Source organism: Actinomyces acetigenes, assembly GCF_031296635.1.
GTDB classification, from domain to species: Bacteria; Actinomycetota; Actinomycetes; order Actinomycetales; family Actinomycetaceae; genus Actinomyces; species Actinomyces acetigenes.
Genome location: NZ_JASPFC010000013.1, coordinates 1 through 89,254, shown reverse-complemented (window position 1 = coordinate 89,254; position 89,254 = coordinate 1). Strand labels below are relative to the sequence as shown.

The window sequence follows — 89,254 nt, the reverse complement described above, 5'->3', positions numbered from 1 at the left end:
TAACGTCGAAGGTCTCCTCGAAGGCCTTGACGAACTCGGACAGCTCGATGAGGGTGAGCTCCTTGAACTGCTCGATGAGCTCTTCGGTGGTCAGCTTCGCCATGATGGGCGTTCCTTCCTTATCAGGTTCCTGCGCGCGCAGGGTTGGTGGATGACGCGTGCGGCCTCAGGCCGCGGTCTCCTGCTTCTCGCGCAGGGCGTCGACGGTGCGCACGGCCTTAGAGGCCGGTGCGGCAAAGAGGTATGCAGCCTTGGACAGGGACGCCTTGATGGCGCCCGCAGTCTTGGCGAGCAGCACCTCGCGGGACTCGAGAGAGGCAAGCTTGTCAACGCCGTCGGCGGACAGCACGGCGCCGTCCATGACACCGCCCTTGATGACGAGCTGCTGGTTGTCCTTGGCGAAGTCACGCAGAGCCTTGGCGGCCTCGACCGGCTCACCGGTGACGAACGTCAGGGCGGAGGGGCCCGTGAGGTCGTCGGCGAAGCCCTCGAGCCCGACCTGGCGGGCAGCGATCGCAGCAAGCGTGTTCTTCACCACGGTGTACTCGGCGTTACCGGCGAGGGAACGACGCAGCTCCTTGAGCTGGGCGACGCTCAGTCCCCGGTACTCAGTCAGCAGGACCGCGTCAGCCTGGCGGAACTTGTCCGCCAGCGCAGCAACGGCTGCTTCCTTGTCAGGCCGTGCCATGGGCCCTCCTTCCGTGGTATGCCGCAGGGGTCCATTCACTGGAAAAGCCCCGCGCCGGTGGGCACGGGGCTCGGTCTCGGGCACGCCCGAAGAAGTCTCGTTCTCACCTGCGCCGGCCCCACCTGGTGTGGACTTGGTCCCGCCGGAGCGGGCGACCTGCGGTCTTTGGCAGAAAGCACCATACCCAGCAGCGGGCTGCGCTGCGCAAGGCAGGCGGCCGTGGAACTGGTCACGTCACCGCGAATGCTCGTCAGAAGCGACCCCGGCTGCGTCAGACACCGAGGCTCTCGGCCAGCGCCTCTCGCTCCGTGACGTCGTACCAGAGCAGGTCGGCCTCGGCGGCGCGCTCGAAGGCATCCTCGTCGCCGAGCCGGGCGGCTCGCACATCGGCCTCCGCCTCGGGCTCATCCACGAGCAGAGCGGCCACGTCCTCCCAGGTGATCTCGCCGGTGACCTCGATCGTGCCGGGCAGGACGTCGCCTTCCACAGGAAGCTCGCGCACGTTCTCGGCCTCGACGTCGGCCGCGATGACGATGCGCCGGTCGGCCAGCCCCGCAGCCTCGGGCTCAGCCAGCAGGAGGACGGAGGCGTCGGCGGCACACAGTGAGGCGGAGACCTCCAGACCCTCCTCGTCCTCCTCCGGCAGGGCATGGGCGAGAGTGGGGGTGGCGGCGTGAGCCGTGAGCGGCTGGTGCGAGGAGCCCAGGACACTTGCGCGCAGGTGGGCGGCGGTGGCGGGCAGGTAGATGCGCATGCCCCCAGTCTGCCCTACCACCGCAGTCGCCCTCCCACGAAGCGCGCGGAGTCCGCGCCCGGCACCGCTCGCGCGCGCCGGGTCTCAGTAGCGGTGTCGCCCGGTTCCCGGCGGCACCGACGGAGGGCCGCTCGAGCCCCGATGATCGTCCCCGCCCGGGTCGTGGCCGGCCTGTGCTCCTGGAGCCGCCCCTGGGAGCGCTCCTGCGTCCGGCGCTGTCCCCGCACTGGGCCACGGCGCCACCGAGGACCAGTGCGGCGATCCGGGGACCGGCCCCCGCTCCGGTAGCGGCAACTGAGCCGGTGGGCTGCTCGAAGGTGGTTCCGGCGGCCGCCCCTGGGGCTGGTTCGCCAGCTGATTCACTGGCTGGATCGATGGCGGCAGGCCCGCAGAGGTCTGCGGCGGGGCCTGGGTGAGTCCGCTGGGCACCTGGGGAGCCGGCGGTCGTTCACCGACGGTCTGTCTCTCGCCCCCACCTCTGCGGCGGCGCCCCGCACCTGCGCTGCGCGCGCTCGAGCGGCTCCTGCCTCCGGCGGCTGCGGCCTGAGCCGCGGAGTCCCTCCGGTCCCGCCGCCCTCCGCGCCTTTTCGAGCGCCGCAGCAGGGAACGACGTGGGGAGGTGGCCCTGCGAGCCGCTGCGACCTGCGGATCGATACGGTCGACCAGCGCGCTCAGGGCCTTGCCCAGGGCGCTGGCGGGCGCCCGCTCCAGGACAGTACAACCCTGGAGCAGGCAGGCATCGGCCGTTGCCGCGTCGTCGGGCAGGAGCACGATGTCCTCCAGTCCACCGAAACGCGCCAGCGCTTCTCGCAGAGCCTGCTGGGGAGAGGGTCCTGCGGCCGAGGCCCGCACCCGGTTGATGACGACCTCGACCCGGCCGGCAGGGTTCATGGAGGCCCCCATCTCATCGAGGAGCTGGAGCAGGCGGCGCACCCCGACGGGGTCGGCCCCGCCGACAACCAGAATCACGTCGGCGTGCGACACCAGGTCGGCGGTCACGGCCCCGCGCCCGGGCTCGAGGGTGAAGTCGTCGACGTCGTCATCGGCGGGCCCGCCGGCGACGTCGACGACGGTCCAGGCCACGGCCCGACGGCACTGCGCCCACACCTCGGTCATCGAGGCAGGTGGCAGCTCACGCCAGCGCCCGGACCTCCCCAGGCCGCCCAGCAGGAAGAGCCCACCGCCCACCGGCGCCAGGACCCGTCGAAAGCTCTCGGCGTCAAGCCGGCCATGGGTGGCCAGGCGGGCCGCCCCGGCCAGGGCCGAGGAGTCCTCCGGCATACCGAGGAGCTGGACGAGGCTGGGAGCCTCGACGTCGGCGTCCACGAGGATCGCACCTCCGCAGGCGGCCAGGCCGTTGGCAAGGGAGGCGGCGACCGTCGAGCGTCCGGGAGCGCCGTGAGGCCCCCACACCAGGACGATCCTCCCGTCGCACTCGTTGCCCGCTGGGCTCGTCACGACCGGAAACGCGGGCTCCGGCATATCCGCGGCGGCCGGCTCCCGGTCCTGCCGCAGGCTCTGTCCCGAGTTCTCCCCGTCTCCGGTCTCGTTGGCGGTCGGGGGCGGCTGCGAGAACGCCGTTCCACCCTCGGGGGAGCCTGGCGACTGGCGCCACAACTCTTCGAGCCAGGCGGTCTCCTGGGCGGCGGCGTTCGGGCCCGCCGAAGCGGGGGTGGCGGCGCTCAGCCAGTCGGCGCCTACGCCCGCCGGCCCGGTCGCGGCCTGCGAGACGGCGCCTCCTGCGGCGCCGCGGGCCGGCCCCGCCCCTGTGGACGCCGCGCCGGAGGATCCGCCACGACGCACGAGGTCCTGCAGCGCCGAGCAGATGCGACCAGGCTCCGTGTCACGCCTGAGAACCGGCCATCCCGCACTGCGCCAGCGCTCCTCCTCGTGGGTCTCCACCAGGAGCAGCCCGCTCAGGCCGGCGCGCGCGAGTCGATCCAGGACGGTGCGGTCGATCTCGTCAAAACCGGTGTCCAGCAGGGCGAAGCTCGCCAGTCCGGCCATGCCCGCTGACAGCAGCTCGGGCAGGTCGGCGCATCGGCGCACGACGCACAGCCCGCTTCCCGATTGGCTCAAGGCCCGCAGGATGTCGGCGTCATCGCCGCTGAGAGCCAGGAGGACTCCGGCCCCCGGGACGCTCACGAGGCCTTCTCCGCGGGCGCTTCCTGGCCGGTGGGAACCAGAACGAGCGACCCCTCCTGCCCGACGGCGCTGAGAACGGCAGCGAGGGAGGCCTCGGGAACCTTGACCTCCACCCCGGTGCCGGGTCCGGAGATCAGCCCCTTACTGGTCTCACCGACCGAGGCAATGACCAGCCCTGTGGCCACGCGGCGGGCTCCGGTCCCCTCGGTCTGTCCCGACTGGTCGCCTGGACCGCCCTGAGTGCTCTGTCCGTCCTGTCCGGGGGGCTGCGCGGTGGCGGGGGCCTGGGCCGGGGGCCGGCTCGCCACGCCCTCCTTGGGCACGACCCACAGATCGACGTAGTCGCCGACCTTGGTCGAGGCCGGCAGGTTGGAGGCGACGTTGAGGACTACCGGCCGCAGGTCCTGTTCCCGACCGCTGTTGACGGCCGCCGTGGCCAGCAGCTCCCCCTTGCGCATGGAGCGTGTGGACACGGCGCCGTCCGGCAGGTGCCCGGCCTCAACGTAGGCATCGGTGCCGGGATGGGCCTCGACCACTGTGAGGACACCGTCGGCAGTCAGGTCCGTCCCGGGAGCGACGTCCTGGGAGAGCACGTAGACGCGAGTGGTGTCAGCGGCCGCGTCGACCGCCCAGGCCCCCAGGGCCACGGCCGCGGCCACCAGGACCACTCCCCCGGCCATACGCGGGTCCTTCCAGGCAGGACGGCGCCAACGACTACCGCGGGGACGCTCAGGACCGGTCAGGGATCGGCTGCGGCGAGATGACATCACGGGAATCCTCCTTGATCTCCTGTAATCATCGTTGGGATAAAATAGTACCTCAAGGTTATCCACAAGTGCCTTTAAGAATTGTGGAGAGGATCCAGCAGTGGGATCATCGTGGTATGAGCACACGATTCCTGACCATCGCCGACGTCGCCGAGCAGCTTCAGCTGTCCGCCCAGGCCGTGCGCGCCCTCATCCGCACCGGCGACCTCCCCGCTATTCAGGTCGGCGCCCGCAAGCTCTGGCGCATCGAGGACCAGGCCCTGGAGGACTACATCCAGCGCCAGCTCGCCTCAACCAGGGCCATGGTCGCGGCGGGCTGGAACGAGGACGAGGCGCCCTGAACCTCCCCGTCCACCAGCCGACGTCAGCGACTGCGCATCACCTCGATGGCAGCGGTCATGACACTGATGACCCCCGCGCCGCCTGCCCCGGGAGCGCGATGCGAGCGGATGCCGCCCTCAGGGTCGACGGCGACATCAACGTGGTCCGCCCCGACCCGGACCAGGCGCCCCACCACTTCTCCGGAGCCCACCACCAGACGCACCCGCGCTCCCCGCCGGGCGACCTCACGCATCAGAGCCGTCAGCGTGGGCCGGCGTCGACCATCCCGGGGCGCCGGACCGACCAGCGACATCACCGTGGCCACCGCACCCGCCGGGACAACGGCCTGCAGCCCCTCCCCCTCATCGATGAGGATGTAGGAGGGCTCCGCCCGGCAGACCACGCCGTCGACGGGAACACCACTGCGAGTGCGCAGGTGGATGAGTCGGCCTACCGAGCCTCGCAGACGGTCGACGACCTCGATGGAGGCGTGCTCGGCCTCCGCGAGCTCGGCACTCTGCGCCACCAGGTCCGCACGGCGCTCAGCATCGAAGCTGCTCTCCAGGTCGGCAATCATCACGTCCCAGTCCATGAGCCCACCTCACCACAGTCCGCCCGCCGAGGAAAGTACTCCGGAGCGGCTCAGTCCGCGCTCCGCCACCGCCTGCGCCCTCCACTACCACGGCTCAAAGCCACGACATACCACATCACCACTATTGACATCATCACATTATAGGAGTATACCTAACATCATCAAACAGCATCATCGATGATGGAGGATGACATGGGGGCTCGTCAGCGGCTGGTTCTCCTGGCCGGAGTATCAGGGACTGTCCTGATCCTTCTGGGACGCACAGCCCACGGCGCCGCGGAGCAGCTCGCGAAGGTCCCGCCGCAGTCCTGGGGACTGAGCGAGCTGTCGGACGCCGTCGTCGCCGGGACCTGCGCATGCGGGACCCTGGGGGCCTTGTGGCACGTGGTCTCAGCCCTCCTGGCCCTCATGACGCTTCCCACCGCGAGCGGCACCACTCCCCTCCACCCAGGCGGCGCCTCCGCGCTGGCAGCCAGAGTCCTCCAGGCCTGGGGAGCGCCAGTGGTCAGACGCATCACCGCCTCCGCGCTGCTTGTCTCCCTGTCCTCGGCGCCCGCGCTGGCCGCCCAGGAGACCGGCGGCGGGGACGATCTGGGATGGCGCCCCACCAGCTCAGCACCCGCCTCACCACCGTCACAGTCCTCGACGCCGTCGGAGCCCGAGCAGTCCCCTTCGAGCACTTCGACCGGTTCGGGAGACTCGGACGGCGCGAACCGGTCGGCGGACTCGACTCCGCCGAGCAGCCAGATGGCGCGGCCCTCCACCGACCCCGGCTCCCCGCCCCCGTCGGGGCCCACGCATACTGTCACGCCCGGCGAGAGCCTGTGGTCGATCACTGCCCGTCTGCTGCCCGCAGGCTCCGGCCCCGCACGGATCGCGCAGGCCTGGCCGGCCCTGTATCGCGCCAACTCAGGGGTGATCGGCGTCGATCCGTCCTTGATCCGGCCCGGCACGGTCCTGAGCATCCCGGATTCCCTGCCCGCACCGGGCACGACGACAGGAGGCCAGGCGCCATCACGATGAACCGCCACGCATCAGCACCAACGCCCTCCACCGCCGATATCGAACGCCGCCCCGACCCGCCTCACACTCCGTGCCCGCCGGGCACCCCGCCCACTGTCAGGAGCCCGCTATGACCGCCACCGCCACCGCTCAAGCCATCCGCCCCGCACGCCGCAAGACCGGTGCTCAACGTCGCAGCCGGCCCTCACCGAGTCACCCGACGCCGACTCGTGCGGTTCCGCAGAAGCCCTCCAAGCCCGTGAACGACTCCGGAGCCCTCGCACGGGAGGCCTCCCTGACACGACGGCCCGTCGCCGGAGCCGACGCCTCACGCACGGCCGCGATCGTGGTGACTGCCGCCAGCGAGGTCCTGGCCGGGCTGCGCCCCGTGGACCACCTGGTCCGCTGGACCAGCCCCTCCCTGTTCGAGGCCCTCGCCCGTCGGGCGGGCCTGGCCGCCCGGATCCTGGGGCGCCAGACGAGCCCGCGGCGGCCACGCATCCGCAGCGTGCGCACCGAGCTGACGATGTCGGGGGCCTGCGAGGCCACCGTCCTGCTGGAGGAGGGCGATCGGGTCCGGGCCGCTGCGGCCCGGCTGGAGCTGCTGCGCGAGCGCTGGATCCTCACCGGCCTGGAGATGGCGTGATCCCGCCGGAACCGGCGTGGTCGCCGGGTTCTGACGGGATCATCGACAGTTGTGCCAGCTCTCGCTGAGTCTCAGTGCCGGCGCTTCTTCTTAGAGCGACGGCGCTCGGCCCGGTTGCCGCCCGAGCCGGCGCCGGATCGAGAGGCCTTGCGCGAGGAGGCCCCCGCGGTCTCCTCCTCGCCGGACTCGCTGGGGCCGGAGTACGTGACCCGCTGCTCCATGGACGCCTGCCCGGTGTCCCCCAGAACCGTGCCGCGCCCCTGGCCGCCGGCCTGGCCCACGCGGATGCCGGCCGCAGCCGTGGCGTTGGCCTTGGCGACCGCCTGCGCGGCCTCGACGGTGCCGTCCTCGGCGGCGCGCTGGGCGGCGGCGTCGAAGCGGGCGACGTTGGCGAAGATCTGCTCGACGGTCTCCTCTCGGATCCCCTCCATCATCGCCCGGAACATGCGGGCACCCTCGTTGGCGTACTCCACGAGCGGGTCGCGCTGGGCCATGGCCCGCAGACCGATGCCCTCCTTGAGGTAGTCCATCTCGTAGAGGTGCTCCCGCCAGCGCTTGTCCACCACGGCCAGCAGGATGCGGCGCTCCAGGGTGCGCATGGGCTCCTCGCCGAGCTGGACGTGGGCCAGGGCGTTGGCCTCGATGCGGGCCTCGGCATCCTCGTAGGCCACGGCGATGTCCTCACTGAGCTCCTCGATGAGGCGCTCCGAGGTCAGTGCGTCCTTGCCGCCCAGCGCCTCGACGATCTCGTCCTGGGTCAGGCCCACCGGGTAGAGGCTGCCGAGCTCGCCCCACAGGGCGTCCAGGTCCCACTCGTCAGGGCGGCCCTCGGCCGTGCCGGCCTCGACGATGGAGGTGACGGCCTGGGCCCGGAAGGCCTCGATCTGGGGCTCGAGGTCCTCGCCGTCCAGAACGCGACGGCGCTCGGAGTAGACCTTCTCGCGCTGCTCGGTCATGACGTCGTCGTACTTGAGGACGTTCTTGCGGATCTCGTAGTTGCGCGACTCCACCTGCCGCTGGGCCCCGGCGATGCCGCGGGTGACCATCTTGGACTCCAAGGGGACGTCGTCGGGGTAGGCGCCCGAGGACATGATGCGCTGGGCGAGCCCGGAGGCGAACATGCGCATGAGGTCGTCCTCCATGGACAGGTAGAAGCGGGACTCGCCCGGGTCCCCCTGACGGCCGGAGCGGCCGCGCAGCTGGTTGTCGATGCGCCGCGACTCGTGGCGCTCGGTGCCCAGCACGTAGAGGCCGCCGAGCTCGACGACCTCGTCGTGCTCGGCCCGGCAGGCCTCCTTGGCGGCCGCAAGGGCCTGCGGCCAGGCCTTCTCGTACTCCTCGGCGTTCTCCTCGGGGTCCAGGCCGGCCTCCTTGAGGGCGGTGACCGCGATGTGCTCGGCGTTGCCGCCCAGCATGATGTCGGTTCCACGTCCGGCCATGTTGGTGGCCACGGTGACGGCGCCCTTGCGCCCAGCCATGGCCACGACGGCGGCCTCGCGGGCGTGCTGCTTGGCGTTGAGGACCTCGTGAGGGATGCCCTGCTCGCGCAGACGCTCGGAGAGGATCTCCGACTTCTCCACGCTGGTGGTGCCCACCAGGACCGGTTGGCCGAGCTCGTGACGCTCGGCGATGTCGTCGACGACGGCGTCGAGCTTGGCCTCGACAGTGGTGTAGACGAGGTCGGGCTGGTCCTCACGGATCATGGGCTTGTTGGTGGGGATCGGGACGACGCCGATCTTGTAGGTGCCGGCGAACTCGGCGGCCTCGGTCTCGGCGGTACCGGTCATGCCCGAGCGCGAGCCCTCGGGGTAGAGGCGGAAGTAGTTCTGGAGGGTGATGGTGGCCAGGGTCTGGTTCTCGGCCTTGATCTCCACGCGCTCCTTGGCCTCGATGGCCTGGTGCATGCCCTCGTTGTAGCGGCGGCCGGGCAGGACGCGGCCGGTGTGCTCGTCGACGATGAGGACCTCGCCGTCGCGCACGATGTAGTCCTTGTCCCGGTGGAAGAGCTCCTTGGCCTTGATGGCGTTGTTGAGGAATCCGATCAGGGGGGTGTTCTCCGACTCGTAGAGGTTGTCCACCCCGAGGTAGTCCTCCACCCGCTCGATGCCGGCGGCGAGCACGCCCACGGTGCGCTTCTTCTCGTCGACCTCGTAGTCCTTGCCCGCGCGCAGGCGCTCGGAGATCGTGGCGAACTCCTTGTACCACTTGTTGACGTCGCCGCTGGCCGGGCCGGAGATGATGAGCGGGGTGCGGGCCTCGTCGATGAGGATGGAGTCGACCTCGTCAACGATGACGAAGGCGTGACCGCGCTGGACCAGGTCCTCGGGGCGCTGGGCCATGTTGTCGCGCAGGTAGTCGAAGCCGAACTCGTTGTTGGTGCCGTAGGTGATGTCGCAGGCGTACTGCTCACGGCGCTCAGCGGGTGTCTGGCCCACGAGGATGCAGCCGGTGGTCAGCCCCAGGAAGCGGTGGACGCGCCCCATGAGGTCGGACTGGTACTCGGCGAGGTAGTCGTTGACGGTCACGACGTGGACGCCCTTGCCGGTCAGGGCCCGCAGGTAGGAGGGCATCGTGGCCACGAGGGTCTTGCCCTCACCGGTCTTCATCTCGGCGATGTTGCCGCGGTGGAGGGCCGCCCCACCCATGATCTGGACGTGGTAGGGGCGCATGCCCAGGACGCGGTCGGCCGCCTCCACGACCGTGGCGAAGGCCTCGGGAAGCAGGTCGTCGAGGCTCTCCCCGCCGTCCTGGTAGCGCTCCTTGAGATCATCGGTCATCTCGCGCAGCTCGGCGTCGGAGAGCTCGCTGTACTCGTCGGCGAGAGCCTCCACCTGGTCGGCGATGGCATCAAGCTTCTTCAGGGTGCGGCCCTCGCCAATGCGAAGGATCCGGTCCACGATCGACACGCTGTATTCTCCCTTGGGACGTCAGATTGCGAAGAGCGACGATGAGACGCAGGCCGTATCGATCGAGTCGGCCGACTCGACATCGGCGCAGGATCGGCTCGGTATCAGCTCAGGTCTCACCGGCTACCTGCCTCCGTACTCTAGTGGACCTCGCTGGGCGGCGGTCTTTCCAGCACCGAGATTCTTCCCACCGAGGACGCAGGCGGGGCGCGGGGCCACAGGGGGCGACGACGAGGGCCGTCCCGTTGCCATGTGGACCGCGAGCGCCGCCCGGAGCGGGAAGGATCGGTCTGCGTCACAGTGAGGACATGGAGCACCATCGTCGCGGGCCCCGCCGTCCCACCGCGCTTGGCCCACCGCTGGGCCTGTCGGAGTATTTCTCCTCGACCCTGTCGCTGGGGCTGCCGGCCAGCTGTGCGGGCTGCGGGCGCTGGGAGACGACGCTGTGCCCGCGGTGCCGGGAGCTGTTCGAGGCCGAGCCCTTCGCCGTGGAGCACGCCGAGGCCGCAGGTGACCTGGACATCTGGGCCCTGGCGTCCTACACCGGCCCGGTGCGCGCCATGGTGCTGGGGTGGAAGAACGGTGCCCGGGAGGACCTGTCGGAGGTGATGACCCGCTCCGGTCGGCGCCTGGGGCGTCGGTGGGCGCTGGCGCACCCGCCCGCGGAGGTCTGGGCCGGCTCTCCCCGGGGCTCACGGGTGCTGCTCGTGGTCCCGGCGCCCTCCGGGATCGTGCGCCGTCTGCGCGGCCGTCTGGTGGCGGCCCGCCTGGCCGATGCCGTCACCCGGGGGATCTGCGCACAGTGGGCCGGGCAGGTGCCCGCAGCGCTCGTGCTGAGCACGGACCTGCTGCGCCGTCGGGGCGGCGGAGCGCACCAGGCGGGCCGATCCTCCCGTCAGCGGCGGGGCAACCGCGCCCAGGCTCCGCGCCTGCTGGCCGCCGTCACCGACCTGCCGATCCTGCTGGTCGACGACGTCGTGACCACCGGGGCCACTCTGGGCGCCTGTGCTCGGGCCCTGCGGGCGGGCGGCGGGCGGGTCCTGGGTGCGCTGGCGCTCAGTGCCGCCCCGCCTCCGGCGCATGCGCGCATCTCGGTACCGGCCAGTCCCTCCCGCCGGCCACGGGACGCCACGGCATCCGCGTCGACAGGTGATCCGAGAGCTCCGGGTTTGTCCGCCTGCGGCGATCAGGAGGCTTCTTCCGGGCGCGGCGCGCACGAAAGGGAGGCGTGAACAGCCCCACATGGTGTACCTTATGTGGCACAACGCACAGGCGGTTTCCGACGTCGACAAGGACAGTCGACCGGGTTCCCGCCTCGGTGCCTGAGGGCCCTCACGAGGTGATCAGGAGGTGATGACACCAGTCCCGAACCCGCCGTGAGACGTGGCGGGTACTTGTCGCACACGGCCCGTCAGGGCCGGCCCACGAGCCCAGAAAGAGGTTCCACCATGGATATCACCGTCGTCGGTCGTAACGCCGAGATCAGCTCTCGCCTGCGCGACTACGTCGAGGACAAGGCCGTCAAGGTTGAGCAGTTCGACCCCCGGGTCCAGCGCGTCGAGGTGGAGGTCACCCACGAGCGCAACCCGCGTCAGGCCGACACCGCCGAGAGAGTGGAGATCACCGTCGTCTCCAAGGGCCCGATCATCCGGGCGGAGGCCTCCTCCTCGGACCGCTTCGCCGCTTTTGATATCGCCATGGGCAAGCTGACCGAGCGCCTCCGCCGGGCCAGGGACCGTAAGAAGGACCACCACCGTCGGCACACCGTGGCCGCACCGAATGAGGACCTCCAGGCAGCACCCGGCGCGGAGGAGCCCCTCGTCCCCGACACCGGTGACGCGCCGATCGAGGACTCCCCCTCGGCACCCACCGAGCCGGGTGTCGCCGTTGAGGCGCAGCTCGGCGACTCCCCAGTGGTCGTGCGTCAGAAGCTGCACGAGGCCAAACCGATGACCGTTGACGAGGCCCTCTACCAGATGGAGCTCGTGGGACACCCCTTCTACCTGTTCATCGAGAAGTCCTCCAAGCAGCCCTGCGCCGTCTACCACCGTCACGGGTGGACCTACGGCGTCATCCGCCTGGACGCCCAGGTGCTGTAGCCCCGTCACCCCGTGGCGCGGGGTCCGCCCCTGATATCCGGGTGCTCCACGGTCTTGAGGGACCGGGAGCACCCGGAGCTGCGTGTCAGGGGTGTCATCGGGGCGCGAGCCTGGCAGCGGGCGCAGGACAGGCCGGTCAGGGCAGGGGGAAGGAGGGGTCGGTGACCTCGGAGGTGAGCACCCGCCACATCGCCCCACGGCGCTGCCAGGTCTGCCCGCTCTCGTCGATGATGAGGAGGGACTCCTCGGAGCGGTCGGAGATGACGGAGCGGGCCCCGCGCACCCCGACCAGCGTGTTGACCGCCCCGCCGACCTGGACCAGACGCACCTCCGGCACGCCCCCGCCCTCGGTACCGGCAGCGGCCAGGACGCACACGGCGTTGGGGGCGCACCAGGACAGTCCGCTCGTGCCCGCCCCACTGGCGCGGGGCATCTCCAGGGCCGGTCCCAGCCCGGTGGGACGGCCGTCCTGGTCTCTGATGATGATGGCGACGGCGACCCGTCCGTCGGTTCGCCGCACGGCGATCCGCTCGGACTCCACGGACAGGTCGAAGGCCGTGACCGCGCCGTCCTGCAGCCAGGAGGACTCCAGGGTGGCGCGCTGCCCCGAGCCGTTGACGGCGGTCAGACGCCCCTCGGCCAGCAACCAGGCCCAGCCGTGCCGGTCGCCCATCGGCGCCCCCAGCCCACCGGCGCCCGCGGAGGGATCGCCCACCGAGAGGATGACGCTGGCGGACTCCTGCCCCTGGGGCAGGCGCAGCAGGCTGGAGGCCGACAACGCGTAGACGGCCCCGTCGGCTCCCAGGCTCGGGCTACTGGCGTCACTGGTCCCCAGGACCCGGTCGCTCGCCAGGGTGATGCGCCTGGCCCCCGTGCCGCGCACGACGGAGCCCTCCGACATCCCCACGATGCCTCCGACCTCGGGGGCCATCGGTGTCAGCTGGGCGGGGGCGCCGAGGTCGACGGTGCCGGCGAGCACCCGCACGTGGTCGATACCGCTGATCTGCACCAGGCTCTGCTCGATCTGGGCCACCATGAGGCGACGGGTGTCCTCCGAGGCGGGGTCGGAGTCCGCGCTCAGGTGGACGGTGGCGGTACCCGCCTCGACGACGACCCCCCGCCCCGCCCGCTCGGCGTTGCGCGGGATGAGGCTGGAGGCCCCCTGCGCAAGCCAGTCCGACGGCCCGGCCAGCAGTCCGGAGACCAGGGAGTCGGCCTGCGAGCTGCGTGGGTACCACCGCAGCTCGGGAACGAACCTGGACCGGTCCCGGGACAGGAAGGCCAGGGAGCTGACCGCGAAGTTCTGCATGAGTCGGGAGAAGGGCAGCAGGATGCCCTGGGGCAGGCCGACGATGCGCCACTGACCGGTGGAGTTGGTGGCCAGGGAGAACTCGCCGGCATAGGTGCTCCCCTCCGGGGCGGGGGTGAAGACGCCCAGGGAGCTCAGCACCCCCACCTGCCCGGAGGTCACTGTGAAGGAGCCGTTGGCCGCCACCGAGACCTGCGGCTCGGTCGACCCGCTGTAGGCGCTCACCGTCTCCAGGGGCTTCCACTGCGCGACGGCGTGATCACTGAGGAACTGCTTGGCGGTGGCGAAGTCGTCGGAGAACCCCGCGATGGTGGCGCGCAGGAAACCGTTGACGATGTCCTCGGCCGAGTCCCCCTCATTCGGTCCGGGCGCGGTCTCGATGAGGGCGTTGGTGTCGGAGGCGGCCACCCCGGAGCGGGTGACACCGCTGGAGCTCGGAAGCGCCGTGCAGCCGGTCAGCACGCCGGCGGCCGCGGCCGAGAGCAGTCCCAGCGCACCACGTCGCGACAGGCGGGACAGGGGCATCCCGAAGGGACCGACGGGCTCGGTGGGCTCGGCGGACCTGCGCCCCTGGGTGGGCGCGTTGCGGTTCATTGGCTGCGTCATCGGCGCCACCCATCTTCGTCGGTCTCCTCGGGTGTGCGGGTGGCGGGCTCCTGACCGGGAAGGACGACGACGACCCGGCCGACGTCCTCGGTGACCGCGTCATGGCTCTCCCCGGCCAGGGGGATGTCGCCCAGGACGACGCTCTGGCGCGCCCGGCGGGTTGCGGGCGCAGGCCCCAAGGGGCCGACCGGGGAGAAGGAGGACTCCTCGTCGATGGGGATGCCGGCGCGGGCCACCGCGGGCGCGTCCTGCGGGACGAGCTCGAGCGGCCCGGGGCCGCTGAGCCGGCCGGGACCGCCGTCGGCCCCCTGGGTGCGGGGCAGGACCAGTAGGAAGGAGGAGCCGTCGGCCGGCCACCCCCATGCCGACAGGCGACCGCCGTGCAGGCGGGCGTCCTCCATGGCGATGGACAGTCCCAGGCCGGTCCCTCCCAGGCTGCGCTTGCGCGAGGGGTCGGCGCGGTAGAAGCGGTCGAAGACCTTGGTGACGACGTCGGGGCTCATGCCGATCCCGTGATCGCGCACCCGCACCGCCACCGCGTCGGCGTCCACGGCGACGGTGACGTCCAGCGGCTTGCCCTCGCCGTGCTCGAGCGCGTTGACCACGAGGTTGCGGATGATGCGCTCGACCCTGGTGACATCGATCTCCGCGGTGGCCGGCTCCTCGGGAAGGTGGAGGCGCAGCTCGGTGCCGGTGGCGTCGAAGTGGAACTGGGTGGTCTCAATGACGGTGTCGACCACCTGGGCGAGGTCGACCTCCTCCAGCCGGAGCTTGACGTTGCCAGAGTCGATGCGGGAGATGTCCAGCAGGTCGGTAAGCATGGTCTCGAAGCGGTCCACTGAGTTGGACAGGACCTGGATGCTGCGCAGGGCGAAGGGATCGGAGATCTCCTCTCGCGCGTCCTGGATCTGTTCAGTGGCCAGGCGGATCGAGGCCAGCGGGGTGCGCAGCTCGTGGGAGACGTCGGAGACGAAGAGGCGCTGCACCTTGGACAGGGACTCCAGGCGCTCGATCTGGTCCTCCAGCGAGGTCGCCATGTGGTTGAAGGACCTGGCCAGGGTGGATATCTCGTCCTCCCCCTCGATGCTCAACCGCTCGGCCAACAGCCCGGAGGCCAGCCGTTCCGCGGCCCGGGCGGTGTGCCGCACGGGGCTGAGCACCCATCTGGTGAAGGCCCACACCACGACGATGAGGATGGCCAGGAAGCCCAGCCCCCCGATGGTGATGTTGCGCGAGGCCAGGGAGACGATGCGCTGCTCGCTGGCCAGGCTGTAGACGAGGTAGAGGTCGTACTCCCCGGCCAGGGGCAGACTCACCCGGGTCCCTACGATGAGCCCCGGGTCGGTGCCCCCCTCATCGTTGGGAACCGCCACCGACTGCCAGTACTGGGCGCGCGCCCCGCCCTTGTCGAGGGCCTGGGACATCTCAGGGGTGATGAGGGAGCGCAGGCGGGTGTCGGTCTCCAGGTCGTTGACGACCGTCGTGGAAGTCTCCTCCTCGTTGCGCAGCATGAGAACCCCCACCCCTCCGGAGGAGGAGATCGAGTTCTTGGCGCCGTTGACCTGCTGCTCCGCCGCGGCCGAGACCTCGTCAACGGTGACTGCCGTAGTCGAGTCGAACTCGGCCTGGGCGACGCTGGCGCGCAGCGCGGCGTCGGCGAGGATGACGTCCCGCTGATCGGCGAACACCTCGGAGCGGATGCGGTCGGTCACGAAGGTCAGCAGCAGTACGATGAGGAGCAGACCGATCACGGTGGCGGTGCACACCATGCGCACCTCGAGGCTGCGGCGCAGCAGTCCCGGCAGAGGCAGACGCCGAACCAGCCGCTCCTCCGCGGTGCCCACCGATGAGCCCATCGACGTGCCCCCTGAATTACGCATCGGGTTCATTGTATGGCGCCCGATGCGCCGTCGCTCACGCGGATTCGCCGACCCTGTAGCCGACACCGCGCACCGTCACCACGATCGAGGGGCGCTCGGGGTCCTTCTCGATCTTGGCCCGCAGGCGCTGAACGTGAACATTGACCAGACGGGTGTCGGCCGGGTGCTGGTAGCCCCACACCTGGCTGAGGAGCTCCTCGCGGGTGAAGACCTTCCACGGTGAGCGGGCCAGGGTCACCAGCAGCTCGAACTCCAGCGGCGTCAGGGAGATGACCGACTCGCCGCGCTTGACCTGGTGGCCGGCGACGTCGATGTCGAGGTCCCCGGCACGCACGTGCTCGGCCGCACCAGGGTTGGTGCGACGCAGACGGGTGGAGACGCGGGCCAGCAGCTCCTTGGACTTGAAGGGCTTAGTCACGTAGTCGTCCGCACCGGCCTCAAGACCGGCGACGACGTCCTGGGTGTCGGTGCGCGCGGTCAGCATGATGATCGGCACGTCGGACTCGGAGCGGATGAGCCGGCAGATCTCAACGCCGTCAAGCCCCGGAAGCATGAGGTCGAGCAGGACCAGATCGGGGGTGACCTCGTGGAAGGCGTCCAGGGCCTTGGCCCCGTCATGACAAAGTGTGGGCGTGTAGCTCTCCGACTCCAGCATGATGCCGATCATCTCGGCCAGGGATGCATCGTCGTCGACGACCAGAATGCGCGTGCTCATAGCCCGTATCTTGGCATGACCCCCAGGACCCGAGGGACATCCGGGCCACCGAGGTGGCGTCCACAGTTTCCCCAGGAAATTAAGAGAATCCCCTCAGTTACGGGAAAAACCGGCGTCAGCGCACCCAGAAGCCGGGAATATTGCGGCCGAACCGTAATCTTCGAAGCGCCCCCGAACCCGGTCCGAGGGCGCGCACGGAGCCCCCGCGGCACGAATTCCTCCTTCAGGGGGAGGGCCAGACGACGGCCGGGCATGACAGCATGGACTTATGAGTACCGACTTCCCCCCTGACGGCAGCGGTCCGAGCGAAGTTCCGGGCCGCGAGGCTCCCGGCGGCCCCGGCGGCGACTTCGTCGGAGGCGACCAGGACGGGTGGCAGGCCCCCGACGCCGGCGCCTTCACAGGAGCCCCCTCCTACCCGGCACCGGGAACAGCACCGGGAACAGCACCGGGAACCCAGTACCCCGGCTACGGCGGATACCACACGCCACCGGTGGGCCAGCCGGGCTACGCAGGCGCCTCAGGTCCCGGTAACCCCCCTTATCCCGGTGCCCCGGGCGCCCCCGGGTACGGGTATCCGGGTTACGGCGGCTACACGTCGGTCCTGGCCCCCAAGCCCTCGATCATTCCGCTGCGTCCGCTGTCGATCGGGGAGATCCTCGGGGGAGCCTTCGAGTCCCTGCGCGCCAACCCCAAGGTCATGTTCGTGCCCTCGCTGGTGGTGATGAGCATCGTGGGGCTCATGTCCGCCGGCAGCCTCGCCCTGTTCATGTCCCGGCTCGGCCTGCCGAACCTGGCGTCCGGGAAGATTGAGCTCTCCGAGGCCGAGACCAGGGCCCGCCTGGACCAGCTCGGGTCATCGTTGGTGAGCCTGTTCGTCCAGCTCGGCGTGACCAGCGTGCTGAGCATGCTGGCGACCTCGATCATCATCGGCCTGCTCATCGTGACCGTCTCACGCACCATTCTGGGCCGTAAGGCGTCCCTGAGCGACGTGTGGCGGCGCACCCGGCCGCGAATGTGGGCGCTCATCGGCCAGACGCTCCTCATCGAGCTCATCCTCGGCGTCATCACCGCCGTCTTCGCCGCGATCGCCGTCGGCATCGGCTGGGCTCTCCTGGGCAGCATCATCGTCAACGGAGCCGATGAGGACTCCGCCGGGACCATCATCCTCGCCATCTTGGCGGTCCTGGCGGTGATCGTCGTGCTCGGGCTGGCGACCTTCGCGCTGATGTGCAAGCTGTGCCTGGCACCGGCGGCACTGGTCCTGGAGAACATCGGCGTCCTGGAGGGGATCTCCCGCTCCTGGACCCTCACCCGGGGCTACTTCTGGCGGATCGTCGGCATCCGCCTGCTTTCTTTCATCATCGTCTTCGTCGCCACCCAGATAGTGTCCCAGGGCGTGTCCATCGTCACGCAGGGGATCGTGTACGCCGCTCCGAACACCACGATCGCGGTCCTGGTGGTATCGACGCTGCTCAACAGCCTCATCCAGGCCGCGATCCTGCCCTTCGACTCCGCCGTGGTCGCGCTCATGTACACCGACCTGCGGATGCGCTCCGAGGGCCTGGACGTCGAGCTGCGTCACGCCGCCGGAGTATGAGCCGGCCGTGACACCTCTCAGGACGATCAGCGCGCAGGCCCCGGCAACCCCCGACGCCGACGAGGCCCGGCGCGCCGCGGGCAGGGAGCTCTCCCGCCCGATCTACCACGATCATCACGATCTGTGGGACCGGCTCTGGAGCTGGCTCCGGGGGCTCTTCGATGCCGACGGCCTGGTCCCCGGGGCTCCCCCCTGGGTGTCGACACTCATCGTGGTCCTCGTCGTCGCCGCCGGCCTCGCGCTGCTGATCCTCCTGCTGACCAGGTTCTCCTCGGCGCGCCGGGTTGCGACGCCGCCCTCGCTGTCGGTGCTCACCGACGACCGCGATGCCGACACCCTGACCCGGGCCGCGGACGCGGCGGCTGCACGGGCCGACTTCGCCACCGCCGTCGTCGAACGCTTCCGCGCCATCATCCGTTCCCTCGACGAACGCGGGATCATCGACGAGTACCCGGGCATGACGGCCCTGGAGGCGGCCGCGCTCACCCACCGGACCCTTGGTGAGCACCGGGTCGTGTCCCCGCTGTACGAGGCCGCCCACCTGTTCGATGCCGTCCTCTACGGTCGGGTCGTCTCCACCAGCGCCCAGGACCAGCAGATGCGCGAGCTCGCCGATCAGATGGCCACGGCCTCCCTCCCCATCGGACGAGTTCTCGTCGGCGCCTCGGCCCAGGACCCGAGGACGCAGGCATGAGCACCTTCACGACGACGTCGCAGCCCTCCGCTCCCCCGCCCTCCCCGGTCGAGGCCGCCGAGACCCGGGGGACGGCACCGTCCTGGTCCCGGCGCTGGCGCCGGTGGCGCCCTGGTGTCATCGCGGTAGCCCTCATGCTCATCCCCGTCCTGGTGACCGTGTGGACCCGGACCGTCACCTCCACGACACCCCTGGCCATTGACAACCCCAAGGACTGGGGAACCATGGCGCTCGCCGAGCTGCTGCGCCACGAGGGGATCTCCGTGAGCAAGGCGGGCAGCCTCACTGAGGCCGTGGACGCCAGCCGCCAGGGCGCGACCATCGCCGTGGTCAACGCCGACCAGCTCAGCGACCAGGACAGACAGGACCTGGCCCAGGCGGGCGGAGACGTCGTCGTCATCGGTGCCAACGGCGGCAGCGACGCCCTCAAGGGACTGACGGGCATGACCGCCAAGGGCACCGCGGCAACGGCTTCAGCCACTCTGGCGCCGCAGTGCGACGACGCCGACGCCCAGGCCGCCCGGAGCCTTGCCGGCACGCGCGCCTCCGTGTCCCTGCAGGGCGATGGCGACGCCGTCGGCTGCTTCCCGGTGGGCGAGGACCGTTACGCCTATGCTACGGACTCCCTGCCCAGCGGTGCCACGCTGCGGGTCCTGCCCGATCCCGCACTGGTGACCAACGCGCACCTGGCCCAGGAGGGGCACGCGGCCCTGGGAGTACGCGCGCTGGGCCATCACAGCCGCCTGCTGTGGCTGGACGGACAGCACAGGGAGGCGCCCTCCGTGTGGAACTCCCCCTCCACACCCCCCTGGCTACCGGTCCTCATCTTCCAGCTCCTCGTCATCGCTGGAGCGCTGGCAATCGTCCAGGGGCGTCGCTTCGGCGACATCGTGAGCGAGGATCTGCCCGTCGTCGTGCGCTCCACCGAGACCACGGTGGCGCGCGGGCGTCTCTACCGCCAGGGCTCGGACCGGCCCCGGGCGGCTCAGGCCCTGCGCTCGGGTACCGCGCTGCGTCTGGGCGCCACTCTAGGTCTGCCCCCCGGGACCTCGCGCCGCGACGTCATCGCCGCCGTCTCCCTGGCCTCGGGCATCGCCCCGGGCACGGTGGACTCTCTTCTCTACGGTTCACCGCCCTCCAGTGACAGTGCCCTGGCCACCCTGGCAGTTCAGCTCGACCAACTCGAGAGCGAGGTTCACTCCACATGAGCACGGACAGCACCGACCCCACCCGCGCCCCGGGCGTCGCAGGCGACGCGGATACCGGCGCCCCCCGCCCCCAGGCCTCTGAGGGCCCGGACGCCTCGGGGACCCACAGCGCCCCCCAGGTCTCCTCGCCCTCCCCCCACGGGGAGGACGGCTCCGACCCGCGCAGGCGCCTGGTGGCCGTGCGCAGCGAGGTGGGCAAGGCCGTCGTCGGCCAGGAGGCGGCTGTGACCGGGCTGGTCATCGCCCTGCTCGCCGGCGGGCACGTCCTGCTCGAGGGCGTCCCCGGCGTGGCCAAGACCCTCCTGGTGCGGTCGCTGGCCATCGCGCTGGACGTGGAGACCAAACGCATCCAGTTCACCCCCGACCTCATGCCCGGAGACGTCACCGGCTCGCTCATCTACGACTCCCGCAGCGCCCAGTTCTCCTTCCGGGCCGGCCCCGTCTTCACCAACCTCCTGCTGGCTGACGAGATCAACCGCACCCCGCCCAAGACGCAGTCGGCACTGCTGGAGGCCATGGAGGAGCGCCAGGTCTCCATCGACGGCGAGCCCCGGGCCCTGCCGGATCCGTTCATGGTGATCGCCACCCAGAACCCGGTGGAGTACGAGGGGACCTACCCGCTGCCAGAGGCCCAGCTGGACCGTTTCCTGCTCAAGCTGGTGCTGCCCCTGCCCGAGCGGGCCCAGGAGATCGAGGTACTCTCCCGCCACGCCTCGGGATTCGATCCGCGAGACCTGCCCTCGGCGGGGCTACGGCCGGTCGCCGGGGTCCAGGATCTGGCTCAGGCCCGCGCCCAGGTGAGCACCGTCGGAGTCACGCCGGAGGTGCTGGCCTACGCGGTGGATCTCGTGCGCACCACCCGCTCCATGCCCTCGGTGGCCCTGGGGGTCTCACCGCGTGGGGCCACGGCGCTCCTGGCCACGTCACGGGCCTGGGCCTGGCTCGCCGGCCGCTCCTTCGTCACTCCCGATGACATCAAGGCACTGGCACTGCCGGCTCTGCGCCATCGCATCAAGCTGCATGCCGAGGCCGAGATGGAGGGCATCACCCCTCAGTCCGTCATCGAGGCCGTACTGAGAACCGTTCCGGTCCCCCGCTGAGGCGTCGGCCGACGACGACCACGAGCACAGAACCGATCACCTGACCGACTCACGACAGGAGTGGCATGTTCCTGACGATGCGCGCCGTGTGGGCGATGCTTGCGGGGATCGCCCTGGTCCTCATCGCGCCGCGCCCGGCAACCGTACTGGCCTGGGCCGGCGTGGTCACGGTCCTCGTCGTGATCGACGTGGTGAGCGCGCCCTCGCCGACGGTGCTGCGGGCCTCGCGCTCCGTGAGCCACGGAGTGCGGCTGGGCGAGTCGATCACCGCGACACTGACGCTCACCAACACCGGTCGGCGCACGGCCCGCCTCCTGCTGCGCGATGCCTGGCCCCCCAGCGCCGGAGCGACCCACGAGCGCGGGACGATGACGCTTCCACCGGCCCAGCGCCGTCGTCATTCCACGGTGCTCACGCCCCGACGCCGGGGGGATCGCGAGGCGGGACCGTTGACCGTCAGGGTGATGGGTCCCCTGGGCATCGCGGGACGGCAGGCGTCATTGGATGTTCCTGCCTCCGTCCGGGTCCTGCCGGCCTTCCGCTCACGTCGCCATCTGCACTCGCGCCTGGCCCGGCTGCGGGAGATGGACGGGCGCAGCGCCGTCATGGTGCGCGGGGAGGGGACCGAGTTCGACTCCCTGCGCGAGTACGTCGTCGGAGACGACGTGCGCTCCATCGACTGGCGCTCCACCGCCCGCCGGGGCGAGGTGCTGGTGCGCACCTGGCGCCCGGAGCGTGATCGCCGGGTTCTCATCATCATCGACTCGGGCCGCCTGTCCGCCGCCCGGCTGGGAGACGCCCCCAGGCTCGACGCCCAGATCGAGGCCACCCTGCTGCTGGCGGCTCTGGCCTCCCGCGCCGGCGACCGGGTCGACGTCCTGGCCATGGACGACGCCGTGCGCGCACAGGTGCGGGGCAGCGCCGGACCGGTGCTCATGACCGAGCTGGCCGAGCACCTGACCGACGTGGAGCCGCACCTGACCGAGCTCGACTGGACCCTCGTGGCCTCCCTGGTGCGTACCACGCTCTCGCAGCGTGCGCTGGTGGTGGTCATCTCCGCCCTGGACGGCAGCGCCGGGGACGCGACGATGATTCGGACGCTGGCGGCTCTGGCCCGGGAGCACACGGTCGTTCTCGGCTCGGCCCTGGACCCCGAGCTGGAGGAGCTCAGGTCGACGCGTGACGACACCGACTCCGTGTACGTGGCCGCCTCCGCGGAGAAGGACCTGGTGGAGATGCACGCCGTGCGCCGCCGCCTGAGCCGCGGTGGGGTGGAGGTCGTGGAGGCTGCGGACCAGGGGCTCGCTCCGGCACTGGCCGACTGCTACCTGGACCTCAAGGCGGCGGGGCGGCTATGAGGCGCACTGCGACAACAGCCTGCTCAGCCGGCCTCGGGCTGGACGTAACCGGCCTCGTCCTCCTCGAGGTCACCCGTGGCTCCTGCGGCGACGGCGGAGCGGCCCAGGATGAGGGTGTAGGCCCACAGCAGTGCCAGTGCACCGGCTCCGATGGTGATCTTGACCGACCAGGCAATGGGGGCCGGAGTCACAAAGGCCTCAATGAGTCCGGCAACAGCCAGGGCGGCCGTCAGGCCCACGGCCACCGTGATAAGAGCGCGTCCCTCGGCGGCCAGCGCGGCGGCGCGGCTGCGCCGGCCGGGGACCAGCGTCGTCCAGAAAATCTTAAGTCCGGCCGCGCCGGCGATGAAGATGCAGGTCAGCTCCAGCAGGCCGTGAGGCGAGATGAGCGAGAGGAACACGCCGAGCATGTTGTGGTCGGCCATGACCGCCCCGGCCTGTCCCACGGCGACGGCGTTCTGGTACAGCATGTAGAACGGCAGGAACCCCGTGATCCCTCCGGCCACGCAGATCGCTGCGATACGGGCGTTATTCGTCCACACCGCAGCGGCGAAGTCGGGGGCGGAGTACGTGGAGTAGTAGGACTCGAAGGCCTCATGGGCGTAGGTGTCCAGCTTCTCGGGGCTGCCCAGGGCGGCCATGGCCTCAGGACTGCGCAGGGTCCACACCCCCACCACCAGCGCCAGGGCGATCTCGGCGACCATGACTCCGCAGGTCCACCACCGGATGCGGTAGAGGGCCGCGGGCACGGACTGGAGAACGAAACGGCGCACCGAGTGGCTCCTCACCTCCCGCGTTCCGGTCAGGCGGCCGCGAGCCGCGGCCACTCGGGAGGACAGCTCGGCGATGAGCTGCGGATCCGGCGCGGCCGAACGCACCCGCGACAGATGGCGGGCGCAGGTGCGGTAGAGAACCACGAGCTCATCAGTCTCAGCCCCGCTGAGGTGGCCGCGCCCCACGAGCACATCGAGACGTTCCCACTGATCGCGGTGCGCCGCGGAGAAGGCATCAAGATCCACGCAAGGAGTCTGTCATGACGGCCGCACCCCCCACATCCTCCGAGCGAATGATCGAGCCTGAGCTGCTCATCACCGGCGAGGCGGTCGCCCTGGACATCACCCCGGCAACGGTCGCCAACCGCATGGTCTCGGGGCTCATCGACTACACCGTCTACGCCCTGGGGGCAGGAGTGTCCGTGCTCGTGGTGATGGGACTGGTCATCGGTAACAGTTCGGACCTCGCTGAGAACCTCGCCTTCCTTCAGGCGCTGCTGTCCCTGGTGGCCCTGGCCTGGCTGGTCGTCATCCCCCTGCTCGTCGAGCTCCTCAGCCGGGGCCGGAGCCTGGGCCGCATGGTGGCCGGGGCCCGGGTGGTGCGCGACGACGGCGGCGCCGTCAGGCTGCGCCACTGCCTGGTGCGCACCCTGCTGGCCGTCGTCGAGATCTGGGGCACCTGGGCCGTGCCGGCCCTGTGTGCCAGCATCGTCTCCAAGCGTGGGAAGAGGTTCGGGGACATGCTGGCCGGCACCTACGTGGTTCGAGAGCATCACCGCTCCCACACGGCGCCGCCGCTGCTGATGCCCCCGGAGCTGGTCCAGTGGGCGGCGGGCACGGACCTGCGCGCCCTGCCCGGGGGCCTGAGCCTGACAGCGCGCACCTTCCTGCAGCGCGCCTCCTCCCTCGTGCCTTCCTCCCGCCATCAGCTGGGGCTCGAACTGGCCTCTCAGGTCCAGGGATACGTCTCTCCCCCGCCTCCCGCGGGCACGCACCCTGAGCGGTTCCTCGCCGCGGTTCTCACCGAGCGGCGTAACCGTGAGCTGGTGCTGGAGAGCCGCAACCGCCGGCTGGAGGAGGACGTGCTGCGAGACATGGCCCGCCCGCCCTATGGGGTGGGTCGGGAGACCCGCCGGCGCTGAAGCACCCCGGGCTCGTCCCCGCCGACGGACCATCCGGGCCACGGCGGGGGCGAGCCGCCTTATCCCCGCGGGGCGGGGCCGGGCGCGGTCACACGTGATGCCTCGTGGATGAGGAGGATCGGCACGCCGTCGCGCACCGGGTAGGCCAGGTGCGCACTCCGGGAGACCAGCGTCGGGCGACCGGCCTCGTCGAGGCCGTCAACGAGCTCGTCACCGCTCAGCGGGCAGCGCAGAGTGGACCTCAGCCCGCAGGGGAGGACGGCCCGCTGCTCAGGCGCGGGGACAGTGTCCGGCCGGTTCATGCGTCACCCTTCTGCCCGCGTAGGACCCGCAGGTGCCCGCGCCGCAGGATCTCGTCCTCGGCGATCTCCGGCGGGGGCGGCAGCGGCGCCGTCAGGGAGGCCGGCATGATCCCGCCGGGGCGGGGCCGGTGCTCGGCCGGTGAGGCGACCGGACGCGGAGCGCGGGAGGCCTCACGAACGGCGTCGGCCAGGGCCAGGAGGTCGTCCTCACTGGGGGGCGCCGGCTCGAAATCGGTGGCCAGGCGGATGATCTGCCAGCCGCGGGGGGCCGTGAAGGAGGAGACGTGCTTATCGCACAGGTCATAGGCCTCGGGCTGGGCCTCGGTGGCCAGTGGCCCCAGCACGATCGTGGAGTCCGCATAGACGGAAGTCAGGGTGGCCACGGCTGGGCGCTCGCAGCCGGGCTTGCGGCAGTGTCGGACTCTTCTCACGCTCGCAGGTTACCGTGCCGTTGCCCGCCGGTCATCCAGACGCCGCCTAGGCTGGCCGATGTGACCGACCTGTTCCCCTTCTCGCCCGGGCAGACTCCCCTGCGATCCGCCGCGGCACCGGGGCGGCGCCCGAGTAGTCGTCGCGACCGTCACGGCCGGGGGCTGCGCGGTCCGCTCCTGCCGCCGAACCTACCGGCCTGGCGCACCCGTGCCGAGCGCTTCGACGAGCTGGTCGTGGACGCGGCCCAGGACCTGGCCAGGCGCTGGCCGCCGGTGGATCAGATCCAGTTCGCCGTCGAGGAGGTCCCGCCCTCGGATCCGGCGCCCTGGGAGCGCTCGGTGGTCCTGGGACGCGGCTTCACCGCGGAGCCTCGCGCGGGGCTGCCGGCGCGCGTGGTCATCTACCGCCGACCGGTGGCCTCCCGAGCCACGAACGAGGCCGAGCTGGCCGACCTGGTGCACCGTGTCGTCGTCGAGCAGGTGGCCCTCATGCTGGGACGCCGACCCGAGGAGATCGATCCCGGCTCGGCTCCGTGAACCGTCGGCGCGCTTTTTCGAGCCGGGCAGATTTCGCGGAGCCCAACCGTTTTTCCGCCCGGCTACGCGAAGAATGCCCGGTTGGGCGAGAAGGGCGAGAAGAAGGCGTGCGTCAGTCCAGCAGGATGCGGCGCTGGGCCTGAACGGTGGCGTCGGGCTGAGCCGGCACGGTGGAGATGAGTGTGCCGGCCACGTCTCCGTCGGCCTGCGCGGTCACGATGGTCGCGGCGGCCAGGCCGCTGGAGGTTCGCGAGGTCTCCGACGAGCCCTCCTGACCGGCTGCGTTCAGGCGGACGGCGGAGACCTCGGCCGGCACCTCGACGACGACGGAGGCGCCCTTGGCGACCTTGACGTCCTGCTTCCAGGAGCCGTCGAGGGAGGACAGGGTCACCGAGGTGGTCTCACCACTGTTGGCCACGGTGACCGCTGAGCTCAGGGAGGCCGCGCGCGGCACCGCCAGCAGGCCGGAGTCGACGGCTCCAGGCAGCGCGGCCTGCGCCCACGCCTGGTCATGGACGAGGGCCTTGGAGCGCGCGGGGTACTCACCGCCGCTGCGCACCATGCGGGCAGCGGCTCCCACCGGCGTACTCGAGGTGACCTGCACGCCGTAGGTGCCCGCGGGCACGCCCGCCAGCTGGATGTCGAAGACGGAGCCGGCGTCGATGGTCACGGACTGCGCCCCGCTCAGCGGGCGGGCCCCGTCCTTGCCGAGCATGGTCACTGACACGGTCGCCGGGGCCGCTGCGGGGTTGACGATGCGCACGGCTGGGGTGTCGGAGGAGTCGGCGCTGGTCTTGGCATCGGGAGCCTCGCCCTGGGCGGCGGGCTCGACGATCTCCACGCCAGGGATCACGAGGTCGGTGGCCGGGGCGGATCCCGGGGTGATGACGTCGGTGCCGGCGGGGGTCTCCCCGTCGAGGGACTCGGTGACGAGGGTGGGCACCACGGAGCCGCCGTCGGCCTCGACGGATACGGCGATGCGCGGGTCCTGGCTGCCCTTCGTCTCCAGGGCCAGGGAGGAGGAGCCGCCCGCGGGCACGGTGATCTCCCCGTTGCCGGGCAGGCTGAGTCGGCCGATGGAACCGTAGAGGGTGACTTTTGCAGTGGCGGGGGTGACGCCGGGGTTGACCAGTCGCAGCTCGGCCGAGGAGCCCGCCGCGATGGAGCCGCCCACGATCCAGGACATGGCGGCCGGCTGGGTGCAGGGGGCGGCGGTGAGCCCCCGAAGGTCACCGCTCTTGGTCAGAGTCGTCACCGCCCCGACGGCGTTGGCCACCCGGCCGTCCGCGGGGACGAGGGTGAGGATTCCACCCTCGGCAGTACTCATGGAGGTGGCGGTGTCAGTGGGGATGCTCCGACCCGCGTAGGTGGCCGACTGGGCGCTACCGGCTCCCTTGACTGGGACGATGGCAGTGGCGGACTCCATGGCGCCGACGTCGGTCCCCCGCAACGTATTGGTGGGCGCGTGCGGGCAGACGTAGGTGGTGGTGCCTCCGGGCTGGGCCAGGCTCAGGGCCTGCAGCTGGGGAGTCGGTGTGGTCGGCGCGGCGTGCCCCCACCAGGTGACGCCTCCGACGGCTGCGGCGAGCGCGAGGGAGGTCAGGACGCCGACGCCGCGGGCGACCGTCTGCCCCAGTGACCGGCGGTGCCGTCTGGTGCTGTTCGACCTTCTCCGACGCTTCGTGGAGGGGTTGTCGGGCTCGGCGGGCCGGGCGGCCTGGGAGACGGCGGTATCAGTCTCATCCTCCGCCACGGCATCGGTACGGGAGGCGTCGTCAGCGGCCTCGTCGGTGGAGGCGCTGCCCGAGTCCTGATCCTGGCCGGCGGGGCTGTCAGCGCCCTCGTCCGCGCGCTCGTCGTCGGTCTCGTTGTCGGCCTGCTGCGGGCCCGGGCTCGTCGACTCGTGCTGCGGGGGCTGGGGCTCGGACTTCTCCGGTGGCTCCTGCTGGCTGTCGGCGTCGTCCTGACGGGGCTGAGTCATGAGGCCGTCTCCTTTCCGCGTCGCAGGGGCAGTGCCGCCACCAGCGTCAGGGCCCAGACGGCCCAGATCGTGTAGGTCGCGGCGGCAGTGGACCTGCGGGTGTGGGTGACCACCAGCTCCCCGCCCTCGGAGCCGACCGCGAAGCCCTGCTTCCAGCTGCCGTCCTGGGCGCGAACCGTGGTGGCCTCAAGGCGGCGGCCGTCGAGGGTGGCGCTCCAGCCGGCGTCGGAGCGCTCCACCATGACGAGGGTGCGGGGGCCGGCTCCGGCGGGAATCCGGGTGCGGGTCCCCGAACCGGCACCGGTGGAGGCGACCGGGGTGACCTCACCGCCGGAGTCCAGGAGGCTCAGGCGGGCCGAGTCGGGGTGCGCCGAGGACGTGACCCGCCAGGAGTTGCCCGAGGCGGTCTGGGCGAGCTGCTCCAGTCCGGGCGTCGAGGCCAGGCCCACGCGGGCCTCGGCGGTGACGGCGTCACCCTCCTGGTCATCGAGCAGGACGACGGCGATGCCGTGGGCCGCCAGGGCGTCGGCGGCCCCCTTGTCCTGGCCGGCGGTGGCGCGGGTGACGATCTGGGCGAGCTCGGCGTCAGCGGGATCGTCCAGGACGAGAGCCTGACCTGAGGAGGCGCTGGTGGGCCTGGTCCGCCGACCGTCCTTGCTGGGCCTGAGTCCGGGGTCGGCCAGCGCCGCTGCGGCACGGGTGCGCGCCTCGACGTTGACCGCTCCGGGCAGGACGTCGCTGACCTGGGTGCCGGGCCCGCGCCAGATGGTGGCCTGAAGCCCCTGCGGCGTGGAGGTGAGTCTGAGGACCCTTCCGGCCGCCTGCGAGCCCTGGAACTGCTCGGCGATGAGCGGGATCTGCTGGGGCGTGGAGTGCAGCGCCAGGACCCGCGGGTTGCTGGCGCGGTGGGCCTGGTAGGACCAGACGCCGCCGACCACCACCGGGGCGAGCAGGACGAGGCAGGCGACCGTCGTGAAGGCCGCTGTGAGGCGGCGCGATCGCCTCCGCCTCGCCGTGGGGCCACCTGCCGGGGAGGAGGCCGCGTCGGCATCCTTCCGGCTCCTGCGTTCCAGGGCGCGACGGCCGCCTCTGGAACGCTGCCCGAGCAGGGCCCAGATGGTCTCTCCGGCGGTCAGGGCCGCTGCGAGGAAACCGCTCAGCGCCAGGGAGAGACCGGCCCCGGACCACCCGTTGACGGGAGCCAGGCCGCTTCCGTCAACGTCCGGGCCCAGCCCGGTCGGGGTACGCAGGCATAGCCCGGCCAGGAGGAGGCCGCCCACGGCCAGGAGGATGCCGGTGCGGGCCACCCGGACGCGCCGGGAGACGAAGAGCCCGATGACGCCCAGGGCCGGGACCAGCACGAGCAGTACCCGCAGCAGGACGCTCAGGGCCCCGGAGGGCACAAGGGCGTCCAGGTCCATCGGGGAGCCGACCAGCAGGTCGAGGCTGCTCGGCGCCGGTGCGGAGACGGGCAGGCCGATGTCGGTCAGCAGCAGCCGGACCCCTTCGGCCCACCCTGCGCTCCGACCCAGGCGCCAGGCGCCCCACCAGGCCGGGGCGGCGGTGACCAGCATGGGCACCAGGGTGAGGACGAGCTTGAACCCGCGTCGGGTGGTCACCGACAGCAGCAGGATGATGACGGCCAGCACGGCGGCGGTGGCCGGGACGGCCGCGACGACGACGCTCAGCAGCAGTCCTGCGACTGCGGCGGCTGTCGCCGACCCGTAGCCGTACTTCTCGGTGGGAGGCAGGTCAACCTCGGCCTCCCGTGCCGCCTGGGCCCGGGCCGCACGGCCAGTCTCCGCCTCATCCTCACCGCGGTCATGAGCCTCATCGTCCGAGGTGTCATCCGGGGCGGGGTTACTGTCAGCCTCCCCGTCCTGGGCGGGCTCGGCATCGCCCTCAGCATTCACTGCATTCACTGCATCCGCAGCATCCACTGCGTCCGCAGCATCCTCAGTGCCCTCGGCCCTCGAGTCGGCCTGCGCTTCGGCCTGCGCCTCCTCATCCAGGTGGGCGAGGTCGGTGACCTTCTCGGTGGAGAAGCGGTCGAGCTCGGCGCGCTCCTCGTCGGTGAGCAGGTGGGCACCCACCAGTCCGGACAGAACGAGGTCCCGTCGGTCGGCGCCTACCGCGCGGGCCAGGGCCAGCAGCGCCCAGGGGAGGACGAGGTGGACCAGGAGAGCGCCGAGGCGCCCTTGGCCCAGGGCGAGCAGGAGGCTGGGGGACAGGGCCCACACGAGTGCCGCCCAGGCCCGTAGCACCACCTTCCGGGTCATCGTGCCGGCGGCGAACCACGCCCCCAGCGCCGCCAGGGGCAGGGCCAGGAGAACCAGGGCGCTGATGAGCGCGCTGGTCTCCAGACCCACCAGTCTTCCCAGGGCCGCCGGTAGGGCAAGGATGGCCAGCAACGGGGTGACGCCGCCCGGGTATCCGTCCGCGGTGGCGATCCAGGTGCTCCAGGCGCTGTCCCACATCTGACGCCAGTCGCCGCTGAACAGGGGCAGGGCCCCACCGGTGATGGAGCGGGTCAGCAGCAGCCGGGACAGGCCGTAGGTGCTCAGTACCAGTACCAGCACCATGACCGCGCTCAGGGTGCGGCGCCGGCTGCGGGCCAGTGCGGCGAGCTCGCGCAGCTCGAGCTCGCTGGGAGCTGCCGCACGGGCGCGACGCTCGCGCTCCTGGCGGGTGCGGTCGCGGCGCACCCCGCGAATCTCGGCCGCCGTGGCGTAGAGGCGCCCCAGCGCGGATGCGGGCACCTTGGTGTGTTGAGCGAGCCGGCGTCTGGCGGCCCTGACCCGTCGGCCGCGTCCGGCCACGGCCAGAGCCGCACCGAGCTCGTCTCGGGCCAGCGCCGGCGCCTTGGAGGCCAGGCGCCACACGAAGCGCATGAGTCCGAGGATGACGAACCAGGTCAGCAGCAGGCCGATGGGCCGGGCGGAGAAGGCCGCCCAGTTGGTGAGCTGGGCGCTGCGCCGGGCCCGGAAGGACCTCTCCGGGTCGGGCTCGGGCAGCGCGACCTCGATGGCCTCGGCGTCGGTGCGGGGCTGCGCACCGGAGGAGTGCGAGACGGACGCGGGGCGGCGAAGCCCCTGGTAGGAGGCCCGTCGGTGGCGGATGACGGCGGTGGGTTCGACGATGACGCGGTATCCGGCCAGGCGCGCGGCGCGCGAGAACTCCAGACCGTCGCCGAAGGGGCCGAGCCACGGGGCGATGCCGCCGATCTCCTCCCACACGGCCCGGTCGACGAGGGCGCCGGCGGTTCCCACGGCCAGGACATCGCTGCGGTCATCGTGCTGGCCCTGGTCGACCTCGCCGGGGACGATGTCGTTGGCGCGCCGGGCCGAGGCGGTGGCGCGCAGCCCGACCTCCAGAAGCAGCTCGGGGTTGTCCCAGCCCACCTGCTTGGGCCCGACGACTCCCACGGAGCGCGCATTGGTCGCGGCAGTCAGCAGCCGCTCGAGGCAGTCCTCAGCTGGGGCGGAGTCGTCATGGAGCAGCCAGAACCACACCTGGTGCTCCGGCATCTCCGGGGCGGCCTCGGTGGGAGCCACGAGCCGCTGCTCGTAGGCGGTGATCGGTGACAGCGCCCCGGTGGGGCCAGTGATGGGACCCGAGCCCGACAGCAGCAGGTCCCGCACCGAGGTGCGCGGCCCGTTCGAGGTGGCCTCACTGTCCGAGCCCTCTGCGTCGTCGGCGCCCTCCGAGCTGCGGCGCTTGCGGTTGCCGGCGGCCACGAGTCCGGCGTAGGCGGTCAGCCCCCGGGAGACGGCGTCTCCGAAGTTCTTGGCCTCCTTGGCCCTGACGACGCGCACCGCGGTGACGGTATCCAGCCCCGACCGCTCCACGAGCTCCTCGATCGGGGTCCCGTCCCCCAGCCCGTTGGCTCGCGAGGCGACATCGACGACGAGGACGACGTCGGGCGCGCAGGTTTGTGAGGTGATCGCGGACAGTGTCTGCGCCAGAAACGGGCTCGCCCCGGCCGACACGACGACGGCCAGGGCTCCTACCCGACTGGCTCCCTGTGTGGAGCCGGCGGGGGTCATACCGCGCGACGCTTGAGCTTGCGCCGCTCGCGCTCCGACATGCCGCCCCAGATACCGAAGCGCTCGTCGTTGGCGAGGGCGTACTCGAGGCACTCCTCGCGAACCTCGCAAGTCGCACAGACTCGCTTGGCCTCGCGTGTGGAACCGCCCTTCTCAGGGAAGAAGGCCTCAGGGTCCGTCTGAGCGCACAGAGCGCGCTCCTGCCACGCCAGAGGACCTTCATCGACGTCGTCACCGCCACCGAAGAGGAGTGACAGCACCTCCGCGTCAGGCTCCTCTGGGTGCTTCAGTGGGCCGTCGCCGAGGATGTTCCACATGCCGGCCTCCCTTCGATCCGAGCTTCTTGCCAGTAAGAATTACATGCGTGTGAGACAAGGCCAGTCAAGCCGGGGAGGGAAACTTCACCCTCTCGTGACCGTCGACATCATTCCTTGATATATCAAGGAATACCCCCATCTGGTTGCCACCATATGTTGACTTCCTACAAATCCCCTGAGAGGCTCCCGCTACCTGACTGACAGCAGAAATACCCACGGTGTTCCAGAGAATTTCAGGGCACCTGACGCACGGTGACATATTGCTCCGACCGACTGGGCATTACCAGGGAGGTTCCTGAAAGTCAGTGGATCTGCTTCAATCGGGGTCATGCCAGATCCCCTGCTGCCGCTGCTCCCCGGCCCTCAGGATGCCGACAGGCCGTGGCTCATTTGTTATGGAATCGACGAACGAGTCGAGCTGACCGGACACGTCCTGTCCATGTGGCTGGCGAAGACCGCGGGATTCGTCACATCGGAGTCGGCACCCGGTGATGGAGTCCATGTGGCACTCCCTCCTCACTGGCGGACCGTCGCCTGGGCGTGCGGTACGTGGCTGGCGGGGCGCAGTGTGCTCCTGGGGAGCAGCGAGGAGATCCGTGCCGCCGGCCTCGTCCCCGAGCTGAGCGTGGCCTTCACCCCGGAGAGCCTCTGCGAGGAGGCCGAGGCGCAGGTGCTGGTCCCGTCCGCCTCGCTGGCGCTGCGCTGGCCGGGCGAGCTACCCGCTCTCGTGCTCGACGGCGCCGCTGACCTCATGCACTATCCCGACCACTTCACTCCGGTGAGCGCCGCTGGCGACCTGACGTGCCTCAGTGACCTCACCGCTGAGATGGCAGTGCCTGCGGATCCGGGCGCTCCTGCGGGCACCGTCCCGTCGAGCGACGGGCCCACCATCCTCACGCGCGCCCAGCTGGTGGCCCAGGTCGAGGCGGCCGGCGCATCCACAGGGGCCGACAAGGCCTCCGCCTCGCGTGCCGTCCTGGTGCGCAGCCCCGACACGGCCCAGATGCTCCAGGAGGTCCTAGTCGCCTGGCGCACCGGACGTACAGCGGTGGTTCTCACCCCCGAGGCGGGTGACGACGTCGCCGCGGCCGCCGTCCGGCAGGAGGGCATCACCGAGTGGGTCGGCGGGTCTCAGTCACACTGACGCCCCGTTGAGCACCGGGGTCAGGGGACGTCGGCCTGGACGAGGGCCCCCTCCCCCTCCACGAACAGGCTGCGTTCGTCGGCACCGACGAACACGGCCTCGCCTTGGGCAAGGGTCTGGGAGTCGGCCTGGGACACCAGGGTCATGGCGCCCTCGACGGCCAGGAGGATGCGCGGCCCCCGTCCGGGGACCGGCAGGCGCCCGTCGGCGGCCACCACGGTGGTGACCATGAGCTCGAAGTCGTCCACCGGCGCGTAGTAGGCGCGGGTGGCACGAGAGAGGTACTCGGGGGCCGGGCGCACCGGCGGCGCCGCCACGTAGTCGACACAGGCCAGCATCTCGGGGACGTCGATGTGCTTGGCGGTCAGTCCGGCGCGCAGCACGTTGTCCGAGGAGGCCATGACCTCCACGCCCAGACCGGAGATGTAGGCGTGCACGCTTCCCGCGGGCACGAACAGTGCCTCACCGGGCTGCAGGGTGACGGGGTTGAGCAGGAGCGCGGCGGCAATGCCGGGGTCTCCGGGGAAGGTGTCGGCCATCTTCACGGCGTTGGAGTCCACCCGCAGCGACGGGGAGGTGCCGGCCTCGAACCTGGCGGCGATCTCAGCGACGAGGGCGTCGATCTCCTGGGGGCTTGGACGGGTGGCGGCTGAGACGACGTCGGAGAAGACCTGCCGGATGCCGTAGCGGGTGGGGTTGAGACGCAGGGTGCGTCGCATCCGGCGGGCCAGGGGGCTGTCCAGCCCGGAGAGGACCTCGACGGCGCGGCGCGGGGCCCGGAAGCCGGCAACGGCCTGGAAGCGGGTAAGGGCCAGGACCATCTCCGGCTTGTGGTTCGTGTCCTTGTAGTTGCGGCAGGGGTGGTCCAGGGCGATGCCCGCCTCGTTCTCCAGAGCGTAGCCCTCGGCGGCCTGGGCCTGACTGGGGTGGACCTGGAGGGACAGGGGCTGCTCGGGAGCGATGAGCTTGAGGAGGAAAGGCAGCCGGCGCCCGAAGCGCCAGATGATGTCCTCACCCAGGAGACGCTCCGGCTCGGCGTCGATGAGCTCGGACAGCACGCCGCCCTCAGCAACCTGGGCGGGACCGGCCGGGTGGGATCCGTACCAGGCTTCGGCCCAGGGGGCGCCGTCCTCGGCCCTGCCCAGAAGGGCGGGGATGGCCGAGGTCGACCCCCAGGAGTACTGCTGTCGGGCAGGCTCAAGTCGTCTCATAGTGCCTCACCGTACCGGCACAGGATCCCAGCCGAGCTCGTGAGGGAGTCCTTCGGATACTTCTCCCCCATGAGACTCGACGCCACCTGTCTTGAGGCAGTGGCTCCCGGGTGGATTGGGAGGCGGTGGGGGCGGGCAGGCGGGGCATGATGACCAGAATGGCGGTGGCCCAGTAGACGTAGACGCCGGAGGCCAGGACCGCGAGCAGGTTCCACTGGGGGGAGCCGTAGCGCACGAGGTGCTCGGGGAAGTGGGTGGGGGCGATCAGCATGACGACGCCACTGCCCACCGCCGCCAGGCACTCGAGATCCCACCCGGTTCTACGCACGCCTGAGGCGAGCCCGACGACGGCCCGCCACACGAGAGTCATGACGAGGGGAAGGGCGAAGACCCAGTGGTGTACCCAGGCCACGGGCGAGACCATCGGGGCGATGAGACCGACGATGCCGAAGGCGAGCAGGTCATCGCCGTGGCCAGTCAGGCGCGCGGACTGCCGAGCGATGACATACACGACGGCGATAGCCAGTACCATCCAGACAGCAGATGACAAGGGAGCCGGGAGAACTCTGGAGAGCAGTCCACGCAGCGACTGGTTCTCGGTGTCCCACCAGGTGGAGGCGACTCGGGTGGAGTCCCATACGGCCGACCCCCAGAAGGTCAGGGACTCCCTGGGAGCAAGGAGGAATCCGATACCAGTGCAGGTGGCGGCACTGCCCAGTGAGACGAGCAGCGCCCGCCAGTCACGTCTGAACAGCGGCAGCAGGAGGAAGACGGCGGGTGTGAGCTTGACAGCGATGGCGATGCCGGTGAGCAGGCCACGCGGCCAGGGAGTCCGGCGGGGGAGCCAGTCGGCGGCCAGCAGGGTGATAAGGAAGAGCCCGACCTGTCCCCATGTCAGGTGCGAGACCACAGGCATGAGCAGAGCCAGGGCGTTGGCGGCGGCCAGCGCGGTCCAGACTCCACCGCCGCAGCGGCGGATAACGATCCAGGAGAGGATGGCGAGCGCCGCCAGGCAGGCCACGGTGTGGGCGGCCGCCGCTCGTACCGGGCCGCCGAGCGCCGTGCCTGTGAGCAGGGCGGCCCCGAAGGGCGGGTAGGTGAAGTACATGAGGAAGCCGGGTACCCCGGTGTCGAGCGGCTCGGCATAGAGGGGCTGGCCGTGAAGGAGATGCTGCGCTCCTACCCGATAGACGAGGAAGTCAATGTGCAGCTCCGGCTGAAGAGCAGCGTCGAGGAGGGCACCGACAACTGTCACCAGTGACCACAGGACAATGAGGGCGTGGGCTGCCCTGGTCGTTCCCCAGCGCGGTAACGCATTATCCATATGAGGTGCTCTTTCCAGCCGACGGGAAGGACCCGGGGCGGGTGACGAGAGAGGACTCGCTGAGGGCCACCGCGCACCGGAGCAGAACCTGAACAGGCTCCAGAAAACGTCCCAGAGAACCCTGAACCCAACCCTGCCGACCGGCAGTATTCCACTGATCGACGCCCCCATCTACCTCAGCATCGCACCGACCTCAATTCATGACTCTGTTCTTCATCACAGTGCTCGCTGCTGCGCACCTGCCCCAAGAAAAGCTCGCACTCCCATCTCTGGTGACCGCGGGAGCACCGGTGAGGGTGACGTCGAAGACGAGCCGGCCTCACGCAGGTCCTCCTAGCCGTTCACCTCCGGAGCCGGGAAGGGGGTGACGTCGGCCAGACGGGGGTGCGCCTTGTCCTTGTCGGAGAGGATGGCCTCACTCAGCGCGATCGGCCAGGGCACGTTCACCGTCTCATCGGCCAGGTTGAGGAAGGTGTACTGGGCGTCGGACGACCAGTGGTCGTTGACCAGGTAGGTGTAGGCAGTGTTGGGCTCCAGCGTCTGATAGGCGTTGCCCACGCCCCGAGGCACGAATACCGCCACCGACGGGTCGATCTCGCAGGTGTAGACGGCTCCGAAGGAGGGCCCCTCGCGCAGGTCCACCCAGGCACCAAAGACGCGGCCGGTGGCCACCGAGACGAACTTGTCCCAGGGCTCGGCGTGGATGCCGCGGGTGACCCCGACCTCGTTGTTGAAGGAGATGTTGTTTTGAACCGGCCCGAAGTCCGGCAGCCCCAGGGCCAGCATCTTCTCCCTCTGCCAGTTCTCCTTGAACCAGCCGCGGTTGTCCCCGTGAACAGTCAGGTCGATCCGCAGGAATCCCGGAATCGGCGTCTCCTCGATGGCGAGCGGCTTGCCCAGCTCGATCTGCCCCATTGATGGCCCCTTCTGTACGCACTGGTCTCAGTCTCGGCGCCACCGTGTCTGCGAGGCGCCGCCGTGCGAGTCTATCGGCGCGGCCTGCTCGACACCCCTCAGACGGGGCCGCCAGGGACGGAACGTGCCGGAAACCACGGAGAAGAGCTCCCGATCCGCTCGGTCCTGGCGCCATTCGGGGCCGGAATGGGTCATGCTTGGGGTATGCGAGGAATCATTCTGGCCGGAGGCTCCGGCACGCGACTCAACCCGATCACCCTGGGGACCTCCAAGCAGCTGGTCCCCGTCTACGACAAGCCGATGGTCTACTACCCGCTGACCACCCTCATGCTCGCCGGGATCCAGGACGTCCTGGTCATCACCACTCCCCACGACGCCCCCTCCTTCCACCGCCTCCTGGGCGATGGCTCCCAGCTCGGCGTCAACCTGTCCTACACCGTTCAGCAGAAGCCCAACGGCCTGGCTCAGGCCTTCGTGCTGGGCGCCGACTTCATCGGCGACGACAGCGCCGCCCTGGTCCTGGGCGACAACATCTTCTACGGCCCCGGCATGGGCACCCAGCTGCGCCGCCACACCAGCCCCGACGGCGGTGTCGTCTACGCCTACCAGGTCGCCGACCCCACGGCCTACGGCGTGGTCGAGTTCGACGAGAACTTCAAGGCGATCTCCATCGAGGAGAAGCCGGCCCAGCCCCGCTCCAACTACGCCGTTCCCGGCCTGTACTTCTATGACAACGACGTCGTCGAGATCGCGAAGAACCTCAAGCCCTCCGCCCGCGGCGAGTACGAGATCACCGACGTCAACCGCACCTACCTGGAGGCCGGCAGGCTCACCGTAGAGGTCCTGCCCCGCGGCACCGCCTGGCTCGACACCGGCACCTTCGACTCCCTGGCCGACGCCACCGGCTTCATCCGTACCGTCCAGCACCGTCAGGGCCTCAACATTGGCGCCCCCGAGGAGGTCGCCTGGCGCATGGGCTTCATCGACGACGAGGGCCTGCGCCAGCGCGCTGAGCCCCTGGTGAAGTCCGGGTACGGCGCCTACCTCCTGGGCCTGTTGGAGAACCAGCAGTCCTGAGGTACCCGCCGGAGCGTCCAACGCGCTCCTCTCCTCATGCCTTGTGGGTGGGTAGCGCCATGGCGCCACCCACCCACAGTGCTTACGAGCCCTGCGTCTCCTCTTGCCCCTGAGGTGCACGCGTCAGCATCGCCATGGCGACTCCTAGAGCCGCAGTAGCGAAGCATGTCGTGAGGAACCAGACCATCATGGGCGAGACCGGCACGCTCCACCACCACTCGATGTGCTTGTTGAGATTGAGCTCCCACCACTCGTGGATTCCCTGAACGAATGGTCGCCTCAAGCGCTGTGGCGCACAGAAGCCGAGCGCACACCCCGCCGACCTATCTGGGTGGAAGTTGTAGCACTTCATGGAGTCGTCCGACACCGCAACCGGGACCCGGGCCACCGGATCACCGTTCATCACACTGGTCTGGCAGTACTCCCACGCTGGGCGGGGACACCAAGGTGGAAGTCATCATCAGGAGACGAGTCCACTGGAGAGGGACACCGCCCACCCGAGTCCGGTCAGCAGCATGAGAACCAGGAGGAGTCCACCGGCCAGTGCCGGGCGCCGGGACAACGTTGCCCCGGTCTCTATGCGACTCATGGGCAGTCGTAAGTACGTGGTGAGCTCACGTCTCATACAGATCTCCGACAGGAAACAGGGATGAGAGGGATGCAATCCCACGAGGGACAACCTACAGCAGGCCCTGAAGATAAACGTTCAGACGCTCCGTAGAGTCAGCCGGGGTGAAACCTGTGGCCTTGATCCTCGCCAGGTCCAGGACCGAGCTCAGTGGCCGCGGCGCGATCCCCTCCTGACCTGCGTAGTACTCCTCAGTGGTGACGGGAGTGACCTCGTCGGGGCTGTGGCCGGCCTTCTCATAGACCCGCTTGGCGATATCGGCCCAGGAGAGGATCGGGCCGTCACCAGAGAGGTTGTAGGTGCCGAACTCGGCGCCCGAGGTGATGAGGTGGATGATGCCGGCTGCCAGATCGGAGGCGAAGGTGAGGCGCCCGGTCTGGTCGGCCACAACCCGTGGGCTGATACCGCGCTCGGCCAGGGAGAGCATCGTCTTGACGAAGTTCTTGCCATCGCCGACCACCCAGGAGGTGCGCACCAGGTAGTGCCGGGGGCAGACACTGACGGCGGCGTCCCCGGCCGCCTTGGACTGACCGTAGACGCCCAGCGGCGAGGGGGTCTCCTCCTCGGTGTGGACAGCCGTCACGCCGTCGAAGGTGTACTCGGTGGACAGGTGCACCAGAGTCAGGCCGTGCTGGACGGCCGCTCGGGCCAGGTTGACCGGCCCGACCGTGTTGGCCCGCCAAGACAGCCGACGGCCCTCAGGGGTCTCCGCCCCGTCCACGTTGGTCCAGGCCGCAGCGTTGATGATGATGTCGTACCCCGACCAGTCCCAGGCGGACATGGCGGCCGTATCCGAGATGTCCACCTCAGGCAGGTCGATGCCGGTGGGATCGAAGCCCGCCTGCGGCAGCAGGGCCATGAGCGCACGCCCCAGCTGACCGTTGGCGCCGGTGACGAGAACACGTCCGTACGTCTTCCCTTCTTCGCGCCCGGCACGAGGAAGGGAGGTCCCCTCAGTCTGCAGGGGCATGATCTCATTCACTGGCGTCTCTTCCTTCCCGCTGAGCGTCGTCCTGCTGACGTCTCATAAGAGTCATCAACCTGTCGATGAACATTACACGAGTGCGCCGGCCGTCTCGGTCGATATCACTGAGGCCAACGACATGCTGCACGCCACGAACACGGAGGGCATCAGCGTGCCATGGCGGCGTGGTAGGCCTCGACATGCGCCTGGGCGGAGGCCCTCCAGGTGAACTCGGCGGCCCGCTTCGGGGCAGCGGCTCCCAGGGCCCGGCGCCGATCGGGCTGGGCGTCCAGGACCACGAGGCCCCGGGCGATGGCCTGGGCGTCCGATCCGCAGTAGGCGACGGCGTCGCCCCCGACCTCCGGAAGGCTCAGCTCGCGGGTGGTCAGGACGGCGGCCCCGCAGGCCATGGCCTCCAGGACCGGCAGGCCGAAGCCCTCACCGATGGAGGGATAAGCCAGGATCTCGCATCCGGACAGGAACCCGGGCAGGTCCTCCAGGGGCAGGTAACCGGGCCTCAGGACGGTCAGGTGCCGGGGCACCTGAGCCAGGGCGGGCTCGATATCCTCATCCCACCCGGGTCCACCGGCCAGGACCAGGGCTGGGGCGTCCTCGCAGTCGCGGAAGACGCTGGCCCAGGCGCGCACCAGGTTGGGAACGTTCTTGCGGGGCTCCAGGGTCCCCAGGAAGCCGATGTAGCGCCGCCCCTCCAGTCCGAGGGAGGCAGCCACGCGGGCCCGTTCGGCGTCGTCGACCGGGTGGAACACGGAGGTGTCCACGCCGTGGTAGGCGATGTGGAAGCGCTCGGTATCGCCACCGACGTACTTGATGGTCTCGTCGCGGGTGGCCTGCGAGGGGACGACCAGCGCGTCGGCCCGCCGCACGGCCCGGCGGATGGCGTTGGTGAAGAACTTCTGCTTGATGGGCGAGTGCGCCTGCGGGTGGGAGAAGAACGTGGCGTCGTGGAGGGTAACGACCACGGGCACCTGGTGCAGGGCCGGGAAGGTGTAGTGGGGCGAGTGCAGGACATCGGGGCGGATCCGGTGGATGAGTGCCGGTAGCCCCGTCTGTTCCCAGGCCATCCGGGCACCGCGCGACTCCATGGACTGCGAGACCGGGAAGAGGTGGGCGCGGGGCACCTTGGTGGAGAAGTGCGCCACGTCCCGCTGCTGGACGGCCATGGCCAGGTTGACGCCGCAGGCGATGAGCTCGGGGACAAGGTCGTCGACATAGCGCCCCACGCCTCCGAGATCAGCCGGGATCGCCGTCGCATCAAGAAGAACCTTCATGACGGCAGGCTACCGCGCCGCGCGCGCTCACCCCGTACTCTGAGCCCATGAGCGCAGATCCTTCCCGCCCGGCGCACTCCCCGGCCCCTTCCCCCTCCCCCGCCTCCCGCACCGCGTCCTCCACCGCCAACGGCTCGCGCCCACCGGCTCGCCCCCGCGGCCCCAGGGTGGGCATGGTGGTGGAGCAGCTGTGGCAGCCCGTCCCCGGGGGCTCGGGCACCTACATCGTCGAGCTCGCCCAGGCCCTGCGCGCCCGGCGGGTGCCCGTGGCCGGGATCACCGCCCGTCACCAGGGGGCTGCCTCCCCCCGGGAGGTCGGTCTACCACCGATGCCCATACGCTCCTCCCACCTGCCTCGCACCGCACTGTACGAATCCTGGAACCGCCTGGGGCTGCCTCGGGCCGAGTCCATCCTGCCCGGCACCCAGCTCATTCACGCCACGACCTGGGCATTGCCCCCCACCTCGTTGCCGCTGGTCGTCACCGTGCACGACCTGGCCTTCCTGCGCTCACCCGAGCACTTCACCGCGCGCGGCAACGCCTACTTCAGCCGCTGCCTGGAGCGAGTCATCACCGAGGCCAACGCCATCGTCGTCCCTTCCCAGGCCACCGCTGACGACTGCATCGCGGCGGGCATCGACGCCGCCCGCCTCTACGTCATCCCGCACGGAGTGCGCACCCGTGCCGTCACCGACGAACAGATCCGAGACTTCCGGGCTACCCGGGGCCTCACGCGCGACTACATCCTGTGGACGGGTACGCGCGAGCCCCGCAAGAACCTGCTGGGACTGCTGCGGGCCTTCGCACTGCTCATCGAGGAGCACGACGACGCCGGTGGCCTCGATCTGGTCCTCGTCGGTCCGGCCGGTTGGGGCGACGACGCCGCCGAGCGCGAGCTGCTGACCCGACTGGGTGATCGGGTCCACGTCACCGGCAGGCTCGACGACGACGAGCTGGCGGCCGCCTACAGCGGCGCCCGCGCCTTCTGCTTCCCCTCCATCTGGGAGGGCTTCGGTCTGCCGGTCCTGGAGGCCATGGCCTACAGAACCCCGGTGGTCACCAGCGCCGGGACCTGCATGGCCGAAGTGTGCGGACAGGCCGGCCTGCTGGCCGACCCCGCCTCGCCGCGTGAGATCGCAGACCGGCTCGCCCGGGCCATTGGAGCGGAGCACGACGAGCTGGCCGAGGCCGGCCGCGAGCGCGCCCGAACCTTCACCTGGGAGGCCTGCGCCGCAGCGCACACGGAGGTCTATCACGCCCTCATCGGGGGTGCGGTGTGACCCAGCCCGTCAGGCGTCCTTCAGCTCGCGTCGTCATCGTCAACTGGCGCCAGGCCGAGCTGACGATCCGGGCGGCCCGCTCCATCCGTGAGCAGCTGGGAGACGGGGACGGGCTCGTCGTCGTGGACAACGCCTCCGGTGACGGCTCGGCCGGGCTTCTGCGCCGGGAGGGGCTCACGGTGGTCGAGTCGAGCGAGAACCGGGGCTTTGGTGCCGGCGTCAACCTCGGCGCCCGGGGAATGGCTGAGGATGTCCTCGTCCTGCTCAACAATGACGCGGTGGCCGAGTCCGGCTTCCTCGAGGCGCTCCTGGCCCCTCTGAGCGACCCGCCGTCCGCAGTGGCTCCGGCCGCGGCGACGGCGCGGATTCTGCTGGCCGGCCGCTGGATGCCGGCCGCCCCGGGGCAGCAGGACGCACTCGTCTCCCCGCACACCGGGCGGTGGACCCGGCTCGACGACGAGGCCGCTGCCCGCGGCGAGGGGGAGGCCCTGGTCAACTCCACGGGCAACCTGGTGGATGCCTCGGGCAACGGCTATGACCGGGACTGGCTGGTGCCCGCCGAGCGGGAGCACTCCCCCAGCGAGGTCTTCGGCCTGTGCGGGGGCGCTTGTGCGATCCGGCGTGAGGCGTGGCAGGCCCTGGGGGGCTTCCGCGAGGACCTGTTCATGTACTATGAGGACACGGATCTGTCCTGGCGCCTGCGTGAGCGCGGTTGGCGAGTCGTCTACGTGCGTGAGGCCGTGGCGCGCCACGAGCACGCCTCCTCCTCGGGAACCGACTCACCGATGTTTATCCGGGTCAACGCCCGCAACCGGATTCTGACAGCCGCCGCCCACAGTCCGGCCCCGGTGGTGATGCAGGCGCTGGCCCGTACACTGGTGCGTTCCCTGCGGGGGCCGCAGCGCGGCCCGGTGGTGGCGGGACTGGCTCAGGCCGTCGCCGGTCTGCCACGCGAGCTGCGTCGGCGGGCGAGAGGTTCGTCGAGTAGCCACTGATTGCGGCACACGACTACGCCGTTCGTACCCCTAACCGTTACAGTTACCGAACCGACGTCGTCAGACGCACCGCGTCACCGGACAGTACCGTCAAGCACGCGGCATTCGCATGATTGGATCAAGGAGGACCCTCGACATGGCTGGACCCGCCACACAATCCCCACGGGTCACCGTGGTGACCCGGACCCGCAACCGTCCCCTGATGCTCAAGCGAGCGGTTCAGTCGGTCGGGGCGCAGTCCTTCCAGGATCTCGAGCTCGTCATCGTCAACGATGCCGGGAGTACTGAGCCCGTGGAGAGTGCTCTGGCCAGTGCCCCCGAGTGGCTGCGTGAGCGCACCACGGTGGTCACCAATGAGACCTCTCACGGGCGCGAGGCCGCCCTGGAGGATGGCCTGGCCGCCTCCTCCTGTGAGTTCTTCGCGATCCATGACGACGACGACTCCTGGGAGCCCAGCTTCCTGGCTGCCTGCGTGGCCCACCTCGATGAGCACCCCAAGCACGGTGCCGTGGCAACACGCTGCGACGTAGTCGATGAGATGGTCACCGAAGAGGGGCTGGTCGAGCGAGGCCACTGGGTGATGACGAAAGACGGGGAGAGCTGGACCCTCATCGACACGATGGTGGCCAACTACGTCCCGCCGATCTCGCAGCTCATCCGCCGTGAGGTGGCCGACCGCATCGGCCACTGGGACGGCAACCTGCTGACCCAGGCCGACTGGGACTTCAACCTGCGTCTGCTGGCAACCTCCCCGGTGGGCTTCATCAACGGGGAGCCGTTGGCCCACTGGCACCATCGTGACTCCACCGACGGGACGATGGGCAACTCCGTCGTCGTCGACGCCGTCCATCACCGCACCGACAACCTCGCCATCCGGGACCGCTACGCCCGTCTATCCCTAGAGGGCGCCGGGACCGAGGCCTCCGTCTCGCACAGCGCGCCAGCCGCTCCCGGGAACTTGGGCCTCCTGCTGGTCTCGGCGGAGTACTACCACCGGCTCGAGGAACGTCTGCACCAGCACGAGGAGCATCTACGTGAGCACGAGAAAAAGCTGGATCAGCAGAACGCGTACCTGACCCAGTCCATCGCGCAACTTCATGAGGACATGCATTCTCTGCGCTTCACCATTGGCGACCTGCACGACTCGATCCGTCATGTCCTGATGCAGCTCCATGAGACCAAGGGGAAGATCGACCACCTCGAGGCCACGGTCAAGCCCTTCTTCCGCACTGTGGCCCAAGGAGTCAAGAGGATTCGGCGGGGCTGAGCAGCGGCTCTGCCCGCCCCGCCGAGCCTCAGCTGTTCTTGACGGGCTTGACCATGGGGCGCGGCGGGGTGATCCGCTCGAAGTGTGCCCCCAGGGCCACCAGTCCCCCGGACTCCATGCGTGGGCCCGGGGTGATGTCGAAGGCGGTGGCCTTCTGGTAGACGTCGATGACGCTGGAGAGCTGCCAGGGCTGGATGGATCCGGAGATGAGGTAGGCGCCCGGCCGCAGCATCATCGCGGGGATGGAGACGTCCACGGCCCCCTCGCCCGGCTCAATCCTCTCGGGCTGGAAGCCGTCGTCGAGACCGTGAAGTCCCCAGGCGAAGAAGCCCTCACGGGTGTCGATGGAGCAGCCGAAGACGGGCTTCTCAATCGTCTCCTCGCAGCGGTAGTGAAGGCGAATGGTGGCCTCGTCCCCGGTACGCATGGAGGTCACCGGCCGGCCGCTGCGGTCAAGCAGCTCGATGCGGCTGATCTGGGCCTCACCGCTGCCGAAGCGGGTGCCGATGCCCTCCTTGACCTGTTTGGCACCGTGAGTGACATCGGAGTACTTGTCGATCACCTCGGGGGCCGGACCGACCTCCTTGAGCCGGCCGTGGTCGAGCCAGGCGACCTCATCGCAGAAGGTGCGCATCTGCTCCAGGCCGTGGGAGACGACGACAACGGTGCGGCCGTCCTCGCGGAACTCGGCGAACTTGTCCATGCACCGTTCTTGGAACTCCATGTCACCGACGGCCAGGACCTCGTCAACCAGGAGGATCTCCGGCTCGACGTGAATGGACACTGAGAAGCCCAGGCGCACGTACATGCCCGAGGAGTAGTTCTTCACTGGCTGATCGATGAACTCACCCACCCCGGAGAAGTCGACGATGTCATCGAACTTGGCTTCGATCTCCTTACGGCTCATCCCCAGGATGGCGCCGTTGAGGAAGATGTTCTCCCGCCCGGAGAGCTCGGGGTGGAAGCCCGAGCCGACCTCCAGCATGGCGGCCATGCGCCCCCGGGCGGTGATGGAGCCCGAGTCGGGAGCCAGGATCTTGGCGATGCACTTGAGCAGCGTGGACTTGCCCGATCCGTTGTGTCCCATGAGCCCGAAGGTCTTGCCCTCGGGAATGTCGAAGGTGATGTCCTTGAGCGCCCAGAAGTCCTCGTAGATGCCGCGGCCCCGTTGCAGAATGGCACCCTTGAGGGACTGGTTGCGGTGGTGGTAGATCCTGAAGCGCTTGGAGACGTCCTCGATGCGCACGGCTGGCACGGCCGAGGATGCTGCCGAGGAGCTCTGCGCCGACGACGTTGATGATGTGGACGATCCGGTTGTTGCAGTCATCTGACGTATCAGAGCTCCTCAACGATGCTCGCCGAGTGCCGGCGGAAAAAGACCAGGCCCAGTGAGAGCATGACGACCGCCCACCCCAGGCAGGCCAGGAAGACCGGTAGCGACGGCAGGGCGAAATCGTACAGGCAGGATCGGAAGGCCTCGAGGTAAGTCTCGGCCGGGTTGAGCCGAGCGATCGTCGTGATGGGAATTGGTGCGCCGTTGATCTGCCATCCAGCGTCGAATAGGCGGTTCTGGACTCCGTCGAGCATGTTCAGCGGGAAGACGACGCCGGAGGCGTACATCCAGATCTGGTTGAAGATCTGCCACAGGTGGCCGAGGTCCCGGAAGTAGACGGTGGCGATGGACAGCATGAGGCCCAGTCCGACGGCGAACATGCCCGCCAGCACGGTGACGACAAACAGCGCCGGGATCATGAGGAGGACCCCGGGACCGCCCATCAATATGGCGATGATGATCAGCACGAGCAGCTCGAAGGCGAAGTCCACGGCCAGGGAGAGCACCGCGGAGTAGATGAGGACCTGGCGGGGGAAGTAGACCTTGGTGAGGAGCCCCGAGTTGTTCACGAGGGCGTTCATGGAGGCCATGATGCCGTTGGAGAAGAAGGTCCAGCTGAGCACCCCGATGCCGATCCACAGGGCGAAGGAGTCGATCCCGGAGTTGCGGCCCTCCTGCACTCCCCCGCGGAAGACAACACCGAAGATGAGGGCGAAGATGGCGATGGTGGCCAGGGGGTTGATGAAGGACCACAGGCGCCCCAGGGCGGTGCCCTTGAACTCCGAGGAGACCGAGCGCTGAGTCAGCCGAAGGGTGAGGTCCAGCGTCTGGCGGGCGTCCTCCGAGCGGAGCAGTCGAGAGAGCATCATAGGCTCACACCTCCGTCGCAGTGCCTGTGTGCGTGGGTGGAACCGCCCCCTCCTGGGCGTCGATCCAGTCGCACAGCCGGTTGATACCCTCGGTGACGCCGACCCGGGGCTCCCAGTCCAGCGCCTGGCGGGCGCGCGTAGTGTCGGCCCAGGCTGCGCGCACGTCGCCGTCACGGAACTGGCCGGTGACGTGCGGGGCAGGCGCTCCATAGTGCGCGGCGATGACCTGAGCGATCTGCATGATGGTGGTCCGCTCCCCCAGGCCGATGTCGTAGGGCTTGACGGCGGCCGGCGAGTGCAGGACGCCGGCCACGATGGCGGAGGCGACGTCGTCGATGAAGACGAAGTCCCGCACGATCTGACCGTCCTCGTAAACCGGAATGGACTGTCCCTGCTTGGACAGGCGGGCGAAGAGGGAGACGATGCCGGTGTAAGGGTTGATGAGGGACTGGCCGGGGCCGTAGACGTTCTGAAGCCGGTAGAGCACCGGGGTGACACCAAAGGAGCCGCACCAGGAGGTCACGAGGTTCTCCTGGCAAAACTTGGTCGCAGCGTAGACGTTGGCCGGGGAGGCCTTGACCTCGGTGGAGGACTGGACCGAGGGGGTCAGGCCGGTGAAGTCCCACTGCCCTGCCTCAAGCATTGCGTGGGTGCGCTGCCCGGGGTAGGAGTAGTGCCCTTCCGCATCCACCCACTTCCCTTCTCCGTAGACGGCCCGGGAGGAGGCCAGGACGATCTTGTCCGGACGGATCTCGTGGCGCACGAGGGCGTCCAGCATCTGCGTAGTGCCGACGACGTTGACATTCGCGTGTCGGGAGGCTTCGGTGAGCGACTGACCGGTGCCGGTCTCCGCGGCCAGGTGGACGATGACATCCGGTGCGACCTCAGCCAGGACCGAGTCCCAGTCCTCACCGACGGACACGTCCAGGCGGCGCAGCTCCACGCGCTCGTCGAGCTCGGCAGGCCGAGCCTGGGAGGGGTGGATCTGCGGGTGCATGTTGTCCAGGGCCACGACGCGGTCGAAGGCGTCCGCCAGATCACGCGAGATCGCGCAGCCGATGAATCCGGCGCCACCAGTCACGAGGCAGGTACGGGTCACGAGAGTCTCCCTTGGGTGTTGTCGAGTCGGGGCCGGAGTAACGAGCTCTCACGCGTCGCACAACGACCTCGTCACTATTCTCAGCGATGCCGGAGCCTTAAGGGCCCGCAACCGCCGTTGCCTTCGACACGCCTCAGGGGCGCGGGCCACGAGCTCGCCCCTGCCCGGAGCCACACGCTGACACGTTAACGTTCGGCCTCGGAGACCTCGGGACGCCAGCTCATGCCTTTGAAGGCCTTGGTGACGAAAGCAACGACGTGGTCAGTGATCCTCACCAGCGCCACCGATAGGCCGAAGACAATGACGCAGGTCGCGGCCAGCATCGTGTAGCGCTGAACCGGCACGAAGCCCGCCACGTTGATCTTCTCGTAGAGGACCATGATGACGACGTGGTGGACCAGGAAGATCGGGTAGGAGTACTTAGCGATGAGATCAACGAGCACACGTACCGGCTGGATCGCCACATAGCGACCGACGACCACGAGGATGAGGAAAGCCGAGATACCGACGAGTGTGGTGGCCACGTCCTCGGGAATCTCCTCTGGGAGCATTGCCGAGACGGCCAGGACCGCTACTGCCGGAATAACGGTGGCCCAGTGAACGCGGCGGCCGTAGAGGACGAAGTAGCTGCCGAAGGCCAGCTCGGGGAGCCTGGTCGTGAGGATCATCGCCGAGGGGTAGCCCGCGAAGTAGCGCTGCATAACGATCACAGTGGCGGCGTAAGCCGCCAGGATGGCAACGCCCGTGACGATCGGATAGCGGTCGATGGCCCACAGCAGCAGCGGGAAGACGAGGTAGTACAGGAGGATGAAACCGAGGAACCACTCACCCAGGAGGTAGGCGGTGCGCACGTGGAAGTTGGCGACTAGACCGTCCACGCCGAGGACCGTGAAGATGAGAGAACGCGTCGGAGCACTGTTGGGCGGTCGCCCCCCAGTCACAACGAAGAAGTAGAGCGTCGCCAAAATCCAAGCAGTCCAGAACATCGGGTAGATGTTGAGGAAGCGCTTCCAGTAGAACCGTTTGAGGTTGATGGGTCGCCGGTAGGTGAGCGTCAGGGCAGCCCCAGAGATGATGAGGAACAGGGAGACACCGAGCCCACCCACATAGATGCCGAAGGGGAAGTTGGTCAGAACGTAGCCGCCATCAGCCAGGTAGGGGTTGTTGAAGTGGGTGAGGACGATGAGAAGCGCAGCCAGGGCTCGGACCAGATCGAGGTAGAAGATCCTGGTTCGTTTTCTGGCGACCGGCTTCGCACCCGCCGCCCCCACCGACGCGCCCGTTTCGGTCACTTGCCGATCCCCCTGACTCGGCGGTACGCGCCCTTGAGGGGCGATCGCACCGCGGTCGGGATCCAGCGGCTGACCTGATCCTTGACCTGCTGACGAGTGCTGCGAGCACAACGGATCCGTTGGACCATTCGCTGCTCGACATCAACCCCCCAGTGCTGCGACACCGCGGTGGTGAGCTCCCTGGTGTAGTACGACAGATTCGTCAGCTCGATCCGCGCGAAGGAGTCCGAGAAGAGCCAGCCGCAGAAGTAGCCCGAGGCCTGAGCGACATAGCCGTAGGCGCGCTCGATGGCGTGGAGGATAGTTCCGTCAATATTGTTCGGCTCAGGCGGGAATTCCTCCCATGTCCAGTCGTGGTCGAACAACGGTTTGAGGGCTGCGGGACGGAACCAGAACATGGTGCCCAGTGGGGCAATGACCTCTTTGTGAGCATCGAGCGGGACGCTCAGGTTCAGCTCTTTCTCCAGGAGCATTCTCGTGCGATCGAAGTTCGGCCCCCAGCTATAGGAGTAAATGGGGAAGTAGTCGGCATGGTTGGGAGGAGTCGGCGACAGCAGGCCGAGTCGGGGCTCCGAGTCGAAGGTGGCGATGACATTCTCGACGAACTCTCGAGTCGGGAGGAGGTTGTCGAAGCACTTGCGGGCGAAGCCCTCACCCACGGTGTACGGGCTCAGCTGGGTGACCTTCTTGTCGTGCATGAAGCAGACCAGGTCGTAGTCGCTGACGATGTCCTTGCAGCCCACCAGGAGCGCGCTGACGTCTCTGCCCCGGTTCTCAATGAGGCGCACGTCCACGTTGTAGGGCAGGTTCTTGCAGGCCTCCTCCACCAGATCCGCCTTCTCCTGGGATCCGACGGTGAGGATGAGGTCCGTCCCCTCGGGCATGGACGTGATATAGGCCAGCGTGGGCTCCAGGAGGTCCATGTAGTACAGGTGCGCGATGAGGGCGACCTTCTGCGGCTTGGGCTCGCGGGCCACCGCCTGCGTGGGCAGGACGTAGGTGAGCTGGAGATTCTTGACCAGATCCGCCATGTTCATGGAGCGCAGGGCGTTGTCCCAGATGAGGTTCGTGTCGAAGTCGGTGTGGTCGCGCAGGTACTCGTAGAGCTCGACGGTTGCGTTCCCCACGGCCTGGTGAAGCACATCCTCGTAGCTGTGGAAGAAGGAGCGGCGCTTGAAGATGGGGCAGCGCCTCTCTGCGATGAGCTGCTTGGGAGCGAAGAGGATGGGCTGCAGGGTGAAGCCCTCCAGGTCCTCAGTGTTGACATACACGTCGGAGATGAAGCCGTGCCGCTCGAAGCGCTGCGTAAAGGGTGCCTCGTGGAGCCCCACGGATTCCTCGTAGGAGTTGATCTGAGGAAGGTTGTCCCAGTAGTCCTGGAAGGGTTTGGAGGAGACCAGGGAGCGCCGATAGGCGTGGAAGTGGGACTGAAGATGACGGGGCAAGCCCCCCTCCAGGGAATACCCGAAGGGGTCGTCGGAAACCTTGTGGAACCAGGTGATGCCCCAGAAGTCGATGTCCCGACCGGCCATCTCGGTGAACATCTCCTCGAAGGGATACACCGGCCCCATGATGGTGGCGTTGAACAGGACGACCTCGTCGAACTCGGCGAGCCTGTCCCAGCCGTAGCTCTCCAGGGCCGTCTTGTAGGCCCAGGCGTCCAGACCCTTGTTCTCCCTCAGGATGATGTTGTCCGTAAAGGCACTCAGCTTGGCGTAGCTCTTGGCGGTCAGCTCGCCGTTGACGACAATGACCAACTCGGAGAGGTTCTTGACCATGTCGGCGAGGAGGGTCTCCACGTAGGAGTCCACAACCCCTTGAGCATCGAAGAAGAAGAAGATTCCGAGTCGCTTCGGGTCCTCGCCAAGCGTTGCCATGATGTCCCTTCTGGGCAGTGGTTCGGGCCGCTTACCGCGGCAGGAAAAGGGTGGGGATGCGGCTGCTCAGGGTGCCTCAGCTCGCGCTTGAGGCGAGGATACGGCGGATCTTGGTCGGATCGCCCCACACTCCCGGCGAGTCGTAGGGCCGATCCGGGAAGGCCCCGTACTCCAGGGTGATGTCCAGACAGTTGTCGCGGATGTAGGCCTCGACGCGCTCGGCCAGGCTCACGGGCTCGCCGGTGCAGGCATTGATGACGCCGTTGACCTCGGTCTGGTCCACGATCGCTGCGATCTGCCTGGCCAGCTCGTCCACGGAGATGAAGTCGTAGCGGTTCTTACCCGTGGTGAAGGGGAAGGTGGTGCGACCCTCCTCGGCGGCGGCCAGGAGCTTGGAGAAGATCGAGTTGCCGAACTTGTCGTCCCCCACGATGTAGTAGGCGCGGATCCACTGGGCGACGGCGCCGTGCGCCTTGGCCGACAGGAAGGTGGTCTCCCGCAGCGCGTTCTTGGCGATGCCGTACAGCGAGGCGGGGTTGCACGGAGAGCTCTCGTCGATAGCACCCTCCCAGTAGCCGACCTCATGCATCGTCCCCATGACGGCGAGGTGCTTGAGGCCTCCCGCGTAGAGGTTCTCGATGAGGTGGGCGTGCTTGGCCAGGTCATCCATGTGGGCCCAGGAGGCGTGCTTGAAGCCGTCGCGCCAGGCCATGTGCAGGACGACGTCGGGGCGTCCCATCTGATCGTAGATGTCAGCATCCCCGGAGAAGAGGTCCAGGGAGACCTTCTGCGCCCGCTCGTCGACACCGTCGAGTCGCAGGTCGAGGGCCGTGACGTCCAGGCCGCGCTCCAAGAGCGCAGTGACGACGTGGCGACCGATGTAGCCGCCGGCTCCAGTGACGAGAACTGTCTTTGCCATGGTTGTGCATCCTAACAGGTGCGGTTGCGGAGCAATCACTTGGTTCTGCCGGCGATGGTCATGAGGAGGTCACCGTGGACGGTCGTTCCGTTCTCCGTGGTCGGGAACTGGTCCACTGCAGGGTTGATCATGACACGGGCATTGCCGCCCTCGGTCATCTTACTGGTGATCGTCACGGTGTACTTCTCGCCACCGTGCAGGACCAGTCCCTCGGCCGGGAACTCGTGCAGGCCGGCGTGAAGGGAGTTCGCCGGGGCCTCGGTCCTGAAGACCTGGTTGCCGGAGGCGTCCGTGACCTCAACGTTGACCACCGAGGAGTCGAGCCACTGCACCTCTTCGGCCAGGAAGGCGATATTGACGGAGCTGACCTCCACGGTTGACGGCAGGGTGATCGTCTCGGCGACGCTGGCCCCGTCCTGGAGAATATTGACACTCCCCGCCTGAGGGGCGTCAGTGGATGCCGAGTACACCACCGGAATGGCGGGCACGAAGTAGGGAATCATGACAAGCGCGCTGAAGCCCGCCGGCATGAGAAGACGCACCCAGGCCGCCGAGCGCGGGATGCGCTCCCCCTGGCCCAGGTCCTCTACCATCTTCCGACGGGGGAAGTTGATGATGAGGATCGCCAGGGCGCAGGCGATCATGAAGCCGACGATGAAGGAGCCCTGCCGGCTGATTCCCACGGTCTCGAGGAACTGCGCGGGAGTCTCGTACCGGGGCTGCGCCACCGGGGCGATCAGGTGAGGCAGGAGCAGCTGATCGAAGATCGACCGGTTGTACATGGAGTAGCCGTTAAAGGCGTACAGGAGGAACAAGGCGGTTCCCACACCCGTCTCGAGGAGGGTGTTGAGCAGCACATGACGCGAGTTGAGGAAGATGATGAGCACCGCAAAGGGCGAGACCATGACGGCCCAGTAGGGGTTGAGCGGGACCACCGTGGCGAAGACGAGGTAGATGGCCATGCAGACGTAGACCGCGTCGGCCGCCAGAGCCTTCGTCCCCTGAGGGCGGCGCAGGTAGGCGAAGACAACGATCCCGACCATGAACACCACGAAGACCGGGATCGTACTGCCCATCCACGGTATCCCGACGGCGGTGAGCCTTTGGAGCATGCTGCTCATGAATCCACCGGTGGACGCCTTGTAGGCCACGTTGCCGTGGTAGATGGCCCGGCAGGCCACCAGGCCGATGAGTCCGACTCCGAGCTGAAGGGTCACCACGCGCAGCCGCTTCTCCCGCAGCAGCAGAAGCGGCACGAAGATGAAGATGGCGAAGAGCTTGAAAGTATTGGCGATCGCGAACCACAGCAAGAACCTGCCCAGCCGGCCGCGCAGATAGGCGCGCAGCCCCAGCAGGATGAAGACGATCATGATGATGTCGTACTGGACGATGACGAAGACCGGGACGAACAGCGTCATCGAGGACAGGAAGAAGAAGGCGACCCACTTGCTGCGCTGCCGGCTGACTCCCAGGTCCCGCGCAATATCCACCAGCACCTTGGCGGCGATGAGCGCGGCCAGCACCATCAGGGTCTTGAGCCACAGCTGCGCCGGCGTCGACAGCAGGTAGTGGAAGCCGGTGATCCGGTAGATGATGTAGGTCGGCAGGTTCCATAGCCCGAAGAGCAGGTAGAGCGGAATGTCGTAGACCGCGGGGTGACCGGTCGAGGTGTGCTCGATCGCGATCTGGTAAAAGTCTCCCACCCGCCCTTGGAGCACCGAGTCCAGGAAGTTGAAGGAGTGCTCGAAGGTGGCTCGCACGTCCCCGTAGAGGAAGAAGGCGTAGGCGCCGAGCAGGATGACGCCCAGCAGTGCCCAGTCCACGAGGCCGGGCCCCTCGGTACTGCTCCACCAGGAGCCGAGGCGGCTGTCCACCACGCGCTCGACCGCCCGGCGTCCTTGATCGCTCCTGGCATCGATGAACGTGCGAATCCGTGAGGCCACGCCTGCGGCCGAGACTGCCTCCGGCTCCTCTGACGCGCCTGTCGGCTGCCCGTCCTCGTCCTGGGCGCGGATCTCTTGCGCGAGGTCCTGATCGACTGTCTCAGCGGTGCTGTTCTTGACCTGATCCGTACTGTTCTTCGCGGACTTACCGGACACGAGAGCCTGCCTGTTCATCGGAGTGGTGGACAGCCGCCCCGCCGGAGGTGCCAAGACGCTCCAGGAGGGCTTTGCGGGAGATGAAGTTGTAGATGAGCACGATTGCCGTGGCGAGGATCTTCCCCAGGAAGGGGCTCATGCCAGCAAGGTCAGCGCATACATAGAGAATGAGTGTGTTCAGGCCCAGTGCGACGACGTTGAGCAGAACGTACAGCGTGAACTCCTTGAGAACACTGACATTCTCCTGGGCCTCGAAGACGTAGCGCCTGGAGAGGACGTAGTTGAGCACCACCGAGATGGAGAAGGACGTCGCACTGGCGATGAGGTGGGGCACGCCCAGTCCGTACAGCACGGTGAACAGGCCAAAGTCAGCACTGAAGGAGAGACCGCCGACGACGAGGAAGCGCCCGAACTGCAGGAGGATGGGGCGCAGCTTCTCCTGGAGGGCGTTCAAGAGGCGTTCCCGCCGGGACGTTCCCGCGTGGAGGGATCCACCTGCGACGATGAGCCGCCCCCGAAGCCCGACAGCCCCTCGGAGGGTCCGAAGTTGAGACGCTCACCGATGACCACGCGAGGCTTGCTGACAATGCGCCCGTTGATGCTGAGAATGTACTCGCCCAGGATTCCGATGAAGAACAGCTGAATGGAGCCGAGGAAGAACAGGCCCACCGTGCGGGAGGCCTCACCCACCGGATAGGCGTTCCAGTCAATGAGCTTCTTGACCAGGACGAAGATGGCCAGGCCCAGGCAGATGATGCCGACGAAGGTGGCCACGAAGGTGGCCATGCGCATCAGCAGCTTGGTGGAGCTGGTGATTCCCTGCATGGCGAAGTCGTAGTTGCGCAGGAAGTTGAAGTTCGACTTCCCCCGGGAGGACTGGGCCTGATCGTACTGGACGATCTCGAGCCCGATCCCGTACTCAGCGACCACCGTCTTGAAGTAGGGCTGAATATCGCCTATCTGCCGCAGAACATCGATGAACTCGACGTCATAGAGCCCGTATCCGGTGAAGCGCGCGATCTGAGGCGTGTCGGCGAACCAATCAATGAGCTTGTAGTAGAGGTGACGGCATCCCGTCATGATGAAGCCCTCGTCAGAGGATCGCCTCTGCCCGATGACGACCTTGGCCCCCGCCTCCCAGCGAGCCACGAACTCCGGGAGGTTCTCCGGAGGGTCCTGGAGGTCGCCGAAGAGCATGAAGGTCGCGTCCCCCGAGCCGTAAGTGAGCGCCGAGAAGACATTCCGGTGAAAACCGAAGTTACGGGCATTGAAGACGGCCTTCACCCGCTTGTCCTCAGCCGCCAGAGCACGGATCGCGCCGCGGGTGCCGTCCGTCGAGTAGTCATCGACGAAGATGATCTCGTAGTCGTACTGGGGAAGATGCGTGCGAAATACCGAGTTCAGTCGGTCATACATCAACCTGACGCTTTTTTCCTCATTGTAACTGGGGATGACGACGCTGATCTTCTTCATGGACAGGCCAAAGGTCCTCACGTGACTCATTGATCGAGGCTGGGGCTCCAACAGGGGCATACCCGACCATGCCGGCAGGAGGTGCGGGGAGCACCTCACGGTATGTTAACACCTCGCTCAATCCCCTTTGTCTTCCCCCCGAGGACGGCCGACGTCGCGTAGACGCCTGCCGGCACTCGTCGCAGCGCGCGCCAGATCTGAGGCCCCACCGGTCAGATAGCGGTAGGCGGGTTTGAGAGCACTGCCCATGTCGGGGTGGTGGACGTCGACGTAGGTGCGCACCCGGGCACCGACTCCGGCCCGGGGACCGAACCGGGCCTGGAGGAACCTGACCTGCTCATCGGTGTGGTCCGGAAGGTCGGCGGTAACGGCCCGATGCTTGTAGGCCAGGGCTCCGTAGAGGCGCCCGGCCCAGGCCACGGTGAGTACCTCGCGGGGGTGGAAGCCGCTGGACATGGCCGCGTAAACGGTCAGCAGCTCGAGCACCTCGGCGGCGCGGGCGCCTTTGAGGCGCTCGGCCGACTGCTCGGGTCCGGCGGCGGCCTGCTCGGTGAGCTGCACAAGCTCCTTGGCTCCCTCACTCAGGGTGCGCAGCGCTGCGGGGCGGGCCATGAACATCGCACCGGACGGAGCCACGGGGGCGAGCGGATCAAGCTCCACGGTCAGACCGAGCCGCCGGGACAGCGCCTTGGCGGCACCGGCCAGCCCGTCCCATGTCGGTCCTCCATGGGCCTGCCCGATGTGGCCGGCGGCGGGCACGGCCACGCCGAGGCCGGGGTGCTGCGCGAAGAGGTCGATGAGCCCGGCCGTGTACCCCGGCGAGTCCAGCAGGCAGTCGAGCGCCTGTCGGTGGGCGACGTCGTCGGCCCTCGTCTTGGGGCCGGGCGCGGGCTCCACGGTGATCCGCAGGACAAGGACGTCACCGTCGCCACCGTCATCACCACCCTCGTCGCCACCGGCGCCCCGGCCGGGATCCCAGAGGTCGTCGCACTGGGTGAGGAAGGCGATCGTGCCCCGCGGGTCGAGGTCGCGTACCACGCGCAAAGACACGTCCCCTTCCCCGTGCGCCGAGTCCTCCTCTGTGTCCTCCTGTGTGGGACGGCGGCCGGTGACCCGCTCCAGGTCGGCGGCATCCAGCGGTTCGGGCGAGGTGACCACGACCCGCCAGTGCGCCGGCAGGCTCTCTAGGCGCCGGGCAAGCCCGTCGGCCTCGGCGCGCTCCACCGCCTCCCTCCCGGCTGGTATGTGGACGACGACGCAGCCCGAGGACCGCTGCGCAGGCGAGCTCGTCTGCGCACCGGCTCCCACGGCCCCGGGGACGCACCCGGTCACGACCTCGGTGAGGCCGGCGTTGACGATGAGGTCGCGGGCGGTCGCGGTGTGGACGACGTCGGACAGGATGAGGTCCTCGCTGTAGCCAGTCTCGACGGCGGCCTCCAGCAGCTCCCCGCCGACGACGGCCTGGCGGTCCTGGTGGAGCGGGTCGTGGAAGAGGGCGCGGCGCTTGAGCAGGGGGCAGCCGTCGGCCAGCAGCGCCGGGGCCTCCTCGATGGCCGGGTTGGTCGAGCGGTAGCGGTCCACGGGGAAGACGACCTGCCAGGTGTGGCCGAGCTCGGCGAAGTGGCCGGTGAAGCGCGACTCGTGCCACTGGATGGAGTCGCGGTAGGAGGAGACCTGTGGCATCTGCTCCCAGTACTCACGGAAGGCCGGGGCTGTCAGGAGTCCGCGGCGCACGGCGATCCAGTGGGACTGGATGTGGCGGGGCAGCTCACGCCTGGCCAGGAAGGGGTGGGGACGCATGGCGGCGTGCTCGGTCATGCCCCAGAAGGAGATGTCCTCCCAGCCAGCGGCGCGGGTGAGGGCCTCCTCCCAGGGGTGCAGCGGCGCGTAGTAGGTGTGGTTGGTCAGGATGAGCTCGTCGAAGTCGGCGAGCCGCTCCCAGCCCAGGTGCTCCAGGCCGGCCCGGTAGGCGCCGACGTCGAGCCCTTCATTGGGGCGCTGGAGGATCTCATCGCAGCAGGTCTCCAGTCGGGCGCAATCGGCGTCGCCGATGGGTGAGTTGGAGACCAGCAGGATGTGGTCGGCGTGGGGCCGCAGGGAGCTGAGCGCGGCCAGGACGTAGTCGCGGACCTGATGATGAGGATCGAAGTGGAAGTAGACGAGTCCTCGGTTCATGTGGAGGTCCTTCCCGGCAGGTGGTCGATGAAGGCAGCTGGTAAGGAAGCGGCGAGGCAGCCAGTGTCTCATGAGCTGTCTCATGCACTCCTGGCCGCCTCGCCGCTCTCCCGGTGCGGGATGTCAGCGGATGGTCACTTTACCGTTGGACGCCACGGAGATGCTGCCTCTCTCGAAGGTCTGGGTCATGGTGCCGTCGGCCTGGCGGACTGCGCGCCCGGTGGGTAGCCCCGGCCAGGAGCGTTCCCAGCCGACGGCCGCCCAGGCGCTGAGGATCGAGCCGTGGATGAAGCTGACCCGGCCCCCGGGGCGCCAGTAGGCGATGCCGCCTTCGAAGATCTGGTGGCGGCTGCCGCCGACTCCCACCACACCACCGCTGCGCGGGTAGCCCATGGACCCGGTCTGATAGTCGTAGGCGCCCCAGGCGCTGAGCACCGGCTCGCCCACGAACTGCGCACCGGTCGCCGGGCTCCAGTAGCCCACCCCGCGCTCGAAGCGCTGGAAGACCCCACCCTTGGTGGAGGCCTGGACACCGGAGGTGGCCGGTCCGATCCAGCCGTTGGCGCCCAGGGCGCTGCGCAGGGCAGCGGCTCCCGGATGGTCCTGGGCCACGGTCGACGGCGCACTGCTGCTTCCCCCCTGCGGGGTGGAGCCCTGGGCCTTCGCGATGGCGCGGATAGTGCCGAGCTTGGAGTAGCCGACGTTGCCGGGACAGGTGGTGTAGCCGACGTCCCGGTGCCCGAGGATGCGGGGCATGGAGATGGTGGAGCCGGCCTGGTAGCGCTCAGTGGTCCACACGTGCAGGCCGGCCCAGCCGGTGACATCCGAGATGCCGGCGCGCTTGAGGAACCATCCGGCCATCTTGCCCACAGAGCTCAGCTGGGCGTCCGAGGGGGACACCGTGCTGTAGTCCCCCATCATGGAGATGCCCATGGTGCCGGTGTTGACGCCTCGGGCGTGCGCCCCGATGCTCATCGTGCCGGCCGGTGCCGCCACGGAGCCGGAGCGTCCCTCGAAGACAGTGCCGAACTTGTCGACGAGGAAGTTGTAGCCGATGTCGCCCCAGTCCAGGGTGACCGCGTGGTAGTAGTAGATGCCCCGCACGATGGAGGCGGACTGGCCTGCGGAGTAGCTGTTGGTGCCTGCGGTGTGGTGGACGACGACGTGGCCGGCTCTCGCGTACTCGGGATCCCAGCTCATGTAGGAGGCGTTGGCTCCCCACTCGGCTCGGGTGGTCACCGCGACCGGCAGGCCGTTGGCGGTTGTGGCAGCAGGTGCGACGGCGGGCGCAGCGACTGATACAGCAGCTGGCACGACAGCCGGCTGGGTGCCCCACGCCGGGCTCGCGGATGGCGCCGTGGCCGCCGGCTCCACCTGAGCGCCCTGGGGCTGGGAGGCGGCGGTTTCCTCAATGACGGGGGTCGGTGCGGCCTCGGTGGTCTTGAGGTCATCGGCATCGAGGACCTCCTCGCCCTGCGGGCGGGAGGGAACCAGGGCCAGCTTGAGCCCGGAGGGAAGTGAGCTACCGACGACGGAGGCCTGGATCGCATCGGCCCCGCCGGTGACGAACTCCCCCGTTGCGGAGGTGGTGCGGTCGTCGCGGCCGGCGTCGGCCGCCTCATTGAGGTACCAGGGTGACCAGGCCCCATTCTCCCGCACGCGCAGGTAGATGCGCACACCTTCGGGCAGGTCGGCACCGCCGCCCCAGGTGAAGCCGGCGACGAAGAAGCGGTCGACCTCAAGCGGGTCGGTCAGCAGGGTGGCGTCCGCCTGCGGATCCGTGGCCGCCGGCAGGATCGACGGGGCCGGCGCGCCGGCTGCGCCCGTCGTCTGAGTGAGGGTGGGCACGGTGGCGGATGCGCCAAGCACCGGCGCCGCACTCACCGAGGCGGCATCGGCGGAGCCGGCCTCCTCCCCCGCCGAGGTCTGGACGTCGTCGAGCCCCGACTGCCCGACTTCGGTGGCCTGCCCGCTAGCGGTGGTCAGGTCGAGGATCTGCACCGGCGCGGGGGCCTCGTCCTGGCCACTGGAGTCGCCGGCGTCCGGCGCGGCACCGGCCGCGGGAACCAGGCTTGACAGGAGCAGTGAGGTCAGGGCGATGAGCCCGGCGGACCGACACACACGTGCGCGGGTGCTGAGCCCACTGGCATGGCCACTGAGGCGATGGCCGCCGCGAGGGGCGATACGGCCAAGAGCGCAAGGGACGTTCATGGGGTTCCTTTGAGGTGATACCGACGGGCGTCCATCAGGCCTCACCATCAGAACCGACGACGCGCTCCCTCGAGAGGCACGAAATCAAATTTCTGAGCAATTTCCAAGAGATTACTGATAGTTTACTGAAAGTTACGGAGGGTGTTCGACGGCGACGGTGGCGTCGGCGCCCAGAATCCCGTCCGCTCCTCATCTTTTCTTGAGGTTCCGCGGTTTTACCGCTTCACGACGCGACTATTGCAATCCGGTCTCACCGACCCGGAGCCCTCAGTCCGGCTGCGCCGGCCCGGCGGCCACACCCCGCAGCTGCCCGTGGGCTCGAGCGAGCTTCTGTGGCATGATGACGTCGGCCATGATGGGCGCTCAGCGCCCCCAGTTCCCACGTATCGGAGCGAGTTCTATGCACGTCCTCATCACCGGAGGCGCCGGCTTCATCGGCGCCAACTTCGTTCACCAGACCCTGGTGCGCCACCCCGACGCCACCGTCACCGTCCTGGACAAGCTCACCTACGCCGGGAACAAAGGATCGCTGGCGGACCTGGGTGACCGTGTCACGCTCGTCGTCGGGGACATCGCCGACGCCGACGTCGTCGACCCGCTCGTGGCCCAGGCCGACGTCGTCGTCCACTTCGCGGCCGAGTCGCACAATGACAACTCGCTGCGCGACCCCTCCCCCTTCATCCAGACCAACCTCGTGGGCACCTTCACCCTCCTGGAGGCGGTGCGCCGCCACAAGGTGCGCTTCCACCACATCTCCACCGACGAGGTCTACGGGGACCTGGAGCTGGACGATCCGGCCAAGTTCGAGCCGACGACGCCCTACAACCCCTCCTCCCCCTACTCCTCGTCCAAGGCCGGCAGCGACCTGCTCGTGCGCGCCTGGGTGCGCTCCTTCGGCGTGGAGGCCACGATCTCCAACTGCTCGAACAACTACGGGCCCTACCAGCACATCGAGAAGTTCATCCCGCGTCAGGTCACCAACCTCATCGACGGCGTGCGCCCCAAGCTCTACGGCGCCGGTGAGAACGTGCGCGACTGGATCCACGTCCTGGACCACAACGACGCCGTGTGGGACATCATCGAGAAGGGCCGCATCGGCGAGACCTACCTCATCGGCGCCAACGGCGAGAAGAACAACAAGGAGGTCGTTGAGCTGATCCTGGAGCTCATGGGCCACGCTCCCGACGACTACGAGCACGTCGCCGACCGCCCCGGCCACGACATGCGCTACGCCATCGACAACTCCAAGCTGGTCGAGGAGCTCGGCTGGGCGCCGAAGTTCACCGACTTCCGCTCCGGCCTGCAGGCCACCATCGACTGGTACCGGGACAACGAGGCCTGGTGGCGCCCGCTCAAGGCCGAGGTCGAGGCGAAGTACGCCGCCCAGGGGCAGTAATGTAATACTGCTCAGTAGCTCGTTCTTGTGTGGGGTCCCCGGGTCACGGGGGCCCCACAGTCGTCTCACCGGCGCCCGTCCAGACACCCGGGCGACTGACGGCTCGCTGCTACGGATGTGAGACAGCTGGATAGGCGAGATAGGCCAGACGAGCGGTGTTGGCCCTCGCACGACGCAGCCCCGACTGAATGACTCCGAGCATCATCCACAAGAAGCCCATGGTCACCAGGCCGATGCTCAGGAAGAGGGTGGGGAAGCGCGGGACGTTTCCGAACTCCAGGAAGTGCCACACGATCGGGATCCCCAGAACGACGGCGACCACCCAGGTGAGGAAGCCGAGCGTGCCGTAGAAGAGGACCGGGCGCTCGTCGCGCACGAGCCTGGCGATGAGGGCCAGAATTTTGAAGCCGTCGGAGAAGGTGTTGAGCTTGGACTCCGTACCAGCGGCGCGCTCTTTGAAGCCGACCGGGACCTCGATCTGGGGCACGCGCAGGGTGGCGGCGTGGACCGTCAGCTCGGTCTCGATCTCGAACTCTCGGCTCATAGCGGGGAAGGACTTGACGAACCGGCGGGAGAAGACTCGGTAGCCGGAGAGCATGTCGGTAACGTGGGTGCCGAAGACCCGGGATGTCAGGCGGTTGAAGGCCTTGTTGCCGGCCTCGTGCCCGGGCCGGTAGGAGCTCTTCTCCTGCACGTCACGGCGAACGCCCAGCACATGATCGTAAGGGCCCTTGAGAAGAGTCGCGATCATGGAGGGCAGAGCAGCGGCGTCGTAGGTGTCGTCGCCGTCAATCATGACATAGACGTCGGCCTCGACGTCGGCGAAGGCCCGACGGACCACGTTGCCCTTGCCCTTGCGCTCCTCGCGACGGACGATGGCGCCAGCGGCGGCCGCGACCTCGGCGGTGCGGTCGGTGGAGTGGTTGTCGTAGACGTAGACGCGCATCGCGGGAACGGCCGTCAAAAGGTCGGTGACGACCTTCCCGATCGCACCCTCCTCGTTGTAGCACGGGACGATCGCTGCGATGTCGAGGCTGGAAAGATCCACCTGGTTCCAATCCGGACGGGAGCCGAGCAGGCGCTATTCTAGCGGCACCCGCGCCCAGGCCGGTGATTGTGCTGGTGACGCGGGTGCTCATGCGCTTGTCATGCGTCCCCGGACTGGAGAACAACGCCCGTGCCCCTGCCTCTGCCGACCTGGCTCTCCCCCTCTCGATCCGACCATTGCGAAGGTTCTGTGGACCCGTCTCAGGACCCGGCGGGAGGAAGGACCCATCGTCGACGGGCGGTGGCGTCAGCGCTCTTCGCGATCGCCTTCGCGGCCACGGATGCCACCTCACAGGTGGTGGGTCGGGTCCAGCCGGCAACCAGGACCCTCGCCCAGGGGGCCTTGACTCCAGCGCGACTCCTGGCGGCGCTGGTTCTCAGCAGCGCTGTGTGCTGGAGCTTCCTGACACTGGTCGACCTTGCCGCACGACGTCGGGCTCGCAGGTCCCAGAGCACCGACGAGCGGGCGGGGGACCGGAGGTCGAGCCGTCGTCGTCTGGCGCTGACGGCCTTCCTGGTGCCGCTCGTGTGCTGGACCTTCGTGTACGCGCACCTGTGGCCGATGGCCTCGATGAACGACACGGCCTGGATCCTGCGCAACCCGACCGGTGCCGGGGCACAGCACCCCATCACCTACACCCTGACGATCGGGGGCCTGTTCCGTCTGGGGCGACTGGTCGGAGGTGATCTGGCCGGCGTCGTGCTGCTGTCGGTGGGACAGATGCTGCTGTGGGCCACATGCGTAAGTGCCGTCACGGTCTTTCTGGACCGCAAGGGCACCTCGCGCCGCATGACCGGGCTCTTCATCGCCTACTGCGCGCTCATGCCGCTGGTGGCCGACTACTCCTTCGCCGTGGTCAAGGACGCGGCCTTCTCCCTCTTCGCCACCCTGCTCATCCCGGTGCTGCTGGTGGTGCGTTCCAGTGCCGGGAAGGTGCTGCTGAGCCGACGCGGCACGGTGGTGGTCGTGGCGGTCCTGGTGGGTTTCGCGCTCATACGTAATAATGCCCTGCCGGTGGTTCTGGTGGTCCTCACTCTGGTGATGTGGTGGTCGCGGGCGCACCTGCGCCGGGCGATGGCGGTGAGCGCCGTCGCCCTGGTACTCATTGTCATTCCACCGGCGACGACGGCGCAGGCATCGCACGCCGAGGAGGCGCTGGGGATCCCGCTGCAGATGGTCGGTTACACCCTGGTCCACGACGCCCAGTGCCTGCCGCCAGCCAGCCGACAGGTCTTCGACAACGTCCTGGCCCCCGAGGCCTGGAAACAGGCCTACCGGCCCAACAGCGTCGACCCTGTCAAGGACGACAAGTCCTTCAATACCGCCTACCTCGATGCACATCGCGGCCAGTTCCTGTCCGCCTGGGGGCGGGCACTGGTGGCTTGCCCCAGACCTTTCGTCACCGGATTCCTGGTACAGACCGCCAACCTGTGGCGCTTCGACGCCGATCCGATCCGCACCGACGGGCAGTCCCGCTTCGTGACTGCGGTCTCGAACTACCCGGCCGATCGGGACCGACTGATCCGTGCCTACGCCCGGGTAGGCGTCGTCAACCACTCACTCCTGCCCCGGCTGCTGCGGCCGGTGGGGGACGCCGCCGTGCGGGGCATGGAGGTCACACCGGGCCCGGGAACCTGGATGTGGATGGTGGCTCTGAGCGTGGTGGGGTTCGTCTACGCCGGGCGACGCGAGTGGGTGGCGATCTACACCCCCATGGTCCTGCTGTGGGCGACGCTCATGATCGCGGCACCCACGGTCACGCCCTTCCGCTACATGGAGCCCATCATCATGGTGGTGCCGATCGGGCTCGCCGTCCTGCTGGGCACCGACCGCACTACCTGGGAGCCGGCTCCTCCATCCACGAGGAACAGCCACAAGCAATGATACTATATGTGGTATCATATCAAGATGCCGAGCGTCGTGAAGATCCTCGCGTCAACATCCAGAATGACCACGGGCGGGCAAAGCCGTATCAGGTGAGGCAGGTTCTTGCCGCCATCGAGAAGAAAGGAGAGACGGAGAAATGAGTACAGCCGTCGACACTGCGAAGTACAGCTTCCGCGTGACGTGGTCAGCGGAGGATGAGGAGTTCGTCGCCACCTGCACCGAGTTTCCTTCACTCTCCTGGTTGGCCGGAACCCCTGAGCTGGCGTTGTCTGGTTTACGCAACCTTGTCAGCGAGGTGGTCGCCGACCTCCTTGCGTCGGGGGAAGCGGCGCCAGAGCCTCTATCGACCCGTCACTACTCGGGCAAGTTCCAGCTGCGCCTCGGCGAGGATCTGCACCGACGCCTGGCCATGGAAGCAGCAGAGCAGTCCACCAGTTTGAATCAGTACGTCGTGCGAAAGCTGGCCGAGGCCTCCTGAAGTACCCTCGTGAACCATCCGCTATCACCCCTGTGAGGAGATTCCCGTGATCCGCATCGTCGCCACGTTCCATGTCCGCCCCGACGCCGTTGAGGAGTTCCGCGCACTCGCCGGTGAGCTTGTGGAGGGCTCGCGGGCGGAGGAGGGCAATATTGCCTACGACCTGTGCGTGGCCCGGGACGATGCGGACTCCTTCGTCGTGCTCGAGGTGTGGCGCGACGACGCCGCGATCGAGTCCCACAACGCCTCGGCGCACTTCACGACCCTGGTGCCCCGGATGGTGGGCCTCTCCGCCGAGCCACCGTCAGTGGTCCAGTACATCGAGGCCTGAGTACGGGGTCAGGGGACCGTCAGCCGTATCAGCCGCAGGCCGTGATGCGCCACAGGGAGGTGCTGCCCTCGGAGTCGATGAGCTCGAGCCCCTCGGTGGGGACCTGGGTCAGGCTCGCATCCCACCGCAGGGGGGCGGCGCCAGTGACCGAGCCCGAGGCCGTCGCATCCGAGCTGCTGTAGAAGTAGCGCACGCCCAGCTGGTTGAGGAGTGCGCAGGTCTGGGAGTCCTTCTGCCCCAGGGCGGGCCAGGCCGAGGCGAGGGCGGCCTCCGGGGTGCCCGGTATAGCCGCGGCGCGCGTCGGGTAGACGACGTGCACCCCACCCAGGGACCACAGGTGGGCGGCCCCCCTCGACGGCGCCCCCAGGACGACGGCGTCGTCGGGCAGCCGGCTCCGGGAGCGCTGAATGAGTGTGATGGCGTCCTCGGTGAGCAGGGTCCCGTACTGAATGCGCTGCGGATCGTAGACGGAGGCGACGAGGGCGCGCTCCACGGGGACTCGCGCCGCCACCGGCAGGAGCACGAGCGCGACCATCATGGCGGCCGCCGTCCGCCCCGGCCGTACTCCGCCCAGTCGCGAGGTCGTCCGGCGCAGCACCGCCCACAGTCGTTGCCCGGGCTGCCCGGCACCGCCCTGGGCCACGAGGATCAGAGCGGGCAGGATGGCCAGAGGGAGGATTCGGGCCTTCTGCAGGTACCAGGGTGAGCCGAGCTGCCGACCCACCCACTGCGGTCCCCCTGTCAGAACCAGGAGAGCCAGCGCCAGCAGCCACATGACGAGCCAGGGGCGCTGGTCTCGCCGCGAGCGCACCCACCACGCCGACCCCAGGGTGAGCAGGCCAAACACGACCCCAATGGGCACGGTGGCTCCGGGGACCGACCCATACATCGGGAGGTCGACGAGTGCCTGACCCAGGGTCGCCACGGCGCCGGCCACTCCCCCGGCAGGACGCTCGTAGCCCAGGACGGAGGCCAGGGAACCGCGCATGAGCCAGGCCCCCGTGGCCAGGACCAGCAGGGTCCCGGCCGCCCCTGCCGCCAGGAGGGCTTGGCCGCCCCTCCTGCCGGCACTGCGGCGCCACAAGGAGGCGACGACGTCGGCCAGGAAAGGCAGGGTAAGGATCGCCAGGTTGAACAGACCGGTGCCATGCGCGGCCACCACGCCTCCGGCGACGGCCAGCATGAGAAGGACCCATGTCAGGTGAAGGCGCTTCGATACGGCGCCTTCGCGCAGCTGGTCGTAGAGCACGAGGGCGCCAGGGAGCCCCAGGACGCTCAGGGCGTAGGGCCACACCGCCAGCGAGGTCATGAGCAGCAAGGGAAAACCCACAAGCCCAGCGCTGAGCGCGAGCACTGCGGCGACCGAGCACACTTGTTGCCGCCGGTCGGCACCGTCACCGACCGAGTCGGAGGCGGAGTCGAGGCCGGTGACCCGGGCGAGTAGTCCCAGAAGGCTCAGCGGCCAGATCACGGCAGTCAGAGCCAGGATCCCGGCGGTACTGGCCGGGACCGGGCCGCCCGGCGCCAGCGCCACAGCCCCGTGCCACACGGTGGGGTAGTAGATGGCGCGGCCCGAGTAGAGGGACGACAGTCCCCCCAGCATGGAGGCGTTGCCCCCTTCTCGGATGGCCGCCACCGCGTTGAGGTGGAAGGTCGCGTCAAAGGCCTGCGCGGGGTAGCCGGGGCCCGGCAAACTGGACAGGATCACTCCAGCCGGCACGACGACGGCCACGGTCAGACCACCGGCCAGGATCATCCGCTCGGCCCGGCTCCATGGCATCCTCTGACACTCTGGCCCCGCTGCAGGGCCGGCGACCAGGTGCATGAGAAGGGTGGAGCTGACGCTCAGGGCGACGATGACCGCCCAGCCCCAGGGACGCCACGTCAGCGCCAGGGCACGGGTGAGGATCTCCGCGACCCCGATGAGCGCCGAGCCGATGGCCGGGGCCACCGCCAGGGACGGCAGCGCCCCCAGACGGGCGGCTCGTCCGATGACCCAGCCGGGCACGAGCAGCAGGCCGGCCACGACGAGCGTGGCGGCCGCCAGGCTCCAGCCGGAGTCTGCGTTCAGCCCCGCAGCCATTCCTACTGCTGGTCTCAGAAGGCCCCCGGGGTCACTTGCCTCCGCCGATGGTCAGGCGCGGCACACCGGCCCACTTGGCGGCGTCGGTGACGCGGCGCCCGTCCAGCAGGAGACGCAGCCCGGGCAGGTCGGCGGGAGCAAGCTCGCGGTACTCGGGGTGGTCTGCCTGGACGATGGCGACGTCGACCTGCTCACCCAGGTGGTAGGGGGTCCAGCCGAAGCCGGCCAGCTCCTCGTCGGTGTACATGGGGTCGTGGACAAGGACCTCGGCGCCGGCCTCGCGCAGGGCCTCCACGGTGGGGAAGACTCCGGAGAAGGCGGTCTCCTTGACCTTGCCGCGGTAGGAGGCTCCCAGCACGACGACGCGCAGGCCCTTGAGCGAACCGAGCACCTCGGCGGCCCGGCCCACCACGTAGGCGGGCATGGTGACGTTGAAGGTGCGGGCGGTGCGCACCACGGAGGCGTCGGGGTCGGTGGACAGGTACAGGCGCGGATAGACCGGGATGCAGTGCCCGCCCACCGCGATGCCGGGACGGTGGATGTGGGAGTAGGGCTGGGAGTTGCAGGCCTCGATGACGCGCTCGATGTCGAAGCCGGCCTTGTCCGCGTAGACAGCGAACTGGTTGGCCAGGCCGATGTTGACGTCACGGTAGGTGGTCTCGGCGAGCTTGGCCATCTCGGCGGCCTCGGCGGTGCCCATGTCCCACACGCCGTTGGGGCGGGGCAGGTCGTCGCGCTCGTCGAAGTCGAGGACGGACTCGTAGAAGGCGATGCCGGCCTGGGTGCCGGCCGCATCCAGACCGCCCACAAGCTTGGGGTAGCGGCGCAGGTCAGCGAAGACGCGGCCGGTGAGGACCCGCTCGGGGCTGAAGACGAGGTGGAAGTCGACGCCCTCCTTCAGGCCGCTGATCTCCTCGATCATGGGCTTGAAGCGGCCCCGCAGCGTGCCCACGGGCAGGGTGGTCTCGTAGGAGATGAGGGTGTCGGGGGTCAGGTGGGCGGCCAGGGAGCGGGTGGCGTCGTCCATCCAGGCGAAGTCTGGCTCCCAGGTGGCGTCGTTGACGAACAGCGGTACGACCAGCACGATCGCGTCAGCCTCGGGGATGGCCTCGGCGTAGTCGGTGGTGGCGCGCAGGGCGCCGTTGCCGGTGGCGGGGCTCAGGACGGTGAGCTTCTCGGCCAGGTGGGCCTCGCCGGGGAAGGGCTCGGTCCCGGCGTTGACGGCCTCGACGACGGCGGGGTTGACGTCAACCCCGATGACCTCGTGGCCTTTGTCTGCGTACTGGACGGCCAAGGGCAGTCCGATCTTGCCCAGGGCGACGACGGCGATGCGCATGCAGGTTGGTCCTTCCGTGGCTTCGAGAGTGGCTAGTCAACCATACTCGTTCGTCGTCGTGAGAGATCGCGTCAGTAGGGGCGGTGAGGGGGCGCGGTGCGGTGACCGGGCGTCGCGTCTCACGTGCCTCACGGTCTCTTGTCGGGTGTCCAGCACAGGTCGATCCGGTAGACAGCTGCGGAGCCGCCATGATCGATGAGGGTGAAGCCCTCGGAGAGGTCGACGTCGTAGAAGCCAGGACGCAACCTGGAGTTGGGGACGCCGTTGAACCTGGTGTCCCGGTCAGCGTAGAAGTAGTGGATGCGGTGCTTGCGTACAATGCCGCACACCTTGGGATCGGTACGAATCTCCGAGAAGTGCTGGGCGAGGTACTCGCCGTCGGGGTCGGAGAAGGACCGCCCCATGTAGTAGGAGGTCACCTTGATGTCGGACACCGCGGGCAGGAAGGCCATTCCCGAGGCGGGGTCGCCCGTGACCAGCTGCTCGGGCGGGATCTCCACCCGCAGGCGCGTCATCAACGCCAGCTCGTCGGCATCAAAACTGTAACGCGGCTCCTTGAGCCTGGCCGGCCACACGGCGTCGTGGAGGTCGCTGCGCATGATCGGCCACAGCATCATGGTCGTCAGTGAGACGATCAGGGCGACGACGGTGACGGCGCTCCAGCCCAGGGGGAGTCTCAGATGCGCCGCTGCCCTCTCGACCAGGTGGGACATCGCCAGCGCCAGCAAGGGGGCAGTCGTGAGCGTACAGGTGCCCACGACTCGATAGGAGTTCACGTAGTGAAGGCTGGCCACGTGGGTGAGCACGGGGATGGAGACCAGGCTTCCCAGCAGTACGCCCATGAATGCCAGCCACAGGGCGCATAGCCACCGGGTCCGGAGGCTCTTCCAGGCGACCCCCAGACCGATGGCGGTCAGGACCGCGACCGCCAGGTAGATGACGTTCGAGGAGTGATGGAGGTCGGTGCCCTTGAGGCGCAGAGTCGCCATGACCAGGAGCTTGGGGCCCAGGTTCTCCCAACCGCGCTCGGGGTAGCGGCCGAACTGCGACTGCTGCGGCCCCGGCGAGACGATGAAGGCGATGGTGATCAGGCAGATTGCTGCACTGGCTGCGGCGAGCAGCCAGGTTCTTCTCCGGTCTCCTTGTGCGTGCGCCGAGACTGCCGCCTGCGCGGGCAGCCAGACCGCGAGCGCCGCGACGATCCAGAAGACGACACCGACGGCGGCCGGGTGCGCCATCGCCAGACCAGCCAGAGGAATGGCTCCGGTGGCGACCCGTCCCAGCCACCTCTTCCATGGGACACGCCAGTCGCGGCCCACCTCCAGGAGCCAGGCCAGAAAGCCCGGGACGGTTGCCAATGCCATGACATACGGCCACATGCCGGCCGCCAGCTCAAGCCGCAGGGGGAAGGCCGGTAGCAGGAACGTCGCCGCGATCGCCCAGAGCCAGGAGCGGGGGTTATCGAGGAACAGGCGCTGGCACAGGACCGCGATACCGGCGACCCACACCAGAGGAGCCATGAGAAGCAAGGTGTTGCCGGCTACCAGGGCGTACTGGGAGCGGAAGTCGATCAGCGCGCCCAGCGAGTGCCAGACATTGGGGTAGTAGGAGCGTCCGTTGCTGAGGCCGAGCAGCCCCTGGTTGGCCGACATCGGGTCGGCGTTTCCGGTGCGCGCCATCAACCAGATCTGGTTGTAGTGATAGGGGGCGTCCCCGCCCTGCATGATGAGACGCGGTCCCATAGCGCTGATGATCGGCAGGATCGTCACCAACCACGCCGCCAGCACGCCCAGAAACTTGGGCAGCACCTCCTTGGTCCGCCGCCAGACCCTCTCCATCCCACCAGGACGCGAGCGCCACGTGATCGCCCGGCACAGTGCCGCGACACCCGCCAGGAGCAGGAGCACGGAGGCATAGCTGTACCTGCTCCAGACAACACCGAAATGGTGCATGAGCACGCTGGTGAGCCCCACGAAGGCGAAGGTCCATGCGGGTGCGGCCACGACCCTGACCACGAACGGACCAGCGTTGAAGATCGTCGCCAGGAAGTAGCCGGGTCCGTAGAACAGCGCCACCAGTGATAGCACCAGTGGAAGGAACTGCGCCCATTCAAGAAGTGCGGTCATCGACGGCGAGCCCTACCTTCTGCCACGATCTCGTTGATGATGGCAGCCGCTACCTGTCCCAGGCGGCGGGCGGACACGTGCTCCAGGGCCCAGGCCCGCAGCTGCGCCGAGGACCGGACAGCCGAGGTGACCGGAGCCGAACGGGCCTTGGAGGCTGCAGGGGCTGCGAGAGCACCAGCAGACCTCTCATCCAGGGCGAGGTCGGCCATGGCCCGGGCCACCGCGTCGGCGTCGTAGGGCACTGCGACACCGAGACCCTCCTGGACCACCTGGCGGCCCGCGTCCTCGGCCCCCGCATAGATGACCGGGGTTCCGCAGGCGGCGGAGGCGAATGCCTTGGTCGGAAAGGCGAAGCCGTAGGGCCCCGGCTTGACACTCGCCAAGGTTGCGACCGACGAGCGGATCCACTCCGCGGTCTGGTCCGGTGACATGCGCCCGAGGACCTGGACGGCCCCCTCAGGTAGGGACGCGGCCTGCCTCTTGATCTCGGCGAAGGACTCTCCCTGACCGATGAAGACCAGCCGGGCCGTGGGATCGCGCTGCAGCAGCGCCCTGAAGGCCTCGACGAAGATCTCCGCCCCGTGCACCTCGGAGGCGGTTCCCGCGTACACGAACAGCGGTCCGGTGGTATCGACCCGCCGGCCCTCGGGAGTGAACACGTCGGTGTCGATGCCGAAGCCCAGCCGACGGGTACGGGCCGAGATCCCCCGCCCCGCCAGCCGTTCCTCCATTCCCTCGTGCACGGTCATGAGGGTGGAGGCGCCGTTGAGCACCCAGTTCTCCAAGCGAGTGAGGACGGCGCTCACGACCGGCGGAGCGGTGGTCTCCTTGACCGCGTCCGACCACAGGTCGGCCGCCCGGTAGGCGTAGGGCACTCGACGCAGGGCGCACACGACGCGCACCACAGCACCTGTCGTCGGAGGAGGCTCACAGATCACCACATCCGGCCTGCGTTCCAGGAGCAGTCGGAAGAACAGTGGGACGTCGAAGGACATGTACTGCATGTAGCCGCGGACGTAGCCGGCCTTGTCGCGCAGGACGGGGGCGCGTCGCACAGTCAGTCCTGGATCGTCGCGGACCTCGAACTCCTGGGGGGGCCGGCTGGTGAGCACAGTGACCTCGAAGCCCTCACGCACCAGGCCGTCGGCGATGGCCCCCAGGGCGAGGGAGGCGGCGGCGGGCTCGGGCCTGAACAGCCGACTGACCATCACGGCACGGGGCCTGCGGGCGGACTTCCCGGTGTTGTCAGCCATGGTCGCGCTCCTTCACGGGGTGGTGCCTCGTCGGTTCTCCAGGAGATCCGGCGAGCTCCTCAGCTACCTGGTGGGCCCTGGCCTGCCAGGTCTGACTCGGTACGACCTGGCGCATACGCCGGCGCACCGCCTCGATCTCCTCAGGAGCCTCACGCAGGTGACGCAGCAGTGCGCCGAGGGCTTCGGCGTCGTACTCGAGGACCCACCCGATCCCCATCTCCTGGACGAGACGCCCGGTCTGGGTTCCGCGCACGGCGACGACAGGTAGCTCGTGGGCCAGGTACTCGTAGAGCTTGTAGGGGACGGCAAAGTCCCAGTACGGGTTCGGTTCGGTGAACAGCACCCCGAGGTCGGCGCGCTCGTAGAGCGGAAGGAGCTCACTGCCGGAGCGGTGGACGACGTCGGCCCGCCCGGCAGGCAGGAGCGGGGCGTAGTGCTCGCGGGTCTCCTCCCAGGTCTCCTGGCGCACGCACAGTGTCACGCGCGTTCCAGGGGTCTGGCTCACGGCTTGGAGGCAGGCGTCAAGTCGGTAGTTGTCCTGCAGGACGCCGACGAACAGGAGGTCCAGCTCCGCTCCGTCCCGGGACTCGACGACCGGGCCGCCCGCGCCCCCGGTCTCGACGGCCGGGGCGCCGGGGGGCAGGGCACTCGCCCGTTCCGGAGTGAGGAAGGGAATATGGCGGCCCATGGCCCGGCTGGGCAGGAAGAGGTGGATGCCCAGGCGCCGGTAGGCCAGGAGCTCGCCGCGGTAAGTCGCTTGGAGACCGGCCTCCAGGATCGGGTTGATCCCTTGCCGGAACTGGCGGAAACGCCAGTAGATGTCCCTGTAGAAGATGCCCACCGGCACCCCGGCACGCTGGCAGTCGCGGAAGAACGACAGGTCCAGCAGCGGGTGCGGCGGCAGATGACGGGGCTCGGTCAGGGCGTTGGGGATGGTGGCGTTCTCTCCGTAGACGAAGGCCGGTACGTCACCGGCAGCGATCGCCGCCCGCACCCGGCGCATGGCCTGACGCCGCTCAGCGGCGTATCCGCTGACCTCCATGACCCGGTAGCCGATGTCGGTGAAGGCCTGACGCATCGCAAGGGGCCGCAGGATAGAGGCCGCGAGGCGGCCCGACTGGAGGGGGAAGGGAGTATGGAAGACCATGAGTCTGCCAGCCCCGGCACCGGCCACTGCCCCGTCTCCACCATCCATGCTGCTTGCGCTCACGAGGTCACCTCTTGTCCTGTGCCTTGGCTCCGTAGGCGGACAATCCGCCCCGTGGGATGCTCAGAAAGCATCTCACACCTGACCGAACCGACGAGACACATGTCTGTTGCCAGTCACCACAGCATGTCGCTGGTGCCCGCCGGGCGTCAACCGCGTCACGTGTCATAACTGTGACACACTGGGCGCCGTCAGGCGGGTCGAACGCACCAACCGCCCTTGGTCAGTAGGTTTGAGAAGGCAGGATACGGTGAGCGCTATCGAGGTTGATCTCCGGCTCAGGAGCCCGCACTGGTCCCGGGTGAAGACATCCGCTGACACCGTGATCGACAGCAACGGCCTGTGGGTGCGGGCCGATCACGACTGCTCGGGCCCGACCGACCCCGAGGTCCTCGCCTCCCACCCGGGCCGTCTGGCCGCCATCCGGATCGACGGCGACGAGGTCGTCCTGGCTCAGGACCGTCTACGCTCATGGCCCCTGTTCTGGTCCCTTGAGGACGGGCTGAGCGGCGCACAGCGACTGGTCGTCAGCGACGACGCGACCCTCATGCGTGAGGCCGTATCCGCTCCACGACTTGACGCCCGGGCCCGCCGGGAGTTCCTCGACGCCGGGTTCGTCACCGGCAGCGACACACTGCTGGCCGGCATCCACCAGACCGAGCAGGGCACCGTCGTGCGCATTGACCGCGCTACGGGTCGAGCGCGCACGATCAACCACTCCGTGGCGCGGTTCTGCGAGGAGACGGACACCGTCGTCGACCCCGAGGACTTCTCCGGCCTGCTCTGCGAGGCACTCGACGCCGTCCTCGGACGGGTCCTGGCGGAGATAGACCGGCGCCCGGGCGCCCCCAGGCTCGTCGTTCCGCTGTCGGGCGGGCTGGACTCGCGCCTGCTGGTCGCCTGGCTGACCCTCCACGACGCGCTGGACCGGACAGTGGCCTTCACCTACGGGCGGCCCGGCGCCCGGGAGGTCGAGATCTCACGGAAGGTGGCTCAGGCCGTGGGCCTGGAGTGGCACGCCGTGGACTACGATCCGGCCGCCCTGCGCGAGGCCTGGCAGACCCAGGAGGCCGCCGACTTTCTCAAGGACGGCTACACCCTAGGGGCCCTGCCACACATCCAGGACTGGTGGGCCCTGCGCACCCTCCTGGCACGTGGGACGGTACATCCCGGTGACATCGTGCTGCCGGGGCACACGATCGTGGGCAACATGCACGACGAGCAGATGCTCGATGGGCCCCCCGCCACCCGCAGCCAGGTGGCCAAGGCGATCATCACCCACCACCAGGAGCTCCAGGGCGAGCAGAACAAGGCCTGGGCAGACCCCTACCGGGCAGGAAAGGTCAAACACTTCCTGGCGCTGCGGCCGTTCACCGGCAGCCCCCGCGACGTGCAGAGCATCCTGGAGTCCTACAACGTCCGCGAGCGACAGACCAAGTACATCAACAACTCGGTACGCGCCTACGAGCACCTGGGCCTGGAGTGGGCCCTGCCCATGCTGGACGTGGAGTTCTGGAACACCTGGCACCGCGGCGCCGTCGAGCTGACAGCCACACGCGACTTCTACGCCGTCTTCATTGGGCGCCTGTGGGCTCAGGCGACCGCCCGGGCATCCGGCCAGGGGCAGACCGCACAGGCCGACCTGGCCTACTTCACCCCGACGAAGGTCAACGAGACGACCCGTTCCCGCCTCAAAGCGGCGCTCTCCCGCCTGCACCTGCTGCACCTGGCCGAACGCACGGCCTCATCGTGGGCCACTCTGCACTCGCCGATGAGCTTCGATGCCTTCATTACCGACGCCTCCCGGCCGGCGGCTGCGGTCCAGCTCATGATGGGGCGCACCCTGCTGGGGTTCTGGGCCCGGGCATTCATCACCGACACCTGGTGCCGCAGGTGCCGTCTGTTCACCGATCTGCCCGTGGTCGACGTCCCGCCGACGGTCGCGGACTCCTCAGGGCAGAAGGCGTAAGGGAGCCGGCGCATGCATGTCACGATTGTCAGCACCTGGTTCCCCACGGAGGTCTCCGCGGGGCTGGGCATCTTCGTTGCCCGGCACGCCGCCTCGATGGCTGCCGCCGGGCACGACATCCGGGTCGTCCACCTCGTTGCCGCTCACGTCGATGACGGCACGAGACGTACCCGCATCATGGGCGTGCCGGTCATCCGGCTGCCTATGACGCCCTCGCGCCCTCATGAGGTGCTGGCGGCCAGACGGGCGCTGGGAACGCTGACCGCGGGCAGCGACATCGTCCACACCCACGCCATCTCCACACTCATGCCCTACGCTCTGAGCCGGCCGCGCGAGCCGTGGCTCCACACCGAGCACTGGTCGGGACTGGCCAATGGCGGGGCCGCTCTCGGCACGATCGCGCGTGCAGGAGCCCAGGTGGTGCTGCGCCTGGAGCGCAGGCCCGACGTCGTCACCACCGTCTCCGACCAGCTCGCCGCCGACCTGAGGGCCTACCGCCCTCACGGCGAGATCCTGACCGTTCCCAACGAAGTGACTCGCCCCAGTGAGCCGGCCCCACGCCGGGACGTCCGGCTGGGGCGAGACGTTCTACAGATCGTGGGAGTCGGGGGACTGATTGAACGAAAGCGTCCGGACCTGGCGGTCAAAGCGGTCGCGGCACTGGCGGAGCTGGGCGTCCCGGCCCGGCTGACCTGGGTGGGCGACGGCCCGCTGGCCGAGCACTGCACCGCTCTCGCCCAGAGCCTGAACGTCGATCTGGAGCTGACCGGTCAGCTGCCCGACGACCTCGTCGGGGAGGTTCTGTCCGTCAGCGACCTCTTCCTCGTGCCGACGCTGGCAGAGACCTTCTTTCTCGGGGCCGCCGAGGCGCTCGCGGCGGGTCGGCCGGTGGTCACCAGTGACCGCGGCGCGCATACGAGCTTCCTGGACCCCTCCGTCGCCGAGATCGTCAGCCACGATGACCCTCTGACGTGGGCCAGGGCCGTCATCGAGGTCATGCGCCGTTGCGAGGGGCTGACGGCCCAGGACATCCAGAACACGCTGCCACGAGCCTTCTCCCCCGAGGAGGTGGCGGGCGCCTACGGACGCGCCTATGAGGCCACCATCGCCGTGCACTCCGCCCGGCACTGACGGCACTGACCGGCTAACCAACACCGCCCGGCGCTGTTCAGCACCGACACCACCCCCTGAGGACTCAGTTCTCCAGGGCGACCAGCCCGTCAACGAACTCGCGGTACTGGCGCTGGGCGTCCGACATCCTCGCCCAGGTGGCGTGCGCGTCTGCGCTCATGGCGGCGTAGTCGGCATCGCTCAGGTCCATGACCGACTCGATGGCGTCGGCAACCTGCTCGGCCGTGACATCCACCGGGATGAGCCGGCCGTTCTCGCGATCGTGCACGATCTCGCCGGTGCCCCCTGCGGCGGTGGCCACGACCGGCATTCCCGCCGCCTGGGCCTCCATGACGGCCACCGGAACGCCCTCGCCGTCGGAGCAGTTGAGGAAACAGGCAAAGTCGGTCGTGGCATAGAGCTCGCGGACCTCTTGGTTGGTGAGGTGCCCGGTGAAGGTCACCGGGGTCGAGTCGATCTGCTCCTCGGCCCGGGCGCGCATGGCCTCCAGACGGTCGGTGTTGTACTCGCCGATGTGGGTCCAGGAGACTCTCCGGCCGCGTCGTTCCAGCTCGGCGACGGCCTCCACGATGAGGTGGACCCGCTTGTAGGGGGCCATGTGCGAGCAGGAGACCAGATGGAAGGGATCAGTCCTGTGACGTTGGTGGCGGGGAGCGGCCGGGACGCCCAGGCGACGCACCTCGATATTGCGGGCCTCGGGAAAGCGCCGGTGCAGGAAGCCGGCGGCGTAGTGGGAGATCGGGTAGACGCGGTCCACGGCCTGCATGACGAAGCGACGCGAAGGGACATAACCGCGCGGTGCATCGGCCTCATCGACGTCGTAGGCGTGGGCCCGGGAGACGACCTTCACCGGACGTCCCCTCAGCTCGCGACGCCGCAGCATGCCGCCCAGCGCGGCCCCAGTGAAGAACCAGTAGGAGTAGATGGTCAGGTGCCCACCCTGATCCAACCCAAGACTTGGCAGGAGCCGGCGCATCCGGCTATAGGCGCTCAGGGCGATCGCCGCGAAACGCACGTCCATGCCGAAGCGGCCGAAGCTCTTCCACGGCGGCGTCTCGACCATCCGCTCCCGGCCCAGCAGGATCTGCGGGGCGCGCAGGATCGCGTGGAGGCGCCAGTCGGGCAAGCGTGAGGCGGGCAGCAGGGCACAACGGGCGTTGTCAGGCAGCGTGCGGGTCTGACGGGCCCCCTCACTCAGGCGCACCGGGACGATGACGACCTCGTCGTAGGCAGCGCACAGGGTCTCGATCTCCTGCTCGAGGAACTCCTCCCCCACCTCGTAGGGGAAGGCGTCAGTGAGCAGGAGCAGGCTGCGCCGTCCCTGCCTCCCGGACGGGGCGGTGGACGTCCTCGCCTCAGGCATCTGAGACGTCGGCTTCGTGCGAGTCATGTCCGTGTCTCCTTCCGGTCCGGGCGGACCCGTGAACATCGAACTGCTTGGCCGCATAATCGGCCAGCAGCGTGTTGAGCACCAGCAGCCCCGCCATCATGACACCCAGCACGTAGCAGGTGGGCATGACCTCCAGCGGGGACCAGTGCAGCCAGGCAAGGGGCGCAGCGGTGTAGAGCAGGGCGAAGCCCAGCATCCAGTCCTGGTGCTCGGTGACGATGAACAGGTTGGAGATCGGCGAGGTGATGAGCAGCATGAACAGCCACGGGGTCAGTGCCCTCGCGAAGCTCCCGGAGTCGGCCCACTTGGCTCCGAGAAGCAGCGGGAAGAGCCACGGCGAGAGCACGTAGATGAGTGCGAAGGGAATGATGCCGATCAGGACCGCCCGCTTGATGGTGACCCGCACCAGCGGCCTCATCTGACCGGGCTCGATCGTGGAGAGCTTCTGGAAGAAGACCTTGGCCACCGCGCCGTTGATGAGGATGAGCGGTGCGTCCAGGTAGCGCCAGGCCATCTGGAACTGCCCCAGCGCGGAGGCCGAGTAGCTCGCGATGAGCAGCTGGATGCCGTTGAGGCGCAGGGCGTCCGCCAGAGCGTTGGGGCCATTAAGCAGCGGCATGCGCCGGTAGCGGCGGGCCACCCACCTCAGGGACGGCGCCTCCTTGGGCAGCGGGCGCCACAGCTCCTTGGCCTGACGCCCCAGATTTCCGAAGGCGAAGACCTGGCCGGCGGTGAAGCCCAGCATCAGCCCGGCCATCCCCCCCAATCCCACCAGGCCGAGGCCGAGCTGGCCGACGTTGACGCCGATCTGCTGCTCGGCCTGGTTGATGGCGATGGCGCGGTAGTTGCTGGAGCGGTTGAACCAGAACTTGAACAGTTCCACCCCCGACATGAGGAAGGTGGTCAGGCCCACCAGGGGCATCCACAAGGCCACCTCATGCCCCCACCACCGCGTGACCAGGCCGTGCAGGGGGAAAGCCGCCACCGTCGCCAGCAGCGAGACGACGGCGATGCACACCATTCCCAAGCGGGCCACGCTCAGGGCCTCGGGCTCCTTCCTGGGGAGCATGATCGTCATGTCGTAGCGCAGTGCCGCCACCGCGACGAGGATTCCCGCGACAGAGGTGTAGATCGCCATCAGTCCCATGTCGCGAGGCGTGTAAATGCGCGCCAGCACGATCGACATGCCGAAGCTGACCACCTGGGCCACAGCCGTCCCGGTGATGAGGGTCAGCACGTGTCCCAGCAACGGCGAGGACTCCAGAAGCGCCGATACGCGCTGCCGCACCCGCCCGATCAAGCCGCCTGAGGTGGGCGCCGCAGGATCACCCGCGGAGTCCTTGGCGGAGCCACTCACAAAGTGACCGTCCGGTTCTCGCTCGCCGAGGTCAGCACCGCCTCGACGACGCCGAGCGTGGCCACGCCCTCGGCCATGGTGACGTGGCGCTGAGCCACGCCGCGCACGGCGTCGCGGAAGTTCTCCTGCTCCAGGGCCAGCGGCTCGCGCTTGGGGATCGCGTAGCGGATGACGTCGCCCTCGCTGACCCCCCGGAAGGCGGCGACCTGGTCCCAGGTGGAGGCCACGGTGCCGTTGGCGTGGAAGGTGAGGTCCCCGGTGAGGGTGTCCGCCACGAAGGCGCCCTTCTCCCCGGTGACGATCGTGACGCGCTCCTTGAAGGGCGTGAGCCAGTTGACCTGGTGGCTGACGATGATGCCACCCTCCAGCAGACCGGTGGCCACCATCATGTCCTCGGTCTGGCGGCCGGAGCGGTGCGTGACTTGCGCGGCCACGGAGGTGTAGCGGGCGCCGGCGACCCAGGCGGTCAGGTCGATGTCGTGGGTAGCCAGGTCCTTGACGACCCCGACGTCGCTGATGCGGGCCGGGAAGGGGCCCTGGCGGCGGGTGAGGACCTGGTAGACCGCACCGAGCTCGCCGGCGTCGAGGCGCTCACGCAGGGCCCGCAGGGCGGGGTTGCAGCGCTCGACGTAGCCGACGGCGCCCACCAGGCCCCGCTCGGCGAAGGCGGCGGCCACGCGGCGGCCCGCGGCGGTGTCGTGAGCGATGGGCTTCTCCACCATGGTGTGCACGCCCGCCTCAGCCAGGGCCAGGGCGACGTCCTCGTGGTAGACGGTGGGGACGGCCACCATGGCGGCGTCCAGTCCGGCGTCGATGAGGGCGTGAACATCAGGCAGGACCGCCAGCTCGCCGGCCACGCCGAAGCGGTCGCCGCCGGGATCGGCCACGGCCACGAGCTCCATACCCTCGGTGGCGCGGATGACCCGGGCGTGGTGGCGCCCCATGGAGCCCAGGCCGATGAGGCCCACGCGCAGTGGGTTGTCCGCCGTGCCCTTGTCGGTCAGGTAGTGGACCTCGGGCAGCCCGGTGGTGGCCTGACCGTCGAAGGCGACGTTCTCGCTCATCTCAGGCACCTGCCTTGGCGGTGGCGGCCACGGCCTGGCCGATGCGCTCCAGGTCCGCCTCGCTCAGGGAGGGGTGGACCGGCAGGGAGAGGCACTCGTGGGCGGCCTTCTCGGTGCCGGGCAGCTCAAGGCCCTCGGCGTAGTGGGCCAGGGAGGCCAGGCGGTGGTTGGGGATCGGGTAGTAGACACCGCTGCCGACCTGCCACTCCTCGCGCAGGGCAGCCTGGACGGCGTCGCGCTCGGTGCCTGTGGCCCCCTCGAGGCGGATCGTGTACTGGTGGTAGACGTGCGTGTAGCCCTCGGGGACGAAGGGGGTGACGACGCCGTCGACGCCCGCCAGCAGCTCGTTGAGGCGCGCAGCGTTGGCCTGGCGGGTAGCGGTCCAGCCGGCCAGCTTGGTCAGCTGGACGCGGCCGACGGCGGCGGCCACGTCCGTCATGCGGTTGTTGAGACCCACCAGCTCGTTGGCGTACTGCTGCTCCATGCCCTGGTTGCGGATGAGGCGGCAGCGACGGGCCAGCTCGGCGTCGGCCGTGGTGATCATGCCGCCCTCGAGGCTGGTCATGTTCTTGGTGGGGTAGAAAGAGAAGGAGCCCCAGGCCCCGAAGGTGCCCACGGGCTTGCCGTCGATGGCGGCGCCGTGTGCCTGGGCGCAGTCCTCGAAGACGGCCAGGCCGTGGCGCTCGGCGATGGCGAGGATCTCGGGCATGTTGGCGGGCAGACCGTAGAGGTGGACCACCTCGATGGCTGCCGTGCGCTCAGTGATGGAGGCCTCGACGCTGGCGGGGTCGAGGGTGAAGGTCACCGGGTCGATGTCGGCGAAGACCGGCACGGCGCCGCTGATGGCCACCGAGTTTCCGGTGGCGGCGAAGGTGAAGGAGGGGACGATGACCTCCGGGGCCCCTCCGGCACGCTCCTGGAGCTCAGTGGCCAGGGTGGCCACGTGCTGAGCCGAGGTGCCGGAGTTGACGGCCACGCAGTGGAAGCCGTTGACGACCTGGGCGGAGAACTCCTCCTCGAAGGCCTTGACCTGGGGCCCCTGGACGACCATGCCCGAGGCGAGGACGGCGTCGACGGCGTCGCGCTCCTCCTGCCCGATGATCGGCTTGGCTGCTGGGATGAACTCGCGTGACATCAGTGGGTGACCTCTCGGATGGTGGTGGATTCGGAGCTGGACTGCGCACCGGACCCGGCAGCGGACTCGGCGTCGAACTGCTCGTACAGGGTCCCGGTGACGGGGCAGCGCCAGCGTGGGGCGCCGGCGGGGCCGGGGTCGGCCGGGGTGAGGGGCTCGCCGGCGCGCCCGACCCAGCCGATGCGGCGGGCGGGGACCCCGGCGACCAGGGCGTGGGCGGGGACGTCCTTGGTGACCACGGCGCCGGCGGCCACCGTGGCCCAGGCCCCGATACGCACCGGAGCGACGCACACGGCGCGAGCGCCGATCGATGCGCCCTCCTCGATGGTGACTCCCACGGGCTCCCAGTCGGCGGCGGACTTGAGCGAGCCGTCGGGGTTGACGGCCCGAGGGAAGTGGTCGTTGGTCAGCGTGACCGCCGGGCCGATGAAGACCCCGTCGGCCAGGTGGGCCGGCTCGTAGACGAGGGCGTAGTTCTGCACCTTGCAGCTGTCCCCCATGACGACGCCCTCGCCGATGTAGGCGCCGCGCCCCACGATGCAGTCCCGTCCGAGGACGGCATGCTCACGGACCTGTGCGAGGTGCCAGATGCTGGTGCCCTCTCCGAGCACGGCTTCCTCGGAGACATCGGCGGACGGGGCGATGCGGGTGGCCACGGCGACTCCTGTGCGGGCGGCTCGCACCGCCCTGACAATCGAATGAGTCCGGGCAGCCGAGTGGCTGCCGGAAGCCGTGCCGCTCCGGCCGCCGGAGGCGGCGGCGCTGCACGACCTGCCCCATCCTAGGGGACTGATCCTCATGAGACGACGCCTGGGCACGCCCCGAAGGAGACCTACCCCATCAACGCCGACCGCCCCCGCCTCTCGCAAGAGGACTGGCGCCCCATCTTCGCGTGCAAGAATGCGGTGGTGACTACCTCCACCGCAACGCAGACCGGGGAGCCCGCCCCGGTGCCCCCGGTCACCGACACCTGGCTCGTCATTCCCCTGTACAACGAGGCGACCGTCGTGCGCGAGGTCATCTCCCAGGCTCGCACCATCTTCCCCTACGTCGTTGTCGTCGACGATGGCTCCACGGACACCTCGGCCAGGGAGGCCGCCGCCACGGGGGCCGTCGTCGTGCGCCACCCGATCAACCTCGGCCAGGGAGCAGCGCTGCAGACGGGCTTCTCCTACGTTCTGGAGAAGACGAATGCCGACTACGTCGTCACCTTCGACGCCGACGGCCAGCACTCCCCCGCCGACGCCGCCGCCATGGTCGCCGCGGCGCACGATGAGGATCTCGCGGTCGTCCTGGGCTCACGCTTCCTCGAGGGCCCGTCCCCGGTGGGCTGGCTCAAGCGGCTCGTCCTGCGCACGGCGGCGGCCGTCAGCTCGCATACCTCCGGCATGCGCCTGACCGACACCCACAATGGCCTGCGGGTGATCCGCCGCGACGTCCTGGCGCAGCTCGACCTCAGGCAGAACCGGATGGCGCACGCCAGCGAGATCATTCGCAAGATCGGCGCCACCGGCATGCCCTGGCGCGAGTTCCCGGTGCACATCGTCTACACCGACTACTCCCGCTCCAAGGGTCAGTCCCTGTGGAACTCGGTCAACATCCTGGTCGACCTGCTCTTCTCCTGAGTCCGGCACGGAAGGCACAGCCCATGATTCATCAGTTCGCCGCCCAGGCCACTCCGATCACGAACCACCACCTCTACATCCAGGCCGCCCTGATCCTGGCCGTGATCGCCGTCGGCTGGATGATGCTGCGCACCCCCGGCGGGGCCCGCCACATGGCCGCCCGCAGGCTGGTCACCCTGGCCTTCGTGGCCTTCGCCGTCTTCAACATCACTTTTCCCTGGGTGATGAGCTCGATCGCGCACCGGATGGGAGTCGGGCGAGGCACCGACTTCCTGCTGTACGCCCTGGTCATCGCCTTCCTGGCGCAGATCCTCTCCTCCTTCCGACGCAACAGCGCCAGAGAGCGGCAGATCACTCACCTGGCTCGGCGCATCGCCCTGGACGACGCCCCCGAGCCCCCCGCTGCCGCACGGTTCAGCACTGAGGCTGACGACTGAGGACTGACCCCAAGGCACCCGGAGTGCTCTGGGCTTTCCCCCTCAGGGCCGGGAGGCGCGGACCTCGAGCTCCTCACGCAGGCGCAGTCCGCCGGTCAGCAGCCAGCGCACCGGCGCCTGCCACGGGGCATCGTAGACACCGCTGAGGTAGTGCCGGGCGGAGGCGTGGTGCGCCCGGATCATCTTCTCGGGGCGGGCCTTCCAGCTGGCCCCCTGCTCGTGGACGACGACGGAGCCCGGCACTTGCACGTTGAGCCAGCCGGCCCGCCCGACCCGCTCCCCTAAGTCCACGTCCTCGAAGAACATGAAGTAGTCGTCGTCGAAGCCCTCCAGGCGCCTCCAGGCGGCGGCGGGCAGCAGCAGGCAAGCCCCGGAGAGCCATCCCACCGTTCGGGTCCCGCCAGAGGCCCCCGGTCCGGCGGTGTGATAGGCGGCCGAGAAGGGGTTGGCCGGCCAGATCCTGCCCAGGACGGCGTGCCCGGCGCCCTTGAGCAGGGAGGGCAGGGCACGCCCGGAGGGGTAGACGGTGCCGTCGGGGTTGAGCAGGAGGGGCCCCAGGCAGCCGGCCGCCGGATTGGCCAAGCCCGCGTCGATGAGGACGTCCAGGCTCCCCGGTCTCCAGACGAGATCGGGATTGGCCACCACGATCCAGTCCTCCTCCAGATCCGCGGCCGCGAGGTTGGCACCTGCCCCGTAGCCGAGGTTGGTGCCGTCCCCGACGACGCGCGCCCCGTGGCGCTCAGCGGCGGCAGTGACGACGTCGTGCTCGGTGCCGTTGTCGGCGATGACGACGACGAGTCTGCGCGCCGTCGCTGTGGCCAAGGAGGTCAGGAAGCGCTCCAGCTCCTCGCCCGGGTTGAAGGCGACCGTCACCACTCGCACGCTCTGCTCGTCGGGAGCGAGGGCCTGAGCCCCCGAGGGCCCCTCTACCTGATTCGAAGCACTGACGGGAGTGGCCGGGGCGCTGGTCGGCGTGGGTTTGGCAACACTGGTCACGAAGAAAGCCTAGCCCCGTTACCCGTGTGAGAGGCTTCACCCCGCGTTGGGTAAATCTCATGTAACAGGTGTTGGGAGGCCCATATGGTTCTCCCCTCTCGTTCCCTATGATCGCTTCCGTGCCTCAGCTCAGTAAGCCGCACGCGCGGCACTCCTCCAAGGAACTCGGACGCCGTCTTGCCCGCCGAGTAGGGCTCAGCCTGCTCGCGGTGACGATCTTCGTCGTCTCCGCCGCAGGCTTCGCGTGGCACAACATCCAGTCGCGGATCGCCTGGTTCAACATCGACAGCCTTCTGACCGAGGAGGACCGGCCCGGCACCAAGCCGCCGGACAGCTACGAGGGTCGTGCCGTCAACCTCCTGATCCTGGGCACCGACTCGCGCGCGGGGACCAACAACGTCGACGGCTCTCAAGGCGACGACGAGGTCTCCGTGGCCCGCTCCGACACGGCGCTGGTCATGCACATCTCGGCCGACCGCAAGCGCGTCGACGCCGTGTCCATCCCCCGCGACACGCTGGTCGACATCCCCGAGTGCACCACCCTCGATGGTGGGAAGACCGAGGCTAGCGAAGACGCACCGTTCAACTCCGCCTTCGCCAACGGGGCCGGCACCAGCAGTGACGACAAGAAGGCCATCGCCTCTGGAGCCGCCTGCACCCTCAAGACCGTGGAGAAGCTGACGCACGTGCGCATCGATGACTTCGTCGTCGTCGACTTCACTGGTCTGTCCAAGGTAGTCGACTCCCTCGGCGGCGTCCACGTGCAGGTCGATGAGGCCATCGACGACTCCGAGTACACCGGTTTCAAGCTCGCTGAGGGCTGCCAGAAGCTGGACGGCGAGAACGCCCTGCAGTACGCCCGTGTCCGGCACGGGGTGAGTGACGGCTCGGATCTCTCCCGCATCACCCGCCAGCAGAACCTCATGAGGGCGATGGCCTCCAAGGCGCTGTCCTCCAGCCTCCTGACGCAGTCCGGTTTCCTGACCAGCACCCTGGAGACTCTCACCACTTCTGAGCGCATCGGTCAGATCGGCAACCTGTCGGGCCTGGCCTACTCCATCCAGGGCGTGGGCATCGACAAGATCAACTTCGTCACCATGCCCAACGAGCCCGCAGCCAACCCGAACCAAGTGGTCCCCTCCGAGGGCGCCAAGAAGGTCTGGAAGGCCCTTGAGGAGGACAAGCCGGTCCCCACCGACACCTCGGCCCCGGCCTCGTCGGACTCGAGCGCCACCGCGGACAACTCCACCTCGGAGAGCACTGACGAGTCCGCCGAGGCCTCCGACCCCTCCCAGGCCACCCCGACGCCGGCGCCGACCACTCAGGCCCCCAATGCGAGTAACCCCCAGCAGCAACCCGCCGCGAAGCCGACCACCCCTGCCTGCCCCGCCTAAGGCAGAATCAGTGGTGTGAATCCGACAGACGACTCACTCCCGCCCTCGATCACCCCCGGCTCCGGCGGAGGCAGGCCTCAACGCAGGCAGCGCCCCATCGATGCTGTCAACCAGCGCAGCCGCGAGCGTGGGGAGGCGTCCGGCGGCGAGGCCGCCGCCCAGCCCACTGACGTTGCCGGCGGCTCTCCGCGCCGCCCGTCATCGCCCGCCGCCCGCCGCCCCCGGCGGCACTCGGTCCTGGGTCGCGACGACAGCGACCAGCCGGCCTCGGCTCAGTCCGACTCCCCGCGTGCGGGCCAGCATCCGCGTCGCTCCTCCGAGCCGTCTAGGCGAGGCAGCCACACCCGGGCAGGGTCGAGTGCAGTCCCCTTGGAGCCGGATGCCGGCGTCGGCAGCGGCGCGTCCGAACCGGAGCGCACTCAGGCGATGCCCGTGCGGCGCGGCACCTACCCCGTGGGTTCCTCGGCCCCGCAGCCCCCACGGGAGCCTGTTGCGGGTGGGCCATCGCTCAGACCCGAGCGGCCGCGGCGGCCAACGCGCTCCCGCCCGAGGTGGCGCCGGATCGCGGGCTGGACGGTCGTCGTCATCGTCGTCGCCCTGGCTCTGATCGCAGCGCGGGTCGCCTGGCTGTGGAACGACGTCTCCTCCCAGCTCCACCGCGTCGATGCCCTGTCCGGGGCGGCGGACACGCCGGGCGAGACCTGGCTCATCGTGGGGTCGGACGCGCGCGGAGGCGCCGTCCAGGACGAGACCGAGGGGGCGCGCGCCGACTCGATCATGCTGCTGCACAAGGCGGAGAACGGGCAGACGAGCCTGACCTCTCTGCCGCGCGACACCTTCGTGGACATTCCCGAGTACGGGGAGAACAAGATCAACGCCGCCTACTCCTTCGGCGGCCCCAAGCTGCTGGTCCAGACCGTGGAAAAGCTCTCCGGACTGAGCGTGGACCACTACGTGGAGGTCGGCATGACCGGGGTGTCCCAGATGGTTGACGCCGTCGGCGGGGTCAACGTCTGCCTGGACTACGACGTCGCCGACGAGGACTCGGGCCTGGTCTGGGACACCTCTCAGGGCACGTGTCAGACGGTGGACGGGACGAAGGCGCTGGCCTACTCCCGGATGCGCAAGTCGGACCCGACCGGTGACGTCGGGCGCGGGCAGCGCCAGCGCGCCATCATCTCCGCGGTGGTCTCCAAGGTGGCCTCGCCGTCCACGGCCTGGTCCTTCTCCCGGCAGGACGCGCTAGTCGACGCTGGCACGAACGCCCTCACGGTGGATCGCAGCGCCGGCACCATGAGCATCGCCCAGATGGTCCTGGCCTTCCGCTCCGCCTCTGACGGTGGCCTGACCGGGGCCCCGCCCATTGAGGACCCCGCCTACTCCCCTGAGGAGGCCGACATCGGCGAAGCGGTGCTACTGCAAGATACGACCGCACCGAGCTTCTTCTCCAAGCTGCGCGACGGGAAGCTGACGGCGAGCGACTTCAACCAGTCCTGACGCGGGGGAACCGCACGACGAGCGGGCCGGCACCTCATGATCGAGGTGCCGGCCCGCCGCCTGCAGGGGTCCATTCCGGTTCTGGGGCCGCTCAGCTGAAGTGGGGCCGGTTGGGGTCGGCCTGCCAGGAGGTGTAGGAGGAGGCGACGATGTCGTCCAGGTCGTGCTCGGCCTTCCATCCCAGGACCTCGCCGATGCGGGTGGCGTTGCCGATGAGCTGGGGCGGGTCGCCGGCGCGACGGGCGAGCTCCTCGGGCTCCAGGTCCAGGCCCGTGGAGGCGATGACCTTGGAGACGACCTCGCGCACCGATGCGCCCTGGCCGGTGCCGACGTTGAAGACGTGCTCGGTCATCTCCTGGCCGCCGGCCAGATAGTCCAGCGCGGCGATGTGGGCGACCGCCAGGTCCTTGACGTGGATGTAGTCGCGCACGCAGGTGCCGTCGGGGGTGGGGTAGTCGGTGCCGAAGATCTTGGGGGTCTCGCCCTTGGCGAGGCGGTCGAGGACCATGGGGATGAGGTTGAGGGTGGCCATGTCCCCCAGGTCGTCCCAGCCGGCACCGGCGACGTTGAAGTAGCGCAGGCCGGCCCAGCGCAGCCCCCAGGCCTTTTCGGCGTCGGCCATCATCCACTCCCCGATGAGCTTGGTCTCGCCGTAGGGGTTGATGGGGTGGCAGTCGATGTCCTCGGGAACGACCTCCACCGGGGGCATGCCGTAGACGGCAGCCGAGGAGGAGAAGATCATCTGCTTGACGCCGGCCGTCTCCATGGCCAGCAGCATGTTGGCCAGGCCGCCGATGTTCTGCTGGTAGTACCAGGCGGGGCGCTCGACGGACTCGCCCACCTGCTTGCGGGCGGCGAAGTGGATGACGGCGGTGACGCCGCGCGAGGTCATGACCTCGGCAAGGGCCTCGGGGGCCTGCCCGCTGGCGACGTCGAGCTCGACGAGGGAGGCTCCCTTGACTCGCTCCGGCGTCCCGTAGGACAGGTCGTCGACGACGACGACCTCCTCCCCGCGTTCGAGGAGAAGTCGGACTACGTGCGCGCCGATGTAGCCGGCGCCTCCAGCAACGAGAATGCTCATGCCCCCAGTCTACCCACGCTCGCTCAGAAACGAACAGAAACGAACGTTGAATCAACGCGTCGTCTCATTGCACCGCGCTGTCTCCTCGCTTCTGAGAGTTTCGGATGTCATGACATCTGAGACACTGGTTGGGAGGCTTGCCAGGGGGACCGTGCGGCATGCACCACGCCTGACCAGTTCAGCCCCGGCCTCCGGGCTCGCCCTTGGGTGAGCGCCTCGCGTTCGTAGGGTAGGTCGCCGGTTCGTACCTTGAACCCCCGAACGCGAGGCATAAGGTACGAACGCGACGGCGGCCTACGCGGCCGACTTCGCCGCCAAGACACCACGGACTCGATCCCGCCCTCCGCCCAGTGTCCACTCCACGAGGGTGAGGCGCCACTGCACGAGCGTCGGGTGTACTCCATGGGGGCCGGGGGCTCGTGCAGTACGCACAACCCCCGGCCAGTAGATCCCCACCCTCGTGCAGCAGACCGCCCCAAGGCGGGACTCAGGCCGAAGCGAGTGCTGCGTCGAGGCCACCGAACGTCTCAGAAGCCATGACACTCACATGTCTCTCAAGTGAGGAGACAGCACACTTCGGGCTCCCGCACGAAGGCCCCACCTACGTGGAGTACGCCCACCCCTCCTCCGGTAGTACCTGAGCGACTGCGACCCACCGGGACAGCCCCCTCACACCTGGTACACCGGTGTACGCTGGCACCACAACACTCCCCAGGCCTCTCGCTCACCAGAGCACGCCCAAATCGGGGGGTTTTACACACCAACACCCTACAATTGGAGGATGAATCCTCCAGGTCAACGTTACGATAAACCAGCGCTCAATGAGAACGAGCTTATTGAGCGCTACCTTGAACGCAGCCTCACCATCACAGACCGGAATCGCGCCGCCAGATACCTCCAACATATCGAGGCTTATTTATGGAGGCTTATTCATGGGGTGTATGTGGCCATGAGTCCGAGGACGGCGGTGTGTTGTGGGGTCTGGGTGTCACGTTTGGCGACTTTTAGGGCGTCCATCGGTTGGCGTGCCCGTGCCTGTGTGGCTCTGACCTGCGTATACGTGGCCAGAGTGTGATGGTCGTCGGCCAGGTATGCGTCTGAAAAGTCGCCAATCGTGACACCGCGCTCGCAGGGCGAGCCTGGTGGTCTACTCTCCGACTGCGTGCACCAGGTGTCGGGCGGGCTGAGTGAGGCTCGGCGGTGTGTTGTGGGGCCTGGGTGTCACGTTTGGCGACTTTTGGGATGTTGATCGGTTGGTGTGCCCGTGCCTGTGCGGCTCTGGCCTGCGTATACGTGGCCGGGTGTGATGGTCGTCGGCCTGGGGTGTGTCTGAAAGTCGCCGTTCGTGACACCGCTCGTGGGGCGGGCCTGGTGGTCTACTCTCCGACTGCGTGCACCAGGTGTCGGGCGGGATGAGTGAGGCTCGGTGGTCGACTGTGGGGTCTGGGTGTCACGTTTGGCGACTTTTAGGCCGTCCATCGGTTGGCGTGCCCGTGCCTGTGCGGCTCTGGCCTGCGTATACGTGGCCGAGTGCGATGGTCGTCGGCCAGGTGTGCGTCTGAAAAGTCGCCGTTCGTGACACCGCGCTCGCAGGGCGAGCTGGTGGTCTACTCTCCGACTGTGTGTGCTGGGGGGGGGTGGGGCCGAGGGCAACCACCTGGGCCCCACCCTGT

At 68.8% G+C, this 89,254-nt stretch carries 72 protein-coding genes and 1 pseudogene; 27 read left to right on the top strand and 46 right to left on the bottom strand.

Going from position 1 to position 89,254, the window contains the following annotated elements; all coding sequences use genetic code 11:
• The 5 genes and pseudogenes from RIV14_RS07130 to RIV14_RS07110 form a co-directional block, all read right to left on the bottom strand.
• Positions 1-103: pseudogene (locus RIV14_RS07130) on the bottom strand (50S ribosomal protein L7/L12); the annotation flags it as partial.
• 63 nt (positions 104-166) lie between these two features.
• Positions 167-688, bottom strand: a complete 522-nt coding sequence (rplJ, locus tag RIV14_RS07125) for a 50S ribosomal protein L10 (protein WP_075249992.1) — start codon at positions 686-688, stop codon at positions 167-169.
• 271 nt (positions 689-959) lie between these two features.
• Positions 960-1,442 (bottom strand): DUF6912 family protein, encoded by a 483-nt coding sequence (locus tag RIV14_RS07120; RefSeq protein ID WP_070660208.1) that lies wholly within the window; start codon positions 1,440-1,442, stop codon positions 960-962.
• An 84-nt stretch (positions 1,443-1,526) separates the two neighbouring features.
• Entirely contained in the window at positions 1,527-3,587 is a 2,061-nt protein-coding gene (locus tag RIV14_RS07115) for a CpaE/TadZ family protein (RefSeq protein ID WP_075373217.1), read from the bottom strand.
• Positions 3,584-4,267, bottom strand: coding sequence for a hypothetical protein (locus tag RIV14_RS07110; RefSeq protein WP_075373218.1), 684 nt, complete (start codon positions 4,265-4,267; stop codon positions 3,584-3,586). The genes RIV14_RS07115 and RIV14_RS07110 overlap by 4 nt, the downstream gene beginning before the upstream one ends.
• A 203-nt stretch (positions 4,268-4,470) precedes the next feature.
• Between RIV14_RS07110 and RIV14_RS07105 the strand changes: the two genes are divergently transcribed.
• On the top strand, positions 4,471-4,695 hold the full coding sequence (locus tag RIV14_RS07105) for a helix-turn-helix domain-containing protein (RefSeq protein WP_070660218.1): 225 nt from the start codon (positions 4,471-4,473) through the stop codon (positions 4,693-4,695).
• Positions 4,696-4,718: 23 nt separating this feature from the next.
• On the opposite strand, the gene RIV14_RS07100 is transcribed toward RIV14_RS07105, so the two are convergent.
• Positions 4,719-5,267, bottom strand: a complete 549-nt coding sequence (locus RIV14_RS07100) for a Fis family transcriptional regulator (protein ID WP_075373219.1) — start codon at positions 5,265-5,267, stop codon at positions 4,719-4,721.
• Positions 5,268-5,459: 192 nt separating this feature from the next.
• Between RIV14_RS07100 and RIV14_RS07095 the strand changes: the two genes are divergently transcribed.
• Together RIV14_RS07095 and RIV14_RS07090 are read left to right on the top strand one after the other, a co-directional pair.
• Positions 5,460-6,290, top strand: a complete 831-nt coding sequence (locus RIV14_RS07095) for a LysM peptidoglycan-binding domain-containing protein (protein WP_309325057.1) — start codon at positions 5,460-5,462, stop codon at positions 6,288-6,290.
• A gap of 109 nt (positions 6,291-6,399) precedes the next feature.
• Entirely contained in the window at positions 6,400-6,915 is a 516-nt protein-coding gene (locus RIV14_RS07090) for an Rv3235 family protein (RefSeq protein ID WP_075373220.1), read from the top strand.
• A gap of 71 nt (positions 6,916-6,986) precedes the next feature.
• Here the strand turns inward: RIV14_RS07090 and secA are convergent, their stop codons facing one another.
• A complete protein-coding gene (secA, locus tag RIV14_RS07085; protein WP_075373221.1) occupies positions 6,987-9,821 on the bottom strand; it encodes a preprotein translocase subunit SecA in 2,835 nt (944 codons plus the stop codon).
• A 308-nt stretch (positions 9,822-10,129) separates the two neighbouring features.
• On the opposite strand from secA, the gene RIV14_RS07080 reads away from it, so the two are divergent.
• Together RIV14_RS07080 and hpf are read left to right on the top strand one after the other, a co-directional pair.
• The gene (locus RIV14_RS07080; protein WP_075373222.1) at positions 10,130-11,053 is read left to right on the top strand and encodes a ComF family protein; all 924 of its coding nucleotides are present in this window, start codon (positions 10,130-10,132) and stop codon (positions 11,051-11,053) included.
• A gap of 216 nt (positions 11,054-11,269) precedes the next feature.
• Complete coding sequence (gene hpf / locus RIV14_RS07075; protein WP_075373223.1) at positions 11,270-11,920, top strand: ribosome hibernation-promoting factor, HPF/YfiA family; 651 nt, start codon at positions 11,270-11,272, stop codon at positions 11,918-11,920.
• A 136-nt stretch (positions 11,921-12,056) separates the two neighbouring features.
• On the opposite strand, the gene RIV14_RS07070 is transcribed toward hpf, so the two are convergent.
• The 3 genes from RIV14_RS07070 to mtrA are packed head-to-tail and all read right to left on the bottom strand — an operon-like array spanning position 12,057 to position 16,430.
• Positions 12,057-13,835 (bottom strand): LpqB family beta-propeller domain-containing protein, encoded by a 1,779-nt coding sequence (locus RIV14_RS07070; protein WP_075373224.1) that lies wholly within the window; start codon positions 13,833-13,835, stop codon positions 12,057-12,059.
• The gene (mtrB, locus tag RIV14_RS07065) at positions 13,832-15,715 is read right to left on the bottom strand and encodes an MtrAB system histidine kinase MtrB (protein WP_070660242.1); all 1,884 of its coding nucleotides are present in this window, start codon (positions 15,713-15,715) and stop codon (positions 13,832-13,834) included. The genes RIV14_RS07070 and mtrB overlap by 4 nt, the downstream gene beginning before the upstream one ends.
• A gap of 34 nt (positions 15,716-15,749) precedes the next feature.
• The gene (gene mtrA, locus RIV14_RS07060) at positions 15,750-16,430 is read right to left on the bottom strand and encodes an MtrAB system response regulator MtrA (RefSeq protein ID WP_070660245.1); all 681 of its coding nucleotides are present in this window, start codon (positions 16,428-16,430) and stop codon (positions 15,750-15,752) included.
• Between the two features lie 268 nt (positions 16,431-16,698).
• Between mtrA and RIV14_RS07055 the strand changes: the two genes are divergently transcribed.
• The 5 genes from RIV14_RS07055 (at position 16,699) to RIV14_RS07035 (ending at position 22,390) form a co-directional block, all read left to right on the top strand.
• Positions 16,699-18,030, top strand: a complete 1,332-nt coding sequence (locus tag RIV14_RS07055) for a DUF7847 domain-containing protein (RefSeq protein WP_075373225.1) — start codon at positions 16,699-16,701, stop codon at positions 18,028-18,030.
• A 7-nt stretch (positions 18,031-18,037) separates the two neighbouring features.
• Positions 18,038-18,724, top strand: a complete 687-nt coding sequence (locus tag RIV14_RS07050; RefSeq protein ID WP_075373226.1) for a DUF4129 domain-containing protein — start codon at positions 18,038-18,040, stop codon at positions 18,722-18,724.
• Entirely contained in the window at positions 18,721-19,932 is a 1,212-nt protein-coding gene (locus RIV14_RS07045) for a DUF4350 domain-containing protein (protein WP_075373227.1), read from the top strand. Before RIV14_RS07050 ends, RIV14_RS07045 begins: the two co-directional genes overlap by 4 nt.
• Complete coding sequence (locus RIV14_RS07040) at positions 19,929-21,032, top strand: AAA family ATPase (protein WP_075373228.1); 1,104 nt, start codon at positions 19,929-19,931, stop codon at positions 21,030-21,032. The genes RIV14_RS07045 and RIV14_RS07040 overlap by 4 nt, the downstream gene beginning before the upstream one ends.
• A gap of 65 nt (positions 21,033-21,097) precedes the next feature.
• Positions 21,098-22,390, top strand: coding sequence for a DUF58 domain-containing protein (locus tag RIV14_RS07035; protein ID WP_075373229.1), 1,293 nt, complete (start codon positions 21,098-21,100; stop codon positions 22,388-22,390).
• A 23-nt stretch (positions 22,391-22,413) separates the two neighbouring features.
• Here the strand turns inward: RIV14_RS07035 and RIV14_RS07030 are convergent, their stop codons facing one another.
• Positions 22,414-23,409, bottom strand: coding sequence for a stage II sporulation protein M (locus RIV14_RS07030; protein ID WP_075373230.1), 996 nt, complete (start codon positions 23,407-23,409; stop codon positions 22,414-22,416).
• A 14-nt stretch (positions 23,410-23,423) separates the two neighbouring features.
• Here RIV14_RS07030 and RIV14_RS07025 point away from each other — a divergent pair, with 14 nt between their 5' ends.
• The gene (locus RIV14_RS07025; protein WP_075373231.1) at positions 23,424-24,305 is read left to right on the top strand and encodes an RDD family protein; all 882 of its coding nucleotides are present in this window, start codon (positions 23,424-23,426) and stop codon (positions 24,303-24,305) included.
• A gap of 59 nt (positions 24,306-24,364) precedes the next feature.
• On the opposite strand, the gene RIV14_RS07020 is transcribed toward RIV14_RS07025, so the two are convergent.
• The gene (locus tag RIV14_RS07020; protein ID WP_075373232.1) at positions 24,365-24,607 is read right to left on the bottom strand and encodes a Trm112 family protein; all 243 of its coding nucleotides are present in this window, start codon (positions 24,605-24,607) and stop codon (positions 24,365-24,367) included.
• The gene (locus tag RIV14_RS07015; protein WP_070660278.1) at positions 24,604-25,038 is read right to left on the bottom strand and encodes a DUF3499 domain-containing protein; all 435 of its coding nucleotides are present in this window, start codon (positions 25,036-25,038) and stop codon (positions 24,604-24,606) included. Before RIV14_RS07015 ends, RIV14_RS07020 begins: the two co-directional genes overlap by 4 nt.
• Positions 25,039-25,098: 60 nt before the next feature.
• Here RIV14_RS07015 and RIV14_RS07010 point away from each other — a divergent pair, with 60 nt between their 5' ends.
• Complete coding sequence (locus RIV14_RS07010) at positions 25,099-25,575, top strand: metallopeptidase family protein (RefSeq protein ID WP_256694917.1); 477 nt, start codon at positions 25,099-25,101, stop codon at positions 25,573-25,575.
• A 112-nt stretch (positions 25,576-25,687) separates the two neighbouring features.
• On the opposite strand, the gene RIV14_RS07005 is transcribed toward RIV14_RS07010, so the two are convergent.
• The 3 genes from RIV14_RS07005 to RIV14_RS06995 are packed head-to-tail and all read right to left on the bottom strand — an operon-like array spanning position 25,688 to position 31,919.
• A complete protein-coding gene (locus RIV14_RS07005) occupies positions 25,688-27,556 on the bottom strand; it encodes a DUF5719 family protein (RefSeq protein ID WP_075373233.1) in 1,869 nt (622 codons plus the stop codon).
• Entirely contained in the window at positions 27,553-31,602 is a 4,050-nt protein-coding gene (locus RIV14_RS07000) for a glycosyltransferase family 2 protein (protein ID WP_075373234.1), read from the bottom strand. Before RIV14_RS07000 ends, RIV14_RS07005 begins: the two co-directional genes overlap by 4 nt.
• Entirely contained in the window at positions 31,599-31,919 is a 321-nt protein-coding gene (locus tag RIV14_RS06995; RefSeq protein ID WP_003787027.1) for a WhiB family transcriptional regulator, read from the bottom strand. Before RIV14_RS06995 ends, RIV14_RS07000 begins: the two co-directional genes overlap by 4 nt.
• Before the next feature lie 328 nt (positions 31,920-32,247).
• On the opposite strand from RIV14_RS06995, the gene RIV14_RS06990 reads away from it, so the two are divergent.
• The gene (locus RIV14_RS06990; protein ID WP_075373235.1) at positions 32,248-33,063 is read left to right on the top strand and encodes a TIGR03089 family protein; all 816 of its coding nucleotides are present in this window, start codon (positions 32,248-32,250) and stop codon (positions 33,061-33,063) included.
• A 20-nt stretch (positions 33,064-33,083) separates the two neighbouring features.
• Here the strand turns inward: RIV14_RS06990 and manA are convergent, their stop codons facing one another.
• The 3 genes from manA to RIV14_RS06975 form a co-directional block, all read right to left on the bottom strand.
• On the bottom strand, positions 33,084-34,274 hold the full coding sequence (gene manA / locus RIV14_RS06985) for a mannose-6-phosphate isomerase, class I (protein ID WP_075373236.1): 1,191 nt from the start codon (positions 34,272-34,274) through the stop codon (positions 33,084-33,086).
• Positions 34,261-35,598 (bottom strand): glycosyltransferase 87 family protein, encoded by a 1,338-nt coding sequence (locus RIV14_RS06980; protein WP_075373237.1) that lies wholly within the window; start codon positions 35,596-35,598, stop codon positions 34,261-34,263. The genes manA and RIV14_RS06980 overlap by 14 nt, the downstream gene beginning before the upstream one ends.
• A gap of 333 nt (positions 35,599-35,931) precedes the next feature.
• The gene (locus RIV14_RS06975; RefSeq protein WP_075373238.1) at positions 35,932-36,513 is read right to left on the bottom strand and encodes a dTDP-4-dehydrorhamnose 3,5-epimerase family protein; all 582 of its coding nucleotides are present in this window, start codon (positions 36,511-36,513) and stop codon (positions 35,932-35,934) included.
• A gap of 204 nt (positions 36,514-36,717) precedes the next feature.
• Between RIV14_RS06975 and rfbA the strand changes: the two genes are divergently transcribed.
• Complete coding sequence (gene rfbA / locus RIV14_RS06970) at positions 36,718-37,590, top strand: glucose-1-phosphate thymidylyltransferase RfbA (protein WP_075373239.1); 873 nt, start codon at positions 36,718-36,720, stop codon at positions 37,588-37,590.
• A 460-nt stretch (positions 37,591-38,050) separates the two neighbouring features.
• Here the strand turns inward: rfbA and RIV14_RS06965 are convergent, their stop codons facing one another.
• The 3 genes from RIV14_RS06965 to RIV14_RS06955 form a co-directional block, all read right to left on the bottom strand.
• Complete coding sequence (locus RIV14_RS06965; protein WP_256694918.1) at positions 38,051-38,179, bottom strand: hypothetical protein; 129 nt, start codon at positions 38,177-38,179, stop codon at positions 38,051-38,053.
• Between the two features lie 91 nt (positions 38,180-38,270).
• Complete coding sequence (locus tag RIV14_RS06960) at positions 38,271-39,188, bottom strand: SDR family oxidoreductase (protein ID WP_428978870.1); 918 nt, start codon at positions 39,186-39,188, stop codon at positions 38,271-38,273.
• 161 nt (positions 39,189-39,349) lie between these two features.
• The gene (locus RIV14_RS06955; protein WP_075373241.1) at positions 39,350-40,471 is read right to left on the bottom strand and encodes a glycosyltransferase family 4 protein; all 1,122 of its coding nucleotides are present in this window, start codon (positions 40,469-40,471) and stop codon (positions 39,350-39,352) included.
• A 167-nt stretch (positions 40,472-40,638) separates the two neighbouring features.
• Here RIV14_RS06955 and RIV14_RS06950 point away from each other — a divergent pair, with 167 nt between their 5' ends.
• The 3 genes from RIV14_RS06950 to RIV14_RS06940 all read left to right on the top strand — a co-directional run bounded on the left by RIV14_RS06950 (position 40,639) and on the right by RIV14_RS06940 (position 44,013).
• Entirely contained in the window at positions 40,639-41,751 is a 1,113-nt protein-coding gene (locus tag RIV14_RS06950) for a glycosyltransferase family 4 protein (RefSeq protein WP_075373246.1), read from the top strand.
• Positions 41,748-42,746, top strand: a complete 999-nt coding sequence (locus RIV14_RS06945) for a glycosyltransferase family 2 protein (RefSeq protein WP_075373242.1) — start codon at positions 41,748-41,750, stop codon at positions 42,744-42,746. Before RIV14_RS06950 ends, RIV14_RS06945 begins: the two co-directional genes overlap by 4 nt.
• Before the next feature lie 136 nt (positions 42,747-42,882).
• Entirely contained in the window at positions 42,883-44,013 is a 1,131-nt protein-coding gene (locus RIV14_RS06940; RefSeq protein ID WP_075373243.1) for a glycosyltransferase family 2 protein, read from the top strand.
• A gap of 28 nt (positions 44,014-44,041) precedes the next feature.
• On the opposite strand, the gene RIV14_RS06935 is transcribed toward RIV14_RS06940, so the two are convergent.
• The 11 genes from RIV14_RS06935 to RIV14_RS06885 all read right to left on the bottom strand — a co-directional run bounded on the left by RIV14_RS06935 (position 44,042) and on the right by RIV14_RS06885 (position 59,360).
• Positions 44,042-45,340: an ABC transporter ATP-binding protein gene (locus tag RIV14_RS06935; protein ID WP_081379558.1), complete on the bottom strand. Its 1,299-nt coding sequence runs from the start codon at positions 45,338-45,340 to the stop codon at positions 44,042-44,044.
• A gap of 8 nt (positions 45,341-45,348) precedes the next feature.
• Positions 45,349-46,215 (bottom strand): ABC transporter permease, encoded by an 867-nt coding sequence (locus RIV14_RS06930; protein WP_075372200.1) that lies wholly within the window; start codon positions 46,213-46,215, stop codon positions 45,349-45,351.
• A gap of 4 nt (positions 46,216-46,219) precedes the next feature.
• The gene (locus tag RIV14_RS06925) at positions 46,220-47,314 is read right to left on the bottom strand and encodes an NAD-dependent epimerase/dehydratase family protein (RefSeq protein ID WP_075372199.1); all 1,095 of its coding nucleotides are present in this window, start codon (positions 47,312-47,314) and stop codon (positions 46,220-46,222) included.
• 185 nt (positions 47,315-47,499) lie between these two features.
• Entirely contained in the window at positions 47,500-48,606 is a 1,107-nt protein-coding gene (locus RIV14_RS06920; protein WP_075372198.1) for an acyltransferase family protein, read from the bottom strand.
• Positions 48,603-50,483, bottom strand: a complete 1,881-nt coding sequence (locus RIV14_RS06915) for a rhamnan synthesis F family protein (RefSeq protein WP_075372197.1) — start codon at positions 50,481-50,483, stop codon at positions 48,603-48,605. The genes RIV14_RS06920 and RIV14_RS06915 overlap by 4 nt, the downstream gene beginning before the upstream one ends.
• Positions 50,484-50,559: 76 nt before the next feature.
• A complete protein-coding gene (locus RIV14_RS06910) occupies positions 50,560-51,402 on the bottom strand; it encodes an NAD-dependent epimerase/dehydratase family protein (protein ID WP_075372196.1) in 843 nt (280 codons plus the stop codon).
• 35 nt (positions 51,403-51,437) lie between these two features.
• Positions 51,438-53,501, bottom strand: a complete 2,064-nt coding sequence (locus tag RIV14_RS06905) for a glycosyltransferase family protein (RefSeq protein ID WP_075372195.1) — start codon at positions 53,499-53,501, stop codon at positions 51,438-51,440.
• Positions 53,491-53,955, bottom strand: coding sequence for a GtrA family protein (locus RIV14_RS06900; protein WP_075372194.1), 465 nt, complete (start codon positions 53,953-53,955; stop codon positions 53,491-53,493). The genes RIV14_RS06905 and RIV14_RS06900 overlap by 11 nt, the downstream gene beginning before the upstream one ends.
• Positions 53,952-55,004 carry a glycosyltransferase family 2 protein gene (locus RIV14_RS06895; RefSeq protein WP_256699206.1) on the bottom strand — a complete coding sequence of 351 codons (1,053 nt, stop codon included), beginning with the start codon at positions 55,002-55,004 and terminating at the stop codon, positions 53,952-53,954. The genes RIV14_RS06900 and RIV14_RS06895 overlap by 4 nt, the downstream gene beginning before the upstream one ends.
• A gap of 87 nt (positions 55,005-55,091) precedes the next feature.
• Entirely contained in the window at positions 55,092-57,149 is a 2,058-nt protein-coding gene (locus tag RIV14_RS06890) for a rhamnan synthesis F family protein (RefSeq protein ID WP_075372192.1), read from the bottom strand.
• Positions 57,150-57,272: 123 nt separating this feature from the next.
• On the bottom strand, positions 57,273-59,360 hold the full coding sequence (locus RIV14_RS06885) for an N-acetylmuramoyl-L-alanine amidase (protein ID WP_075372191.1): 2,088 nt from the start codon (positions 59,358-59,360) through the stop codon (positions 57,273-57,275).
• A 400-nt stretch (positions 59,361-59,760) separates the two neighbouring features.
• Between RIV14_RS06885 and rfbB the strand changes: the two genes are divergently transcribed.
• Positions 59,761-60,756, top strand: a complete 996-nt coding sequence (rfbB, locus tag RIV14_RS06880; protein WP_075372190.1) for a dTDP-glucose 4,6-dehydratase — start codon at positions 59,761-59,763, stop codon at positions 60,754-60,756.
• A 109-nt stretch (positions 60,757-60,865) separates the two neighbouring features.
• Here the strand turns inward: rfbB and RIV14_RS06875 are convergent, their stop codons facing one another.
• Positions 60,866-61,804, bottom strand: a complete 939-nt coding sequence (locus RIV14_RS06875; RefSeq protein WP_075372189.1) for a glycosyltransferase — start codon at positions 61,802-61,804, stop codon at positions 60,866-60,868.
• A 240-nt stretch (positions 61,805-62,044) separates the two neighbouring features.
• Here RIV14_RS06875 and RIV14_RS06870 point away from each other — a divergent pair, with 240 nt between their 5' ends.
• The 3 genes from RIV14_RS06870 to RIV14_RS06860 all read left to right on the top strand — a co-directional run bounded on the left by RIV14_RS06870 (position 62,045) and on the right by RIV14_RS06860 (position 64,500).
• Positions 62,045-63,688 (top strand): DUF6020 family protein, encoded by a 1,644-nt coding sequence (locus RIV14_RS06870; RefSeq protein ID WP_075372188.1) that lies wholly within the window; start codon positions 62,045-62,047, stop codon positions 63,686-63,688.
• 139 nt (positions 63,689-63,827) lie between these two features.
• Positions 63,828-64,169, top strand: a complete 342-nt coding sequence (locus RIV14_RS06865) for a type II toxin-antitoxin system HicB family antitoxin (RefSeq protein WP_075372187.1) — start codon at positions 63,828-63,830, stop codon at positions 64,167-64,169.
• Between the two features lie 46 nt (positions 64,170-64,215).
• The gene (locus tag RIV14_RS06860) at positions 64,216-64,500 is read left to right on the top strand and encodes a putative quinol monooxygenase (protein ID WP_075372186.1); all 285 of its coding nucleotides are present in this window, start codon (positions 64,216-64,218) and stop codon (positions 64,498-64,500) included.
• Between the two features lie 28 nt (positions 64,501-64,528).
• On the opposite strand, the gene RIV14_RS06855 is transcribed toward RIV14_RS06860, so the two are convergent.
• The 5 genes from RIV14_RS06855 to RIV14_RS06835 all read right to left on the bottom strand — a co-directional run bounded on the left by RIV14_RS06855 (position 64,529) and on the right by RIV14_RS06835 (position 72,508).
• Positions 64,529-66,583 carry a DUF6541 family protein gene (locus tag RIV14_RS06855; protein WP_075372185.1) on the bottom strand — a complete coding sequence of 685 codons (2,055 nt, stop codon included), beginning with the start codon at positions 66,581-66,583 and terminating at the stop codon, positions 64,529-64,531.
• Positions 66,584-66,614: 31 nt separating this feature from the next.
• Positions 66,615-67,919 (bottom strand): nucleotide sugar dehydrogenase, encoded by a 1,305-nt coding sequence (locus RIV14_RS06850; RefSeq protein WP_075372184.1) that lies wholly within the window; start codon positions 67,917-67,919, stop codon positions 66,615-66,617.
• A 128-nt stretch (positions 67,920-68,047) separates the two neighbouring features.
• Positions 68,048-70,045 (bottom strand): DUF6541 family protein, encoded by a 1,998-nt coding sequence (locus RIV14_RS06845; protein WP_143224196.1) that lies wholly within the window; start codon positions 70,043-70,045, stop codon positions 68,048-68,050.
• Positions 70,042-71,298 carry a glycosyltransferase family 4 protein gene (locus RIV14_RS06840; RefSeq protein ID WP_075372182.1) on the bottom strand — a complete coding sequence of 419 codons (1,257 nt, stop codon included), beginning with the start codon at positions 71,296-71,298 and terminating at the stop codon, positions 70,042-70,044. The genes RIV14_RS06845 and RIV14_RS06840 overlap by 4 nt, the downstream gene beginning before the upstream one ends.
• Complete coding sequence (locus RIV14_RS06835) at positions 71,291-72,508, bottom strand: glycosyltransferase family protein (protein WP_256699198.1); 1,218 nt, start codon at positions 72,506-72,508, stop codon at positions 71,291-71,293. Before RIV14_RS06835 ends, RIV14_RS06840 begins: the two co-directional genes overlap by 8 nt.
• A gap of 319 nt (positions 72,509-72,827) precedes the next feature.
• Here RIV14_RS06835 and RIV14_RS06830 point away from each other — a divergent pair, with 319 nt between their 5' ends.
• Both RIV14_RS06830 and RIV14_RS06825 read left to right on the top strand, forming a co-directional pair.
• Complete coding sequence (locus tag RIV14_RS06830; RefSeq protein WP_256699196.1) at positions 72,828-74,474, top strand: asparagine synthase-related protein; 1,647 nt, start codon at positions 72,828-72,830, stop codon at positions 74,472-74,474.
• Between the two features lie 12 nt (positions 74,475-74,486).
• The gene (locus RIV14_RS06825; protein WP_075372180.1) at positions 74,487-75,605 is read left to right on the top strand and encodes a glycosyltransferase family 4 protein; all 1,119 of its coding nucleotides are present in this window, start codon (positions 74,487-74,489) and stop codon (positions 75,603-75,605) included.
• 64 nt (positions 75,606-75,669) lie between these two features.
• On the opposite strand, the gene RIV14_RS06820 is transcribed toward RIV14_RS06825, so the two are convergent.
• The 5 genes from RIV14_RS06820 to RIV14_RS06800 form a co-directional block, all read right to left on the bottom strand.
• Complete coding sequence (locus RIV14_RS06820; protein WP_075372179.1) at positions 75,670-76,995, bottom strand: glycosyltransferase; 1,326 nt, start codon at positions 76,993-76,995, stop codon at positions 75,670-75,672.
• Positions 76,961-78,259, bottom strand: coding sequence for a lipopolysaccharide biosynthesis protein (locus RIV14_RS06815; RefSeq protein ID WP_256695041.1), 1,299 nt, complete (start codon positions 78,257-78,259; stop codon positions 76,961-76,963). Before RIV14_RS06815 ends, RIV14_RS06820 begins: the two co-directional genes overlap by 35 nt.
• 89 nt (positions 78,260-78,348) lie before the next feature.
• The gene (locus RIV14_RS06810) at positions 78,349-79,416 is read right to left on the bottom strand and encodes a Gfo/Idh/MocA family protein (protein ID WP_075372177.1); all 1,068 of its coding nucleotides are present in this window, start codon (positions 79,414-79,416) and stop codon (positions 78,349-78,351) included.
• A 1-nt stretch (position 79,417) separates the two neighbouring features.
• Positions 79,418-80,551 (bottom strand): DegT/DnrJ/EryC1/StrS family aminotransferase, encoded by a 1,134-nt coding sequence (locus tag RIV14_RS06805; protein WP_075372176.1) that lies wholly within the window; start codon positions 80,549-80,551, stop codon positions 79,418-79,420.
• Positions 80,551-81,207: an acyltransferase gene (locus tag RIV14_RS06800; protein ID WP_075372175.1), complete on the bottom strand. Its 657-nt coding sequence runs from the start codon at positions 81,205-81,207 to the stop codon at positions 80,551-80,553. The genes RIV14_RS06805 and RIV14_RS06800 overlap by 1 nt, the downstream gene beginning before the upstream one ends.
• Positions 81,208-81,459: 252 nt before the next feature.
• Here RIV14_RS06800 and RIV14_RS06795 point away from each other — a divergent pair, with 252 nt between their 5' ends.
• Positions 81,460-82,176 (top strand): glycosyltransferase family 2 protein, encoded by a 717-nt coding sequence (locus RIV14_RS06795; RefSeq protein WP_075372203.1) that lies wholly within the window; start codon positions 81,460-81,462, stop codon positions 82,174-82,176.
• 23 nt (positions 82,177-82,199) lie between these two features.
• Entirely contained in the window at positions 82,200-82,613 is a 414-nt protein-coding gene (locus RIV14_RS06790) for a DUF2304 domain-containing protein (protein WP_075372174.1), read from the top strand.
• A gap of 42 nt (positions 82,614-82,655) precedes the next feature.
• Here RIV14_RS06790 and RIV14_RS06785 read toward each other — a convergent pair whose 3' ends face one another.
• Complete coding sequence (locus RIV14_RS06785; RefSeq protein WP_256695034.1) at positions 82,656-83,609, bottom strand: glycosyltransferase; 954 nt, start codon at positions 83,607-83,609, stop codon at positions 82,656-82,658.
• A 119-nt stretch (positions 83,610-83,728) separates the two neighbouring features.
• Here RIV14_RS06785 and RIV14_RS06780 point away from each other — a divergent pair, with 119 nt between their 5' ends.
• Together RIV14_RS06780 and RIV14_RS06775 are read left to right on the top strand one after the other, a co-directional pair.
• The gene (locus RIV14_RS06780; protein WP_075372172.1) at positions 83,729-85,003 is read left to right on the top strand and encodes an LCP family protein; all 1,275 of its coding nucleotides are present in this window, start codon (positions 83,729-83,731) and stop codon (positions 85,001-85,003) included.
• A gap of 15 nt (positions 85,004-85,018) precedes the next feature.
• Positions 85,019-86,500, top strand: coding sequence for an LCP family protein (locus tag RIV14_RS06775; protein ID WP_256699192.1), 1,482 nt, complete (start codon positions 85,019-85,021; stop codon positions 86,498-86,500).
• A gap of 91 nt (positions 86,501-86,591) precedes the next feature.
• Here RIV14_RS06775 and galE read toward each other — a convergent pair whose 3' ends face one another.
• Positions 86,592-87,581: a UDP-glucose 4-epimerase GalE gene (galE, locus tag RIV14_RS06770; RefSeq protein ID WP_075372170.1), complete on the bottom strand. Its 990-nt coding sequence runs from the start codon at positions 87,579-87,581 to the stop codon at positions 86,592-86,594.
• Positions 87,582-89,254: the final 1,673 nt, after the last annotated feature.

Excerpts from the sequence above, each read along its gene's own strand:
- rplJ (WP_075249992.1), bottom strand. The coding sequence starts at position 688 with ATGGCACGGCCTGACAAGGAAGCAGCCGTTGCTGCGCTGGCGGACAAG.
- RIV14_RS07120 (WP_070660208.1), bottom strand. The coding sequence starts at position 1,442 with ATGCGCATCTACCTGCCCGCCACCGCCGCCCACCTGCGCGCAAGTGTC.
- RIV14_RS07110 (WP_075373218.1), bottom strand. The coding sequence starts at position 4,267 with ATGGCCGGGGGAGTGGTCCTGGTGGCCGCGGCCGTGGCCCTGGGGGCC.
- RIV14_RS07105 (WP_070660218.1), top strand. The coding sequence starts at position 4,471 with ATGAGCACACGATTCCTGACCATCGCCGACGTCGCCGAGCAGCTTCAG.
- RIV14_RS07100 (WP_075373219.1), bottom strand. The coding sequence starts at position 5,267 with ATGGACTGGGACGTGATGATTGCCGACCTGGAGAGCAGCTTCGATGCT.
- RIV14_RS07095 (WP_309325057.1), top strand. The coding sequence starts at position 5,460 with ATGGGGGCTCGTCAGCGGCTGGTTCTCCTGGCCGGAGTATCAGGGACT.
- RIV14_RS07090 (WP_075373220.1), top strand. The coding sequence starts at position 6,400 with ATGACCGCCACCGCCACCGCTCAAGCCATCCGCCCCGCACGCCGCAAG.
- RIV14_RS07080 (WP_075373222.1), top strand. The coding sequence starts at position 10,130 with ATGGAGCACCATCGTCGCGGGCCCCGCCGTCCCACCGCGCTTGGCCCA.
- hpf (WP_075373223.1), top strand. The coding sequence starts at position 11,270 with ATGGATATCACCGTCGTCGGTCGTAACGCCGAGATCAGCTCTCGCCTG.
- RIV14_RS07070 (WP_075373224.1), bottom strand. The coding sequence starts at position 13,835 with ATGACGCAGCCAATGAACCGCAACGCGCCCACCCAGGGGCGCAGGTCC.
- mtrB (WP_070660242.1), bottom strand. The coding sequence starts at position 15,715 with ATGCGTAATTCAGGGGGCACGTCGATGGGCTCATCGGTGGGCACCGCG.
- mtrA (WP_070660245.1), bottom strand. The coding sequence starts at position 16,430 with ATGAGCACGCGCATTCTGGTCGTCGACGACGATGCATCCCTGGCCGAG.
- RIV14_RS07055 (WP_075373225.1), top strand. The coding sequence starts at position 16,699 with ATGAGTACCGACTTCCCCCCTGACGGCAGCGGTCCGAGCGAAGTTCCG.
- RIV14_RS07045 (WP_075373227.1), top strand. The coding sequence starts at position 18,721 with ATGAGCACCTTCACGACGACGTCGCAGCCCTCCGCTCCCCCGCCCTCC.
- RIV14_RS07040 (WP_075373228.1), top strand. The coding sequence starts at position 19,929 with ATGAGCACGGACAGCACCGACCCCACCCGCGCCCCGGGCGTCGCAGGC.
- RIV14_RS07035 (WP_075373229.1), top strand. The coding sequence starts at position 21,098 with ATGTTCCTGACGATGCGCGCCGTGTGGGCGATGCTTGCGGGGATCGCC.
- RIV14_RS07025 (WP_075373231.1), top strand. The coding sequence starts at position 23,424 with ATGACGGCCGCACCCCCCACATCCTCCGAGCGAATGATCGAGCCTGAG.
- RIV14_RS07020 (WP_075373232.1), bottom strand. The coding sequence starts at position 24,607 with ATGAACCGGCCGGACACTGTCCCCGCGCCTGAGCAGCGGGCCGTCCTC.
- RIV14_RS07005 (WP_075373233.1), bottom strand. The coding sequence starts at position 27,556 with ATGACTCAGCCCCGTCAGGACGACGCCGACAGCCAGCAGGAGCCACCG.
- RIV14_RS07000 (WP_075373234.1), bottom strand. The coding sequence starts at position 31,602 with ATGACCCCCGCCGGCTCCACACAGGGAGCCAGTCGGGTAGGAGCCCTG.
- RIV14_RS06995 (WP_003787027.1), bottom strand. The coding sequence starts at position 31,919 with ATGTGGAACATCCTCGGCGACGGCCCACTGAAGCACCCAGAGGAGCCT.
- RIV14_RS06990 (WP_075373235.1), top strand. The coding sequence starts at position 32,248 with ATGCCAGATCCCCTGCTGCCGCTGCTCCCCGGCCCTCAGGATGCCGAC.
- manA (WP_075373236.1), bottom strand. The coding sequence starts at position 34,274 with ATGAGACGACTTGAGCCTGCCCGACAGCAGTACTCCTGGGGGTCGACC.
- RIV14_RS06980 (WP_075373237.1), bottom strand. The coding sequence starts at position 35,598 with ATGGATAATGCGTTACCGCGCTGGGGAACGACCAGGGCAGCCCACGCC.
- RIV14_RS06975 (WP_075373238.1), bottom strand. The coding sequence starts at position 36,513 with ATGGGGCAGATCGAGCTGGGCAAGCCGCTCGCCATCGAGGAGACGCCG.
- rfbA (WP_075373239.1), top strand. The coding sequence starts at position 36,718 with ATGCGAGGAATCATTCTGGCCGGAGGCTCCGGCACGCGACTCAACCCG.
- RIV14_RS06965 (WP_256694918.1), bottom strand. The coding sequence starts at position 38,179 with ATGAGTCGCATAGAGACCGGGGCAACGTTGTCCCGGCGCCCGGCACTG.
- RIV14_RS06960 (WP_428978870.1), bottom strand. The coding sequence starts at position 39,188 with ATGCCCCTGCAGACTGAGGGGACCTCCCTTCCTCGTGCCGGGCGCGAA.
- RIV14_RS06955 (WP_075373241.1), bottom strand. The coding sequence starts at position 40,471 with ATGAAGGTTCTTCTTGATGCGACGGCGATCCCGGCTGATCTCGGAGGC.
- RIV14_RS06940 (WP_075373243.1), top strand. The coding sequence starts at position 42,883 with ATGGCTGGACCCGCCACACAATCCCCACGGGTCACCGTGGTGACCCGG.
- RIV14_RS06935 (WP_081379558.1), bottom strand. The coding sequence starts at position 45,340 with ATGACTGCAACAACCGGATCGTCCACATCATCAACGTCGTCGGCGCAG.
- RIV14_RS06930 (WP_075372200.1), bottom strand. The coding sequence starts at position 46,215 with ATGATGCTCTCTCGACTGCTCCGCTCGGAGGACGCCCGCCAGACGCTG.
- RIV14_RS06915 (WP_075372197.1), bottom strand. The coding sequence starts at position 50,483 with ATGGCAACGCTTGGCGAGGACCCGAAGCGACTCGGAATCTTCTTCTTC.
- RIV14_RS06910 (WP_075372196.1), bottom strand. The coding sequence starts at position 51,402 with ATGGCAAAGACAGTTCTCGTCACTGGAGCCGGCGGCTACATCGGTCGC.
- RIV14_RS06895 (WP_256699206.1), bottom strand. The coding sequence starts at position 55,004 with ATGAGTCACGTGAGGACCTTTGGCCTGTCCATGAAGAAGATCAGCGTC.
- RIV14_RS06890 (WP_075372192.1), bottom strand. The coding sequence starts at position 57,149 with ATGAACCGAGGACTCGTCTACTTCCACTTCGATCCTCATCATCAGGTC.
- RIV14_RS06885 (WP_075372191.1), bottom strand. The coding sequence starts at position 59,360 with ATGAACGTCCCTTGCGCTCTTGGCCGTATCGCCCCTCGCGGCGGCCAT.
- rfbB (WP_075372190.1), top strand. The coding sequence starts at position 59,761 with ATGCACGTCCTCATCACCGGAGGCGCCGGCTTCATCGGCGCCAACTTC.
- RIV14_RS06865 (WP_075372187.1), top strand. The coding sequence starts at position 63,828 with ATGAGTACAGCCGTCGACACTGCGAAGTACAGCTTCCGCGTGACGTGG.
- RIV14_RS06855 (WP_075372185.1), bottom strand. The coding sequence starts at position 66,583 with ATGGCTGCGGGGCTGAACGCAGACTCCGGCTGGAGCCTGGCGGCCGCC.
- RIV14_RS06850 (WP_075372184.1), bottom strand. The coding sequence starts at position 67,919 with ATGCGCATCGCCGTCGTCGCCCTGGGCAAGATCGGACTGCCCTTGGCC.
- RIV14_RS06845 (WP_143224196.1), bottom strand. The coding sequence starts at position 70,045 with ATGACCGCACTTCTTGAATGGGCGCAGTTCCTTCCACTGGTGCTATCA.
- RIV14_RS06840 (WP_075372182.1), bottom strand. The coding sequence starts at position 71,298 with ATGGCTGACAACACCGGGAAGTCCGCCCGCAGGCCCCGTGCCGTGATG.
- RIV14_RS06825 (WP_075372180.1), top strand. The coding sequence starts at position 74,487 with ATGCATGTCACGATTGTCAGCACCTGGTTCCCCACGGAGGTCTCCGCG.
- RIV14_RS06820 (WP_075372179.1), bottom strand. The coding sequence starts at position 76,995 with ATGACTCGCACGAAGCCGACGTCTCAGATGCCTGAGGCGAGGACGTCC.
- RIV14_RS06810 (WP_075372177.1), bottom strand. The coding sequence starts at position 79,416 with ATGAGCGAGAACGTCGCCTTCGACGGTCAGGCCACCACCGGGCTGCCC.
- RIV14_RS06805 (WP_075372176.1), bottom strand. The coding sequence starts at position 80,551 with ATGTCACGCGAGTTCATCCCAGCAGCCAAGCCGATCATCGGGCAGGAG.
- RIV14_RS06790 (WP_075372174.1), top strand. The coding sequence starts at position 82,200 with ATGATTCATCAGTTCGCCGCCCAGGCCACTCCGATCACGAACCACCAC.
- galE (WP_075372170.1), bottom strand. The coding sequence starts at position 87,581 with ATGAGCATTCTCGTTGCTGGAGGCGCCGGCTACATCGGCGCGCACGTA.